The 115,343-nt window shown below is 42.5% G+C and carries 85 protein-coding genes, 4 tRNA genes, 1 other RNA gene and 1 pseudogene (1 of these 91 running past the window's edge); 56 read left to right on the top strand and 35 right to left on the bottom strand.

What is annotated here, in order from left to right; genetic code table 11:
* The 4 genes from argB to argH all read left to right on the top strand — a co-directional run.
* Nucleotides 1-776, top strand: partial view of an acetylglutamate kinase gene (gene argB / locus BCU94_RS05230; RefSeq protein WP_102440346.1) — the 3' portion only. Its footprint begins 7 nt before the window's first position; only the last 776 of its 783 coding nucleotides appear in the window; its start codon lies off the left edge, out of view; it ends in the stop codon at nt 774-776.
* Between the two features lie 11 nt (nt 777-787).
* Entirely contained in the window at nt 788-1,693 is a 906-nt protein-coding gene (locus BCU94_RS05225; RefSeq protein WP_102475812.1) for an ornithine carbamoyltransferase, read from the top strand.
* Between the two features lie 66 nt (nt 1,694-1,759).
* Nucleotides 1,760-2,980, top strand: coding sequence for an argininosuccinate synthase (locus BCU94_RS05220; protein WP_102440345.1), 1,221 nt, complete (start codon nt 1,760-1,762; stop codon nt 2,978-2,980).
* 75 nt (nt 2,981-3,055) lie between these two features.
* Nucleotides 3,056-4,426, top strand: a complete 1,371-nt coding sequence (gene argH, locus BCU94_RS05215; RefSeq protein WP_102440344.1) for an argininosuccinate lyase — start codon at nt 3,056-3,058, stop codon at nt 4,424-4,426.
* 135 nt (nt 4,427-4,561) lie between these two features.
* On the opposite strand, the gene BCU94_RS05210 is transcribed toward argH, so the two are convergent.
* Complete coding sequence (locus BCU94_RS05210) at nt 4,562-7,183, bottom strand: PBP1A family penicillin-binding protein (protein ID WP_198590854.1); 2,622 nt, start codon at nt 7,181-7,183, stop codon at nt 4,562-4,564.
* 188 nt (nt 7,184-7,371) lie between these two features.
* Here BCU94_RS05210 and BCU94_RS05205 point away from each other — a divergent pair, with 188 nt between their 5' ends.
* The 9 genes from BCU94_RS05205 to BCU94_RS05165 all read left to right on the top strand — a co-directional run bounded on the left by BCU94_RS05205 (nt 7,372) and on the right by BCU94_RS05165 (nt 16,552).
* Nucleotides 7,372-8,451 (top strand): pilus assembly protein PilM, encoded by a 1,080-nt coding sequence (locus BCU94_RS05205; protein ID WP_102440342.1) that lies wholly within the window; start codon nt 7,372-7,374, stop codon nt 8,449-8,451.
* Nucleotides 8,439-9,017, top strand: a complete 579-nt coding sequence (locus tag BCU94_RS05200) for a PilN domain-containing protein (protein WP_102440341.1) — start codon at nt 8,439-8,441, stop codon at nt 9,015-9,017. The genes BCU94_RS05205 and BCU94_RS05200 overlap by 13 nt, the downstream gene beginning before the upstream one ends.
* Nucleotides 9,014-9,628 (top strand): type 4a pilus biogenesis protein PilO, encoded by a 615-nt coding sequence (locus tag BCU94_RS05195; protein ID WP_076541990.1) that lies wholly within the window; start codon nt 9,014-9,016, stop codon nt 9,626-9,628. The genes BCU94_RS05200 and BCU94_RS05195 overlap by 4 nt, the downstream gene beginning before the upstream one ends.
* A complete protein-coding gene (locus BCU94_RS05190) occupies nt 9,628-10,143 on the top strand; it encodes a pilus assembly protein PilP (protein WP_102440340.1) in 516 nt (171 codons plus the stop codon). The genes BCU94_RS05195 and BCU94_RS05190 overlap by 1 nt, the downstream gene beginning before the upstream one ends.
* Nucleotides 10,144-10,162: 19 nt before the next feature.
* On the top strand, nt 10,163-12,211 hold the full coding sequence (locus tag BCU94_RS05185) for a type IV pilus secretin PilQ family protein (protein WP_102440339.1): 2,049 nt from the start codon (nt 10,163-10,165) through the stop codon (nt 12,209-12,211).
* Nucleotides 12,212-12,507: 296 nt separating this feature from the next.
* Nucleotides 12,508-13,023 (top strand): shikimate kinase AroK, encoded by a 516-nt coding sequence (gene aroK / locus BCU94_RS05180; RefSeq protein ID WP_076541984.1) that lies wholly within the window; start codon nt 12,508-12,510, stop codon nt 13,021-13,023.
* Nucleotides 13,024-13,031: 8 nt separating this feature from the next.
* A complete protein-coding gene (aroB, locus tag BCU94_RS05175) occupies nt 13,032-14,108 on the top strand; it encodes a 3-dehydroquinate synthase (RefSeq protein WP_102440338.1) in 1,077 nt (358 codons plus the stop codon).
* Between the two features lie 24 nt (nt 14,109-14,132).
* A complete protein-coding gene (locus tag BCU94_RS05170; protein ID WP_102475810.1) occupies nt 14,133-15,626 on the top strand; it encodes an ATP-binding protein in 1,494 nt (497 codons plus the stop codon).
* An 86-nt stretch (nt 15,627-15,712) separates the two neighbouring features.
* The gene (locus BCU94_RS05165) at nt 15,713-16,552 is read left to right on the top strand and encodes a Dam family site-specific DNA-(adenine-N6)-methyltransferase (RefSeq protein ID WP_102475816.1); all 840 of its coding nucleotides are present in this window, start codon (nt 15,713-15,715) and stop codon (nt 16,550-16,552) included.
* 39 nt (nt 16,553-16,591) lie between these two features.
* Here BCU94_RS05165 and BCU94_RS05160 read toward each other — a convergent pair whose 3' ends face one another.
* Both BCU94_RS05160 and BCU94_RS05155 read right to left on the bottom strand, forming a co-directional pair.
* On the bottom strand, nt 16,592-16,774 hold the full coding sequence (locus tag BCU94_RS05160; RefSeq protein WP_076541979.1) for a DUF2970 domain-containing protein: 183 nt from the start codon (nt 16,772-16,774) through the stop codon (nt 16,592-16,594).
* Complete coding sequence (locus BCU94_RS05155) at nt 16,774-17,142, bottom strand: hypothetical protein (protein WP_102440336.1); 369 nt, start codon at nt 17,140-17,142, stop codon at nt 16,774-16,776. Before BCU94_RS05155 ends, BCU94_RS05160 begins: the two co-directional genes overlap by 1 nt.
* Nucleotides 17,143-17,442: 300 nt before the next feature.
* Here BCU94_RS05155 and rpe point away from each other — a divergent pair, with 300 nt between their 5' ends.
* The 4 genes and pseudogenes from rpe to BCU94_RS19735 all read left to right on the top strand — a co-directional run.
* Nucleotides 17,443-18,117 carry a ribulose-phosphate 3-epimerase gene (rpe, locus tag BCU94_RS05150; RefSeq protein WP_102440335.1) on the top strand — a complete coding sequence of 225 codons (675 nt, stop codon included), beginning with the start codon at nt 17,443-17,445 and terminating at the stop codon, nt 18,115-18,117.
* 2 nt (nt 18,118-18,119) lie between these two features.
* Nucleotides 18,120-18,842 (top strand): phosphoglycolate phosphatase, encoded by a 723-nt coding sequence (locus BCU94_RS05145; protein WP_102440334.1) that lies wholly within the window; start codon nt 18,120-18,122, stop codon nt 18,840-18,842.
* 4 nt (nt 18,843-18,846) lie between these two features.
* Nucleotides 18,847-19,848, top strand: a complete 1,002-nt coding sequence (gene trpS / locus BCU94_RS05140; RefSeq protein ID WP_102440333.1) for a tryptophan--tRNA ligase — start codon at nt 18,847-18,849, stop codon at nt 19,846-19,848.
* Nucleotides 19,849-19,923: 75 nt separating this feature from the next.
* Nucleotides 19,924-20,121: pseudogene (locus tag BCU94_RS19735) on the top strand (EamA/RhaT family transporter); the annotation flags it as partial.
* A gap of 83 nt (nt 20,122-20,204) precedes the next feature.
* Here the strand turns inward: BCU94_RS19735 and BCU94_RS05130 are convergent.
* The 4 genes from BCU94_RS05130 to BCU94_RS05115 all read right to left on the bottom strand — a co-directional run bounded on the left by BCU94_RS05130 (nt 20,205) and on the right by BCU94_RS05115 (nt 23,613).
* Nucleotides 20,205-20,780, bottom strand: coding sequence for a BON domain-containing protein (locus tag BCU94_RS05130; protein WP_102440332.1), 576 nt, complete (start codon nt 20,778-20,780; stop codon nt 20,205-20,207).
* A complete protein-coding gene (locus tag BCU94_RS05125; RefSeq protein WP_076541969.1) occupies nt 20,777-21,370 on the bottom strand; it encodes a phosphoheptose isomerase in 594 nt (197 codons plus the stop codon). Before BCU94_RS05125 ends, BCU94_RS05130 begins: the two co-directional genes overlap by 4 nt.
* A gap of 81 nt (nt 21,371-21,451) precedes the next feature.
* Nucleotides 21,452-21,778, bottom strand: coding sequence for a YraN family protein (locus BCU94_RS05120; protein WP_102440355.1), 327 nt, complete (start codon nt 21,776-21,778; stop codon nt 21,452-21,454).
* A gap of 11 nt (nt 21,779-21,789) precedes the next feature.
* The gene (locus BCU94_RS05115; RefSeq protein WP_102475809.1) at nt 21,790-23,613 is read right to left on the bottom strand and encodes a penicillin-binding protein activator; all 1,824 of its coding nucleotides are present in this window, start codon (nt 23,611-23,613) and stop codon (nt 21,790-21,792) included.
* Between the two features lie 89 nt (nt 23,614-23,702).
* Between BCU94_RS05115 and rsmI the strand changes: the two genes are divergently transcribed.
* Together rsmI and rnpB are read left to right on the top strand one after the other, a co-directional pair.
* Nucleotides 23,703-24,545, top strand: coding sequence for a 16S rRNA (cytidine(1402)-2'-O)-methyltransferase (gene rsmI / locus BCU94_RS05110; protein WP_102440330.1), 843 nt, complete (start codon nt 23,703-23,705; stop codon nt 24,543-24,545).
* Between the two features lie 113 nt (nt 24,546-24,658).
* Nucleotides 24,659-25,002, top strand: an RNA gene (rnpB, locus tag BCU94_RS05105) — RNase P RNA component class A.
* A gap of 62 nt (nt 25,003-25,064) precedes the next feature.
* Here the strand turns inward: rnpB and BCU94_RS05100 are convergent.
* Together BCU94_RS05100 and BCU94_RS05095 are read right to left on the bottom strand one after the other, a co-directional pair.
* A complete protein-coding gene (locus tag BCU94_RS05100) occupies nt 25,065-26,336 on the bottom strand; it encodes a YeeE/YedE family protein (protein ID WP_102475808.1) in 1,272 nt (423 codons plus the stop codon).
* Between the two features lie 420 nt (nt 26,337-26,756).
* Nucleotides 26,757-27,689, bottom strand: a complete 933-nt coding sequence (locus tag BCU94_RS05095; RefSeq protein ID WP_102475807.1) for a LysR family transcriptional regulator — start codon at nt 27,687-27,689, stop codon at nt 26,757-26,759.
* 88 nt (nt 27,690-27,777) lie between these two features.
* On the opposite strand from BCU94_RS05095, the gene BCU94_RS05090 reads away from it, so the two are divergent.
* From BCU94_RS05090 to BCU94_RS05050, 9 genes are all read left to right on the top strand, one after another.
* On the top strand, nt 27,778-28,584 hold the full coding sequence (locus BCU94_RS05090; RefSeq protein ID WP_102440327.1) for a class II aldolase/adducin family protein: 807 nt from the start codon (nt 27,778-27,780) through the stop codon (nt 28,582-28,584).
* Between the two features lie 126 nt (nt 28,585-28,710).
* Nucleotides 28,711-29,601, top strand: coding sequence for a bile acid:sodium symporter family protein (locus BCU94_RS05085; protein WP_102440326.1), 891 nt, complete (start codon nt 28,711-28,713; stop codon nt 29,599-29,601).
* A gap of 287 nt (nt 29,602-29,888) precedes the next feature.
* Complete coding sequence (locus tag BCU94_RS05080) at nt 29,889-32,969, top strand: chemotaxis protein CheB (RefSeq protein ID WP_102475806.1); 3,081 nt, start codon at nt 29,889-29,891, stop codon at nt 32,967-32,969.
* 50 nt (nt 32,970-33,019) lie between these two features.
* Nucleotides 33,020-35,275: a GGDEF and EAL domain-containing protein gene (locus BCU94_RS05075; protein WP_102475805.1), complete on the top strand. Its 2,256-nt coding sequence runs from the start codon at nt 33,020-33,022 to the stop codon at nt 35,273-35,275.
* Between the two features lie 279 nt (nt 35,276-35,554).
* Entirely contained in the window at nt 35,555-36,286 is a 732-nt protein-coding gene (locus tag BCU94_RS05070) for a histidine phosphatase family protein (RefSeq protein WP_102475804.1), read from the top strand.
* Between the two features lie 89 nt (nt 36,287-36,375).
* Nucleotides 36,376-37,122, top strand: a complete 747-nt coding sequence (locus BCU94_RS05065) for an SDR family oxidoreductase (RefSeq protein WP_102475803.1) — start codon at nt 36,376-36,378, stop codon at nt 37,120-37,122.
* Nucleotides 37,123-37,379: 257 nt separating this feature from the next.
* Nucleotides 37,380-38,555 (top strand): BamA/TamA family outer membrane protein, encoded by a 1,176-nt coding sequence (locus tag BCU94_RS05060; RefSeq protein ID WP_102440321.1) that lies wholly within the window; start codon nt 37,380-37,382, stop codon nt 38,553-38,555.
* Between the two features lie 1,191 nt (nt 38,556-39,746).
* A complete protein-coding gene (locus BCU94_RS05055; protein WP_102475802.1) occupies nt 39,747-41,897 on the top strand; it encodes a bifunctional 2',3'-cyclic-nucleotide 2'-phosphodiesterase/3'-nucleotidase in 2,151 nt (716 codons plus the stop codon).
* Nucleotides 41,898-42,144: 247 nt separating this feature from the next.
* Nucleotides 42,145-42,444 carry a DUF3144 domain-containing protein gene (locus tag BCU94_RS05050; protein ID WP_102475801.1) on the top strand — a complete coding sequence of 100 codons (300 nt, stop codon included), beginning with the start codon at nt 42,145-42,147 and terminating at the stop codon, nt 42,442-42,444.
* Between the two features lie 154 nt (nt 42,445-42,598).
* Here BCU94_RS05050 and BCU94_RS05045 read toward each other — a convergent pair whose 3' ends face one another.
* Nucleotides 42,599-43,255: a DsbA family oxidoreductase gene (locus tag BCU94_RS05045; RefSeq protein ID WP_102475800.1), complete on the bottom strand. Its 657-nt coding sequence runs from the start codon at nt 43,253-43,255 to the stop codon at nt 42,599-42,601.
* A 332-nt stretch (nt 43,256-43,587) separates the two neighbouring features.
* Here BCU94_RS05045 and BCU94_RS05040 point away from each other — a divergent pair, with 332 nt between their 5' ends.
* Both BCU94_RS05040 and BCU94_RS05035 read left to right on the top strand, forming a co-directional pair.
* A complete protein-coding gene (locus BCU94_RS05040) occupies nt 43,588-44,538 on the top strand; it encodes a LysR family transcriptional regulator (RefSeq protein WP_102475799.1) in 951 nt (316 codons plus the stop codon).
* Between the two features lie 111 nt (nt 44,539-44,649).
* A complete protein-coding gene (locus BCU94_RS05035; RefSeq protein ID WP_102440311.1) occupies nt 44,650-45,075 on the top strand; it encodes a DUF6491 family protein in 426 nt (141 codons plus the stop codon).
* A gap of 48 nt (nt 45,076-45,123) precedes the next feature.
* On the opposite strand, the gene BCU94_RS05030 is transcribed toward BCU94_RS05035, so the two are convergent.
* From BCU94_RS05030 to BCU94_RS05015, 4 genes are all read right to left on the bottom strand, one after another.
* Complete coding sequence (locus tag BCU94_RS05030) at nt 45,124-46,674, bottom strand: ShlB/FhaC/HecB family hemolysin secretion/activation protein (protein ID WP_102475815.1); 1,551 nt, start codon at nt 46,672-46,674, stop codon at nt 45,124-45,126.
* Nucleotides 46,675-47,071: 397 nt separating this feature from the next.
* Nucleotides 47,072-48,292 carry a threonine/serine exporter family protein gene (locus BCU94_RS05025; RefSeq protein WP_102440310.1) on the bottom strand — a complete coding sequence of 407 codons (1,221 nt, stop codon included), beginning with the start codon at nt 48,290-48,292 and terminating at the stop codon, nt 47,072-47,074.
* 336 nt (nt 48,293-48,628) lie between these two features.
* Nucleotides 48,629-49,963 carry an MFS transporter gene (locus BCU94_RS05020; protein ID WP_102475798.1) on the bottom strand — a complete coding sequence of 445 codons (1,335 nt, stop codon included), beginning with the start codon at nt 49,961-49,963 and terminating at the stop codon, nt 48,629-48,631.
* A 36-nt stretch (nt 49,964-49,999) separates the two neighbouring features.
* Entirely contained in the window at nt 50,000-51,547 is a 1,548-nt protein-coding gene (locus BCU94_RS05015) for a M81 family metallopeptidase (protein ID WP_102475797.1), read from the bottom strand.
* Between the two features lie 330 nt (nt 51,548-51,877).
* Here BCU94_RS05015 and BCU94_RS05010 point away from each other — a divergent pair, with 330 nt between their 5' ends.
* Nucleotides 51,878-54,055, top strand: coding sequence for a TonB-dependent receptor (locus tag BCU94_RS05010; RefSeq protein WP_102475796.1), 2,178 nt, complete (start codon nt 51,878-51,880; stop codon nt 54,053-54,055).
* 194 nt (nt 54,056-54,249) lie between these two features.
* Here BCU94_RS05010 and BCU94_RS05005 read toward each other — a convergent pair whose 3' ends face one another.
* Entirely contained in the window at nt 54,250-54,969 is a 720-nt protein-coding gene (locus BCU94_RS05005; protein WP_102475795.1) for a Crp/Fnr family transcriptional regulator, read from the bottom strand.
* Between the two features lie 309 nt (nt 54,970-55,278).
* Between BCU94_RS05005 and BCU94_RS04995 the strand changes: the two genes are divergently transcribed.
* Together BCU94_RS04995 and BCU94_RS04990 are read left to right on the top strand one after the other, a co-directional pair.
* Complete coding sequence (locus tag BCU94_RS04995; RefSeq protein WP_102475793.1) at nt 55,279-55,650, top strand: RidA family protein; 372 nt, start codon at nt 55,279-55,281, stop codon at nt 55,648-55,650.
* A 35-nt stretch (nt 55,651-55,685) separates the two neighbouring features.
* Nucleotides 55,686-56,942, top strand: coding sequence for a D-amino acid dehydrogenase (locus BCU94_RS04990; RefSeq protein WP_102475792.1), 1,257 nt, complete (start codon nt 55,686-55,688; stop codon nt 56,940-56,942).
* Between the two features lie 71 nt (nt 56,943-57,013).
* Here the strand turns inward: BCU94_RS04990 and BCU94_RS04985 are convergent, their stop codons facing one another.
* Both BCU94_RS04985 and BCU94_RS04980 read right to left on the bottom strand, forming a co-directional pair.
* Entirely contained in the window at nt 57,014-58,393 is a 1,380-nt protein-coding gene (locus tag BCU94_RS04985; RefSeq protein WP_102475791.1) for an FAD-binding oxidoreductase, read from the bottom strand.
* A 22-nt stretch (nt 58,394-58,415) separates the two neighbouring features.
* On the bottom strand, nt 58,416-61,904 hold the full coding sequence (locus BCU94_RS04980) for an indolepyruvate ferredoxin oxidoreductase family protein (RefSeq protein ID WP_102475790.1): 3,489 nt from the start codon (nt 61,902-61,904) through the stop codon (nt 58,416-58,418).
* A gap of 219 nt (nt 61,905-62,123) precedes the next feature.
* Between BCU94_RS04980 and BCU94_RS04975 the strand changes: the two genes are divergently transcribed.
* The 3 genes from BCU94_RS04975 (at nt 62,124) to BCU94_RS04965 (ending at nt 65,829) form a co-directional block, all read left to right on the top strand.
* Complete coding sequence (locus BCU94_RS04975; protein ID WP_102440300.1) at nt 62,124-62,519, top strand: MAPEG family protein; 396 nt, start codon at nt 62,124-62,126, stop codon at nt 62,517-62,519.
* A 177-nt stretch (nt 62,520-62,696) separates the two neighbouring features.
* On the top strand, nt 62,697-65,045 hold the full coding sequence (locus BCU94_RS04970; protein WP_102440299.1) for a YgiQ family radical SAM protein: 2,349 nt from the start codon (nt 62,697-62,699) through the stop codon (nt 65,043-65,045).
* 229 nt (nt 65,046-65,274) lie between these two features.
* Entirely contained in the window at nt 65,275-65,829 is a 555-nt protein-coding gene (locus BCU94_RS04965; protein ID WP_241904958.1) for a hypothetical protein, read from the top strand.
* A gap of 148 nt (nt 65,830-65,977) precedes the next feature.
* Here BCU94_RS04965 and BCU94_RS04960 read toward each other — a convergent pair whose 3' ends face one another.
* The 3 genes from BCU94_RS04960 to BCU94_RS04950 form a co-directional block, all read right to left on the bottom strand.
* Entirely contained in the window at nt 65,978-66,550 is a 573-nt protein-coding gene (locus BCU94_RS04960; RefSeq protein ID WP_102475788.1) for a lipid-binding SYLF domain-containing protein, read from the bottom strand.
* Between the two features lie 263 nt (nt 66,551-66,813).
* The gene (locus BCU94_RS04955) at nt 66,814-67,659 is read right to left on the bottom strand and encodes a hypothetical protein (RefSeq protein WP_133126568.1); all 846 of its coding nucleotides are present in this window, start codon (nt 67,657-67,659) and stop codon (nt 66,814-66,816) included.
* 114 nt (nt 67,660-67,773) lie between these two features.
* Entirely contained in the window at nt 67,774-68,190 is a 417-nt protein-coding gene (locus BCU94_RS04950; RefSeq protein WP_102440295.1) for a nitrous oxide-stimulated promoter family protein, read from the bottom strand.
* A 315-nt stretch (nt 68,191-68,505) separates the two neighbouring features.
* Between BCU94_RS04950 and BCU94_RS04945 the strand changes: the two genes are divergently transcribed.
* The 7 genes from BCU94_RS04945 (at nt 68,506) to BCU94_RS04910 (ending at nt 74,247) form a co-directional block, all read left to right on the top strand.
* Nucleotides 68,506-69,306, top strand: coding sequence for a hypothetical protein (locus BCU94_RS04945; protein WP_102475786.1), 801 nt, complete (start codon nt 68,506-68,508; stop codon nt 69,304-69,306).
* A gap of 225 nt (nt 69,307-69,531) precedes the next feature.
* Complete coding sequence (locus tag BCU94_RS04940) at nt 69,532-69,873, top strand: hypothetical protein (RefSeq protein ID WP_102475785.1); 342 nt, start codon at nt 69,532-69,534, stop codon at nt 69,871-69,873.
* Between the two features lie 66 nt (nt 69,874-69,939).
* Nucleotides 69,940-71,451, top strand: coding sequence for a protein adenylyltransferase SelO (locus BCU94_RS04935; RefSeq protein ID WP_102440082.1), 1,512 nt, complete (start codon nt 69,940-69,942; stop codon nt 71,449-71,451).
* 47 nt (nt 71,452-71,498) lie between these two features.
* The gene (locus BCU94_RS04930; RefSeq protein ID WP_102440081.1) at nt 71,499-71,822 is read left to right on the top strand and encodes a DUF3630 family protein; all 324 of its coding nucleotides are present in this window, start codon (nt 71,499-71,501) and stop codon (nt 71,820-71,822) included.
* Nucleotides 71,815-72,927 (top strand): serine/threonine protein kinase, encoded by a 1,113-nt coding sequence (locus BCU94_RS04925; RefSeq protein ID WP_102440080.1) that lies wholly within the window; start codon nt 71,815-71,817, stop codon nt 72,925-72,927. Before BCU94_RS04930 ends, BCU94_RS04925 begins: the two co-directional genes overlap by 8 nt.
* 150 nt (nt 72,928-73,077) lie before the next feature.
* A complete protein-coding gene (locus BCU94_RS04920) occupies nt 73,078-73,692 on the top strand; it encodes a thiol:disulfide interchange protein DsbA/DsbL (protein ID WP_102440079.1) in 615 nt (204 codons plus the stop codon).
* A gap of 342 nt (nt 73,693-74,034) precedes the next feature.
* Nucleotides 74,035-74,247 (top strand): DUF1107 domain-containing protein, encoded by a 213-nt coding sequence (locus BCU94_RS04910; RefSeq protein WP_102440077.1) that lies wholly within the window; start codon nt 74,035-74,037, stop codon nt 74,245-74,247.
* Here BCU94_RS04910 and zapB read toward each other — a convergent pair.
* Nucleotides 74,244-74,444, bottom strand: a complete 201-nt coding sequence (zapB, locus tag BCU94_RS04905) for a cell division protein ZapB (protein WP_055026159.1) — start codon at nt 74,442-74,444, stop codon at nt 74,244-74,246. The two genes, BCU94_RS04910 and zapB, sit on opposite strands and share 4 nt — an antisense overlap.
* Nucleotides 74,445-74,803: 359 nt before the next feature.
* On the opposite strand from zapB, the gene BCU94_RS04900 reads away from it, so the two are divergent.
* On the top strand, nt 74,804-75,895 hold the full coding sequence (locus tag BCU94_RS04900; RefSeq protein ID WP_102440076.1) for a branched-chain amino acid aminotransferase: 1,092 nt from the start codon (nt 74,804-74,806) through the stop codon (nt 75,893-75,895).
* Nucleotides 75,896-75,999: 104 nt separating this feature from the next.
* On the opposite strand, the gene BCU94_RS04895 is transcribed toward BCU94_RS04900, so the two are convergent.
* The 5 genes from BCU94_RS04895 to ilvY all read right to left on the bottom strand — a co-directional run bounded on the left by BCU94_RS04895 (nt 76,000) and on the right by ilvY (nt 85,306).
* On the bottom strand, nt 76,000-80,454 hold the full coding sequence (locus BCU94_RS04895) for an EAL domain-containing protein (RefSeq protein WP_241904957.1): 4,455 nt from the start codon (nt 80,452-80,454) through the stop codon (nt 76,000-76,002).
* A gap of 380 nt (nt 80,455-80,834) precedes the next feature.
* Nucleotides 80,835-81,761: an acyltransferase gene (locus tag BCU94_RS04890; protein ID WP_102440074.1), complete on the bottom strand. Its 927-nt coding sequence runs from the start codon at nt 81,759-81,761 to the stop codon at nt 80,835-80,837.
* A gap of 15 nt (nt 81,762-81,776) precedes the next feature.
* Nucleotides 81,777-82,664, bottom strand: coding sequence for an acyltransferase (locus BCU94_RS04885; protein WP_102440073.1), 888 nt, complete (start codon nt 82,662-82,664; stop codon nt 81,777-81,779).
* A 127-nt stretch (nt 82,665-82,791) separates the two neighbouring features.
* Nucleotides 82,792-84,312 (bottom strand): YifB family Mg chelatase-like AAA ATPase, encoded by a 1,521-nt coding sequence (locus BCU94_RS04880; protein ID WP_102440072.1) that lies wholly within the window; start codon nt 84,310-84,312, stop codon nt 82,792-82,794.
* Between the two features lie 121 nt (nt 84,313-84,433).
* Nucleotides 84,434-85,306, bottom strand: coding sequence for an HTH-type transcriptional activator IlvY (gene ilvY / locus BCU94_RS04875; RefSeq protein WP_102475782.1), 873 nt, complete (start codon nt 85,304-85,306; stop codon nt 84,434-84,436).
* A gap of 213 nt (nt 85,307-85,519) precedes the next feature.
* On the opposite strand from ilvY, the gene ilvC reads away from it, so the two are divergent.
* The 7 genes from ilvC (at nt 85,520) to BCU94_RS04835 (ending at nt 95,477) form a co-directional block, all read left to right on the top strand.
* Complete coding sequence (gene ilvC / locus BCU94_RS04870; RefSeq protein WP_102475781.1) at nt 85,520-87,001, top strand: ketol-acid reductoisomerase; 1,482 nt, start codon at nt 85,520-85,522, stop codon at nt 86,999-87,001.
* 543 nt (nt 87,002-87,544) lie between these two features.
* The gene (gene ilvG, locus BCU94_RS04860) at nt 87,545-89,218 is read left to right on the top strand and encodes an acetolactate synthase 2 catalytic subunit (protein ID WP_102475780.1); all 1,674 of its coding nucleotides are present in this window, start codon (nt 87,545-87,547) and stop codon (nt 89,216-89,218) included.
* Nucleotides 89,215-89,511 (top strand): acetolactate synthase 2 small subunit, encoded by a 297-nt coding sequence (gene ilvM / locus BCU94_RS04855; protein WP_102475779.1) that lies wholly within the window; start codon nt 89,215-89,217, stop codon nt 89,509-89,511. The genes ilvG and ilvM overlap by 4 nt, the downstream gene beginning before the upstream one ends.
* A 33-nt stretch (nt 89,512-89,544) precedes the next feature.
* Complete coding sequence (locus tag BCU94_RS04850) at nt 89,545-90,474, top strand: branched-chain amino acid transaminase (RefSeq protein WP_102475778.1); 930 nt, start codon at nt 89,545-89,547, stop codon at nt 90,472-90,474.
* Nucleotides 90,475-90,665: 191 nt separating this feature from the next.
* On the top strand, nt 90,666-92,525 hold the full coding sequence (ilvD, locus tag BCU94_RS04845) for a dihydroxy-acid dehydratase (protein ID WP_102440067.1): 1,860 nt from the start codon (nt 90,666-90,668) through the stop codon (nt 92,523-92,525).
* 3 nt (nt 92,526-92,528) lie between these two features.
* On the top strand, nt 92,529-94,106 hold the full coding sequence (ilvA, locus tag BCU94_RS04840) for a threonine ammonia-lyase, biosynthetic (RefSeq protein WP_102475777.1): 1,578 nt from the start codon (nt 92,529-92,531) through the stop codon (nt 94,104-94,106).
* A gap of 216 nt (nt 94,107-94,322) precedes the next feature.
* Nucleotides 94,323-95,477 carry an alanine--glyoxylate aminotransferase family protein gene (locus BCU94_RS04835; RefSeq protein ID WP_102475776.1) on the top strand — a complete coding sequence of 385 codons (1,155 nt, stop codon included), beginning with the start codon at nt 94,323-94,325 and terminating at the stop codon, nt 95,475-95,477.
* 97 nt (nt 95,478-95,574) lie between these two features.
* Here the strand turns inward: BCU94_RS04835 and BCU94_RS04830 are convergent, their stop codons facing one another.
* The gene (locus tag BCU94_RS04830) at nt 95,575-95,826 is read right to left on the bottom strand and encodes an accessory factor UbiK family protein (RefSeq protein ID WP_076541888.1); all 252 of its coding nucleotides are present in this window, start codon (nt 95,824-95,826) and stop codon (nt 95,575-95,577) included.
* 212 nt (nt 95,827-96,038) lie between these two features.
* Between BCU94_RS04830 and rep the strand changes: the two genes are divergently transcribed.
* On the top strand, nt 96,039-98,051 hold the full coding sequence (rep, locus tag BCU94_RS04825) for a DNA helicase Rep (RefSeq protein ID WP_102439733.1): 2,013 nt from the start codon (nt 96,039-96,041) through the stop codon (nt 98,049-98,051).
* On the opposite strand, the gene BCU94_RS04820 is transcribed toward rep, so the two are convergent.
* Complete coding sequence (locus BCU94_RS04820; protein WP_102475775.1) at nt 98,041-100,713, bottom strand: diguanylate cyclase; 2,673 nt, start codon at nt 100,711-100,713, stop codon at nt 98,041-98,043. The two genes, rep and BCU94_RS04820, sit on opposite strands and share 11 nt — an antisense overlap.
* A 207-nt stretch (nt 100,714-100,920) precedes the next feature.
* On the opposite strand from BCU94_RS04820, the gene BCU94_RS04815 reads away from it, so the two are divergent.
* The 4 genes from BCU94_RS04815 (at nt 100,921) to BCU94_RS04800 (ending at nt 101,472) form a co-directional block, all read left to right on the top strand.
* Nucleotides 100,921-100,997, top strand: a tRNA-Arg gene (locus tag BCU94_RS04815).
* A gap of 40 nt (nt 100,998-101,037) precedes the next feature.
* A tRNA-His gene (locus tag BCU94_RS04810) sits at nt 101,038-101,113 on the top strand.
* Nucleotides 101,114-101,156: 43 nt separating this feature from the next.
* Nucleotides 101,157-101,233 (top strand) — tRNA-Pro (locus BCU94_RS04805).
* 162 nt (nt 101,234-101,395) lie between these two features.
* Nucleotides 101,396-101,472, top strand: a tRNA-Pro gene (locus BCU94_RS04800).
* A gap of 217 nt (nt 101,473-101,689) precedes the next feature.
* Here BCU94_RS04800 and BCU94_RS04795 read toward each other — a convergent pair.
* The 7 genes from BCU94_RS04795 to BCU94_RS04765 form a co-directional block, all read right to left on the bottom strand.
* Nucleotides 101,690-103,612, bottom strand: coding sequence for an EAL domain-containing protein (locus BCU94_RS04795; RefSeq protein ID WP_102439731.1), 1,923 nt, complete (start codon nt 103,610-103,612; stop codon nt 101,690-101,692).
* Nucleotides 103,613-103,617: 5 nt separating this feature from the next.
* On the bottom strand, nt 103,618-104,256 hold the full coding sequence (locus BCU94_RS04790; protein WP_102475774.1) for a transglutaminase-like cysteine peptidase: 639 nt from the start codon (nt 104,254-104,256) through the stop codon (nt 103,618-103,620).
* 99 nt (nt 104,257-104,355) lie between these two features.
* Nucleotides 104,356-104,952: an OmpA family protein gene (locus tag BCU94_RS04785; protein WP_102439735.1), complete on the bottom strand. Its 597-nt coding sequence runs from the start codon at nt 104,950-104,952 to the stop codon at nt 104,356-104,358.
* Nucleotides 104,952-106,373 carry a TolC family outer membrane protein gene (locus BCU94_RS04780; protein WP_102439729.1) on the bottom strand — a complete coding sequence of 474 codons (1,422 nt, stop codon included), beginning with the start codon at nt 106,371-106,373 and terminating at the stop codon, nt 104,952-104,954. Before BCU94_RS04780 ends, BCU94_RS04785 begins: the two co-directional genes overlap by 1 nt.
* A 25-nt stretch (nt 106,374-106,398) precedes the next feature.
* A complete protein-coding gene (locus BCU94_RS04775) occupies nt 106,399-107,781 on the bottom strand; it encodes an HlyD family type I secretion periplasmic adaptor subunit (protein WP_102439728.1) in 1,383 nt (460 codons plus the stop codon).
* The gene (locus BCU94_RS04770; protein WP_102475773.1) at nt 107,781-109,955 is read right to left on the bottom strand and encodes a type I secretion system permease/ATPase; all 2,175 of its coding nucleotides are present in this window, start codon (nt 109,953-109,955) and stop codon (nt 107,781-107,783) included. Before BCU94_RS04770 ends, BCU94_RS04775 begins: the two co-directional genes overlap by 1 nt.
* Nucleotides 109,956-110,045: 90 nt before the next feature.
* Nucleotides 110,046-115,343, bottom strand: a 5,298-nt coding sequence (locus BCU94_RS04765; RefSeq protein WP_133149781.1) for an Ig-like domain-containing protein, incomplete at its 5' end; no start/stop codon positions are given.

Genomic DNA, 115,343 nt, shown 5'->3' with positions numbered 1-115,343 from the left:
ATACCAACCCTGTTATCGTACTTAAAGTGGGTGGCGCGCTGTTGCAATCAGAGCCTGGCATGGCAGAGTTGATGTCAGTAGTTGCTGAAATGATGCAGCAAGGGCAGAAAGTGATTTTTGTTCACGGCGGTGGTTGCTTGGTCGATGAACAGCTTGAAGCTAATGGCAAGCAAACGATTAAGCTTGAGGGCCTGCGTGTTACCCCTGCTGATCAGATCCCGATTGTTGTTGGCGCTTTGGCAGGCACATCGAATAAAATTTTACAGGCCGCGGCAATTAAAGCTGGCATCGTCAGTGTGGGCATGAGCTTGGCTGATGGCAATATCGTCAATGCCAAAATTAAACATGAAAAGTTAGGTTTGGTGGGGGAAGTATCACCGAATGATCCGAGTTATTTAACTTATTTATTGTCGCAAAACTGGTTACCTATTTGCAGTTCAATCGCGATTTCACCAGCGGGCGATATGCTGAATGTCAATGCCGATCAAGCCGCTACCGCATTAGCTAAACTCGTTGCCGGTCAGCTGGTGTTATTGTCAGACGTACCCGGTGTACTTGATGCTAAAGGTGAGTTAATTGCCCAATTAGATCAACAACAAATTAGCTCGCTTGTGGAGCAAGGTGTGATTGAAAAAGGCATGAAAGTAAAAGTTGAAGCGGCATTAGAGGTCGCTCAATGGATGGGCAAAGCCGTACAGGTCGCCTCATGGAAACAACCCCAACAATTAATAGCATTAACTAACGGACAATCCGTTGGCACTCAAATTCAGCCTTAGGAGCAAAGCTAATGGAACACTTATTATCACTTAAAGACTTGTCGCAAACCCAGCTATTAGACTTACTGGCTTTGGCGAAAAAAATTAAAGCAAACCCAGCTGATTATAATCAAGCGCTGGCAGGCAAAAGTGTGGTGATGTTATTTGAAAAGCCATCACTGCGTACTCGAGTAAGTTTTGATATCGGTATTAACAAGCTAGGTGGTCATTCAGTTTATCTTGATCAACAAAATGGTGCATTAGGCAAACGTGAGCCAGTATCTGATTTTGCGACTAACATTTCGTGCTGGGCAGATGCGATTGTAGCAAGAACTTTTTCGCATACAACTATTGCAGGTCTTGCTGAACATGCGTCAGTTCCGGTGATTAATGCGCTATGTAATTTGTACCACCCTTGCCAAGGCTTAGCAGACTTTTTGACCTTATCAGAGAAGTTTAATGATGTAAGTAAAGTGAAATTAGCTTACCTAGGTGATGGTAACAATGTGACACACTCTTTGATGTATGGCGCTGCTATCTTAGGTGCGACCATGACTGTAGTTTGCCCGCCAGGCCACTTCCCTGACGGCAATATTGTCTGTGAAGTACAAGCTTTGGCTGCCAAGCATGGTGGCAAGCTTATCTTGACCTCGGATGTGAGTGAAATGGGCCCGCAAGATGCCATATACACAGATACGTGGATCTCAATGGGCGACAATACTTCAATGGCAGAAATTGAAGCGAAATTTAAGCCTTATCAAGTTAATAGTGAATTAATGAATAAGGTAGGTGCCAATTACTTTATGCATTGCTTGCCAGCTTACCGTGAAGTGGAAGCAACAGCAGAAGTAGTGGATGGTGAAGGTTCACTTATCCTCCAGCAAGCAGAAAACAGAATGCATGCACAAAACGCCGTATTGGTTACTTTGTTAGGTTAATAAATCATATTTTCATCAGCTGGCGTTAGCGAGCTTTTATAAAACAAATTTACGTTAGGAATTACCATGTCAATTGCAGCACAACCAAATATTAAAAAAGTCGTATTAGCTTACTCGGGTGGATTAGACACCTCAGCGATTATCCCATGGCTAAAAGAAACCTATGATAATTGTGAAATTGTCGCCTTTTGTGCTGATGTTGGTCAAGGTGCAGAAGAACTTGAAGGTTTATATGAAAAAGCCATCGCATCAGGTGCTTCAGAGTGTTATATCGTCGATTTAAAAGAAGAGCTGGTGGCTGATTATATTTATCCGACTATTGCCACAGGTGCTATCTATGAAGGTACGTACTTACTGGGTACCTCAATGGCGCGTCCAATTATTGCTAAGGCGCAAGTAGAAGTCGCCCGTAAAGTTGGCGCTGATGCGGTATGTCATGGTTGTACCGGTAAAGGTAATGACCAAGTACGTTTCGAGGGTTGTTTTGCCGCACTTGCACCAGAGTTAACCGTTATTGCGCCTTGGCGTGAATGGTCAATGGTCAGCCGTGAAGATTTGCTTGATTACCTTGCTGAAAGAAACATCGAAACTACAGCATCAGCGACTAAGATTTATAGCCGTGATGCCAACGCATGGCATATCTCTCACGAAGGCGGTGAGTTAGAAGATCCGTGGAATGAGCCAAGCAAAGAAGTATGGACCATGACAGTGGCACCAGAAGATGCCCCAAATACCCCTGAGTATGTTGGGCTAACCATCGCCAATGGTCGTGTTACTCATGTTGATGATGTTGCGCTATCTCCATATGACGCACTAATGAAGCTAAATGAATTAGCTGCAGCACACGGTGTTGGTCGTATCGACATTACCGAAAACCGTTTAGTGGGCATGAAGTCTCGTGGCTGTTATGAAACCCCTGGTGGAACAGTGATGTTTGCAGGCCTACGCGCAATCGAAGAGCTAGTGCTCGATAAAACAAGCCGTGAGTGGCGTGAGCAAGTCGGCGCACAAATGGCTCATCTTGTATATGATGGACGTTGGTTTACGCCATTGTGTAATTCATTGATTGCCGCGTCAGAATCTTTAGCTGAATTAGTTAACGGCGAAGTGGTCGTCAAACTTTATAAAGGCCAAGCAAGTGTGGTGAAAAAGCGCTCTCCAAACAGCTTATATTCAGAAGAGTTCGCGACCTTTGGTGACGACAATGTTTATGACCAAAAAGATGCAGCAGGCTTTATCCGCCTTTACTCTTTATCAAGCCGTATTAGAGCATTAAATACCAAGTAATTTCCTGTTATTTAAGATTGATACGGGGCTCATATAGCCCCGTTTTTATAGAATAAGTTAAAAGAGGGTATCGACATGGCGTTATGGGGCGGAAGATTCAGTCAAGAAAGCAGTGCATTATTTAAATTATTTAATGACTCATTACCAGTAGATTATCGTTTAATTGAAGAAGATATTATTGGCTCAATTGCATGGGCTTCAGCAATCACTTCAGTGGGCATTTTAACCCAAGCAGAATGTGAGCAATTGCATGGTGCGCTAAATGAGCTACTTAGCGAAGTTGCTGACAAACCAGAATTGATTATTGCTTCTGGCGCAGAAGATATTCACAGTTTTGTGGAGCAGTCTTTAATTGCCAAAGTAGGCGACCTAGGTAAAAAGCTGCATACAGGGCGTTCGCGTAATGACCAAGTAGCCACAGATTTAAAACTATGGTGTAAAAAAGAAGGTCAGCACTCACTTACATTACTGAAAAAGCTCTCTGCTGAACTTGTTAAGCTTGCTGAGCGTGAAATTGATGCTGTGATGCCTGGCTATACCCATCTGCAAAGAGCTCAGCCAGTCTTATTTGGCCATTGGTGTTTAGCTTACGTAGAAATGTTTGAACGTGACATTAGCCGTTTAGAAGATGCACTAAAGCGTGCTGATACTTGTCCATTAGGCACTGGCGCCCTTGCGGGAACAGCTTATCCAATGGACAGGCATCAAATTGCACAATCATTAGGCTTTGCTGCGCCAACCTTAAATAGCTTAGATTCAGTGTCAGATCGTGATCATGTTGTTGAGTTATGTAGCGACGCTTCAATAAGCATGATGCATTTAAGCCGTATGGCTGAAGATTTAATTTTCTTTAACAGTGGTGAAGCAGGTTTTATTGAGCTTGATGACGAAGTGACATCTGGTTCATCTTTAATGCCACAAAAGAAAAACCCTGACGCCTTAGAGTTAATTCGAGGCAAAACGGGCCGTGTCTATGGCAGCTTAATGGGTATTCTTACTACCATGAAAGCATTGCCACTGGCTTATAACAAAGATATGCAAGAAGACAAAGAAGGCTTATTTGATGTCATGGATAGCTGGTCTATTTGTCTTGAAATGGCAGCATTAGTATTAAGTGGCTTGCAAGTTAACCGTGAAAGAACTTTAGTCGCAGCTCAGCAAGGTTATGCTAATTCTACCGAGCTTGCAGATTATCTGGTCGCTAAAGGTATGCCATTTAGAGAAGCGCACCATGTTGTTGGTGAGGTGGTCGTGGCTGCCATTGCCAAACAAACTCCATTAGAAGATTTTGTTATTTCAGAGCTACAGCAATTTAGTCCAATTATCAGTGATGATGTTTATGAGTGCTTAACGATTGAGTCATGCTTAGCAAAACGTGAAGCTTTAGGCGGTACCTCGTTAGCGCAAGTAAAATATGCATTAGCGCAGAAACAAGCTAATAGCTAAACAATATGTAAGCCTTATTAGTTTATATTTGTTTCTTTTAGGCTTAAATGAAAAGTCCGCAGTGATTAATCATTGCGGACTTTTTAATGCATTAACACCAGACTAATTTTTAAAAATAACTGCTGGTGGATTTATTTACTGAAATAAATCATCTGCCGGATTCTCTATAAACAGATCATCTTCGATAACTTCTTCTGTGGCATATTCAGTCGGCTCAGTGCCTTCGATAAAATATTCAAATGAAGTGGTGTAATCTGTTTTACGGGTTAATTTGCCACTAGCTAAGTCAATACGCGCCGAAATAATCCCTTTAGGTGGAATGCTCGCAACTTCTTCGGTACCCGTGAGCGCTTGGTTCATAAAATCATTCCAACCAGGCCCTGCTGTTTTTGCCCCAGCTTCAGCCCCTGATATTTGATTTTCAGGACCATCGGCAACCCAGCTGGTTCTGCCTAGTTTACGGCTGTGATCGTCAAAACCAACCCAGAATGTCGAGGTGAGAGTGGGGTTAAAGCCACTAAACCAAGTATCGCGGGATTCATTGGTGGTACCGGTTTTACCTGCAATGTCACGACGCTTTATCAAGCGTGATGCTCGCCAAGCGGTACCATTCCAGCCTGTGCCTTTACTCCAATTGCCGCCACCCCAGATTACACTTTTGAGGGCTTCAGTAATTAAGAAGGCGGTTTGCTCAGAAATGATCCTAGGAGCGTAGCGCGCGTTTTCATCTCCACAAGCAGCAATACCAGTATCACTAATATTAGAACTAGTCTCAGCACTAGCAAGTGTATTGTCTAAGCTGTTTTCAGTTTCAACTGGCGCTTGCTGTGAGCTAACAAACTCATTAGCCATTGCTGCAAAAGGGTCATCAATGCTGTTGGTTGTCTTATTAGTCGCATCATCAATCTCATTGACATCTGGGGTGCAGGCCAGTGCAGGCGACGCTTTTTCAATGACATTGTCATATGAGTCAGTAACCTTACTAATATAATAAGGTTCAACTAAATAGCCGCCATTAGTAAAGACATTAAAGGCGGTGGCGACTTGCAGTGGTGTTACTGAAGGGGACCCTAAAGCGACAGATTCATTTCGTGGTAAATCAGCAGGGTCAAATCCAAAGTCAACTAAGGTATCTATGGTGTTATCTAAGCCAATATGACGCATGGTACGAACGGACATTACGTTGATAGACTGAGCTAAGCCAATGCGTAAACGTGTTGGACCGCCATAAATGTCAGGTGAATTTTTTGGTCGCCATGCCGTACCTTGACGAGTATCGGGCTTATTAATCGGCGCATTATTGATTAATGTTGCAAGGGTGTAGTCTTTTTCAAGCGCGGCAGCATAAATAAACGGTTTGATATTAGAGCCTAATTGACGCTTGGCCTGGGTAACACGGTTATACTGGCTTTGACTAAAGCTAAAACCGCCCACCAAAGTGCGAATAGCGCCATCGCTTGGTTCTAATGAAACCGTTGCACTTGAAACCTGTGGAATTTGAGATAATTGCCAAAACTCGCCATTATCTCTAATCCATACCTTTTCACCGACAGTTAAAATATCCGCTGCTGTTTTAGGTGGCTTACCTTGACGGCGATCGTTAATAAATTTGCGAGCCCATTTCAGGCCATTCCACTGGATGACAACTTCTTCACCTTTAGTATTCAGTAAAGTTGCTTGTTGCTCACTAACCGACATGACAGCTGCTGGAATAATTCCTTGTACTGCAGAGGTCGTTTTAAGGTTTTCTATAATGTCGCTGGTGGCCAGAGGTGTATCTGTCCACAAGGTGCTAATTGCTCCACGGTAGCCATGACGCTGATCATAAGCAAACACATTATCGCGTAGGGCGCTTTGAGCTTTTAATTGCAGATCTGAAGAAATGGTAGTGTAAACGTTATAACCATTAGTATAGGCGTCTTCTTCACCATACTTATTTACCATATAATCACGTGCCATTTCAGAAACGTAAGGTGCATATAGATCTATTTCTGCGCCATGATATTTCGCGGTTATAGGGGCATTTATGGCTTCTTGGTATTGTGTCTCGGTGATATTGCGTTTTTCCAACATGCGGCCTAAAACCCAGTTACGGCGTGTCATGGCACGATTCGGATTACGAATTGGATTAGCTGCAGAAGGCGCTTGGGGTAAGCCGGCAATCATGGCCATTTCTGGCAGAGAAAGTTGGGCTAAATCTTTGCCATAATACACTTGAGCTGCAGCGCCGACACCATAGGCACGGTTACCTAAAAATGAGCGGTTTAAATATAATGTGAGGATTTCTTCTTTAGATAATGCTTTTTCAATTTTTAGCGCAAGAAAAATTTCTTTCGTTTTACGAATATAGGTTTTTTCACGGGATAAGAAAAAGCCTCGAGCCACTTGCTGAGTAATGGTGCTGGCGCCTTGGCTTTTTTTGCCTGTAGTAACCAAAATAACGGCTGCGCGAATAATACCAATAGGATCGATACCCTGGTGTTCAAAGAAACGTGCATCCTCGGTATCTAATACCGCATTAATTAATTGCTGAGGCACATCTTCATATTCAACCGGTATTCGTCGTTTTTCACCAAATTGAGAAATTAATAAACCATCTTGACTATAAATTCTTAAAGGTGTCTGTAGTTTGACCGTTTTAAGCGAGTTTACATCCGGTAATTCTGGTAAAACGTAGAAATAAGCAGCGACAATGGTGCCGACGCCCAATAAAGTTAAGCTAAAAATAGCAATAAGTATTCGTTTAAACCACTTCACCAAAATAATCCAAAGTTCGACAATATGGCTTCTAGTATATAAGCGGGAGGGTTTTTGGTGAAGTAAAAACATGAAAACAAAAAAAAACTAGTTGTAAAATGTAGAAACATTTTATACAAATACTTATAACGAGTTGATTTTGTGCTAATCTATTTTAAAATATAAAATAATAAATGCGATGATGGAATATGCTTTCTAAATTTTGGAAGCGTCAAGCTCCGCAAATGGTGGGGATCGATATTGGATCCCATGAAATAAAGGCCATATTGCTGGGTAAGACTGCTGATGGATATAAAATTCAAAATTATATATCAGCTCCTTTACGAAAAGGAGCTGTAGTTGATCATGAAATTCGTGATTCTGAAGCTGTTATTGAATCATTAAGGCACATAAAGCGTGGACTACCGAAAGGTATTAAATCTGCCGCAGTGTCTGTTTCTGGTTCTGCTGTGATGACAAAAGTGATTTACATGGACGCTTCATTAAATGAAGAAGAAATGGAAGCGCAAATTGAAATTGAAGCAGATAATCTTATCCCTTATTCACTTGATGAAGTGAGTATCGACTTTGAAACTCTTAATCCCAACACTACCGACCCAACAAAGGTAGATGTGTTATTAAGTGCTTGCCGTACTGACAACATTGATTCAAGAATGGATTCACTTGATGCAATTGAGCTTGATACCAAAGTGGTTGACGTTGAAGCTTATGCTTTAGGGCGTTCAGCAGAACTTATTCTGGCTCAACTTCCTGAAGGGGCCAATGAAAAATCCGTTGTGCTAGTGGATGTTGGCGCCAATATGACGACATTTGCGGTTGTAGAAAATGGCGAAACGACATTTATTCGTGAGCAAGCATTTGGCGGTGAGTTATTTACCCAATCAATTCTATCGTTTTACGGTATGTCTTACGATGAAGCTGAAAATGCTAAAGTCACAGGTGATTTACCACGCAATTATATGTTTGAGGTGTTATCTCCATTTCAAACCCAATTATTACAACAAATAAAACGTACCTTACAAATTTACTGCACTGCCAACGGCAAAGATAAAGTTGACTATATTGTCTTAAGTGGTGGCACTGCAAAACTTGAAGGTATGACAACGTTATTGGCTAATGACTTAGGGGTGCATTCAATTGTTGCTAACCCTTTTCAAGGTTGTTTACATGCTGATGATGATATTAAAAACCAAATAGAACCTAGTATCAGTAAATATATGGTTGCATGTGGTTTAGCGCTTAGGAGTTACGCTCAATGGCGAACATAAACTTACTACCTTGGCGTGAAGAGGCCAGAGAAAAACACAAACGAGACTTTATTGGCATATTAGCGTTAGTGTTTTTAATGACCTGTTTAATTGTATTTCTGGCATTGAGTTTTATTGAAGTCGTTATCGACGATCAACGTGCTAGAAATTCATACTTACAGTCTGAAATATCATTATTAGACTCGCAAATTGCCGAAATTAGAAAAATTAAAGCGCGTAAAGATGATATTGAACGTCGCACTAAAATTATTCTAGACCTGCAGCAATCTCGTAATTTGCCAACACATGTATTAGATGAACTAGTTAGAATTGTGCCGCCAGGAATTTATCTTTCCAGTATTGAAAAGAAAGGTAGCTTGTTGTGGATTGAAGGTCGCAGTGAATCTAATAATAACGTCGCGAATATGATGAGAAAAGTTAAAACATCTCAATACCTCAATGATCCAAGCATGCAGTCAATTGTTAGTCATAATGAAAACTTACGACAATTGCAAAAGTTTAGATTAAGAGTGACTATTTTTGATGACCAAATCAGTACTGGCTCAAGCCAAGGAGGTCAGCAATGAATCTTGACTTAGAGCAGTTTAATGATATTGATTTTGAAAATATTGGCGCTTGGCCTGCATTAGTTAAAATTGTATTTGCTGCTTTTTTATCTATCTGTGTACTTGGCGCCAGTTATTATTTATTTATTTCCGATGCGATAGATGTCCTTAATGCTGAAGAAAGAAAAGAAATAACCCTAAAAGAAGACTTTCAAACTAAATATCGTTTGGCGGCAAACTTAAAACTGTATCGTGAGCAACTTGTGGTAATGGAAGCTCAGTTTGCAGAACTTTTAAAAATGTTACCATCTGAAAATGAAATGCCAGGTTTACTGGATGACACCACATTCGTAGCAACAGATGCTGGACTGCGAATTAATAGCTTAGATTGGGATACTGAAATTGAGCGTGATTTCTACTTAGAATTCCCGATAAAAATGTCAGTTGTAGGTGATTATCATAAATTAGGCAGCATGGTAAGCGGTGTCGCAAAATTGCCGCGGATTGTCAGCTTGCATGACTTTGTCATTAAGCGTGATGATTCAGGTAGTCTATCGATGGATATTTTAGCTAAAACCTATCGATTTAAAGAAGGTGCGAAAGTACCTGCGAATAAGAAGGGGAAGAAATAATGAAACTCTTACCCTTATTACTCATCATGCTATTGCTAACAGGTTGTATTGGTGACAGAAGTGATTTGGAGTTGTTTGTAACAACGACTAAATCCCAGCATGTTGCTCGCATTCCTCCGTTAAAAGAAACACCTAAGTTTGAGCATTTTGCCTATCAAGCAGAGCTTATGCGAAGTCCTTTTGTTCCACCTTCTCGAGAGCTCACAGAGGAAGTGATTGACACAAGTAGAGATTGTTTACAGCCAGATTTGAAACGTCGTAAAGGGCGCTTAGAAACGTATGCTATAGATAATTTAAAAATGCGCGGTACGTTAAGTGAAGATGGCACAGTTTGGGCCTTAGTTGAATCATCAGATACCAATGTTTATCGCTTAGGTGTCGGTGAGTATCTTGGACTTTACCATGGCAAAATAGCTGAAGTCACACCGCAATACATTGAAATTATAGAATTAATTCCTGATGGTTCAGGTTGCTGGGCTGAAAGAGCAAGCAACTTAGAACTTTCTGGCAAATAATGCGAAGGATGAGGGAATAATGAAATCTTCTGCCTCGATGCAAAAATCGACCACAAAAATATCACTGTTCAGAACCGTACTTGGTGCTGTGTTGTTGCTTGGTGCATTACCAAGCGCGTTAGCTGCGAATAAATTAGTGGATGTAAAGTATCATTCTATTGTTGATCACCAATTAGAATTAGAATTGGTGTTCGAATCTGACATTGTTCAGCCTGAAGTTGATTTGAAGGCGTCACCTGCTCAAATTCTATTAAGTTTTGACGATAGTATTTCAAGCCTCGATAAAGACGATATTACTATCGATAGAGTTGGGGTTGAGAGTTTAAAAACCTCTCAACAAAATGGCGCACTGAACATCGTTGTAGATTTAGCTGAGGTAAAACCTTATCAAGGCAAAGTGGTAGGTAATACTTACCGTTTAACGGTTAACGATACTGTATCTGGGCCTGATAGCGCTGATAACCCATTTGTAAATGGCATTGATACTATTGATTTTCGCCGCAATAAAAATGGTGGTGGCGATTTATTAATTCATTTAGATAATCGCTCTGTTGCTGCCAACGTAGCTCAGGTTGGCTCTAAATTAGAAGTGAAATTGTATAACACAGATATTAAAAGCGAGCTTTTATATGTGATGGATGTACAAGACTTTAATACACCAGTTACGAGCTTTGAGACCTTTAAAGAAGACTTAACTGCACGTTTGATGGTCGATGTTGATGGCAACTATGATTACACATACAAGCAAGACGGTAATGTGTTCAAAGTGAGTATTAATAAAGTAGAACGTGCCATCGTTGCTAAGGATGACAAAAAATATAATGGCCGTTCTTTGTCGCTTAACTTCCAGAATATTTCTGTAAGAACAGTACTGCAAATTATTGCTGATTATAATGATTTCAATTTGGTCACCAGTGATACCGTAGAAGGCAATATCACTCTACGTTTAGATGATGTGCCTTGGGATCAAGCGCTAGATTTAATTCTCCAAACCAAAGGGTTGGATAAGCGTATTGAAGGCAATATCTTAATGGTTGCCCCAAGTGAAGAGCTGGCTATTCGAGAAAGGCAAGATTTGGCTAACAAGCAAGAAGTCAAAGAGTTAGCGCCGCTTTATTCTGAATATATTCAGGTAAACTATGCAAAAGCGGTCGATATTGCCGAGTTGATGAAAAGTGCTGATTCAAGCTTATTGTCAAATCGCGGTAGCGTTGCGGTTGATGAACGTACCAATACTTTATTAGTCAAAGATACCGCAGATACTTTAGAAACTATTCATCGTTTAGTTGAAGTACTGGATATCCCGATTAAGCAGGTATTAATTGAAGCCAGAATGGTGACGGTTAAGGATAACGTCTCTGAAGATTTAGGCATTCGTTGGGGAATTACTGATCAACAAGGTGAAAGAGGTACCTCTGGGTCACTAGAAGGCGCTAATGATATTGTTGCTGGGGTTATTCCTGCACTAAGCGATCGCTTGAATGTGAACTTGCCCTCTTCGGCCTCTAATGCTGCCAGTATTGCATTTAGTGTGGCGAAAATGGCTGATGGAACCGTACTTGATTTAGAGCTAAGCGCGTTAGAGCAAGAAAATAAAGGCGAAATTATTGCGAGTCCACGTATTACCACTTCAAACCAAAAAGCGGCCTATATCGAACAAGGTGTAGAGATCCCTTATGTGGAGTCTGCCTCAAGTGGTGCCACAACTGTGTCATTTAAAAAAGCAGTGTTGTCATTACGAGTAACCCCGCAAATTACCCCAGATGACCGTGTCATTCTTGATTTAGAAATTACTCAAGATACCCGTGGTGAAGTTGTTTCAACTGGTACGGGTGAAGCGGTTTCTATTGATACTCAGCGAATTGGTACTCAGGTGCTTGTTGATAATGGTGAAACCATTGTATTAGGCGGTATTTACCAGCAGAACTTAATCAGTCGAGTTAGTAAGGTGCCAGTATTAGGTGACATTCCTCTGGTTGGTTTCTTATTCAGAAACACATCAGATACAAATGAACGTCAAGAGTTATTGATATTCGTGACACCGAAAATCGTGACTGAAAAGCTGTAACAGCAAAAAATAATCATGCCAGCTTAATTGCTGGCATTTTTTTGCCTTAAAATAATTAATTGCTTGATTATATTAAGGTCATTAAACATACCGTCATTTTTTAAACTCGCTGAATCTAGGGTTAAATTATTTATTTTTAATAAACTCACTATAAATCGCTCACATCACTTGCAACAACTGGTGCATAACTGAGATAATCCTCCGTCAAGTCTCATTAGAGCAAGGTTAAATAATAGGTCGGCTTGAGTTTAAGTCGATAAGGCATACTTTTCATATAAGATTCAGACGTATATACAATGGCTGAAAAACGCAATATTTTTCTGGTAGGCCCTATGGGCGCAGGTAAAAGCACAATTGGTCGTCACTTAGCCCAACTGCTGCATTTAGATTTCCACGACTCAGATCACGAGATTGAGCAACGCACAGGTGCAGATATTGCATGGGTGTTTGACGTTGAAGGCGAAGAAGGTTTTCGTCGACGTGAAGCTCAAGTCATCGCCGACCTTTCGGAAAAGCAGGGCATTGTCCTAGCTACTGGCGGCGGATCTGTACAAAGCAAAGACATTCGTAATCATCTGTCGGCTCGCGGTATCGTTGTATACCTTGAGACAACAATTGATAAGCAAGTGGCTCGTACTCAACGTGATAAACGTCGACCTTTACTTCAGGTAGATGATCCACGTGAAGTGCTTGAAGATCTTGCTGACGTTCGTAATCCTTTGTATGAAGAGATTGCAGACGTAATAGTTAAGACTGATGAACAAAGCGCGAAGATTGTCGCAAATCAAATTATTGAGCAACTCGGTTTTTAGGTAGGTTTATGCAACAAGTTCAGGTTGAATTAGGTGTAAGAAGTTATCCCATTTATATTGGCCAGAATTTATTGCAACAAAACGCTTATCTCACCGATTACCTTTCCGGTAAAAAAGCACTTATTGTCACTAACGACACCATTGCTCCGCTGTACTTGAAACAAGCGCAGCAAGCTATGGCATCTTGTAGTGATATAGGTGTGGTTGTATTGCCGGATGGTGAACAATATAAAGATTTAACTCACTTAAATTTAATTTTTTCTGCACTGTTAGAAAATAATTATGCCCGTGATTGTGTAATCGTAGCACTAGGTGGCGGTGTCGTTGGTGACATGGCCGGCTTTGCTGCATCTTGCTATCAGCGGGGAGTTGAGTTTATTCAAATTCCAACCACCTTATTATCTCAAGTGGACTCTTCTGTTGGTGGTAAAACCGCAGTAAATCATCCGCTTGGTAAAAATATGATTGGGGCTTTTTATCAGCCACAACTGGTATTAATTGACACCGATTGTTTATCGACATTACCTGCAAAAGAGTTTGCTGCAGGAATGGCAGAAGTCATTAAATATGGCGTTATCTGGGATAGCGATTTTTTTAGCTGGTTAGAGCAAAATGTTGCTCCATTAAAAGCATTAAATACCGAAGCATTAAGCTACGCGATTGCTAAATGCTGCCAGATAAAAGCTGATGTCGTTACCCAAGATGAAACAGAGCGTGGTGTACGGGCACTGCTAAATTTAGGCCATACATTTGGTCATGCTATCGAAGCTGAAATGGGCTACGGTGTATGGTTACATGGTGAAGCTGTTGCTACCGGAACCATTATGGCGGCGGTAACATCGCAAAAGTTAGGTCTAATCGAGCAAAAAGATGTCGATAGAATTATTCGTTTGATGTTGGCGTTTGATTTACCGATAAGCTCTCCTGATTCAATGAACTTTGCTGACTTTATTAAGCATATGCAGCGAGATAAAAAAGTTCTCGCGGGTCAAATTCGATTGGTTTTACCCACCTCAATAGGCTCTGCTGATGTATTCTCTGATGTTGAAGAGTCTTTATTAGCTGACGTCATTAGCCAAGTTTAAGCTTTTTTGTCTAATGGTGGAGCTGTGGACATTCAACAAACGCTTTTATTACCTTCCCAAGAAGCTTTAGTTCAGCGGCTACAACATATTGCCAGCTATAGTGAGCAGCTAGTATTAGTCTGCGGCGCTAAAGGTTCAGGTAAAACCACCTTAGTTACAGCATTGGCGAGCGAGCTTGATAACTATAACTCTGCGTTGGTTATCTGCCCAATGCACGCTGATAGTGCTGAAATTCGGCGTAAAATACTGATCCAACTGATTTCATCACCAATTTTTGATGATACCTTACCGCTATCAGATACCTTAATTCGCATCCAATCTAGCTTAACAAAACCGCTGCATATCATTATTGATGATGCACATTTGCTGCCTAAAGAATTATGGGCAGAATGTATAGTGCTGACTCAAATCCGTTGTGCGGATAAACCGGTATCACTGACTTTTACGGTCACCACTGAATCATTTGCAGAGTTTAATGAATTAACTAAAACCATGAAGGATTTATTGCTTCATGTCGAGGTAGAGCCATTATCCTTAGCTGAACGTGAAGGCCTATATCGCACTTTATTAGTTAGAAGCAATAAAACGCCATTTATACCTCGCGAAATCATTCAATCACAAATTGAAAAACAAATGGGTACTCCTACCGAAGTGATTGAGTTACTTAAGCTTGCGCTTGAGGATAAGGTTGAAGAGCCAAAACGCTGGCCAAAATATTTTCCCTTAGGGGTGATCAGCTTGCTGCTGTGCTTAACCTTAGCGATTGTCGGTTTTTTTTATAATGAACCCGCAGCAGAATCTATTGAAGCAAACCAAGTTAACTTTAGGGCTTACCAAGCGCCAGAATCTCCAGCGCAATGGGCAAACCATCATTATGGCCAAAGCTTATTATTGCCTTGGCTTCAATTACATTTGCCATCTCAGCAATCTTTAATAGCGGCTAATGAGCCAAGCGATCTTGTTTTACAGCTGTTTACTGAGCAGCAAATATTAACCAGCACTACAAAAAGTGGCGCAGTTGAAATCGAAGCAGCAAACACTCAACAGGATTACCAGAGCGTTCATACTGTGGCTGTTGAATTAGTGGCTGGTGAATTAATAGCAGCTGAGTTAGTGGTAAATGAAGATATTGATACCGCTGAAGTTGATGAGACATTGGTCATTATTGAAACCGATAAGCTACAGCTTACTGACAACAGTGCAGCGCTGAGCAATACTGACGATATTGCCACAGCCAATGAAGCGTTAGCCGAGCTGCAATATCGAGCGGGTTACACATTACAACTGGCGAGCGTTATCGAACCCAAATCACTTAACAGTATCTTGTTAAAATTAGATAATGAAACCGCTGTAATTCGTGCTAATTATAATAAACGTCATGTTGTCTTATTTGGGCAGTTTAATAACGCCAGCCAAGCACAAGATAAAGCGCTTAAATTACAAACCGAACTCGGTTTAAGTGCCCCTTGGGTTCGAAAATTCAGCGATCTTCAAGGTTATCAACTTAGTTCAAATTAATTAGTTAAAGCCCTTAAATCAGCAATGATTATTCTCAATAAAAAGAGTACAATCATCTGCTTTAATTTTGCTAGTAAATGGTATTCATGACTAAAAAGCATAGAGCCTTTCTTAAATGGGCGGGTGGAAAATTTAAACTCGTTGATGAGCTAGCAAAACATTTACCTCAAGGTGAAAGGCTAGTTGAGCCTTTTGTCGGTGCAGGATCAGTGTTTCTCAATACTGACTACGACTCATATCTGCTATGCGATATTAATCATGATCTAATTAACCTCTATAATATTGTTAAAAGTCAGCCTGAGAAATACATTGCAGCAGCAAAGGCCATGTTTGTTCCAGAGATGAACGTAAAAGAGCAGTATTACCGAGTGCGTGAAGAGTTTAACCAAACTCAAGATCCGTTTTTACGCTCCGTTTATTTCTTATATATGAATCGTCATGGTTTTAATGGTTTATGCCGTTATAACCGTAAAGGCGGCTTTAATGTCCCGTTTGGTTCTTACAAAAAACCTTATTTTCCTGAAAAAGAACTGCGTTATTTTTCTGAAAAAGCTCAAAAAGCGATTTTTGAGTGTGTGGGTTACGAGCAAGCATTTGATATGTCAAAAGCAGGTGATGTCATTTATTGTGATCCTCCTTATGCTCCGCTATCAACTACAGCAAGTTTTACGACCTATGCCGGCCCAGGTTTTAGTCTTGACGACCAAGCGCTATTAGCGAGAAAGTCTCGCCACACTGCACTTGAGCGTGATATCCCGGTACTGATCAGTAATCATGATATTCCACTGACTCGAGAGCTATATCGCGGCGCAAAAATGGCCTCGATAGACGTACAGCGCAATATTAGTCAAAAGGGTAATTCACGTAAGAAAGTAGCTGAAGTGATGGCGTTATATGATCATCATTATCAAGAAGTTATTGATTAAATCTTGAGTTAAGCAAAGGCTTAGCTGATAAATAGTGGCTTAGCTCAGTACCTGCTTAACAATCAATATTAGCGATAAAACCATCAGCACTGCCAGTGCAATGCCCATAAAGATGAAGGGTAAGGGTGATCGACTTTGCTTAAAATCACGTTGGCGATTATCTTCCGTTTGCACCCCAAAAAATGCGGCGATAGTACTGGTAAATACCTGCCAAATAGACATTAAAGTGCGTTAGGGTTATTCGTTGGCATATCACTTATTGGTCTATTGTGGTCATTACTATGCAGTAACTCCAATAAATCTAAAAAGTGAAACTGACTTGAGCGGCTATTGCCTGTTACCCAACTTCCCCAACTGACATTATCTGAATCAACTGCACAGCGGTTAGTCGGATGGCTACTGGGTAAACTCGCGTTATAGGCAACATTGTCAGAGCAATCACATTGCTGAGCTTGCAAGGCGGGCTCGCTTTCTGACATGAAAAAGTAGGCAACAAGCATTAATGCGCTAGTCGAAAATAAGCTAACAGCAGGTTTTAATGTTACTTTACCTGTTTGCTTAGTACTCATTTTTAGCTGACGGCACATCATAAGGGCTATCCTTGTCTTATACTTTCAGAAATTATTCAAAAGGGATTAATCATCTATCTACATTGGCATATACGCTGCCTAGCAGAAGATTGTTCACAATACACAGTGACATGTGTCGCATTATAGCAAGTTTGTTTAGATATTGAACAGTCATCATGTGTGATCTAGATCAACTTAATATCGACATAGCACTAAAATTTACATTTCTTGCTGTTGAAAAAGTTTTATTAGCGATTGAGACTAGAGCGATTTCTCTGCAAAGGGTAAAATACTGTCACTTATAACCGCCTCGAGAAGACTATGCGTCCATTTTTGATTGCCCCATCTATTTTATCTGCCGATTTCGCCCGTTTAGGTGATGACGTTAAAGCCGTTTTAGATGCCGGTGCTGACGTTGTTCATTTCGATGTTATGGATAATCATTATGTGCCTAATTTAACCATTGGCCCTATGGTATGCAAAGCGTTGCGGGACTACGGCATTACTGCTGATATTGATGTACATTTAATGGTTAAGCCTGTTGATAGTCTAATTCCTGATTTTGCTAAAGCAGGCGCATCAATTATAACTTTCCACCCAGAAGCCACAGAACATCTTGATCGCAGCCTACAGCTGATTAAAGAATCAGGCTGTAAGGCAGGCTTAGTGTTTAATCCTGGTACACCATTACATTACCTTGACCATGTGATGGACAAATTGGATGTGATTTTATTAATGTCAGTAAACCCAGGTTTTGGTGGCCAGTCATTTATCCCATCGACACTGGCTAAGCTTAAGCAAGTGCGTGACATTATTGATGCCAGCGGTTATGACATCCGTTTAGAAGTCGACGGTGGGGTAAAAGTAGATAATATTGCTGAAATCGCCGCTGCAGGCGCCGATATGTTTGTCGCAGGCTCTGCTATTTTCAATCAACCTGATTACAAAGTAGTTGTTGATCAAATGCGTGATGAACTAGCAAAAGTTGAAGGCTAATTATGACAGTATTTTCTAATATTAAAGCCATCGCTTTTGATTTAGATGGAACACTTATTGATAGCGTTCCTGATTTAGCTGCGGCAACTAATGCAACACTAACAGAGTTATCATTACCTAACGCACAAGAAGCGCAAGTTAGAAGCTGGGTTGGCAATGGTGCCAATATGTTAATGCGCCGCGCTTTAATGTTTGCTCAACCACAAGTGACTGATACGCAGGCTATTGACGCTCAATTAGAGCAAGTTATGCCAAGGTTTATGCACCACTATGGGCTTCATTTAGAAAAACACAGTAGCTTGTACCCTAACGTGTTAAGCACCTTGAAGCAGATAAAAGCTGCTGGCTATAACATGGCAATTGTGACTAACAAACCGTACAAATTTACCACACCGTTACTTGAGTCTTTTGGTATAAGTGCGTTTTTTGATCTTGTACTTGGTGGCGACTCGTTAGAAAAAATGAAACCCGACCCATTGCCATTAACGCATATTTTGCAGCAATGGCAACTTGAGCCAGCACAACTGCTTATGGTAGGTGACTCAAAGAATGACATACTCGCTGCGAAATCTGCCGGTCTAAGCTCAATTGGCTTGACCTATGGCTACAACTACGGTGAAGATATCGCCCTGAGCAGCCCAACGGCAGTATGTGAACAATTTAATGAAATTTTAGCGCTACTGAATTTATCCGCTGAAATGAATGCAACATCAATGGAGCAATAAACGAATGACTGCAAAACCTATCGTGTTTAGTGGTGCTCAACCATCAGGTGAGCTGAGTATTGGTAACTACATGGGCGCACTTCGTCAATGGGTTAACATGCAAGATAGCCACGACTGTATTTATTGCGTAGTTGATTTACATGCAATTACTGTAAGACAAGACCCTGCGAAACTACGTGAAGCCTGTTTAGATACCTTAGCTATTTACCTTGCATGCGGTATCGACCCTGAAAAAAGCACGGTATTTTTACAATCTCAAGTTCCGCAGCATACACAGCTGAGCTGGGCGTTAAACTGTTACACCCAAATGGGTGAGCTAAGCCGTATGACCCAGTTTAAAGATAAGTCGCAAAAGCATGCAAACAACATCAATGTTGGCTTGTTTGATTACCCTGTATTAATGGCTGCAGATATCTTGCTATATCAAGCTAACGAAGTACCTGTTGGTCAAGATCAAAAGCAGCACTTAGAGCTAACCCGTGATATCGCGACGCGCTTTAATAATGCCTATGGTGATACGTTTGTCGTGCCAGAGCCGTTTATTCCGCCAACGGGCGCAAAAGTCATGTCACTGCAAGAGCCGACTAAGAAAATGTCTAAGTCGGATGAAAACCGTAACAACGTTATTGGTTTACTTGATGATCCTAAAGCGATTATGAAGAAAGTGAAAAAAGCCATGACCGATAGCCAAGAGCCACCAGTGGTGCGTTTTGACGTTGAAGAAAAACCAGGCGTTTCAAACTTATTAAGCCTGATGTCAGGTTGTAATGGTCAGTCAATCGAGTCAATTGAAAAAGACTTTGAAGGCAAAATGTACGGTCACTTAAAAGTCGCTACCGGTGAAGCAGTTGTCGCTATGCTTGAGCCGCTGCAAGAGCGCTACCGTGAGATTAGAGCCGATGAAGATTATCTTAATGCAGTATTTAAAGCCGGTGCTGAAAAGGCACAAGCTCGTGCAGAAGAGACGATCAAAAAGGTCTACGAGAAAATCGGTATGATTGTGTAGTATCTGTTTTTTTAAGACAAAAAAAGCCAGCATCAAGCTGGCTTTTTGTGAGCTGCCAATAAAGGCTAATGGTTTGAAATCGCCGTGGCTGAATACTCAGGATTACTATTTTGTGTCATGTTTGGATGGGTATGGTTTGGGGAATGGTTAGATGGGCTCGGTTGGCTGGGAGCTGGGTTGATTGTGCTGCCGACAACACTCGTTTCAATATGTGGAAAAGTCTTGATAGCCAAGCGTAAAGTATTGGCTAATAGGTTGGTCGAAACGCAATAATAGAAGGTTACTCATTAGCAACAGCCAATAAAAATAGTCTATACAAACTCTTTTTATTGGCAGTCTAATGATGAGTTATTGAGCTAGTCATCTTTATCGACGTACTCAAATACTTTGATTACCTTACGTACACCAGAAGTATTGCGGGCGATATCAACCGCAATATCCGCTTGTTCGCGATCGATTAACCCCAGTAAAAATACCTCGCCGTTTTCCGTGATCACTTTAACTCGGGTCACATCCAAAGACTTCTCATTTAGCATCCGCGTTTTAACCTTGGTTGTTACCCAAGTGTCGTTGCTGCGAGTGGTAAATGAGGTAGGGTTACCAATGCGAATTTGATTATGTAATTTGCCGCCAATTTCCAGCTCTTGTACCGTTTTAATGGCTTTATCCCGCAACATTGAGTTAGGAGATTGACCAATCATCAATACATTACTGTTTAACACCACACCGGTAATATTGGTCTGGTTATGAATATCTTCATGCTTAGACAGTGCGCTGGTAATTTCAAAGTCGGCATTGGTATCACTGATTTGTGTCGACATACTACGCTCATCATTGACCATTTTGGCCCCGCCAACAGCACCAACCATCACCACGCCAGCGCAGCCTTGAAGAAGGAAAAGTATTGCTATGACAAGAGCCGTTTTTATCATGCTTGCTCGTCCTGTGGGAACAGAGTGCGGTCAATATTGTCACATAAGCAGTGAATTGCTAATAAGTGAACTTCTTGAATACGCGCAGTGACATTGGATGGAACTCGTACTTCAACATCGCCAGCGCTCATCAAGCCCGCCATAGCGCCGCCGTCTTTACCGGTTAATGCCACAATAGTCATGTCACGGCTTAATGCAGCTTCCATGGCTTTAATGATGTTACCTGAGTTACCGCTGGTCGAAATTGCTAATAAAATATCACCTGGTTGACCCAGTGCCATGATTTGCTTTGAGTAAATTTCGTCATAGCTGTAATCGTTAGCAATAGCTGTAATGGTTGAAGTGTCACAACTTAACGCGATAGCAGGTAGCGGTGGACGCTCAATTTCATAGCGGTTTAATAACTCAGCTGAGAAATGCTGCGCGTCACCTGCACTGCCACCATTACCACAGGCTAGGATCTTGTTACCACTTAAAAGACATTGCACCATCATTTCAGCCGCTTTCTCAATCGACTCTGGTAATGCTTCAGCAGCATCAATCTTGGTTTGAATTGACTCTGTAAAGCTATCTTTAATACGTTCTAACATGGGTTAAATCCTTACAAGGTAAAGTGTTGCTAGCATGCTTTATTTCTTCAATTGAGCAGCATTATAGCTAAAAATGGCTGTTTAAAAACACCCCTGAAGCCATTGAATGTCGGTTGTGTTAATGGCAACCATATCAAAACGGCATGGGGCATTGATTTTATGGGTTTGTATATACTGTTGGGCTGCTTTTCTGATGCGAGAAATCTGTGCTGCAGACAGGGCGGTGAGTGCGCCGCCAAATTGGGTTGATGAGCGAAATTTTACTTCAACAAAGACCCAAGTTTGTTGGTCGCGCATGATTAAATCAATTTCACCAAAGCGGTAACGCTGATTTTGAGCCACAAACTTAAGGCCTTGCTGTTCAAGGTAAGTGCGCGCGGTTAATTCAGCCTGTTGGCCTTGACCCACAGTTGACGACATCATAATGGGCGCAGCTGGCCTCGTTGGTATTTACCCCAACTGAGTTTACGCTCAATTACGCCATTTTCATCCACCGATAATGCGCCACTACGGCCATTGAACTGGTAGCCAGGAAAGGCGCGCATTTGCGCTAAACGATTGACTAAATCAAGGGCGTCATAACCCATGATGTATAAACGCTTCTGGCTGTTATTCCAATTGCTCCAGAGTTTTTTGACCATGGTGGTTTCAGTATTCGTGCCCATTAACCAAGGGATATCACTGATCATCAGGTTGTTAAGCTCTTGAGCCGATTGAGTCGAGCTGCCACTTAAACGGCTGCGGCTGGTGGTATACAGGGCAACCGGATCGGCAAACACACTAAAATTGACGTCTAAAAAGGGCTTTAATAGCACTAAATCTTTTGCGGCTGAGATCATGTAAATAGCATCAATATCACGACGTGAGCGAAAATCAGCTTCAATATTGTTGCCAATCAGCTCTTTTATTCTAGCAATTCGCGCTTGGCTGTCTTTAACACCTAAGGCTTCTTGTACTGTTAGCTTCATCTGATCGCCGCGATCATAAAAGTGGACTTCAGCATTGTCTTCAGTGAGCTCAAGCCACTTTTTATTAAAGCTTTCTGCCATACGTTTACCCGTTGAGTCATTACTGACTAACAATAACGGTAGCGTGATGCCATCTTCATACAGTTTTTGCGCGGCATCACTGGCTTCTTGTGCTGGCGATAACGAAAAGTAAAACTGATCATTTTTTGGGGTAAAGCTGTCGGTTTGATTTAAATACAGCTGCGGCACAGTGAGTAAGCCTTGCTCATTGAGGGCTTGCAGCTCTTCAACTGCTGAAGGCAATAGCGGCCCAATCACAAATTCAGCACCTGCAGCAATAGCAGCTTGATAGGCCTGCTCAACCCCAAGGTTGGTGTCAAAAAAATTAAGCTCCACATTGTCTTCAATTGCGGCCATATAGCTGGCTAACAGACCTTGTCTAATAGGCTCAGCAACATCAGCGCGGCTGCCCGTAAGCGGTAATAGCACCGCAATATTTTGCGGTTTAAACGGCTTGGCATTTAAGGCTTGCTCTAAATCAGAAGGTAGCTTGCTCGCACCTGGGTGATTAGGATTGGTTTGTTGCCATTCGCCTAAGTAGCGAACTAGCTGTGATGGGTCAACCGCATAATGTTTGGCAATATAGGCTAACTGTAACCAGCCTGAAAAGGTGGGATTGCTGTTGTCACTCATAAAGCTTTTAATGGTTTCTTCATGCAGTGGCTGTAGCGTACGCCAAATAGTGTCATTCACTTCAAAGGCTTGCTGCTGCGGAAGATATAAACTGAGTAAACTTAATTGTCTAAGCTCATCAATAGGCTGCTTAGTTTGATTAAATAAGCGGGCTTTATATTGATGATAAGTGACTCTTTGCCACTGGGGTAATTTCCATTGGTTAGGATAGCGTAAAATTGCTAATGCATCGGCATCTGAGCTGGTGTTTTCAGCCACCCGCGCAGAAAGGTAAATATACTCAGCCTGAATGCTTAAATCACTTTGCAAATCAGCTTTCATCGAGGTCAAAAGCTTGCTTGCGGCAACAAAATTGCCATCATTGATATAAGCATGGGCGGCAAGTAGCAAATAGCGGTCGCGAATTTGCGGCTGTTTAGCATTGCTTGCTGCAGATAAATAAACATTAGCCGTTTGTTCAACGGATGCCATTGAGCTATCAATAGCCTGTTTATTTTCAGTAGGTTGAGTCGCACAACCAAATAACACGGCTGATAAAATGGCGGCGAAAACAAATTTAGTTGTATTCAGTCTTTTTAACACAGGGCTTCACTCTGGTAAGATGCTGACTCTAGTTTAACCTGCTCTTTCACTTGGCGAAAGTCTTGATGATAGTCAATACAGAGGTAGTTATGGACCTATCGGTCGCACTTTATATCGTTCCCACTCCTATAGGCAATTTAGGAGACATCAGCAGCCGTGCAATCGAGGTGCTTAATAACGTTAAACTTATTGCCTGTGAAGACACGCGTCATAGTGGTAAATTGCTCAGTCATTTTGGCATTGAAACCCGTAAGACGGCGTTGCATGATCATAATGAACGTGACAGAGCCCAGTGGATTATTCAAAAGCTGAGTAATGGTGAAGCTGTGGCACTTATTTCTGATGCGGGCACGCCGCTCATTTCAGATCCTGGCTACCACTTGGTCAAACAGGTGCGTGAAGCAGGTTACAATGTTATTCCGTTGCCGGGCCCTTGCGCAGCAATTACCGCCTTAAGTGCATCAGGATTACCTTCAGATCGTTTTTCATTTGAAGGCTTTTTACCTTCAAAAGAAAAAGGCCGTTTAGACAAATTATCAGCACTTAAAGAAGACTCAAGAACCTTAATCTTCTATGAATCACCACATCGCATAGTGCACAGTTTAGAGTCAATTGTGGCGGCATTAGGCGAAGACCGTGAAATTGTCATGGCCCGTGAAGTGACTAAAACCTTTGAGACCTTTTTATCTGGCGCAGCAGGCGCTGTACTGCAACAAGTTAAAGATGACTTAAATCAGCAAAAAGGCGAAATCGTATTAATGATCCATGGTCACCGCAGTGACAGTGATTCAGAAATACCCACAGTGGTGATCAATACTTTAAAATTGCTATGTAAAGAACTGCCACTTAAAAAAGCCTCGGCATTGGCTGGCGAAATCTACGGCCTTAAAAAGAATGCGCTTTACAAATACGGTTTAGAAATCGGTCTATAGAGAATAGGTTGAGCTGAGTAGTTAGCTCAACCTGTTTACCTCAGCTTCATATGGTTTGCCATAAAGCCATATTTTAGTTGGTGTGTTGCAGTGGCTTAGGCTATAATCCGCGCCGAGTTGGCCAGACAGTTGCTGCGTTCGCAAGAACGGGGAGGAAAGTCCGGGCTTCAAAGAGCAGGATACCAGGTAACGCCTGGGCGGTGTAAACCGACGACAAGTGCAGCAGAGAGGAGACCGCCAACTTCGGTTGGTAAGGGTGAAAGGGTGCGGTAAGAGCGCACCGTGCGGCTAGTAATAGTTCGTAGCAAGGTAAACTCTATCCGAAGCAAGACCAAATAGGGTCCCGTATGGCGCTGCTCGCGTTGGGACCGGGTAGGTCGCTTGAGCCTGTGAGCGATTGCAGGCCTAGATGAATAACTGTCCAAGACAGGACCCGGCTTATCGGCCAGCTCACCTAATAGTACGAAGCCCGCTTATCGAAAGATAAGCGGGCTTTTTGCTGTCTAGTCTATCAGTAACTTATTTCATTACCGCTTGTTGGAAACGGTTACCTGCAATGGCGCCGATGACAAGTACCAGTAAATACACCCAGCCAGATAATGAGAAATTAGCAATGGGGGTGAACAAGGCGCCGACATTACAGCCGTTAGCAAAGCGTGTACCAAAGCCCATTAACAGTCCACCTAAAGCAAACAATGCCAGCTGTTTTGTTGAGTGGTTTATGGCAAATGAGAATTTAAATTTACCCATAAATAACACCGCGATGAGTGTACCTAAGAAAATCGCGAAGTTTTGTACTGATACCCCGTGTTCAAAAAAAGGCGTACTGAACATGGCTTCTGGTCGTTGGCTTATTTCAGTAATGGTGTTCATTTCAACCCCAAACAACATCAAACCTTTAGCAAACCAAATACCAAAGGGAGTCGATGCGCCCCAGCCTGAGCCGGTACTTGCCATCATGATGCCAAAAATAACTGCGATGACTAATGCCGTGGTGCGCATTTGCCACAGGCTGGCAAGCCAGTTTTGGTATGTTTTGCGGCTAAATAACGTGAACTGTGTGTCTGCATCACGGTTAACGCTTTGGGATTGAAGCTGTTGACGCTCTATTTCACCTGCCACACCTAAGTATGAACCTTTACGGCGGCGATAGTTTTCATATTTCTTGGCAATAATCACCATGGTTAACGCTAAAACTATGGTCACTAAAATGGACATGAAGTAACCATTTAGCGGCGTGCCAGCAAACAAGTCGGGTAAAAACACCCCTTTACCTTGATAGCTTGCTGATGAAAACCAGCTATCCGTTATCCAGCTTTGGCTGCTTTGCAATGGAAAGCCAAAAAAGACCCCCGCGCCAAAAAACACTAAGGTGATTGCTGCTCTTGGCACATCACTGACAAACTCCACCATCATCCCCGTTGCGCAGCAACTGGATAAGCTCATACCTGCGCCAAACATGATGCCGCCAATCAATAGCCCTGCATTAATGGGGTTAATCCATAAATCATAGTGCTGGCTATCAGCGTTAAGCAATAAACCGGCATTGATGATGGCAGTGATCACAAACATGAACATCAGGGTTTGCAATAATTGAGTAGAGCCGCGGCGGTAAGCGCGGTTAATACTGCCTGCAAAACCGATGGCGCCTTTGGCTAACGCAAAGCCTAAACTAAGGCCTAATAACAAGCGTAAAAACAGCCCGTCATTGGCTAATTGAGTCGCACCAACCACTAAGGTTAATAGCAAAATGGCAACGGCCATCACCGCTTGATTTTTATTTATTTCCACAAGACCAACTAATTATTTTTGATAACAAACTTTAAACAGAAACTAAACAAATGATATATTTTTCATATGTTTATGTGTGCCTGCTATTTTGAAAGGAGATTATGGTGAACCCGCTTGTTGCTGTCTATCGTCAACCGCTGTTTTAAATAGACCGCTTTGTAATAACTCATGCAATAAAGTGAATTATGATGGTACTTATTTCATGTCTAAACCATGAAATAGCTCAGTTATCGATTCAATTACTAGCATATGGATCAAAATAACATGGTTGCTATGTTGGTTGGCTTTTCATTGGCTGTAATAGAGTATTGAGTGTCTAGACGATAATAAAATAGGCGCTATAGTGATTGTAAGTCAGCGTGTTATTACATCACAAAGCCCCCTTTTGTAGAATAAGGAGTGTGTGAGTTACGAGTTCTTTTATGGCTGCTTGTGCTCAACCCTTAAGTCTAACTCTTCCTTTGCTATTTTTAACAGTTTATCCCGCATCCAACCATTTAATGGGTCATGCTCCGCTTGTTTATGCCAATACATATAGACAGGTAAATCGGGTACTTCAAAGGGCAGCTCTACCACACTCACGGGCATTTTATCTTTGAGTAGACTGGCGTAAGCATTTGGCATAGTCAGTAACATATCGCTGCGACTGATCACGCTGGTGGCGGCAAAATAATGCTCACATCGCAAGGCTATTTTTCTCGCAAGCCCGTGCATCGCTAACGCCATATCCACGAGGTCAACTTTGGAATCTTTTAAGGTGACCAAGGCGTGGGGGAAATTAACATAGTTGGCTAAGGTTAAGTCTTGCAATATCGGATGACCTTGGCGGCATATTAACGAAAACCGCTCATTACACACTAGTGTGTGGCGAATATCGTCATGGGTTGGCATTAATACATCAATGACAATATCTAAGTCTTGATGCATTAACGCGGGCTCCATTTCAACCTGTGTAACTTGACGGCTATTTACTGTGATATTAGGGGTATTTGTCAGTAAGTCAGTGACCAATACTGGGAAAAATATCGATTCTAAAATATCGCGAAAACCAAACTTAATCTCCCGCTGATGTTGACTGACATCAAAGGCTGTATTGTCTGACAGTGTTTGCTCTAACACTGCTAATCCGTCAATCACTTGGGGAATAATGTTCTGGCAAACGGATGAAGGCACCATTTTTCTGCCGTGGCGGATAAACAGTGGGTCGTTAAATTTGTCTCGTAATCGTGCTAGTGCGTGGCTAACCGCTGGCTGGGTAAGATGCAGTTTAGTCGCAGCGGCGGTAATACTGCCTTCTTGATAGACAGCTTTGAGCACTAAGAACAAATTTAAATCAATCTTACTATGCATCATATTAATGTTTCGCCATAAATTTATATCACTTTTATTTATCTTACGACTATTTACATTAGATTAACATGAGTTAAAAAAGGAACAGTTAATGAATAGTCATATGATGGAACAAGCGAAGCGCATGACCATAGGTAGTGAGAAATATAAGCTACCAATGCCAGCGACATTTAGCGATCCGCTAGAGCAACGTGAATATGAAAAGCAGCGCTTAGCGGCAGGTTTTAGGGCGTTTGCCCTTAAAGGATTTGATGAAGGATTAGCAGGGCATATTACCTTGCGTGACTGCATTGAACCAGAGACTTTTTGGGTCAATCCTGTTGGGATGTACTTCGGCCACATTACAGTCTCTGACTTAGTTAGGGTTGATCACCAGGGTAATATTATTGAGGGGAACTCTGCCATTAATAATGCCGCTTTTGCCATTCATTCTAGGATCCATCATGCCAGACCGGATGTGAATGCCATTGCTCATGCGCATACCACTTATGGTCGCGCTTTTTCTGCCTCGGGTGAGTTATTAGCGCCAATTTCCCAAGATGCTTGTATGTTTTATCAAAATCACAGTGTGTTTAATGCGTTCACAGGAGTTGTCGCTGAATTAAGTGAAGGCGATATGATTGCTGAATCATTAGCTGATAATACCGCAGTTATTTTACAAAACCATGGGCTGTTAACCGTGGCTAAATCAGTAGATGCTGCGGTGGCTAACTTTGTGATGATGGACAGTTGTTGCCATAGTCAATTATTGGCACAAGCAGCGGGCAATATGCAGCTTATTAGCGATGAAATTGCCACTAAAACCCGTCAGTTTAATGGTTCTGACTTGGTGACATGGGGTAACTTTCAGCCCTTGTTCCAACAAGTGCTTGCTCAAGATAGTCGTTTTCTTGATTAAAGCGAGAGCAAACAGTGATTATAGGCGTCAGCAAAAAGTGCCAGTAGAAAGTACCTGCAGGGATAAATAACATCAATGGACATCAATGGACATCAATGGACATCAATGGACATCAGGGGGGGATGTATGGAAGCGTCAATTTTTACTGAGGTGTTATTACCGCTGGCATTGGCCTTTATTATGCTTGGTATGGGGTTGAGTTTAACTCAGCAAGATTTTACGCGCTTATGGCGCACACCTAAACCCATTATAGTGGGTTTGCTTGGGCAAGTGATTCTGCTGCCTTTGTTGGCGCTAGGTATTTGTATCGCGTTAGACCTTAATGCTGCATTGGCGGTAGGTTTGATGATCCTTGCAGCTTGTCCCGGCGGCACTATGTCTAATGTCTTTAGTCATTTAGCTAAAGCAAATCTAGCACTATCAGTCAGTTTAACGGCGTTATCCACATTAATTTGTGTGTTTACCACGCCGTTTATTATTGGTTACTCGGTGCTGTTATTTGTAGGTGATCAAGCGACAGAGTTTTCAATTTTGGCAGCGGCCTTAGGGCTGGTGCTGATTACTTTACTGCCTGTATTGATAGGCATAGTGATTCGGCACCATTACGCATCTTGGGCACAAAAAGTGGCAGTGTATTTTAGGCGGTTTTCACTGTTTTTTATGCTCACTATGATTATTGCCCTGATAATCAAAGAGCGTGAGTTGTTACTCGAATCATTTGAACAAGTCTTTCTGGCGAGTATTTCACTGAATATATTATCGGTAATGATGGGGCTATTACTGGCTAGGTTGTGCTCATTATCCATTATTGATGGACTAACGTTAGGCATTGAAGTTGGTATGCAAAATGCGGCTTTGGCAATATTAATTGCGATCAGTTTTTTGCATGAACCTGAGTATGCTATTGCCGCAGGGGTATATGGTTTAACTATGTACATTGGCCCTAGTTTATTAGTGTATTGGGTTAAGCACTTTCGCGGCCGAAAAACACAGGTGCAGCAACCTGCTAATCGTTAATGATGAAGGCTATTGTTATCATGACTTTCAAACATTAACAATGGGTGGCACTTTATTTAATAATAACTAATGCGATAAGGTGAATATTAATGGCCACTATACAATAGCTAAATCATCCGTTATAGAGGTGCTTAGTGCTAACCTCTATGATTGAATCGTCTGTAATTACGACCAATATATGTATTAAAGTCCTTATTAATCAGTAATGAGGCTAAGTTTATTGAGTTTCTTGCTCATGGGGCGCATTATCTAAACTCGACTTCTTTAACATAAAATCACTTCAAATAATGAAAAAGCCCAATGCTGCTACCGCGCCGACTCCGCTGACAACTGATGTAAAAACGTCGGCGACAAAGGCTGACTTTCCTATTATTGGTATTGGTGCTTCTGCTGGCGGCCTTGAGGCCATTGAGCAGTTTTTAAGCCAGGCTAAAGCTGATTGCGGTATGGCTTTTGTGGTGGTGCAGCATCTAGACCCTCACCATAAAGGCATTATGTGTGAGCTGTTGCAGCGTGTAACCCCGCTTAAGGTGCTACAAATTAGCGATCGCATGATGGTTAAGCCCAATCATGTATATGTTATCCCGCCCGCTTATGACCTAACTCTTTTAAATGGGACATTACTGCTATTTCCTCGTGTTGAGCCCCATGGGTTACATTTACCGATAGATTATTTTCTTAAGTCTTTAGCGGCTGATAAACAGGCTCAAAGCATTGCGGTGATTCTGTCGGGAATGGGCTCAGACGGCACGCTTGGGTTACGGGCTATCAAAGAAAAATTTGGTGCAGTGTTTGTACAGCGCCCTGATACGGCCAAATTTGCCAGTATGCCTAAAAGTGCCATTGATACCGGACTAGTTGATGCTGTAGCACCCGCAGATGTGTTAATGGATAATGTGGTTAATTACCTCAACCACATGCCTATTCAGGTTGAAAATACTGAACAAGATCACCACGACATTAAAAAAGTCATCGCCTTGCTGCGATCCCATACAGGGCATGATTTTTCCCGTTACAAAAAAAGCACCATTTATAGACGTATTGAGCGGCGCATGGCTTTGCATAAGCTCACCAGCATTGCTGACTATGCTCAGTATTTACGCAGTAATGCCCAAGAAAATGAACTGCTGTTTAACGAGTTACTCATTGGTGTGACACACTTTTTCCGTGACAGTCAGGTTTGGCTGCAGCTTCAGGATGAGGTTATTCCAGCATTGCTGGCTAAACACCCAGAAGGCGGCACCTTGCGAGCTTGGGTACCTGCTTGCTCTAGCGGTGAAGAGGCTTATACATTGGCAATCGTGTTTCAAGAAGCCTTAAAGCAAGGGAGTTATCCCCAGCATTTTGAGTTGCAGATATTTGCCACCGATCTTGATAATGACGCGGTTAAAAAAGCCCGAGCTGGGATCTACCCGGCGAGTATTGCAGATGATATTGCTCAAACGCGATTAGATCATTATTTTGTGGCCAATAAGGCAGGTTACCGCATCGGTAAAGAAATACGGGAGATGGTTATTTTTGCCCAGCAAAATCTGGTCACCGATCCACCATTTACTAAGCTTGATTTAATCAGTTGTCGAAACTTGTTTATCTATTTAGAAGCGGATTTACAGCAAAAGCTGATCCCCTTATTTCATTACAGCTTAAATCCTGGTGGGGTGCTGGTGTTAGGCACCTCTGAAACCATAGGTAAAGACGACGTCCTGTTTAGTGCTGTGCATGAAAAACTGCGTATTTATCAGCGATGCGAGACAATTGAACCGATTAATTTAATGAGCTTTCCAAGCAGAACCTCAGGTGGCTATTCACCTGAGCAAATGTTTGAAAAACTGGTGCCCGCTAAAACCCAAGGAGTTGATGATTTGAACTTAGAAGACTTGACCCAATCGCTGTTGCAAGAGCACTTTGTGCCAGCGGCGTTGCTGACCACAGAGCAAGCGGATATCGTCTATATCAATGGTAAAACTGGCAATTATTTAGAGCCCGCAGCCGGTAAAGTGAATCACAATCTATTTGCAATGGCTCGTGAAGGTTTAACTGCGCCCATAAGTGAAGTGTTTAATCGGGCTGTGCGCCAAAAGAAGAAGGCTGAACTAAGAAATATTAGTGTGGGGACTAATGGCAATACAGTGCAAGTGGATGTGAGTGTGCAACCATTGCTGCAACCTGCAAGTCTGTGTGGCATGGTATTGGTGCTGTTTAGTGAATCATCAATGCAGACTTCGGCTTTAAGCACGCACAGTAGCGCTGATGGCGTTGATAGCGCTACTGATACTGATGAAATAGTTGCCTTAAACCAAGTCCTGCAACAGGCTCGGGATGATTTAAGGATCACCACCAATGAGATGCAGTTTGCACAAGAAAACCTCAAGTCGACTAATGAAGAATTACAAAGCACCAATGAAGAGCTGCAAAGTACTAACGAGGAGCTGACCACCTCTAAAGAAGAAATGCAGTCGATGAATGAGGAATTACAAACCGTCAATCATGAGCTAAACACTAAAGTTAATGAGTTGTCAGAAGCCAGTGATGACATGAAAAACCTGCTTAATAGCACCAATATTGCCACCTTGTTTTTAGATAGCGATCTTAAGGTGCGCCGTTATACCACTGAAACACGCAGTATTTTCAAACTCATTGCCAGTGATGTTGGTCGTCCGATCACTGATTTAGTTAGCTCGTTAATTTATCCCGCCTTGGCTGATGATGCCTGCGAAGTGCTGCGGAGCCTGATATTTCAGCAAACAGAGGTGCAAACCCATGATGGTCGCTGGTATATCGTGCGCATCATGCCTTATCGCACCCAAGAAAACCTCATCGATGGCGTAGTGATCACCTTTAGTGACAATACTGAAAACAGAATGGCGAGTATTGCCATGACGCAATCGGAATCGCGATTCCGATTATTATTTGAAAATTCCTCCCATGCAGTTGCCTATAAAAGAATCATTTTGAACAATGACAAAGCGGTAGACTTCAACTATCTTGAAGTAAACAACGCTTATGTTGGCATAACCGAACTACATGACGTAATTGGAAAAAATGGCAGTGAAGTCATTCCAAATATCCTCCAATCGAATAGTGATTTTATGGCTGCTTGTGGTCGCGTCGCTATGTCTGGCAAGCCAGAAAAAATTGAGTATTACGTAAAAGAAACTAAGCAATGGTTTGAATGTTCAATGTACTCACAACAACAAGGTCTGTTTGTTTGTGTGACTGAAAACATTACCGATAAAAAGCACAACTTAAAAACCTTAAATAATGTAAGGGAAATACTTAAGCGGGGGAATAACTCCTCTGAAGCAGAGCTTAGGAATTTATTGGTGGATGTACAAAATAATCTGGAGAAACTTTGCAAGATGGAATAGCAAAGTGATATCCAAAGGCAAAGGAAGATAGCCATGACCAAGTGCACGCAATGAACAAGGGTATAAAGCCAACTATTCAAAGCCTGAATTCATTGCGTAAGGATTCTATGCAGTGTCAGCATAAACATGATTGCAATGAGTGCAATGAGCGCTGCTCACTAGCGGATGAGGTTGCAGCTGATCGATTACTACATGAGTTACAGGTGCATCAAATCGAATTAGAGATGCAGCAAAACGAGCTAATAGTGGCCAGAGATATCGCCGAATCAGCCGCTGCAAACTATCAAGCATTATATGATTTAGCCCCAGTAGGTTATGTTTCGCTAAATCGCACTGGGTATATCACTCAGGCTAATTTTACCGCTGCAAGTATGTTAGGTATGCCCCGTAAAAATATACTGGGTAAACGCCTTGGAGCATACTTAACTGAAGACTCCCTACTGCAATATAACGCCCACCTTGCCAATACTTTTCAAGGCGTTGACTCTCCAGACAGTGAGATAAAACTTAACATCGATAATAAGCTAAGCACGGTACAGTTAAAGCTTACTATTAACGAAGATGGCCTTGAATGCCTTAGCGCACTGACAGATATTACCGCCACTAAAAAATCTGAAATAAAATTAAAACTTGCCGCCAGTGTTTTTAGTCATGCTCATGAAGGCATCATGATCACCGATTTAAAGGGCAATATCCTTGAAGTTAATGACACTTTCACTCAGATAACAGGCTTTAGCCGTCAAGAGGCCATTGGTAAAAACCCACGAATTTTCAGATCGGGTCGACAGTCTGCAGACTTTTACGACGGTATGTGGAGCACGCTGAAACAGCATAACTATTGGTGTGATGAAATATGGAATAAACGCAAAAACGGCGAAATTTATCCGCAAATGCAATCAATCAGTGCGGTGCGTGATGTGTATGGCAAGGTCATGCACTATGTCTCAATGTTTACTGACATAACCGATAAAAAAGCGCACCAGCAGCAACTAGAGCATACCGCCCATCACGATATGTTAACTGGTTTACCCAATAGAGCATTACTGGCCAATAAGTTAGCGCAGGCACTAAAACAGAGCCAGCGACGCGGTAAAAAGCTGGCACTGGCTTATCTTGATTTAGACGGCTTTAAAGCCATTAACGATATCCACGGCCATAGCACTGGCGATCAATTCTTAGTTTTAATTTCACAGGCGCTAAAAAGTGCGCTGCGTGCAGGAGACTTTTTAGCGCGTATTGGCGGTGATGAGTTTGTTGCAGTACTCAGTGACCTAGAACAGGCCAGTGATTGTGAACCAGTATTACAGCGGATGCTGGTGGCTGCATCGCAAAGTATTATTTGCAATGAAGAAATACTGCAAGCTTCAACCAGTATTGGGGTAACACTGTACCCGCAAAATGGCACCGATCCAGACTTATTGCTAAGACAAGCTGATCATGCGCTGTATCAAGCTAAAGACGCAGGCAAAAGCTGTTATTTATTTTTTGATAAGGACTCTGCTGAAGCCTCGAAAACGAAACGAAAGAGCCTTGAGTGTATTATTCAGGCTTACGAAAACCAAGAGTTTGTTCTTTATTTTCAGCCTAAAGTAAATATGAACACAGGGAAAGTAGTGGGGGTTGAAGCATTGCTGCGCTGGCAGCATCCGCAACAAGGATTATTGCTGCCAGAAGTCTTTTTACCCATGATTGAAGACCACTTAATTAGCATTAAAATAGGCGAGTGGGTAATTGATACTGTACTTAAACAACTAGATGAGTGGCAAGAAAAAGGCTTAACGATTCCCGTTAGTGTCAACATTGGCGCCAGCCAATTGCAAAGTAGTGACTTTGTCGCCAACTTAGCTGCAGCTTTAACCGCTTACCCTAATATTTCTCCCGAGCTATTGGAAATGGAGATATTAGAAACCAGTGCCTTAGAAGATATGGTTAAAATTAGTCAGCGAATGAACGCCTGTTTACAAATGGGCGTTAAGTTTGCCTTAGATGATTTTGGTACCGGTTACTCATCACTTACCTACCTTAAAAGCTTGCCTGCTACGAAATTAAAAATTGATCAGAGCTTTATTCGGGATATGTTAACAGATACGTCTGATCTGGCCATTTTGAAGGCTATTATCGGTTTAGCTGATATTTTTGACCTTGGGGTCGTTGCCGAAGGGGTAGAGACCAAGGCGCAAGCTGATAAGTTATTATCGCTTAACTGCACTGTAGCTCAAGGGTATGGTATTTCTAAACCTATGCCAGCAGCACAGGTGCCTAAGTGGGTGCAAGCTTGGCACTGCAATCCAACTTGGACTGCGTAATTCTTAATGCGAATAAAAGCGCTCTAATTCACTATCACTTACCCTCATAACTCAATTCTTTGCTTCCTAATCAAGTAACTAAAAAGGCTTCTTTTGTATCATGATTAAAGACTGTCGAATCCCCTTTAAAAATAGGCTATGTTAATGAAATAAACAGGTCGCTCTTACGGGCTTTAAATGCTGTTGAGCATGATTTAGCATTTGGATGTAAAAACGGTTTATGGGCATTATATAAGGCGCTTAACGCAGCAAATTCAGCATTTAGTGATGGGACTTACCATGAGTAAAATTTTTCTAATTCGTCACGGCCAAGCCAGTTTTCATGCCGATGATTATGATCAGTTATCTGATTTAGGCATTGAGCAGGCTAAGCTGGTGGGGCGATATTTAGCCAATAAAACCATTACGCCAGATCTCGTGATAACAGGCTCAATGTTACGCCATCAGCAAACCGCGCAGCATAGCCTAGATACCTTTGGTTTGGCCGATGATGCACTGATAAGTTTAAGTGAGCAAGATGCTGGCTGGAATGAATATGACCATCAAAATATTCTCGGTGCGTATCATCCTGAGTTTACCAGCCCCAGTAAAATGCGCGCATTTTTAGCTCAAGAGCCCGATCCTCTCGCGGCTTTTCAGCAGCACTTTTTCGGCGCTATGGAGCAGTGGACACAGGCATCTGCAACGGCTAAGTTAAATGAAAACAACCTATATACAGAATCTTGGAGTGATTTTCAGCAAAGGGTCACTGGTGCCTTTAAGCAGTTAACGAGTCAACATCACGGTAAAACCATTTTTGTCTATTCATCAGGTGGGCCGATTAGCGTGATTGCCAGTTTATTATTGGGATTGCCGCTAACACAGTTTGTCGATATTAATTGGTCATTAGTCAATGGCGGCGTGACCAAAGTGGTGGCCAGAGGTCAGGATAAACAGTGGTCATTGTCTTCATTAAATGAGCACGATATATTTGAGCAACAAGGGGATAAAAGGATAATTACTTACACCTAAGTGCTTATTTTTGCTGTAACAGCGCCTAAAATGGGCTTAAATAGCCCATGTAAATAATAAAAATAACTCATCATAAAATGGATAATAAGATGCGAAAAAATATTTTGATCACCGGGGCAAGTTCGGGTTTAGGTCGAGGAATGGCCATTGAATTTGCAAAACAGGGATCTAACTTAGCACTGTGTGCGCGCCGAATGGATAGGTTAGTTGAGCTCAAGGCTGAGTTAGAACAAATTAACCCGCAAATTAACGTGCTTATAAAAGCCTTAGACGTGAATGATCATGATGCGGTTTTTAGCGTTTTTGATCAATTTAACGCTGAAATGGGGCCGTTAGACCGCATTATTATTAATGCGGGCATGGGCAAAGGTGCTTCCATTGGTACTGGGTATTTTAATGCCAATAAACAAACAGCAGAAACCAATTTTATTGCCGCGCTTGCACAGGCTGAGGCGGCAATGGCTATCTTTAGGGCTCAAAATTCAGGGCATTTAGTCACCATATCATCTGTCAGTGCAGTACGTGGTTTTAGACGGGCGATGACAGTTTACGCAGCCACTAAAGCAGCGCTAACATCTCTTAGTGAAGGCATACGTATTGATGTAATGAATACCCCGATAAAAGTAAGCTGTATTCACCCTGGTTTTATTCAAAGTGAGATCAATGAAGGGGTTGAAAAAATCCCCTTTATTGTCGATACCGAAACCGGTTGTAAGGCGCTAGTAAAGGCCATCAATAAAGAAAAGCCCAACGCTTTTGTGCCAAGCTGGCCATGGGCTATTTTGCATTGGGCATTACGGATTGCACCTGTGAGTGTTATCAGAAAAATGAGTTAAATCATTTGCTTAAATTAGAATTAGAATTGGCCTATTTATCCTGTGATAGATAGGCTTTTTTGTATTCACACTGCACTGAACCTTAGTTGTGATGGGATTGAATGGTTCGATCCTTCAACAGTGAGTCGAAAAACTGCTTTAATTAAGTCATAATTTTTATCGTTAATGCTGCTGAGTTTTATTGTGCTAACCCATATTGGTATTTTTGGGGACGGCCGATTCAGTACTGGTACTCTTTTTACTTGGTTAGGTACTTCATGTTTAAAAAAATCTCATTATGCATTTTAGCGATGGCTTCTTGGCAAGCATCTGCTGAACAGTCTTATTTTTTTGACCAGCAAGATGGCCAATTTGATCTTGGCTATCACCTCGCTGAAAATGCCTATGGTTTTTTACCGGTTCCTATTTTAATTACTGAGCCTGCAGTTGGTGCTGGTGGTGGTTTGATGGGCTTGTTTTTGCACGAAACCGATGAAGAAAAAGAACTACGTAAACAAAAAGCCCTTGAGTCTATTGATGGCGGCGCCCAGTTAATTCCTGCAGCAATGACCTTGGTGGGCGGCGGCGCGACAGCCAATGGTACTTGGTTTGCTTTTGCGGGGCACCGTCATTCTTGGTTAAACGATAGTATTCGTTATACCGGCGGCGCAGGTGCTGCTAAGGCGAATTTAGATATTTATACTAATTTAGGTGGCTTACTACCTGAAGGGAAAAACCTCAAATTTGATACCACTACCGAAGCTTACTTTGCGATGCAAAAACTGCAGTTTAGAGTGGCTGATACGCCATTATTGTTGGGCTTAAAACAGCTATGGTCAGTGTCCAGTGTCTCATCATCAAACGCTGTAGTTGATTGGTTTTTGCAAACCGCACTGGGCGATAAACATACCACCTCAGGTCTTGGTTTGGTGGCCGAGTATGACACTCGAGATAATATGTTTTTCCCGAAAAAGGGTTACATTTTATCGGCTGAATACATGTTATATGATGAGGCGTTAGGTTCTGACAGTCATTACGGTACCTTAGATACCAGTGGCGAGTTTTATTTCCCTATTGCTAAAAAGTGGACCTTTGCGGTCGCTGCTAGTTATCAGGAATTGTATGAGAAAGACACCAGCCTTTCACCTACCACTAAGCCTTATGTTGATCTTCGTGGTGTATCAGCATTTCGCTATCAAGGTGATCAAGTCGGCACCTTACAAGCGCAGTTGATGTATCACATAGATCACCGCTGGACGGTATCGACCTTTTACGGTTACGGCCAAACAGAGACAGAGACGGAATCAATACAAGACAGCAGCGACTCCGTTAATGCTTATGGTGTTGGCTTTCGCTATCAAATTGCCAGACGTTACGGCATTCATATGGGAGTGGATGTCGCCGCCAGTGAAGAGGAGCGGGCATTGTATTTTAACCTAGGCTCGGGCTTTTAATCGTCAATCAGACACTTAAGCACATATTAATTGGCAATCAGTTTATATGTGCTCTTACCTTTATAAGTACTATTGAATTCAGTAGTAGTCAATATCATCTACCAGGGACTTAGTTATAATTCTTACACTTTTAATTAAGCACTTTTCGATAATAAAATTATATTTAACTGATAATTGATTACACTGTTTAAATTGGGTTGTCTCTATGTCTGTATTTTACAAATAGTGTTGCTATTTTATCTTTGCTTATGTCTTTATTAACAATCTAATCATTTTGTAACTGCTGTAGGTTATTAATAATTAGGGTTTGAATAATTTAAGAAACTATTTTTATTAATTGCCATTTAATTTGTTGGTAATTTAAAGTGTCGCGGCGAGGCTTAAGATGTTTATTTGTTGTTGCTCAGGTGTTTGTTTGCGGCTTGATTGGTGTTTATTTTGTGAGAAACACTTGTTGCAGCCAGGTTTTTAATTTAAATTTTCAAAACTAATTTTATATTTATAATGTTATCAGTAGCAGTAGGCGAGTAGTACTGAATTGTTTTCTATTTTGGTCAGATTTGAAATTTATTGATCATTTCAAGAACAAGTGTCATTTCAATTGACTGGGACATAAGCTCTACCAATCATCACAATCATAAAAGCTAAGGTTTGTAATTAAACATGGTGCCAAAGGCTAGAGTAAAATAGAGGTCTGAAATTTTGGTTTTATCTTATCTGTCTGTACTTTAATTATTTTATGTTTTTGATTGTGGCAGTGTCTTGCTGTCGAAACAATTCAGAGTGTTGTTTTTTATTCATATCTTGAGGGATATTTTTTATCCTAAGAGATACTTGTTGAATATATGTGCTGTTTTTATATTAACTGAAATATTTATGAGGGGTAAGTTAAGACTTAAGGTTTTTAGCCGTGAGTCTTAAGCTTGTTTTTCAAACTATATCTGTAATTTTTATTTTTACGTTTGTTGCTTGTTTTCTGCGTTGTTATTTTTTTGACTTTAAATTCAAAGCTGTTTTTTTGTTTTTATTATTGTTTGAAATAAAATCTTCACTTTACTTATTTGTATGTTTTATTTAATTTACTCCCGCCTTTACTGATGCTGAAATATTGCTTGAGATTAATTGACCAATCTTAATCTGTGGCAATAATTCGGCATACAGACATAAATAAAATAATTATCTGGAATAAATATGAAATTGAATGCTAAGAAACTTCTGCTTGCTACCAGTGTTGCAGCAGTACTTACAGGTTGTAATAGCTCATCAGACGATAAACCAAAAAACGATACCATTAGCATGGAAGTCCGTTTGATGGAAACCACAGATATTCATACCAATGTAATGCCATACAATTACTTTGAGAGCGCAGAACACAACGAAACCAACCTGCCTGAATGGGGCTTAGCACGTACTTCTTTAGTGATTGCTGAAACGCGTGAAGAAGTCGCCAATAGCATGTTATTTGATAATGGCGATTTAATCCAAGGTAGCCCAATGGGCGATTACATGGCAGCGCTAGGTGCTGAGCATCTTAAAGGTGAAAAGCATCCGGTTTACAAAGCGATGAACTATTTAGAATATGATGCAGCTAACTTAGGTAACCATGAGTTCAACTATGGCCTTGAATACCTAGATGAAGCGCTTAAAGGTTCAGATTTCCCTTATGTTAGCTCAAACGTATGGAAAGCTGATAGCTCGCTTGAAAAAGTCAGCAATGCAGCAGATGAATGTGAAGTACGCATTACTGAAGATTTTTATGACACCGCAGAAAATATGTATAACCCATATGTCATTTTAGACCGTGAGTTTATTGCCGAAAATGGTGAATCATACAATGTTAAAGTCGGTGTCATTGGCTTTACACCACCAGATATTATGGGCTGGGATGCTTCACACTTAGTGTGTAATGTTGTGGTTTCTGATATCAAGAAAACCGCCGAACATTATGTGCCTATGATGAAGGCTGAAGGCGCAGACGTTATTGTTGCTATCCCGCATTCAGGCCTCAATGACAATAATGATGAGTTTGCTGAAAACGCAACCTTACACCTTGCTTATGTAGACGGTGTTGATGCCATTATGTTTGGTCACGACCACCGTGAATTCCCGAATGCAAATAATGAATACGGTGAAATTCCAGGGGTTGATCCTGAGCTTGGTTTAATTAATGGTATTCCAGCCATCATGCCAGGTTTCTGGGGTGCTAAGTTAGGGGTGATTGATCTTAAACTTAAATCTAGCGATGACGGCGAGACATGGACTGTTGACCATTCTCACTCTACAACCGAGCTGCGCTCACTAATTCCAAATGAGTCTGATGTTCTTATTGAAGATCTAGTAGTTGAAGAGCATGAAGGTACCGTTGATTACATGTCAGCAATGATTGCTGAAATCGATGTCAACATGAACAGCTTCTTCCCACAAGTGGTACCAGATTTATCCATGCAAGTGGTTAACCAAGCACAGCTTCATCAACTGAATAAATGGAAAGCAGAAGGCGAGTTTGCTGATGCATCTGCAGACGCTATTTTCATGTCTGTATCTGCGCCATTTAAATCTGGTCGTAATGGCGGTGCCGATTACACCAACATTCAAACTGGTGAGCTAACTAACGCTTCAGTTGCTGATATCTATGTATTTGATAACAATACCCCTGCCGTTTTAAAAATGACCGGTGCGGATATGAAAAACTGGATTGAGTGGGTTAACTCAAATGCTTATAACAGCTTACCATTAGCTGAAGGTGAGACTTTCCTTGTTGAAGGCTTCCCTGGTTATAACTTTGATGCCTTCTACGCTGGTTTTAACCAGTCAGGTGAAGGGCTACTTAAGTACACAATCAACGTTGAAAACCAATCAAAGTACACCAACATTAATGGTTGGGAATTTGATACAACAGACAGCAAGCAGTTAGTTGAGCTTACCTATAACGGTGTTGAAATTGCTGATGACGCAGAAATCTATGTGATCACTAACAACTACCGTGCATCTAACTCGCGTATGCCAGGTGTTGATAATGCTGAGCTAGTTAAAGAAGAAGCGGCATTTAATAACCGTGAATTGGTGCAGTTCTACTTAGCTGATCGTTTAGCTGAGCAAGAAGGTGATAACACCTTAGCCTTCCCGAACGCTAAAGTGTTTGAGCTTATCGCGCCAACGACAGAAAGTGTTTCATTTAGCTCAGCTAAACTTGAAGAAGGTATTCGCTGTGCAACTAATGAAATCACTGGTTTGTCTACAGACGGTGAAGACGGTACTAAAGAAGGTACTGAAGGTTTCACTATTTACAACTTTAACTTTGATTACAGCGGTGAATTTAACTGTAAAGCTAAAGGTCAGTAATGCTGATTTAGCATTAAAGTTTAGCGTTAAAGTTTAGAAAGTATAAAACCCTACTTAATGATCAGTAGGGTTTTTTTATGTGTTAAATTCAGTGATTTCTCGACATATTGATGCCGCTCACAGTTACGGAGCATCATTATTGCAGAGTGTGAACCACCTTAAGGTTTACCAGCGTAAAAGCACGTAGGTTATTACCATTGCTATTTTACTTTGCCGCTACAGGCAACTTTCAGTACAAGGATCTATCATGTTTGATTCAAAACCAGATAAAGCTTTTTTCGATCGCGCTAGTCAGTTTATTAATGTTGCTAATGAGTTTAATCAAAATCCCAAGGTAAAAACGGGTGAAGTAAGCGCTTCATTCATGTATTCCTTAACCCGCTACAATGCTTGGTTTGCTTCTACTGGTTTTGATAATGCCGAAGAGATGCAGCAGAAAAAAGCTGACATGGTGGCCTATTACACTGAAGAGTACCGCAAGCTGCTTGAAGGCAACATGGAAGATTACATCCAAAACTTTGACCATTACCGTAAAACGCAAAAGTAAATTTTTTGCTAAACGTGGCTCAAATATAGCTAACTAAAAATCCACTATCAGAGTATCGCTAAGATAATCGACAGTGGATTTTTGTTTTTATTGAAGCTGTTTATTCGGGTGCATTTGAAAAATTTGCCGTAAAAGAAACGTCTCACCGTAGCCATTAGTTACTTTCTAACTCTGCCAATAGTTGCGTCAGTACCTGTTTATATGACTCAACCGGATGAGCGCCGTTTAAGGCACTAGTGCGGTTAAATATAACCGTCGGTACCGAAGAAATTCCTGCAGCGGTCCATTGATTTTTCTCAGCACTAATATGCCCTCTGATGTCGGGGCTATCTAATAATGCCATGGCCTCATCGACGTTAAGCCCAATAGCAGTAAGTTCATTGGCCAATACCGCTCTATCAGAGACATCTTTATGCTCAGTAAAATAAGCGCTAAACAAACGTAATTTTAAGTCAGTTTGCTTATTAAACTTTTTAGCGTAATCCAGCAATATATGCGCATCGAAGGTATTAACGATATGCATGTTGTCGCCAAAGTTAAACTCAAAACCAAACTCGGCGCCGCGCTGAGCAATATTTTCTCTGGCTTTGGCGCTATCTGCAGCACTTGAGCCATATTTACGCGCCACATGTGCACCTAATTCTTCACCTTCTGCAGGCATATCAGGATTGAGCTCAAAAGGTTGCCATTCAAGTTCAACTTTGTCTTCTATTCCTAGCTCTTTAATGGCTTGCTGCAAACTTTTGTAACCGACCACGCACCATGGGCAAACCACATCAGAAACGATATCCAGTTTAATTTTATTTGACATAAAACACCTTATCTTGCTTTGTGATTAACGACTTAAAATAATATAAACAGATCTTTATAAGTCTGAATTTAATAAAAACAACCTGTATATTACGTGATTTTAACGTCTGGAGTGCGAACTTTTAAAGAGCTTATTATGGCATACGAGCACGGTCGTTAATCCTGCTGCTGGCCGTAACTGCTGGTAATAAATAGCGCCATTCGCTAGCAGACAACATACCGAAATTACGCACAATTCATCTGTGTAGGTAAGCAAGCTATGATTAGTTTAACTAAAGTTAGCTGAGTACGCTTATTCGAGCTTATTTGAATTTGCTTCCAAGGACATGATAAATGCAATCGATTACTAAACAGCTGGGTCTTTTTCTTGATGTGGTGCAGCAGGGTTCGTTTACTAAAGCGGCGGCATTGCACGATATGGATAACTCGTTACTGTCAAAGCAAATCAAAAAGTTAGAAGCCGAGTTAGGGGTGCAATTACTGAATCGCTCAACGCGATCGTTTTCATTAACCTCAGCAGGGGAAGAGATCCTCGAACAAACCCTGACGTTATTAGATACCCTAAATCAAATCCAAAATATTGCCGATTCATACCAGTCTGAGCCAAAAGGGATTATTAGAATTACCTCGTCTATCTTCTTTGGTCAGGAGTATCTGCAACCTGTCATCAGCCAATTTATGAAGCAATACCCCAATGTAAAAGTTACCCTGTCATTGGATGATAAACGCGCCGATATTATTTCTGATCACTTTGATGTGGCTTTTAGGATTGGCAAGCTCACAGAGTCGAATTTGATTGCAAAAAAAATTGCCAAGACCCACTTTGCCATCTTGGCATCAGAAGCATTTTTGGCAGAGCATGGTCACCCGCAAACCCCAGAAGAGTTAATTCAATTGCCTGCGGTTATTTATAGCAATGGTAATGTCATCTTAGATCAGATGCGCTTATCCCAGCAGCCCCATGGCGAACAGTTTAAAAACTATAAAATGCAGGGGAATTATAAAGTCAGCGATGTCAGAACCATTATTGAAGCGGTGAAGGATGGCTTAGGTTACACTCATATTGATTTATTTAATTTAAATCAGTCGATTACTGAGCTTAAATTAGTGCCATTATTAACCCGCTATTCACTTTCCACTATGGATACTGGCATATATGCTGTCTATCCGCATCGTAAGCAAACCCTGCTAGTGAGTGAGTTTATTAAAGCGGTGCAGCAATATATTGGCACGCCACCTAAGTGGGTTGAACACGTACCGAATTATAAAAACTTATATAAATAAACTGAAACTAATTTTAGTGATGGTTATTCATTGTAAGTGAAAAATGCGGTGTAAGCAGTTGTTTTTAAGGTGTTTGCTTTTAGTCGTAATGAATTAAAAGGAGGGTATACCATGTCTGTAAACAAGTTGATGAGCTTAGGATTCATGCTATTACTTACTGGCTGCGCCGCAACGCAAGCCAGTAAGCAAAAAGCGGCCATGTATCAGTTTGATGAGTTACAGCAGGTTAACTCGATTAGTCATTTTCGACTTGATAGTTGGCGCAGTATCGATAGCCGTAGTTTATTTATTGACGTGCGCCCAAGGCAAAGTTATTTACTGGTGCTTGATGGCATTGATAATAATTTGCAGTTTGCACAAGCCTTATTGGTCTCATCGAAACTGGGGACAGTTGAAGCGGGTTTTGATACGGTATCGACCGCGGCAGAGCCGCAATTCACCACCCGAATAAAAAGCATCTATCGCATTGATGATAAACAGCAAGAACAGCAAGTGAAACAAAAAATAGCAGGCTTTTCAGCGGTTAAAAAGCCTTAGTGGTTAGAGAGTAAAATTAAGCTTGCAGCAGTAACGACAAGTGTCAGTTTAAAAACGATTTTTCACTTGAAAGCGCCACTCCCAATCATCGACATATTCGCCGCTGGTAAAGGGCACCGCGAAATCAATATGGCCGACACTACCGTAGCTGGATTTTGATGAATACACTCTGGCACCAATGCCAATGCTGCCAATGGGGGCGTTGACTTCATTATTGTCATCAGGCCCGCCAAACGCCTGTCCAATATCCACAAAGGTGGCCCAGCCAAGTTCAGCAAGTTGATATAAATTGATGTTGGGATAATAGCGGACTTCTCCCGTGAGCAACCATTGATTATCACCATATTGATAGTCGTTAGGATAACCTCTTACCCCTGTATCATCGCCTAGGGCAAAGGGGTCATCGAGGTAATTATTTTGCGAGCTGGCTAAGCGGGTTTTAGCGTAGGCGGTCCATTTAGGGTTAATGTGGTGGAAGTATTCACCTTGGATGCTGATATTATAGTAATCGGCTTGGCTGGTGTTAAAGCTGGCTTCAGCAGTAAGATTAAATAAGAATAAATTATCTTGTTGTTGATAGCCTCGACTGCTACTGACCGTTAGGTGATAGCCTACAGAAGACTCTTCGGCGACATCGCGAGTCTCAATGCCTAATTGCACAAAGTGACGCCAGCCTAAGTTAAAGTCCTCATGATTATTAATTAGATGGATATTAGTAAACACCTTATAATCATCTTGTAAGTATTCATAACTTGCCCAAGGGTATAAAAAGTCTCTGTCTTCAGGCAAGGCTTGATTTGGGAAGGTCTCACTGGGCTCAAATTGGTGTTTATCTTGGGTAAAACCTAAGCTAATTCGCGATAAATCCGCCTCTGTTTTATCAATAAGCCAGCCATAGCCGATAGCGGCATAATCGACATTATGCTCAAACTCATTAACGTCTTGGCCATTTTGTCTTAAGGTATCAATACGTTGATCGGTTAAGTATTCTGCGAAATACCTATCGGGGGTATCTAGTGAGTAAAACGGCTTATTAAAATACAGTTGGGTTGCTTGACCATCACTATTATCATACCAATTGGCAGCAATTGTGGCGTGTTTGATGAATTTTAGTGGTGCTGAAATGCCAAACTTATAACCGGTTCGATCAGCATTTGATTGATATTTAAAGCGGGTTTTAATGCCGCGTCCCATCAAGTTATCTTCTTTTATCCCGACAGAAAACTTAGTTTCACCACCGCTAGAGCTTAAGCTGAAGGTGGGCAAGAGTGACCAATTATCCCAGGTTTCCACCACCACAGTATCTTGCTCATTCTCTGCGCTAGGATCTTTTTCTGCGAGATAAATTTTGGCTTCTCGCAGGTAAGGCTCGGCTCGCAGTAAGCGCTGGGATTCTGCAAAGGTTTTTTGATTTACCTCATCGCCTTCAGTGAACGTAAGCTTATCGAGGATCGTTGCTTCAGTGGTGTTGATATGTAGCCAGTTGGCCCAGTGGTGAATAAAGAAGGCATCAGGGTCTGATTCATCAAAAATAGCATTGCTCTGCACGATAATGTTATCGACAGTAAAGGGGGTTGACTGGTTTTTGCTGTTTGTCATTACCAATGCCGAGGCTGAATGCTGCAGGTTGTTAATTTGCTCAGCATGTGCCGCGGCGATAGAGATAATCAAGGTAATAACAAGGATAATGGCTAAAGCGCAATTAGCGCGAATTATCACAATATTATTAGTTTTTATTATGGTACCTACTCAATTATTTATAGAAGGGATAGCTAATTAAGCTATTGAGTAAATAGCATTTAAAATTTCAACAGCTGAAATTAAATGCCTTATCTTAGTATGGCGGGTATTTTGAATTTCGCTGTTTTTTTGCGTAAAAATCAACAAGGGAGCGATGTGCTCCCTTGTTGGTGTTGCCGAGGGCCTTTTTTAGAGGGCCATTTTAAAAGGGCGGTTATATAAGAGGCTATTATATAAGAAGCTATTATTTAAGAAGCTATAAACTTCGCTTTGGCGGTACGATGACGTTAGCGAATATAAGCCCAGCAATCAGTGACATAAAAATCAAGAACACTTGTGAGCCAATATGGGCCTGATTGAGCATGGTTTCACCTGAAATCATTGCGTTTAAGCCGATATAGGTTTTACTGCCAGGCACCAAAATAACAATGCCTTGAAGTAGGGCAATGGATACCGGTGCTTTCATCCAACGGGCAAATAAGTTGGAGTAAATGCCCACCGCCAGTGCGCCGACAAAAATACCAATAGACTCGCCTAAATATAAGCCGCCAATCATGGCTGAAAAATACGCCACGATACCGGCAAAAATGCCCCAAGGTGAATCCTTAAGGCGGGCTTTAAAGATAATCACTAACGCCATTGAGAGTAATGGCACCGCCGCCCACGAGGCATAAATTGGTAGCGCGTAAGGCTCAATATGCACTGATTCGCCAAACATGACTTTACCCAGTGTCATGCCTAATACGGCGCCAAAATACAGCTTAAACAGCAGCATCATCGCATCCATAATTCTGGCTGTGCCTGAGATGAGATCCCGCGCGGCTAACTCCGCAAGCCCCAGTGTTAATGCTAAACCGGGAATAAAAATAATAATCCCAGAGAGGATCACCACAGGAATATTAATACTAGGGTCTAATATGGCAATACCGCAGGCAAGAATCGCACATATCACCGCCGCAAGGGGCTCAAGCATTTCTGCCATTCGTGACGAGCGCTCAGCCCAAAAAACCATGCCATAAACCAGTAGCCCTAGCATGGCTGACCAGAACACATCATTCCAACTGGTGTCCATCAGCATTGCAAAAGCGCCGGCGCTGACGCCAAAAGACAGCAAGGTTAATTTATGGCCGTAAGGGTTAGGCTTGTTGGCAATTTCTTCTAGGCGATTAAGGGCTTCGGTTAAGGTGCGCTGACCTGTGGTTAGCTCTTCAACTAAATCAAACGTGCGGGCAAGGGAGCCTAAATCTAACTCCCCTGGTTTGACCCGCGCCACATGATTATATTCTTGCTCAGTATCATGCTGTAACACGAAGGTCATTGAAGTGGGCGAGATCAAAAAATAGCCTTCAATCCCCAAGGTAGTAGAGACCGTTTGTAAATGGGACTCAAGGCGATATGCCGGGGTGCCAAATTTGTGCAACGCCTTACCTAATCTTATGATAAATCGGCGTTTTTCAATGAAGTTGTCATCGTTCATTTTGCATGGTCACTCTAGGGTAAAAGGGAGTCGTTATTTGGCGCGCATAGTAACCGAAATGTGCTTTACTGAATACCTACATTTGGCTATTTTTACGATTTTATCAGTCGGTTAAAAAGCATTGGCATAATTTAGTTTATACATACTGTAGACCAGAAATGTTTAAGCTGAGGTATTAACGCTCAAAGCGCAGGTCAAAGGGGGGATTAAAGGCAGAGGTTAGCGACGAGCCATGTTGATTTTTTGGCTGTAAAACCAGCAAGCAGACAGGTATCTATGATGGCAATGTTATAGCTAACGGCCTAGGTATTACCTAAGCCGTTGATGACAGGTTAATTAAAGCGACTGACTGTCTTTAACGATAGTGCTAGATGCTTTAAATAAATGAATCGCACCCCATGCCAAAATAATCATTGAGATACTGAGGGAATAGCGCAGTGATTGCTCGCCAAACTGTGGTACTAAAGCGTCACTGACCATGCCAACCACTAATGGTCCAAAGCCTTGACCTAAAATTGCCATACACAGCATGGTTAGTGCCACGGCCATGGCTTTCATTTTAGGTCCTGCAACGGTTTGCACTGCGGCAAATGATGGCCCAGTCCCAGTTGATAAGGTAAATACCCCTAAAAATAATAGCCCCAGTGCCAGCGTTGAGTTAGCAACTAAAAAGCTGCCGATAAAGATTGGAATGACAATCACAAAGCAACATGCGGCCCATTTGACTTCCCAGCGCTGATCTTTAGCAATAATCTTAGGGGCTAAAAACGCCCCTGCCAAGGTACCAAACAAGGTACCAAAGCCCATTACCGAACCATAAAGAACACCGACTTCTTCAAGGCTCATGTGATGGGTTCGGATTAAAAATGACGGTAGCCACTGCACAATGCCATAATTACCAAACGCGCCCATAGATAGCCCTAACATCAGGTTTCGATAGGTTCTTTGTGTTAGCAGATGTTTGATGGTCGCAATAAGGTTGAGCTTATCATTATCAGCATTGGTGAGCGGATTGCTGACACTATCTAGGCCTCTGTTATCTTTTACTGTCAGCCAAACCACCAAGCCCACGATTAAACCGGGCAGGCCCATAAAAATAAAGGTCATTTGCCAACCCACACTGTTGGCCAGTAAGCCGCCTAAAATTAATCCCGCTAAAATACCAACGGTGCCGCCAGCTTGGAAAATACCAATCGCAAAGGCTTTTTGTTTACCGGGAAATAAGTCCCCCAGCATGGCGTGACTGGCAGGAATACAGCCTGCCTCACCCACTCCGACGCCAATTCTGGCTAATAGTAGTTGAATGAAGTTAACTGACATACCGCAAGCTGCAGTCATGGCACTCCACAGCGCCACACTAACAGAGATGATCAATGGACGATTATATTTATCAGCCAGTCTGGCAATGGGAATACCAAACACAGCATAGAAAAAGGCGAACGCAAAGCCGGTTAACAAACCTAGTTGCGTATCAGAAAGGCTTAAGTCGTGCTTTATTGGTTCGATTAACACCGACAATACGAAGCGGTCCATATAAGCCAAGGCGCACACTAGCGCCAGCATAAACAGCACATAATAGCGATTGGTCGCCTTGCTATCTTCGGCAGTTGTGGGCCGGTTTTCGGCGTTTAATGCGCCATCGTCGCTGATGACATTGCTGGAACTTTTCATAAATGATCCTTGTTATTATTGTTATCGGCGAAGCGTTTACGCGCTAATGGGAAAGCTGGCATCATTATCAATGGGATATATAGGGTGCGTGAGCTTGGTATGCGCAAATTCGCCCACTCTGGCGGTGGTAAGCCCGGGTGAGTCAGCCATCAGTAAGTGATCACTTACTTTTTGGTAGAAGGCGCGCCAATGTGCTGATGATTTAACGCAAACCACATCGTATTCATAAATATCAATTCCGTGGGCACGCCCCGATACATCGTCAAAAGCTTGGCCTAAACCGGTTTGCACAATCACATCCACTTGGCCAACGGTGAGTCTCACTGAAGGGCCTAAATCGAAGCTCACACCATTTAACATAGGGCCACGAATGGTTTCTATGCCATCAGAAATCGACTTTACATAAGCTGTGCACGCAATAGGATTGCCACTGCGAAGTGGATCTAACTTGCCACCTAAATTGACACTAATCGTTGCGCCAACACCCGCCTCAATCGCTTGCTTTACCACTTGGGGATCGCGAATATTAAAAAAGGCCACTTTACCCAAGTCGGTGGTGAGGATTTTACTCAGCAAATGGGTTGTGTCACCGGTACAGCCGCCACCGGGATTGTCACCGATATCTGCAATCACAATCGGTTTATTATCATTTTCCCAAAAAGCGGCAGGGGCTTGATAGCGGCCTTTAGTGGCAAGAATATCGGTTGCGATGGCAATGGTTTGATCGACATTAGGTGGCAGATTAAGGCTGAGTTGTCTGTTGTCCCAAATCCATTGGGCAAATTCAGTGGCAATTTGCTCAGCTAACACAATATCGTTGTCAGTGGTCACTAATACATACATGCCGCAATATTCAGTGTCTTGATAGGGAAAACCGTGCATTACCGAGCAATTGAGTATTTGAGGATTTTCTTCATAGGCAAGGCACTTATCGCGGATTAAGGTGCCAAAGGTACCTGCCTCCATGGTGGTTGAAGGCGGCAATAAAATCGGAATTTTCTGGTAATTCATGGTGGGCGTCAGTTGATTTAAAAAGGCGCTAACCCCAGTGAGTAGTGCTTCTTTGGCGCAAGGATTAAAATCTACGTGGGCATATTCTTTACAGGTGGTGTAATAGTCATATTCACGAGCAATAAGATCTGTCACTTTGCCATGTAAATCAGTTGAGGCAACGATTTTGGTGTCAACCCCAACGACCTCGCGGATGGACTTAGCCAGATCGCCTTCTAAATCTGAGGTGCTTTGGACGATACCTGCGCCATGAACCATCAAATAAAATACATCGACTGGCTCATTGGCTAATGTTGATAACAGCTGCTGCTTGACGGCGGCATAAGCATCGTCGGTAACTGTGCCGAATGTGGTGTTAACGTGCATGAATACTGTTGGGACGATTTCCCAGTCATTTTCGAGACAGGCATCAATAGCGCCGCCCATGGCAGTACCCGCAAGCTTTAATAGCGCTTCACCTTCATACACCACTAAATCTTTAAGGGTTGTCGGCCCAGTTAACTCTGTGGCATAGGTGTTTGTTTCATGAAATAGCCCACCGATCCCCACGCGAATTTTATTTGAATCTTTCATGCCACCACCAACTTGTAATCAAAACGTTAACGTTAAGATAGGGGCTTAAGCAATCACCACACTGTCACATTGATTACATTTGCTGAACATTATGCGCCGAAACAGCAGTTGTCAGTCCAGTGACAAAGACGCTGCTGGCAAATGTTAAGATGAAATCTTTTTGTTTGTTGCGTGAAAGTTACCACTTTGTAATCTAGGTGACAGATTGCCTCTAATCAGTTTGTTACCCCTAGATAAAGGCAAAGTTGTTGAGTTGCGCAGTTTGGGAGCGTGCTGTTTTTTGCTTATAAAAATAATCCAATAAACAAAAATAAATAAACAGGTGCGACGATGAAGAGAACACAATTAGGTATCGCAATTAGTGTGGTTTTGCTGGGGCTTAGTGCTCCAAGCTATGCACAAGAAAATGACCCTACGCAACAAGACAACGCCACAGGTATTGAAGTCATTCAGGTGACATCACAAAAACGTGCCCAATCAATTAATGAAGTCCCTATTGCCATCAGTGCCATGAACGAGACCGATATTGAAAGGCTAGGCGCGCAAGATGTGCGAGACATGCAATTTAGTGTGCCGAACATGATTGTCACTGGGTACATAGAGTCGTCACCATCTTTTGGTATTCGCGGTATTAGTGATCGCTCACGTAACCCAGGTTACGATAACCGCGTTGGGGTATATATTGATGGCGTTTGGGTTGGGCGCTCATCAGCTGCTAACCAATCCGCGTTAGATGTTGAACGTGTTGAAGTATTGCGCGGCCCTCAGGGAACCCTATTTGGTAAAAATACCGTTGCTGGTGCGATTAATATTATTACTAAACGACCACATTCAGATGAGCTGAGCGGGCGTTTAGGTGTGGATATTGGCAACTTTGGCCTGCAAAGCTATAACGGCAGTATTAATGTTCCATTTTCTGAAGATTTTTCAGGGCGCTTGTCAGTGACGAAAACCGATCGTGATGGTTTTGTTGAAAACAGCGATCCGCTGGGGGTGATCCCAGCAGATAAATTTGTTGATGAATTCAATAATAAAGATGAGCTGGCAACCCGAGCGCAATTTTATTGGCATGCGGGTGAGAATACCAACGTGTCGTTAAGCTTTGATTATGTTGAAAATAAAGCCAACGTATTACTGGGTGAAAAAGTCGATGATCCACTCGCACCGGATGTCAATGTGGTGTCATTAGATTCAAGCCAAAGGTTAGATAGCACCATTAAAGGCAGCGGGCTGACCATTGATCATACCTTTGCCAATGAATTCCAATTAACATCGGTTACAGGCCTACGTAGCTCAGAATGGAACTTAAGTGATGTGGATGAAGACTATTCGCCACTGCCCTATGCCTTTACTGAATTTCAAACAGAAGACTCAACTCACTTCTCTCAAGAGTTAAGACTCGCTTCTCCTGCCTATGAAAGCTTTGATTACATTGTTGGCGCTTACTACCTAACCCAAAGTATTGAGGGTGACTCAGATGTCCAAGCCTTTGCACCTGCACTTAACCCAGCTGCGCCACCAGTGTATGTTGGTGCTAGCCGTGTAGCTGATGTTGATGCCGATTCATATGCGCTATTTGCCCACGGTAATTATCGATTTACTGATCAGTGGAGTATCACCGCAGGTCTTCGTTACACCTATGAAGAGAAAGCTATTGATTACACCATTGTTGATACTTCAGGCTTGTTTACTAATTTATCAGCCAAAGAGTCACGTGACGCATCAGATGTATCACCTACGGTGAGCTTAAATTGGATCCCTGTTGAAGATTTACTGCTATTTGCCCGCTATTCTCGCGGCTTTAAAAGCGGTGGTTATAATGCCGACTTAATCAATGATGCCGAAGCGTTACCTTTTGAAGATGAGTCGGTTGATTCTTATGAAATTGGCTTTAAGTCGCCATTTTTAGATAACACCTTAAATCTAAATGCCAATGTGTTTATCTCACAACATGATGATTACCAAGTGCAAAGCTTTACTCAACTGCCATCAGGTGGCACGGCCATTACTATTACCAATGCCGCAGAAGTTGAAAGTAAAGGCTTTGAACTTGAGCTGCAATGGCAACCTATCGACAGTCTACAGTTGTGGGCAAACTATGGTTACACTGATGCTGAATTTAAAGCTTTTCCAGAGCCAGCAGGCCCTGGTACTGACTTCTCGGGTAATCAATTAGCTGAAGCGCCTAAATATACCTATGGCATTGGCGCTGAGTATCGTTATTCACTGAACTATGGCGATTTTGTGGTTCAGGCTGATTACTTCAAACGGGATAAGTTTTACTCAAACCCAGATAATGCCGTCAGTAACTTAAACCAAGAGCGCGGTGAAAGCGCTGCAAGAATTGGCTTTGAAGCTGAGTCAGGCGCATGGAATGTGTTCTTATGGGGTAAAAATCTGGCAGATGATGTGTCGCAAATTCATAACTCGACCTCATTTTTGGGCATAGGACGTGCTCAGTACAGCCAGCCAAGAACCTATGGCGTTAAAGGACAATATAAGTTTTAGCCTTGCAGGTGTAACCTTGGTCTAGCTAACGCTTAACCTTGGTTTTGACGATAAATAAAAAGCGCAGATTATTTTATAATCTGCGCTTTTTTGATGCTATTTAACTTAATGTTTAAAGTGAGCTATTAACTTCAACTCGTCACAGCAGTCATTAACTCATCCCATAACTTGCGGGCAATTAAGCCTATTTACGCCTATGACGCGATGGCTTTAACAGCCACTTGAGAGGTGATCATTTTATCCACCCCAGATATTTTGGCTAACGGCTCAGAATCTAAAATACGGATTTTTCCATAGTGATATTCAATAAATCCGGCATCTGACCAATCTTTCAGTAACTTGTTAATGGCCTGACGGGTCGCACCTACTGAAGAGGCTAACATCTCTTGGGTAAATTCAAGCTCTTGGCAAGCAGAGTTAGGAACATTAGTGGCTGAAAAGGCCAGTAAAAATAATATTTGATTGGCTAAGCGGCGCTCTAAATTAAAAAATAACCCATACTCATACATGTTAAACACCTCTCGAATACGATAGGCCACATGCTCACACAGTGTTTTATAAATAATGGGATATTTTTCAGTTAATTGCTCGAAGTCCTTCGATAAAATTTTACCGACTCTGACCTCACCAATGGCGATAACATCTTGCGGGCGCACATCATTATCAATGGCTGATAAAAAACCGATGCAATCACCTTCGCCATAAATCACATAAGTGGCTTCTTTACCATTGTCGGCAATGACCCTTAGACGAACCGAACCACTGAGTATTTGATATTGGCCCGCGCCAGCACCTGATTCACCTTTTCTGTAAACGTACTCCCCATCACTAAAGTGTTTTATTTTAAATGTTGCAGTAACTTCGTCTTGGATGTGTTGCGGCAATAACGCAATCCAATTAGCTGTATTCGACATACTAGAGCTCACTTTGGTTATTATTTTTAGTATTTATGCTGAAATTGACGGCCATATTTTATTGTTATATTGGCCTTTTTCTTGTAAAAAATTTAGCCATCACCCTAAAAGGCTGCTAATTATATCTACCATGACTGAGGTCGACAGCATAGTAATAAATGGTGCTAATTTGTTACATGCGGGTGCAGTTAGTGTTTTTTTATTAACAAGAGTTACCCAAGTGTCATCTTGATTGCAGTGTTGGCCAAATAATTACTCCTATAATGATTTTTAATCATCATGACATCATTGATATAAGGTTGAATTTAAATGGCTAAACAAGTATTAGGTAACAATGCCTTAGGCTTACCTTTCTCTCCAGCGGTTGCTGCTGGTGGGTTTATTTTTTTATCTGGGCAGATGGCGTTTGATCAGAACAATCAATTAGTGGATGGTGATATCACCGTGCAGACCAAGCAAGTGCTAACCAACATCAAAAACTTATTGGCAGAGCAAGATTTAACGCTGGACGCCATTGTAAAAAATACCATTTGGTTAACCCACGTTGAAGATTTTGCCGCCTTTAATCAGGCCTATGCTGAATTTTTCCCTAATAATCCTCCTGCTAGAGCGACTGTGAGATCTGATTTATTGATCCCGGGTGCGCGCATTGAAATTGAAGCGTTAGCGATAAAAGATTAGCCACCAATTAGCGCTGTAATGCTTGAGGGGAAAACATGAATATCATTATTATTGGTAGTGGACTGTTGGGCTTGAGCACCGCTTATCAGCTACATGCTCAAGGGCATCAAGTCACAGTGATTGATCGACGTGAAAGTGCAGGCCTTGAAACCAGTTTTGCCAACGGCGGCTTACTGACCCCCAGTTTGTCAGATCCTTGGAATGCACCAGGTGTGTTCTTTAATATGCTAAAAATGATTGGCAAAGAAGACTCGCCATTACTACTCAGACCTAAAGCATTACCCTCGCTGGCATTGTGGGGGCTCTCCTTTCTAAAAAACTCTCGCCGTAAAACCTACGAGCAAAGTATTTTTCGTAACACCCGCATGGCGAAATACACCCTAGATGTGCTTGATGATATGACCCAAGCAATCGGTTTGACTGATCTGGGTGGTGGCAGTGGCACCATTAAGGTCTGTCGTCAGCAACAGGAGCTGGATGAAGTGCTGGCCATGGCCGAGTTTCTTCAGCCTGAAGCGGTTAAGTTTACTATGCTCAGCCGTGATGACACCTTTAAACTTGAGCCTGCATTGGCCCCGCTAAAAGGTAAGGTTGCGGGGAGTATTTATTTTCCTGAAGATCGCTTTGGCGATGCCCATCAATACTGTGTTGAGCTAACAACTTACCTTGAAAAAGTAGGGGTGCAGTTTTTATATAACACCACAGTAAGCGATATTATTAAGCACCAGGGCAAAATCACCCACATTAACACTAGCCAAGGCCAGTTAGATGCCGATGCATTTGTATTGGCTGCAGGCAGTTACACGCCGTTATTGGCGAATAAAGTGGGCGTTAATATTCCGGTTCGCCCCTGTAAAGGTTATTCATTAACCCTAGCGCTTGATGGCTGGCAGGGCGGGCCTAGCATGCCTGTGATAGACCATTCGCTTCACGCTGGGGTGGTGCCGCTAGGGAATCGAATTCGGGTGGCGGGTACGGCAGAGTTTAACGGTTATGATACCCAGTTAAATCCTGGGCGGTTGCAGAATCTTTATGATTTATTGCAGGCGATTTACCCTGAGTCTAGCGCTTTTGTGAACCCAGAAACCACCCAAAGTTGGACGGGTTTACGACCGGTGTCAGCATCGGGTGTGCCGCTAATTGGCCGCTCAAAAATTGATAATTTATATATTAATACTGGCCATGGGCATTTAGGCTGGACGATGGCGGCAGGCTCTGGCAAGGCGCTTGCAGACCTTATTAGTGGCGAGCGCCCTGAAATATCTCTCGCTGATTACGCAGTTAATTGCTGAGTTAATTGCTGAGTTAATTGGACAGGGTAGCAAACCTGAATGGCTTGCTACGCTGACATTTATTACCACCTCTAAGGGAAAACCTTGCCGCGGTTGAGTAGGTTTTTAGGGTCAAAAGCGAGCTTCAAGCGTTTCATTAAGGCTATTTCGTTGTCAGAGCGGGAGCAATGTAAGTATTTAAGCTTATCTAAACCAATGCCATGCTCAGCAGAAATCGAGCCAGCGTAAGGTTTTAGCTGCTGATAAACAATGCTTTGCACTTGATGCTTAGTCTGCTCATCATAGCTACCAACACAAATGCCTAAATGTAAATTACCATCACCTAAGTGACCAAATACAATGAATTTTGCATGGGGCCACTGCGTCATAATTTGGCTTTCAACTTGCTGAATATATTGCTCCATGTTGGCAATAGGCAGGCTAATATCAAAGGCAAACAGTGGGTTTAACTCGCTGATGACAGTGTCAATATCATCCCTCATGGCCCATAACTGTTCACGCTGACTTTCTGACTTAGCAATTGCGGCGTCCACTAAAATATCTTGCTCTAACGCAGCCATTAGCGCTTCTTCAAATTGCACGGCGTCGCGCTCGGCGTTATGGCCTGTGGCTTCAATTAACACGTAATATGGATAGCCACTGTCGATAACCGTATTGTGCTTGTCTGAGTCGGTCATTAATTGATAAAAATTGCCCCACATCACTTCAAATGCCGATAGCTGACCATTTAAGTGACTGTTGAGTAATTTCAGTAGCTTGGCAACAGCATCAAACTGGGTTGCGGCGACAATGGCAGTATTGCGACTGCTGGGCAAAGGGTGCAGGCGTAACACGGCTTTAGTGACGATACCTAAGGTGCCTTCGGTGCCGATAAATAGCTGTTTAAGATCATAACCGGCGTTATTTTTTAGCATACTGTTTAATGACGAAATAACCGTGCCATCCACTAAAACCGCTTCTAAGCCCAAGACTTGTTCACGCATCATGCCATATTTAAGCACGCTATTACCGCCAGCATTGGTGGCTATATTACCGCCAATAGTGGCGCTGCCTCTGGCGCCTAAATCCAGAGCAAATAACCAATCTTCTGTGGCGGCTTTTTCTTGCACTACTTGTAGCGGCACGCCCGCTTGCACTGTCATAGTGCCCGCTTGATTATCGATGGACTCAATCTGAGTCATGCGCTCTAACGAAATCGCAATATCGTCAGCTGTTGCATAGGTACCATTGACCAATCCGGTTAACCCGCCCCAAGGGATGGTGGTTTGATCCTGCTGGTGGCAAAGGCTCATTACCTTAGATAGCTCTTCGGTTGAAGCAGGGCGAACTATGGCCAGTGCTTGGCATTGTCCTTTGCCATAAGAGTAAGCAGGCCTGTTGGCAACGTCATCCCCAAGGATAATGCCTTTATCACCTACGATAGCGGTTATCTTTTTTATAATATCTATCATATTCACTCTCTGTAGCTATGTATTAGCTAACTTCTTTAAATTGAATGGCTGATTTATCTGGGCCATGGGTAAATTGATGTAATAGCTTTCCTTTGGTCATGAGTGTGGCGCTAATATTGTTTTCTTTAATATGGCCAAAGCCTTTAATCATTTGCGGTAGCTGAGCGATTTCAATGGCGAGTGGTAAATTATCATGATTCAGGTTTTCGATGATATGCTTTATATCTGCTTGATAATCTTTAATTAACTGCCTTTCCATCTTTCTTTCATTGGTATAGCTAAACATATCTAGTTTAGAGCCGCGCAAAAACTTAAATTTAGCCAACACTTTAAACACCGTTAAGATCCATGGGCCAAATTCACGCTTAATCGGTAAACCAGTATCTGGGTGTTTTTTGCTAAACAAAGGCGGTGCGAGAGAGAATTTAACCTTAAAGTCGCCGTCAAAATCGTTATGTAAATTTTGCATTAGCGTCGCTGAGCTGTGCAGACGCGCCACTTCATATTCGTCTTTGTAGCTCATTAATTTACTCAGATTAGTGGCTACCGCTAAGGTTAAGCGGTCAGAATTTTCAGCCACAGCTTTTTCTGCTTGGCTGACTTGTTCAATAAACTCACGGTATTGCTTGGCATAGGCATTACTTTGATAATGACTGAGATGCTCAGCCCCATCTTCAATGGCGCTAAAGGCGGTGGTCGCAATATTTTGCTGGCTGTCAATGGTCAGTAATTGCGAGAAAAATTCAGGATTAAAACACAATAATCGGCCTAAATTTAACGCGTTGAGATTAAAGTCAACACTCACACCATTAAGGCGTAAGGCGTGTTCAACTGAGGCAACTGAAAGCGGTAACGCCCCTTTTTGCAGGGCAAAGCCCACCACAAATAAATTAGCGCCTATGGTATCTCCCATGAGTTTTTTGGCGATGTTAGAAGCATCGATAAAATCGACATTATCGCGGCCTAATAATTGGGTTAACGATTGTTGCTCTTTAAACTCAGTGGGGATCGCTTGTGGGTTTAATTGAAATATTGCTGGTGGCGCAATGGCAGCATTACCAATTAGGCGAGTATGTTGATCATTAATGATTTTAATGATGTGCGGATCTAGGGTCGCCAGTAAATCGAATGCTAAAATTAAATCGGCGCTGCCAGTATCAATTTTAGGGCTAAATAATCGCTCAGGTGAGTTGGCAAATTTAAGATGGCTGTAAACCGCGCCATTTTTTTGCGACAAGCCGGTCATGTCGTAAATTGAGCAGGCTTTATTATCAATATGAGCTGCCATGCCTAATATCGCCCCGACAGTGATCACCCCTGAACCGCCAATCCCTGCAATCATGACATTGTAGTTATCATCAATGTTACACGCGGTAGGCGCGGGAATCGTGGCAAACACATCTGCTGAAATCGCGGTGGCAGCGGCCTTTTTCGGGGTGCCACCAATGACGGTAACAAACGAAGGACAAAAGCCTTTATTACAGCTGTAATCTTTATTACAACTGGATTGATCTATTTGACGCTTGATGCCTTTCGAGGTCACTTTAGGTTGCAAGCTCACGCAGGTTGACTGAACTGAGCAATCGCCGCAGCCTTCACACACGTCAGCATTAATGTATAAGCGTTTAGTTGGATCAGCAATTAAGCCACGTTTACGGCGGCGACGCTTTTCTGCTGCACAAGTTTGCTCGTAAATTAATACGGTGCAACCTGCTATTTTGCTGAGCATGGTTTGCACCATGTCTAAGCGGTCACGATGATAAATCTCAACGTTTTTGGCGATGTCTGGGTTATTGGCGTATGCCTGTGGCGAGTCAGTGACAATCACGCATTTACTAATGCCTTCATAGGTCACTTGTTGGCTAATTTCAGCGACGGAGATTGGCCCATCCACTGGCTGGCCGCCAGTCATGGCAACCGCATCGTTATATAAAATTTTATAGGTGATATTGACCTTGGCCGCGATGGCTCCGCGGATTGCCATTAAGCCAGAGTGATAATAGGTGCCATCGCCTAGGTTTTGAAACACGTGGTTGGTGTTAGTGTATTTGGCTAAGCCCACCCACTGCATGCCTTCACCGCCCATATGGCAAGGGATCATGGTGTCTTTGCGATAAAATGCTGCCATGGCGTGACAGCCAATACCAGCCATAGCGATACTGTTTTCAGGTACTTTTGTGGAGGTGTTATGGGGGCAACCAGAGCAAAAGTAAGGGGTTCTAGGTAAGCTGGTGGCGCAACTTTTAGGGTCAAGCTTTGAGCGTAAACGCACAATTGCGGCGTCAACCTTGGGGTGAGTTTGAGCATTAATGCGCAGGCGCTCAGCGATGATAAAGGCCAGTGTGAGTGGCTCTAACTGCACATCGGCACTGACGAGCGCGAGGCCATTTTCATCCTGTTTACCAATAACCCGTGTGGCACCTTGTTTGCCAAACAGGATTGATTTTATTTGCTCTTCAATAAAGGCGCGCTTTTCTTCAATAACCAGTAATTCAGGTTGCTGCTGGGCAAAGTCGGTTAATTTGCTGGGCTCGATGGGCCAGATACAACCTAATTTGAATACCGATAACCCCAGTGTTTGCGCAAGATCATTGTCGATCTCTAATAATGCCAGGGCCGACATTACATCGTTATAGGCTTTACCGGCAGTGACAATACCCAGACTTCTTTGTGAGGCGTTGTCATTTTTGGCTACGCGAACCTGATCAAGATTATTGGCTTTAATAAAGCGATGCACCAAGGGCAAGCGGTGAGTAATGACATTGGTTTCATTGGTTTGCGGCGGGATAAAGCCACTGGTTTTGAGATTGATGCTGTCTGTGGGGGTGTCATCTCGACTAGGACGTTTGATATCTATATTGTCGAGATTAATATCAATGGTAGCGGTTTGTTCCACTGATTCATTCACACATTTAAAGCCTACCCATAAGCCGCTATAACGAGACAGCGCCCAACCTAAAATACCATAATCGATAAATTCGCTGACATCGGCAGGGTAAAGTGAGGGAATAAGATTTGCCGCTAACGCTTGTTCACTTTGATGTGAAATAGTCGATGATTTACCAGGATGGTCATCACCGTAAACCACCAACACGCCGCCATGTTCATGAGTGCCAGCATAGTTTGCATGTTTAAATGGATCGCCACTTCTATCAACACCGGGCCCTTTGCCATACCACATGGCAAATACGCCATCGACATTAGGCTCGGGTATGGTGTCGAGTAACTGGGTGCCCCAAATCGCCGTTGCAGCTAGGTCTTCATTGACCCCAGGTTGGAAGGTGATGTTATGTTGATCTAAACGCTTTTTGGCTTTCCAGATATAACTATCTAATGCCCCTAGTGGCGAGCCTCGATAACCTGAAATATAACCCGCGGTATTCAAGCCTTGGTTTTTGTCTAATTGCGCTTGAATTAGCGGTAATCGAACTAAAGCTTGGTTGCCGTTTATAAAGATACGACCAGATGTATTGTTATATTTATCTTCTAAAGTGATGTCACTATGTTTCATCTGCTCTGTTCCTTCGAGTCATATTTGGTGTTATCAATCGATTTTTAGGTTAGAACATGTGAGTTATGATGACTGCAATATAGGTGACATTTGTTAAATAAATTCAAAATTAGGCTTTTGTAAGCCTTGCCGCTGTGATGATAAAAATCGCTTTTTTCATTAAACAAAGCTGATATTTAGCATATAGTGAAGCCTTAACAGCATTTAAAAGGAGTTCAAATGATCGCCAGTGTATCGGGGTTATATATCGCTTTAACGGCCATAATGGCCATTTATTTTAGTTTACGAGTGGTAAAGCTTAGAAAAGGGCTGAAGATTGGTATTGGCAATGAGGGTAATCAAGAGTTAATTATTGCAGATCGCGTGCACGCTAACCTTGTGGAGAACGCGCCATTTGCGCTGCTATTAATCTTGGTGGCTGAAGTGAATGGGCTTTCAGCACCGTTTTTACATTTGTTTGGCAGTTTGTGGTTATTCGCGCGGTTGTTACATGCCATTGGCTTAACGCAGGGCAAAGGCGGTTATCATTTTGGCCGCTTTTGGGGAGTATTAATCACCTGGATAATTATTGTCAGCTTAGCCGTGGTTAATATCGGTTTATTTTTAGGCTTATGACTGAGTACTTGATAAGGTGGGAGTTTTACTATTCCCACTGTATTTATAAGGTTTTTTATTTTTAGTCATCAATAAAAAAATTTCACATCTGCTGCTTTTTTAGTCACACTTACTCATCGCCAACTGGTATACTCCGCGACCGTTTATCGACGTATCCATCAATTTTAGGTTACACACATGCAAGTTGAATCCACGTTATTTAATTATCCAAAGTTCTGGGCAGAGTGTTACGGCACAGCTCCCTTTCTTCCTATGTCTCGCAAAGAGATGGATCAACTTGGATGGGATAGCTGCGATATTATTATCGTCAGTGGCGATGCTTATGTGGACCACCCAAGTTTCGGCATGGCGGTTATTGGCCGTATGCTTGAAGCACAAGGGTTTCGAGTCGGTATTATTTGTCAGCCAGACTGGTCAAATAAAAATGACTTTATGAAGCTAGGTCGTCCGAACCTGTTTTTCGGTGTAACCGCCGGCAACATGGACTCGATGATCAACCGCTATACCGCAGATCGTCGCATTCGCAGTGATGATGCCTACACCCCAAACGATGAAGGCGGTAAACGCCCAGATCGCGCGGTAACCGTTTATACCCAGCGTTGTAAAGAAGCCTTCAAAGAAGTGCCCGTGGTGATCGGTGGTATCGAGGCCAGTTTACGCCGTATCGCTCATTATGATTACTGGTCTGATAAAGTGCGCCGCAGTGTGATATTTGATGCTAAAGCCGATATCTTAATTTACGGTAATGCCGAGCGCCCGCTGGTGGAAGTGGCACATCGCATCGCTAATGGCGAAAAAATGGCTGATTTGCACGATATTCGTGGCACCGCAGTTATTCGTCATGAACCTTTGCCCGGCTGGAAAGGCATGGATTCGCGCAAATTAGATCAACTACACAAGATTGATCCTATCCCCAATCCTTATGGTGCTGATGATGTCGGCTGTGAAAAATTATCCGGCCCAACCGATAAAAAGATTTTTGATAATGATGCCCCTAAAGCCATCAGCGTGCAGCCGCCAAGACCTAAGCCGTGGGAAAAAACCTATGTGCTACTGCCAGCTTATGAAAAAGTGGCTGACGATAAATTCTTGTATGCCCATGCTTCACGTATTTTGCATCAAGAGCAAAACCCGGGTTGTGCCCGCGCGTTATTTCAAGCTCAAGGAAATCGCTCTGTGTGGGTTAACCCGCCAGCGTGGCCATTAAATACTGATGAAATGGATGCGGTGTTTGATTTGCCGTATCAGCGCGTACCGCACCCAAGTTATGGTAAAGCGGTGATCCCTGCTTACGACATGATTAAAACCTCGATTAATATCATGCGAGGTTGTTTTGGTGGCTGTTCGTTCTGCTCGATTACCGAGCATGAAGGGCGCATTATTCAAAGTCGCTCGCAAGAATCTATCATCAAAGAAATTAAAGATATTCAAGACAAAGTGCCGGGCTTTACTGGGGTTATTTCAGATTTAGGTGGCCCAACCGCTAACATGTATCGCCTCGGCTGTACTAGCGTCAAAGCAGAAACCACTTGTCGACGTTTATCCTGCGTATATCCCTCAATTTGTGGCCATTTAGGTACCGATCATAAACACACCATTGATTTATATCGCGCCGCCCGTGACGTGCCGGGGATTAAAAAGGTTCTGATTGCATCAGGTGTGCGTTATGACTTAGCCACAGAAGATCCTCGCTACATTAAAGAGCTGGCTAAGCATCATGTGGGCGGCTATTTAAAAATCGCCCCAGAGCACACTGAAGATGGTCCACTAAGCAAAATGATGAAGCCGGGAATGGGCAGTTATCATAAGTTTAAAGAGCTATTTGATCATTACTCTAAAGAAGCGGGTAAGAAGCAGTATCTTATTCCTTACTTCATCTCAGCACATCCGGGGACCACCGATGAAGATATGCTGAATCTAGCCCTGTGGCTTAAATCAGAGAAGTTTAAGCTTGATCAAGTGCAAAATTTTTATCCATCGCCAATGGCCAATGCCACCACCATTTACCACACTGAGCTTAACTCATTGAAGAATGTGAAGCACACCAGTGAACAAGTGACCGTGCCTAAGAAAGGCCGTCAGCGCCGCTTACACAAAGCGCTGCTGCGCTATCATGATCCTGCAGGCTGGCCACTTATTCGTGAAGCCTTAGCTGCCATGGGTAAAGAGCATTTAATTGGTAATGGGGTGCAACATATTGTGCCACCAGAATCACGTAATGAGCGCCAAGGTTTTGGGGCTAAAAACCGTGGTGGCAAAAATGATGGTAGTAAGACGGCTTTCACCCGTTTTTCTGGTAATCAGTTTGCGGATAGAGACAGCGGTAAAAAACCGACCAAAGCCAACAAAGCCAAAGCGGCTGGCGAAAAGCAAGAAGGCGGCAAGTCATCTTCAGCTAAAAAACCAGCTAATGCCAATAGCGCTAACAAAGGCAAAGCTAAAACAGGCTGGTCACAGAAGAAGCAGCCATTTAGCAATAAGGCGAATGCAAAAAATAAATCTTCAAATAGTAAGGGCGCTAGATAAGCCGCTGAGCTAATTTGAAATTGTTAACTAGAAAACCGCCAATAGGCGGTTTTTTTATTTCAGGTTAAATTAAACAATCACTGTTAGTCTGCAAGCCTAGTTCATTTGCTTTAGGGTATCGCCCATGGTTTAAATGAATGATTAAAAACTAAAATAAATACCCCAAGGAATAATAATGAAAAAAATATTGGCCACTGCTGTATTGAGTTGTCTGATCCCCGCTACTGCTATGGCACATGGCAGTCATGATCATGATGAACCTACCACTTACGCTAGTGTACAAGACAGTTACTTTGATGCGCTTGCTGTGCATTGTGGTAAAGCGTATGCGGGTGAGGTGACTGCGGGCAACGAAGCTGATTCAGCTTTTAGCAATAAAGCATTAATCATGCACGTACGTGAATGCAGCGATACTGAGCTTAAAATTCCTTTTCATGTGGGTGACGATCACTCTCGTACTTGGGTTATCACCAAAACCACTTCAGGCTTGCGCTTAAAGCATGATCACCGTCATGAAGATGGCACTGAAGACAAAGTCACCATGTACGGTGGCGACACTGCTGACATGGGCACTGCAACTGAGCAATCATTTCCTGTCGATGCTGAATCAATTGCTAACTTTAATGAAAATGGCTTAACAGCGTCAGTGACTAACGTGTGGCATATGTACATTGAGCCAACAGTCTTCACTTATCGTTTAACCCGCGAAAATCGTGATTTTAGAGTGGATTTTGATTTAACCAAGCCAGTGGCGCTGCCGCCAACGCCTTGGGGTCATGAGTAAGTATCGCTGAAGCCATACATTGCTTACAGTGGCAAGTACTTGAAGTGCAATAAATCAGGCTGCCAAGGTAGCCTGATTTATTGATCATGATTAATTGAAAGGGCAGTGATTTAAAGTCTATGTAAATTTAGTTTTTTGTAAGTCATGGCTATTTAGCATCAAAACTAAATGATTGGCCTGCGATAGCCGCCTCATACATCAATCCGCCTTTCGCGGCAGTGAAAACCGCCATGCCATTCATATAAGCAGCATTAGCTGTTGTACGGTTGCCTGCATTGCCAGCCCCTGCTGAGTTACCTGTTGAGCCCACTTGTGCATTGGCGCCAACAGTAATGGCCACTGCAGATGCCTGGGCGCTAAACTCAAAGGTACCACTGGTAAAGTCGTTATAGGCTTCAGCATCTTTAAAGAAAATAATTTCGCTATAAGCTTGTCCACCTAATTGGAAGCCAATAGAAAGTTGTGACACGCTTGAATCACCACTATAAACACCACCTTTATATACCTTGCCTGAGCCGTAGGCCGCACCGATACCAAAGCCGCCTTTACCCACTGTTGGGTAAATGGCATAGCCGTAGGCACTATCAAAAAAACCTTGTACTTCGGGGGCCTTTTTAAAATCGGCAATGGCTTCGGCGTATTTGTCAGCGTGAGCTGAGCTGGAAAATGTCAGTCCGATAAGCACGAATGTGACCGCTAGCAATGACAATATATTTTTCATAAAAACTCCTGTGATAAGCAAACTTTAGTGATGATAGCTTTAGCATAGCAAACCCAAGCTGAACAAAGCTGTAATAAAAACGCCTAATATTGCTACTAGGTGCTTAAAACTAACATGAGTTCAGTTGGTGCTGAGTATTTAAATGAGTGGTGTTGTTATTTAAATCTAGCAGTGAGTAAATAACTCACTTAATATCCTCTTTAATTGAGCTTGTTTGTACAGGTGTTGGCTCAGGCTGTGGCCTTTATCTGGCGAAGTTAATTTCACTTAGTTTTTGGGACTGACTTGTTCTCTAAGCCCTGATCTGAGGCTTTGTCATCACTGATAACACTTCTTAAATAATCAAGTTCTTCATTATCCAGTAGCAGCTTGGCACTATGATGCTGGGGTGTTTTATTGACCTTGATACGTAAAAATACCAGTCGGGTCACTTGGTGTAGTCCGTATATGGCAAACCCATAAATGGTCGCTAATAGACATAATCTGACGATGCCAACAGCATAGCTAGAAATAGTGTCACCAAAATAGAAGGGTAATAACACCAATACCAATCGTAAAACCCAATTAAGTAAAATGCCGCCAGTAAGCAGTAATAACCACCTAAATCTAACATTTTTTAAGCTTTGATGTTTGTCGACTCTATGACGACTTAACGCGCTAATGATAAGGAAAAAATAGATCCCGCTTTGAATTAAAATAATGGCAGGCATGACTAGGGCTATTTTATTAATGGTGACTAATTCACTGATGTTGTTGACTTGAATATGGGATGCATCGGGAACCATACCAATATTGAACGATACAGTGACAACAATAACCGCCATGGAAATTAGCGTAGTAAGTATATGTTTGACGAAATTGAGGTCAGAGGTTTTAATTTGTAAACACGCTTTGCAATAGCTGTACAGTAAGGGCATCAGTAAGAAGTAAAATGGCACCATTAACGTCATCATAAAATGAATTTGAATTGGGGCATTTTCGCGGGTGATACTGGCTGAAAAAAAGAATAGCGAGATCAGAATAAATAAGGCGCCCAGTAAGCGATTACTATGGCTGGTGCTGCTGTCGTTATTAGCAAAAATATAGCGGACGTAAAAACCTACTCCCAAGCAATGTATGCCAGCGAGTAATGATAGCCAAATATACGCCTGTGAAAAAAACTGATTAATTACGATGGCCAATCCCTTTGTTTATCGTTAAGTCATATCTTAAATCACGCTTTATTAAGCAGCATTATTATGTTTTTTCTGTTTTCTCATATGACGGTTTGACGCCGCTTCGGGCGGTTTGCCAGGTGCAGGCTTTCTTTCTGCGAGCAAATGCGTTATCGCCATAATAGGATGGGGAAGCAGCATTCTTGGGCCAGAGTAAATCATGATTTCACGCACTTTTTGTTTCATGTGCGGTTTGTAGCAATGCACAGGACATTTGTTGCATGTCGGCTTTTGTTGACCATAAGGACAGCGATCTAAGCGTGTTTCTGCGTATTCAAGCAATTCAATGCAATCTGGGCACAAGCCTTGGCTATTTTCCGTTTGTAACGCAATTTGATGATGAGCCCGGCAATAAATTTTTGCCATAGCATTCATTGTGTTGAATTCATATAACAGCTTGCCTGATAGGATCGCGCTTATTGTCATGTGTTAATACCATAGTAAATCACTCGGGTATGGCTAGTTTACCTAATCACAGTCTGTTTATTCAATTCAATGCTTAATAAGCTTGAACTAGAGCACATAAAAACAAAAGCTAAAAATAATGTCAGCTTATTGTGTTAACGAGCATAAAAGCGACATAAACACTTGATTTTTGTCCTAAGAATAGCTTATTAATATTAGTTCAGCTTGTTTAATTTTCAAGCAGAAAAATGAAGCTTCCTTCTTCGGATAGGCTAGGAATGGTAAACTCCAAAACTATTCAAATGCACACAGCATGACACAAATATGGTGTTATAAATGATTATTAAAATTATTGTCGTTGTTTTATTGGTTTGGCTGGGTATTTATCTTTATCGTCGAACCCAAACCGTTGCTAAGCAAGAGCTAGAGCAGAAAGAACCAACTCAGGCAGATCCGCAGCCAGAAGCTGAGATAACAGATATAGCCTCAGCCCCGTCTGAGATTGAGTCAGCACCGCAAGATAATACTGAACTTGAGACTGAATCAATAGCTCAAGAATTAGAACCAAGCCCTGTGCAAGATGAAGATACTGTAGTCACTGCCGTAGATGAAGTTGAAGCAACAGTTGAACAAATAGTCGAGACTGAGTCTTATGAGCTGCCAGAGCCAGAGCCAGAGCCAGAGCCAGAGCCAGAGCCAGAGCCAGAGCCAGAGAATAAACCTATTACAGCGGCTTTACCTGCAACAGGTGCATGGGCAAGTGATGCATTTACGGCTTTAGTTTGCCAATATGATGCAAGTGCTGAACTACAGGCCCAGCATCTGAGTTTACTCAGTATTATTAGTCACAGTTACAAGTTACGTAAACAAGCTGATTACTGCCAATACGGCGCAGGTTTGACCCAGCGTTATCAGTTAGCTTATCAACAGTATCGCCAGCAAAACGCCACTGCTGCAGATGATAAAGGCATAGGCTTTATGCAATTATCAACCATGCTCAATGATACTAAGCAATTTGATAAAGCCATTGAAGTCTGTCAGCAGGCCATTGATTATCAATTAACAGATGGAACTGTTACCGGTTTTGAAGGTCGAATTAAGCGTATCGAGAAAGCAAAATCTAAAGCGAGTAATTAAGTGAATTGAATAAGACTAGGTAATTGGCTTTAACCATGATTTAGGTTATTAGGTTTTACCATGATCTAGTACAATGGCACTATCGTATGGAAAAGCGGACTTAGGTTCGCTTTTTTATTGCCCTAAAAGTGTTGGAACTGAATGTAGCTACTGGAATCCTGTAGCTAAATATTGAGATTAAAAGTGCAACTTAGGGTGAAAATAAGCATGCTTAAAGAGGTTTAAATGATGAATCGTAAAATGCGTAATACGCTGTTTTTATTCATGGCTATCATGGGGCTAACCGGCTGTATTCGTACCCCAGAATGGACACTGTTTTATTATGCGGATGAAGCCAAAGCGCCGCAGCAACCCATCAACGCCAAATTTATAGCAGGTTATTACGATACGCTTGAACAATGCCAAGCTAAAGCCAAGGGCATGCTGAGATTAAGCGGCAAAAACAGCCATCCACTGGATGCTAACCAGCTAGAAAATGCCACCGCAATACCGGTTGCCATTGATAAAGGCTATCAATGCAAACAGTTATGCCAAGTCAATGATGACAATGTCATTATCTGTCAATAAAACCTTGCCAGTAGTGAGTTATTAGCCTTCGCCATCAGGCTATTGTAGACCCAAGGAACAGGTTAAATGCAGTTTAAACAGGATTATTTTGAACAACTGGAAGGCTTTTATTCGCAGGTCTATCCATTGCCTATCAGTCAACCCCATTGGCTGGCTTGGAGTGATGACGCCGCCAAATTAATTGGCGCGCAAAGAGGCCAACTTAACGCCCAAGGTGATGATGAATTACTGCTGCAACTGTCAGGTAATCACGCTATGCCTGGGGCAAGTTACTATGCGCAAGTTTACAGTGGCCATCAATTTGGTGGTTATAGCCCACGATTAGGGGACGGGCGCTCAATTATTCTCGGCGAAGCGCAGGCAAACCCTAATGCTACAAGTAAAACAGCTAATAACGCGTCAGCTTGGGATGTGGCCTTAAAAGGGGCTGGGCCAACACCTTATTCTCGCAGTGGTGATGGTCGGGCGGTTATGCGTTCCGCGGTAAGGGAGTTTTTAGCATCCGAGGCCTTGGCGGCATTATCGATTCCGACCACCCGAGCATTAGCGGTGATTGGCTCTGACTTACCGGTATGGCGTGAATCACAAGAAACTGCGGCGATTACAGTGCGTTTAGCCAAAAGCCATATTCGTTTTGGTCACTTTGAGTATTTTTGCCATAGCGACCAAGGTGGTAAAGATAAACTAATTCAGTTACTAAACTTCACCATTAAGCAGCATTACCCGCATTTAACTCAAGATTATCAAGGCTATAAAGCCTGGTTTACCCAAGTAGTAAAAGATACTGCTATTTTAATCGGCCACTGGCAAGCGGTAGGCTTTGCTCATGGGGTACTTAATACTGATAACATGTCGATTCTTGGTGACAGCTTTGATTTTGGCCCATTTGCCTTTTTAGATACTTTTAAAGAAGACTTTATTTGTAATCACTCCGATCCCCAGGGCCGTTATGCCTTTGGTCAGCAACCTGGCATTGGCCTGTGGAACCTGCAACGTTTAGCCCAAGCATTAACGCCCGTCATTGAGTCAGATGATTTAGTGGCTGTGCTGAATACTTATCAAGCTGAGTTAGTGCAGCAATATTTACTGCTCATGCGCGCTAAAATGGGCTTGAGTGTCAGTGAGCAAACCACGGCGCAAGCCCAAGAGCAAGATAAAACCGACTTAGATCTCATTGGCCGATTTTGCCATGTGTTACAGCATAATTTATTGGACTATACCAATACTTTCAGGGCGTTTGGTCAGTTAGACATAACCAGTGTCCACGCCAATATTAGTGATGAGATAATCGATAGACCCAAATTTGACGACTGGTATAAAAGTTATCAGCAGCGGGTTGGAAAGGTTGATGATATTGACCAATGGCAAGCACAGCGTAATAGTGTGAATCCCAAGTATATTTTACGCAACTACTTAGCCCAAGAAGCCATAGTTGCGGTGGAAGAAGGCGACAATAGTAAATTGTTAGAGCTGCATACTCTGTTAACTCAGCCCTATGCTGAGCAACCAGAATTAGACCATTATGCCAATAGACCACCCCAATGGGGACAAGGCTTAATCATGTCTTGTAGTAGCTAGTCAGTCATAGTAACAAGGTATTTAAGCAACTTATTTAAAGGAACATCATGTTATTGCGTTCGGTGCAATTAGATAAAGCCTCGCTGAGCATTTTAATTTCAGCAGAAATAGATTTTGAGCAGTTTGAAGCGTTTGCTGAGCCCTTAGCCTTGGCAATGGATTGTGATATTCGCGATCGCTTATGGGGCGCAGATAGGCACCAATGGCAGCTTAATTTTGAAGGCAGTCAGCTGTGGCTTAACTATGAGTTTTACGGCGATATTTGTTGGATATCAACGGAAGTAGAAGCCGATCTTGAAGTGCTAGAATATTTAATCACCTTGCTACAACCGCTGATCACTGCCAATGCGGTAAAGGATACACATGAATAATGACAATGCTGACAACGACTATCTAGATAATGACGAAGATATCGATAGTCAGGAAAAGTCGGGTAATGTAATAGAACCGGAATCACATCTTAACGATATCGCGCCAAAGGCTAGTGCTGACGAGGCTTGCTTTCATTATCAAGCCTTAACGCCTGATTTAATTCTCGATGCCATTGAGAGTGTTAACATCTATCCTGAAACGGGGTTGCTGGCGTTAAATAGTTACGAAAATCGGGTGTATCAATTTCGCTGCGATCGCGGTAATCGTTATGTGGTGAAGTTTTATCGCCCCCATCGCTGGAGTGATAATCAAATTCAAGAGGAGCATGATTACGCACTCGCGTTAGCTGCTGAAGATATCCCCATTGCAGTACCTGTGATTGTTGAGGGTAAAACCCTGCATGAATTTAAAGGTTATCGTTTTACTTTATTTCCCTCTATTGGTGGCCGCGCATTTGAGGTGGATAACCTTGATCAACTTGAAGCCGTTGGTCGCTTTATTGGCCGGATACATCAATATGCTAGTAAAGAGAGCTTTCAATATCGTGAGCCCTTAAGCTGCCAAATTTTAGGGGATGATGCGCTGCAATATTTACAGCAGTCAGGGCAAGTGCCTGAGGCCATTAGTCAGCAGTTTTTCACTGTCACGCAGCAAGTGTTGGCCAAGGCCAAGTCTGTATTGGCGCAGCATCAATTTCCGACATTACGGCTTCATGGTGATTTGCATCCAGGCAATATTTTATGGACCCCAGATGGCCCAGGTTTTGTTGACTTAGATGATGCTCGCCAAGGACCTGCGGTGCAAGATATTTGGATGATGCTCACTGGTGATAGAGCCCAACGGTTATTACAGCTAGATGTATTACTTGAAGGCTATGAGGAGTTTTGTGATTTTGACCACAAGCAACTTAAGCTGATTGAGCCGCTGCGGGCATTGAGAATGATCCATTACAATGCCTGGCTAACAAAACGCTGGCAAGATCCTGCTTTTCCAAGGAACTTTCCATGGTTTGGTGATATCAAATACTGGGAACAGCAAACATTAGCGTTTAAAGAGCAACTTTCAGCGCTGGATGAAGAGCCATTAAGCTTGATGAGTTTTTAATTGAGTAATTGGCAAACCATAACGTAGATTGTTACAAATGATCCTGATAAGGTCTTGAGCATAAGAGATAATCTACATTATTATAGATTTAGATAAATTAGCGTTAACTATGCTACGGCATAATTGAGATTGCATACTAAAGGAAACAAGATGAAAAAAGCATTATTAATGGCTGCAGCGTTACTATTAGCCCCAATGGCGGCAACCGCAGCAGACTATAAAGAAGGTGTGCACTACACTGTGATTAACGAAGGCCCAGCCACATCAAAGCCTGAAATTACTGAGTTTTTCTCATTCTTTTGCGGGCATTGTTACAACTTCTCAAAAACTGTAGTACCAAAAATTGAAGCGACCCTTCCAGAAGGTGTGGCTTTTAATCAGGCACACGTTGAGTTTATTGGCGCAGATATGGGCGTAGAAATGTCACGTGCTTTCGCTATTGCTCATCAGCTCAATGTTGAAAAGAAAGTTGAACCAGCTATTTTTGCTGCAATCCATGACAAAAAGCAACGCTTCACCAACTTAAATGATATCCGTATGGTGTTTATTGCTAACGGTGTTGACGGTAAAGATTTTGATGCAGCAGCTAAGTCTTTCATGGTGAATGCGCAAATGTCTAAAATGAAGCGTGATACTCAGAATGCAAAAATTTCTGGTGTGCCTTCGTTAGTGGTTAACGGTAAATACCGTGTTGAGACAGGTGCGATTAAGTCTTACGATGAGCTATTAGACATCGCTTATTACTTAGCGACAGCTGACAAGTAACATGAGGGTTTAACCTCCCACGTGACAAAAGGAGCCAATGGCTCCTTTTTTTGTATCTTTAATTTATTAGTGGCTGAAAAAGAGCAAAAAAAAACCGCATGTTTTAAAATTTGCATTTTAAAACAGTGCGGTGTTGAGCCAATTGGCTCGTTATTTACCCTGAGTAACGAAGTCACTTTACCAAGGTGTCAAAAAAATGGCAAGCGTCATTTTACTGGCTTGTTACGTTTTGTTTACATTGAGTTATTTTGAAGCGGAAAAAGATCGATTTTAATGAAACTCTTTTGCGGTTTTTTTGTCCAAATTTGAGTTGTAAAATGAAATATAGCCAAAGGAGTCTCCATGAGAAGGTTTCCGGTATATGCACCTAAACTCATCGTTAAACATGCGCGAATTTTTTTAACTGGGGTGATTTGGGTAAAAGACTTAGGGTGTTTAGAGTTTAGAAAGGGGCGTTTTTTAATGCCGAAAAAAAGCCTGCCAAAAGTAAAGCAGGCTGTTTCTGAGCTTAACCAAATGCTAGTAGCTCAGCATGTTGAAACTAACACAGTTTAGCTTTCGCTATTGAGTAAGCCGACAAGGCCATTCACTTTATCGTTCCAAGAGTTTAGGTCTTGTTGCAATTGCTGATTAGTCTCAGTCAATTGAGCATTCTTTTGCTTCTCTTCTTCAAGCTCCATTTTTAGTAGCTCTGCATTTTCAAGAGTTGCCTGGATTTTGGCTTCCAGTTGGGACAGTAATTCAAGGCTCATATCGGGAGTCCTAATAGTTTCTGGATGGAATGCTGATTCTAGCAGTGACTGGGGTTTAAGGAATAGCCAAATTCGTTAAGTGGTTAAAAAAAGAACGACTTTGGCTACTATTTTGTAAGCTTTATCCATCTGTCAGTGTGAGTGGCTTGTTTTAAGCTAAAAACCGCCACATCCTGTGCTTTTTCAGTGAAATGATAAAACTTTATTTGTTGCGGTTTACCATGCTTTAACGGCTAATTTTATGGTTTTAATTATTGTGAACTTCGATTGACGCTTAATTTTGCTCCACTTTATCCATTTGCTTGACATTACATCTGATGATTCATAGTCTGCTAGCATTGTTTTTAAGGTGGTAGCAAATGGACATCAAATATAATTTAAAAGCGGCATCGTCGCGTCGTACTGAGCAGTTTAAACCAGAAGGCAATGTAGGCTTTGGTAATCTCAGAACCGATCATATGTTTTTAATGGATTATCGAGATGGCCAGTGGTGTGACCCTCGCATTGAGCCTTATGCGCCGTTTGAAATGGCCCCGGGCGCCATTGCGCTTCATTATGGTCAGTCCATCTTTGAAGGTGCTAAAGCGTTTAAGCATGACGATGGTGAAATCTACACCTTTAGACTGGATAAGAATGCCCAACGTTTAAATACCTCTGCAGATATCTTATGTATTCCTAACCTTGCTGAAGACATTCAACTGCAAGCCATTAATGCGCTTATTGATGTCGATAGGCTGTGGTTTCCAATGCAAGATGGCGCATGTTTATATATTCGGCCTTTTATTTTTGCTACCGAAGATCGTTTATCAGTGAGCCCAAGCTTGAACTTTACTTTCTGCGTGATCTTAAGCCCAAGTGGTGCTTATTACGCTGATGGGGTGAATAAAGCGATTCGATTACTGATCAGTAAAAAATTCCACCGCGCGGTATCAGGCGGCACGGGGGCATCAAAAGCGGCCGGTAATTACGCAGCATCGTTAAGAGCGGGGCAAGCCGCTGCTGAATATGGCGCTGCCCAAGTGTTATATCTTGATGCGAACAACAAGCAGATTGAGGAAGTGGGCGCAATGAACCACTTCCATATCCTCAAAGATGGCACTGTAATTATCCCGACGTTTACTGACACTATCTTAAAGTCCATTACCTCGCAATCTATGCTAGAAATTGGCCATTTATTGGGATGTGAAGTGCGCCAAGAAACCATTATGCTGGACAAATTTATCGCAGATATCGAAGCCGGTGAAATTGTTGAAGCGGGCGGATTTGGTACTGCAGCCGTGGTATCGCCAGTGGGCTCGTACATCTTTGAAGATGGCCGTATTGTTACAGTTGGTGATGGTGAAGTTGGCCCTTGCATCAAGCGTATTTATCAAATATTTACCCAACTGCAAAAAGGTGAGCTTGAAGGACCTGAAGGCTGGGTTAAGCGTGTTGAGCGTGTCGCGCCATAGCTAAACTGAATAAATTCAGACAATAAAAAAGGCTCATTTGAGCCTTTTTTATTGCTTGGAGTATAGGGTTTAGCTGTGTCGATTTTTATTGAATCGCTTTAATGCTATGCTAGTTTTTCCTGCTGGTTATCTAATCTTAGCCTTGCTAAACAGTCCTCAGCAGTCAGTGGTTTACTGAGTAAAAAGCCCTGCACTTGATCGCAGCCTTCATGCTTTAAGAAGTCAAATTGCGCCTCAGTTTCAACGCCTTCTGCCACGACATTGAGTTCAAGGCTGTGGGCCAGAGTAATAATGGCGCTGGTAATAGCGGCATCATCAGGATCATCAATAATATCGCGGACAAATTCTCTATCAACTTTCAAGGTATCGATAGGGAAGCGCTTTAAGTAACTTAAACTTGAGTAACCAGTACCAAAGTCATCAATGGCAATGGTAAGGCCTAGGGCTTTTAGCTGGGCTAATACTGTGACTGAGTCTTGCGGGTTACCCATGATCATCGACTCTGTCAGCTCTAACTCCAGAGCGCTGGCGGGTAACCCTGATACCGCAAGGGCCACTTCAATAGTGGAAATAATATCGGCTTTAAGTTGTCTTGCTGATAAGTTAACAGCCACAGAAATATGCTCAAAGCCTTGTTGATGCCATTCAGCTAATTGATTGCAGGCCTGATCAATGGCCCAATGGCCAATGCCGTTAATCATCCCGGTTTCTTCCGCTAACGGAATAAATTCCACTGGTGAGATAAATCCAAGGGTTTTACTTTCCCAGCGCAGTAGGGCTTCAACGCCAATAATCCGCTTGGTTTTAATGTCAAACTTGGGCTGATATACCAGATACATTTCATTATTTTGAATCGCCTGTTTAAGGCCTGCCTCAAGCTCTACATGACGGGTGGCATATTGGTTTAAATCTTCAGTGTAAAACTGGAAGTTATTACGCCCTAAAGATTTAGCATGGTACATGGCAGTATCTGCATATTTAATTAATGAGGTACTGTCGCTGGCATCATTAGGGTACAAACTAATGCCGATAGAAGGTGATACGGTAATATTTTTATCATCCAATAAGAACGGACTCTTAAAGGCGTTTAATACTTTTTCTGCCACAACAGCAGCAGATTTTATTTTGCTGAGCCCTTCAAGAATAATGGTAAATTCATCGCCACCGAGACGAGCAACAGTATCGCCATCGCGCACCGAGTTTTGCAATCGAATCGCCACCGCTTTTAATAATAAATCCCCCACATGATGACCCATGGAGTCATTAATGTGCTTAAAGCGGTCTAAATCCAAAAAGAATAACGCCACAATATCTTTAGAGCGATGGGCTTTGGTGATCGCCTGATTAAGCCTGTCTTGAAATAGGGTGCGGTTTGGCAAGCTGGTGAGCGGATCGAAATTGGCTAATATGCGTAAGTCTTCTTCGGCTTTTTTACGGGAGGTAATATCAGTAAATACCGCAACAAAGTGGCTCGTTTCACCTTTAGTATCGATGACCTGATTGATCTCCAGCCACGCCAAAATGCCTTTTTTATCTTTAGTACGAATATTAATTTCGCCAGCCCAATGCTTTTTCCTTAACAGTTGTAATTCCACATTATGATAAAAGGCGCGCGACTGTTTGCCGTAAGCTAAATATAGAAAGTGTTTGCCAGCAATGGCTTCAGATTCAAAACCGGTAATACGACTAAACGCAGGGTTTACCGTGCGGACTCGATAATCCAGTTCGCCTACCACTACGGCCTCGTTCATACTGTGTAGTACTTGGCTTGAGAGTTTTAATTCATTTTCAGTTGCTTTTCTGACGGTGATATCTTTATGGGTACCGGCCATGCGAACCGGTTTATCTTGCTGGTCCCATTCAACGACTTTGCCGCGATCCATTAGCCATATCCATTTACCTGGCTGCTTTTCTACGCGGTACTCAGCTTCAAAAAACTCAGCTTTTCCGGCTAAATGGTCATTGAGAAGTTGGGCTACCCTCGCTTTATCTTCTGGGTGGATATTGGTGATCAATGCATGATCGTCTTCAGCGAACGGTTGAGAGGTTAAAATATTGGTACGGTAGACTTTGTTGTCGCGGATATTCCAGTCCCACATACCATCGCCTGAGGCCCATAACGCCAGTTTAAGGCGCTCTTCTGAAGCGCGGATACTGATTTCAAACTCACGTTGTTTTTCACGCTTTAATTGCTTTAAAAAAAGGAAAAATGTCAGCAGCAACATGAGGGCGATACCATAAATGACGTACGCGCCTTTACTTAGGTAAAATGGCGGCACCACAGTAAATTTGATACTAAAAGGCGGCTCTGTGTAGGGGTTATCAGTGAGGGTCGAGCGCACTAACAGCTCAAACTTTTTCGGCGGCAAATTGCTAAAACTGATGTCATTTGATTGATTTAACTCAACCCAATCATCATTGTGACCGACTAATTTGTAACTCAGTTGCTGTAACCCAGGGTAATTAAAATTCAGTGTACTGACAGTAAAACCAATGGTTTTATCAGAGTAGGGCATTTGTAATGCTGGTGGCTGTTGCAAATTTAATAATGGAAAATGCTGCTCACCCAAATGATAACTGGTTAGGGCTATTCTAGTGTTAGGTCTTTTAGCTGGAACCAATAGTGGATTAAATTGATTTATGCCATTAACGCCGCCAAACCACAGCTGGCCATCAGTATCGTTAAATTTAACCCCGCCGTTAAACTCCGCAGCTTGCACTCCATCAAATGGGTTGAAGAACATATACTCTAAACTAGTCGATACTCTGGCGATACCAGAATTGGTACTAAGCCACAGGTTTTGAGCATCGTCTTCTAACATGGCATAAACCGTGTGCTGCTTTAACGGTTCACTTAAGGGCTCAAATTGCAGTTGGTTATTAGTGGTTTCGATAACTTTATCGACGCCGCTATGGGTTGCCATTAATAAGTCACCAGCGGCAGTGACAATAAAATCTCGAATACGATTATCACTGAGTGTGCTAGTGTCGGCTGCTTGGCGACTTTTGAGAATGAGTTCTTGAGTGTCAGGTTTTAGTCTGACTAAGCCTGCCATTGTGCCGAGCCACAGGCTGTTGTTATGGTAAGTAAGGGACAATATTGGGCGCTTACTGGGGACAAATTCAGTCTGAAAATCAAAATTGTATTGATGAATAACCTCTTCACCTGGCAATACAAAATATAAGCCGTAGTTACTAGCAATCCAAAGTCGGCCGCTATCATCTTGAGCAAATTTACGGATCAGCAGCGAGTCTGAAGCGCTATTATCAGCTAAAGGCACAAATGACAGCTGCTGATCTGGCGTTAATTGTGCCAGCCCGTGATTAGTACCAAACCACAGATTACCGTCTTGGGTTTGGGTGATGGCATGTACAGTTAACGGGTACTCTGCTTCATGTACATTAAGGGCCTGAGCAAATAGGTCGTTGTAGTAATAAAAACTACCTTGCTGCTCATCAAATAGTTTTAAGCCTGCGCTTTCAGTGCCAATCCATAAACGCTGCTGATCATCACGAAAAATCGCCCGGATCATATTGGCCATTTTAGGCTTGCTAGGATGGAGTTCGTAAATATGGTTAAAATACACTTGATTGAGGTTAAGCTTATTAATTCCTGAGTAGCGAGTGCCTAACCATAGGTTACCGTCTTCTGCGAGCATGATGCTTTGTAGATTGTCTTCGCTAATAGATTGGCGACTATTGGGATCGTATTTATGGATGCGGCTGCGCCATGTATCACCAATTAAATCCAATTGAATTAACCCAGCGTTTGCGCCAATGGCCCATATTTGTTTATCACCATTGATGACAAAGTCTTTTATTTGATTGTATTTTTTAGTTTGGTTATTGAACCAAATTGTGGTTTGTTCGCCGCTAATCAGATCGTAGCTGATCAGTCGATTGCTAATCGCTAACCACACTGCGCTTTTATCATGACTGGTTTTTATACTATTGACCCGCAGGTTGGGTGGGATATCTAAGCGGATAATGTTTTTGCTATCAATGGCGTAAGTGCCACTGGCTTGGGTGCCAACAAAAATATATTTGTCATCGATATTGGCGATACTGGTGATATGAGGATCGATAGCATTATTTAAGCTTATTTTTGCTATTTTATTGGTATGCAGTGATAGGGTGAATAAACCTGATTGAGTCCCTATCCACAAACTATTATCAATTAACGTGAGTTTAGTTAGCTTTAAGTCTGTTAACCCTTGGGCACTCCCAAAATGAGTAAACTCACCATTACTGAGGTTTAAACGGCTGAGTCCTTGGGAAAAGGTTGCCACCCATAAGTCACTATCAGATGATTGCAATATATCGGTAATGTAATTGCCGGCAATACTGGTGGGATTATTACTGTCGTTAACAAACACATCAAATTGAATGCCGTTATAACTGTGTAAGCCATCTTGAGTGCCAACCCATAACATGCCTGAGCTATCTTTGAACAGTTTAGTGACAGAGTTTTGATTTAAGTCGTTAGAGGCTTCAAATTGTTCAAACGCTAACAGGTGATTGTCATTAAGTGGGCTAATTGCATAGACGGAAGCTGACATTGAGGTGAAGAGCACCAAAATGCATAAGCATGTTTTCAAGGCTAAGGAAAAACGTAAATTCAATCTGCACCTGTAATAATTATAATGGGTAAAGAATGATGCCAAATTGCACATTGTTAATTAATATCTAATTTATAAACATGCTTACAACAGGGCGTACCGCTAGTTTATTTGTATATGTTGCCAGCGATTTAAAGTTTTTATTGTTGAATTATAACCATATTACGCGAGTAATATAGTTTTTTTCAAATTACATTTAAGTTTGCTGATTTTATGCTTGTTGAGAAACTGTTGTTGGCTTAACTGTTTTGATGAAGCTTGTTGGTTTAAAAACAAAAAACACGCAATTAAGCGTGTTTTTAGGCTGATTTTAAACAGTACTATTTGGGCGTAGATGTGTCATTAAGGTATTTTTTATAAATACCATCTAACTGCTGATCCTTCTCGAACCAAACTTGGTTTAACCAGCGCTGAAATTCAACTCGGGTTTCAGGATTAGAGAAATAATCTTCAGCATCCACTTTAGGTACTGGCATTTGCTCAATTCTGACCACAATTTTTTTAACACGCCCAGACATGACCTCATACAAAGCGCCTTTCTCTGTGTCAGCATCAGGATAAGCTAAGGTCATGTTAAGTAACCCAGTAAATTGCTCGCCCATTGCCGAAAGGGTAAAGGCAATGCCGCCAGCCTTTGGCCTTAACAAATGTTTATAAGGCGACTGTTGGCGCTTGTGTTTATCTGCAGTAAAACGGCTGCCTTCCACATAATTAATAATTGATGTTGGGAAATGCTTAAATTTTTCACATGCCTTGCGGGTGGTTTGTAAATCTTTACCCTTAAGTTTTGGATTCTTCTTGAGCTTAGCAGGGCTAGTTCGGTTCATGAACGGCATATCTAATGCCCAGCAGCCTAAACCCAGAAAGGGCACAAAGATTAGCTCTTTTTTAAGGAAAAACTTCAACATAGGAATATGGTTACGCAAGATATAGGTTTGCGCTGCAATATCAAAGCCACTGACATGGTTACTGATCAACAAATACCAGCCGCGTTCATCCAGGCCTTCAAGCCCCTCAATATCCCACTCTATTTTAGCAATGAGAAATAAAATACCGCCATTACAGCTTGCCCATGCCCACATAAAGCGGTTCATTAAGCGAGTAAGTGCGTTTCTTGCTGCAACTACAGGAACGACCAGCTTAATGACGCCACCAATACTAATGAGACCTGCCCATAGTGTGGTATTGATGATCAATAAACTGCTACTAATAAAAAAGATGACTGGACCTGGTAAAAAACCTAGCATGTAGCTAAATACCTCTTATTTGTTTTCTTCAGCCATAATGCTGATTTTTTTATCTTTTTCTTGCCAAAGTTGATTTAACTGAGACTGAAAATCAATTTTAAACTGCCTATCATTACTATAGTCACCTTTTAAGGTCGCTGGGATATCAGAGATGTGAATATCGACATAAACCTCAGTTAACTCGCCGCAAATATACTCCCAGTAGCTTGGCACTTTATTAGGGTAGTAAATGGTGACATTAACTAACTTGTTGATGTGTTCACCCATAGCATCTAAAGCAAAGGCCATTCCACCGGCTTTGGGCTTCAGCAAGTGCTGAAAAGGCGAAGCTTGCTTTTGGTGTTTTTGCGGATGAAAACGGGTGCCTTCAACGAAATTCATCACGCTGACAGGCTTATGCTTAAATTTGTTGCACGACTTACGGGTAATCTCAATGTCTTTACCTTTAAGTTTTGGGTTCTTTTTCAATTGTGCTGTCGAATAACGACGCATAAAGGGAAAGTCTAACGCCCACCAAGCAAGCCCTAATATGGGAACAAATATGAGCTCTTGTTTTAAAAAAAACTTTAAAAATGGGATCTTACGATTAAAAACACGCTGAAGTACTAAAATATCTACCCATGACTGGTGGTTAGCTATAACCATGTACCATTCTTTTTCAGAAAACTGATCATCACCGCTTAGTTTTATGGTAACGGGATGAAAAATGGCTTCGATAACACCATTAACACTGATCCACGCACTGGCACAGTTATCTAAAATATAACTGCATATTTTACGAATAACATTAATGGGTAATAGTTTGAAAATACTAAAAATTAGAATGGGTGTAACCCAGACGATCGTATTTATGACATAGCAAATAAATGCTATAGATCCTTTAATTTTTGCTAACAGCGGCATCTAGCTCTCCTGTAAATGGAAGCTTATGTTACTCCGTGATAGCCTTCGGCTCAATCCACTGAACAATAATATCGAAACTTTTTGTGATTTTTCAGGTAATCACTCGATATTTTAATGCGTTAGCTATTTATTGTTGGCTCAAACGATTCATTAACCTGTCCATTGCCCTGTAGCCAAGTGCTTGTGCTATATGCCTTCTTTCGGTGGTTTCAGACTGTTGCAAGTCTGCAATGGTGCGTGACACCCGCTGAATTCGATGGAAACTTCTGACGGATAAGCCCAATTGTTGAATACTCTGTTCGAGAAACTCTAAATCGCTTTGGCTCATGGCTAAGTGTTGTTTCAATTGGGTTGGGCTTAACTGGCAATTAATCACGCCTGCACGGCTGAGTTGTTTTTCCCGCGCTAGCTGCACTCGCTTAGCAATGGATTGGCTACTTTCGCCTATTTCTTGGGTTTGCGTTAAGGTGCCTGCAGGCAGTTTAGGGACTTCTATCGTGAGATCGAATCTATCTAAAAATGGCCCTGATAAACGGGATAAGTAACGTTGAATTTGGTCAGGCGTTGCGCGAGAGTTTTCAACATCACCGCAAGGGCTAGGGTTCATCGCCGCGATGAGTTGAAAGCGACTAGAAAAGGTTACTTTAGCGGCAGCCCGCGAGATAACCACTTCACCAGACTCCATTGGCTCACGCAGGCAATCTAATACTTTGCGCGGGAATTCCGCAATTTCATCAAGAAATAAAATGCCTCTATGGGCTAAGGATATTTCCCCAGGTTTTGGCACGCTGCCTCCGCCCACTAAGGATATTGATGAACACGTATGATGTGGCGCTCGAAAAGGCCGCTCTAAAAAGGCTTGGGGTTTAATATTAAGTCCTGCAACCGAATGAATCGCAGCAACATCAATGGCCTCTTCATAGGTAAGCTTGGGCAGTAGCGGGATTATCCGATTGGCCAGCATACTTTTACCTGTACCGGGCGGACCAATAAATAGGGTGTTGTGACCACCTGCCGCTGCGATTTCCAGCCCTTGCTTAGCTTGGTATTGACCAATCACTTCGCTGAGGCAGAGTGCGTTTTCTGCTAAAGGTTCTTCAAACCATTCCAATTGCTGATCAACCAGTGGTAATTTTGCTTGGCCGTGCATAAAGGCTGCGAGGTTTTGCAAGTGAGCGACTAAGTGGGTTTGCGGGTAACCCACTAACTCTGCTTCATGGCGGTTATCTAAAGGGATGAATAATTCATGCTGTTGATTTTTAGCGGCAATAATAGCGGGCAGAATACCAATGCAGGGCCTTACTTGTCCTGACAAGGCTAGCTCACCAATAAACTCACATTGGGCTAACTGGGTATTAGGAATTTGCCCCGAGGCGGCCAAAATACCAATGGCGATAGGCAAATCATAACGGCCACCTTGCTTGGGTAAATCAGCTGGAGCCAAATTGACCGTTATTCGCTGCATGGGGAATTCAAAACCAGCGTTTATTAAGGCACTACGAACTCGCTCTCTGGCTTCTTTTACTGAGGTTTCAGGTAACCCCACTAAATTAAACGCAGGCAAACCATTACTAAGATGTACTTCGACAGTGACTTTAGGCGCTTCAACGCCACAACAGGCGCGGGTGTTTACACAGGCAATAGCCATTAACAAATCCTTTTGTTTTGTGTGCTGGAATTTAGTAACTATTTAGTTAGTTTTTAAGCTTTCTAAGTGTAGCAGCTAAAATCAACAGTGCGATTTTAGCTGCTGTTGATATTTGAGAGGCTTAAATAACTTCAAGAAAGGCTGTTAAAATAGGTTCTTGAGTGCGTTTTTCTTTGCAGCAACAACCTAATTGAAAGGGGGCGATATCTTGTGGTGATTCAAGCCGCTGTAAGCGTTCTCGCACTGGGCTATTTTCGACTACCACATCAGGACTAATACTGACGCCACAGCCCAAGGCCACCATCGAGGTTATTGCCTCTTGCCCCGAGACTTGCGCATAAATATTGGGCTTGAAGCCCATGGCTTTAAACCAATTATCAGCGCGGCGTCTGCCAGGCCCATGGTCGGGGACAATAAAAGGCAGCTGCGCCCAGTCTATGGGTTGTTGCTTAATCATGCTTTGGGCTTGGCATTTTATGGTGGGCGCATATAGATGCAGCGGCACTTGGCCGATTTCTTCAAAATGTAGGCTTGCAGGCAATGAGTCTGGCAAGGCGATAATGGCAACATCGGCGCGATTATGTTGGATCTCTGCTACTGCATTGGCCGCATCCCCCGTGTTCAAGGTAATTTCCACATGAGGGTGCTCACGTCTAAAGCGGTCAAGCAATGCAGGTAGGTGACTGTATGCGGCAGTGACTGAGCAATATAAGTTGATACGACCGTGAAGTAAGGGCTGCTCGGGGTCAATGCGGCTTTTCAAACTTAACCACTCAGCTAAGGTGTGTTCGGCAAATTGCTTAAATTCATTGCCCGCATGGGTAATGCTGACACTGCGATTGTCCCGCTCAAACAATTTACAACCCACTTCTTCTTCAAGACGCTGCAATGCGCGGCTTAATGTTGACGGGCTCACATGGGTTTGCTGGGCTGTTTTGCCAAAATGCAAACTATCACATAAGTGTAAGTAGAGCTTTAATGCACGTATATCCATGATCTAGCCTTAATAAAATCAGTGTCTTGAAATCAATTTGTTCAGATATGCGGGATATATCAATAACGTTGCAAAAAGTGAAACGTAGTGTGCCGAATATATCATTTTGAGCAATCATGAGCTTACGCTATAGTGATCTCAATCACAACTTCTGGATAGTTTGGCTGCCAGAATGGAGTGTCTCAAATTTCTGAATTAAAGGTGGTATCTCAGATGGCTAACTATTTTAACTCTCTGAATTTACGTCAACAATTAGCTCAATTAGCACAATGCCGCTTTATGGATCGTACTGAGTTTAGCGACGGTTGTAGTTTTATTAAAGATTGGAATATCGTGATCTTAGGTTGTGGGGCACAAGGCCTAAACCAAGGTCTGAATATGCGTGACTCAGGCTTGAATATCTCTTTTGCATTACGTCCGCAAGCGATTGCTGAGAAACGTGCATCATGGAAGCAAGCAACTGATAACGGTTTTAAAGTAGGCACTTTCGAAGAGCTTGTTCCTGCTGCAGATTTAGTGCTTAACCTAACACCTGATAAACAGCATTCAAATGTTGTTAATGCAGTAATGCCATTGATGAAAGAAGGTGCCACATTATCTTACTCTCACGGTTTTAATATCGTTGAAGAAGGTATGCAGATTCGTTCTGATATCACTGTTGTTATGGTTGCGCCTAAGTGTCCAGGTACTGAAGTACGTGAAGAATACAAACGCGGTTTTGGTGTCCCAACACTGATTGCGGTTCACCCTGAAAATGACCCGAAAGGTGATGGCCTTGCCATTGCTAAAGCTTATGCAAGTGCAACTGGTGGCGACCGAGCGGGTGTTTTATTGTCATCATTCATTGCAGAAGTTAAGTCTGACTTAATGGGCGAGCAAACAATTCTTTGTGGCATGTTGCAAACCGGCGCCATTCTTGGTTATGAAAAAATGGTCGCTGACGGTGTTGAGCCAGGTTATGCAAGTAAGTTAATTCAGCAAGGATGGGAAACTGTCACTGAAGCACTTAAGCATGGCGGCATCACTAACATGATGGATCGTTTATCAAACCCTGCCAAAGTGAAGGCGTTTGAAGTTGCTGAAGAGTTGAAAGAAATTCTTCAACCATTATTTGAAAAGCACATGGATGACATTATTAGTGGTGAGTTCTCTCGCACTATGATGGCAGATTGGGCCAATGACGATGCAAACTTACTTCGCTGGAGAGCAGAAACCAACGAAACAGCATTCGAAAATTCACCAGTATCCGATGAACACATCGATGAGCAAACGTATTTTGACCAAGGTATCTTCTTAGTTGCCATGATCAAAGCCGGTGTAGAGCTAGCGTTCGATACCATGGTTGCAGCAGGTATTATTGAAGAGTCAGCTTATTACGAATCACTACATGAAACGCCATTGATTGCTAACACCATTGCACGCAAACGTTTATATGAAATGAACGTAGTTATTTCAGATACTGCTGAATACGGTTGTTACTTGTTTAACCATGCAGCAGTGCCGCTATTACGTGACTACGTAAAAGCAATGTCACCAGAGTTATTAGGTGCTGGTTTAGCTGCGGGTTCAAATAGCGTTGATAACAAGCGCTTAATTGAAGTGAATGAAGCGATTCGTCATACCGATGTTGAGTTTATCGGTGCAGAATTACGCGGTTACATGACTGATATGAAAGGTATTGTTGAAGCTAACTAATTTTTGTTGATTGTGTTGTGAAGTACCTGTTCAGCTACGTTTTCGGGCAGGCATCAAACTTTTGTAAAGTTAAAACTTGCATAAAGTAGAAACAATCAATCAAAAGCTTAGGGTGGTTATCACGGATTTGTGTTGACCATCATAGCTTTAGATTTTGTTGTTGTTTGCATTGTCTCGGCAGGGAAGCTGAATTTTTTTTGACAACACAATTTTATGTTGTGTTTATAAATCGCTTTATGGTACTCCTATAAAGGATGAATTATAAACAGTCTGGCAAAGTGCGAGACCTTATAGCAACATTAACAAATATTTTTTAAGACATTTTTAGGATTCAGTCATTTATGTTTAACCAAGCTGCCCAGCTCATTATTGTGATTATTACCGTCGTGATTATTAAATCACCGCGGGGGTGGAGTTTGGCAAAAAGACTGAGTTAGAAAGTCAACATTTGCAAAAACCCCCGCTCCGAAAGGAACGGGGGTTTTTTAGTTTTAGGGCTGCAAATACTGGGCACATTAACAATACAGAGCGTGAGAGATGCATATGGAATCAGGGCAAAAAATGAGAGGCGCGGACGCAGTCATTAAAGTATTGGCCGCACATGGTGCAACCACAGTATTTGGTTACCCAGGTGGCGCTATTATGCCAATTTATGATGCTCTGTATGGTAGCCCTGTTACCCACCTGCTGAGTCGCCATGAGCAAGGCGCTGCATTTGCCGCTGTGGGTTATGCTAGAGCCAGCGGTAAAACGGGAGTCTGTTTTGCCACATCAGGCCCAGGTGCGACTAATTTAATCACCTCGCTTGCTGATGCATTACTGGATTCTGTGCCTTTGGTGGCGATTACAGGCCAAGTTTCAACGGCAGTGATTGGCACCGATGCTTTTCAAGAAATTGATGTTCTTGGTATGTCATTATCGTGCACCAAACACAGCTTTATGGTGACGGATATCAATGAGCTTATCCCGACGCTTTATAAAGCCTTTGAAATTGCCGCATCTGGCAGACCCGGGCCTGTATTAGTTGATATTCCCAAAGATATCCAAATAGCTGAGCTTGAATACAAAACTCCAATACTCAGCTTTACTGAAGAACCCGCAGCTGAGCTAAGCGCGATAGATGCTGCTAAAGCTCTAATACAACGTGCTAAAAAGCCTATTTTGTATGTTGGCGGCGGCGTAGGCATGGCGGGAGCAGTTGATCATTTACGTCAATTTATCAATGAAACGGGTATGCCTTCAGTGGCGACCTTAAAAGGTCTTGGCAGTATTGAACATGGCTGCAAAGGTTACTTAGGTATGCTCGGTATGCATGGTGGTAAAGCGGCAAACTTAGCCGTGCAAGCCTGTGATTTATTGATTGTCGTTGGCGCAAGATTTGATGATCGGGTCACCGGGCGATTAGCCACCTTTGCTCAAGATGCCAAAGTGCTGCACCTTGATATCGATATCGCAGAAATCAATAAGCTCCGCCAAGCTGATGTATCAATTTCAGCAGATTTAAGACAGGTGTTACCCGCGTTATCAATGCCGCTTTCATTAGCGCCATGGCAGCAAGAAATTGAAGATTTATATCAGCAACACCAATGGGATTATCAACATCCGGGTGAATTGATTTATGCCCCAGCAATGTTACGCCGTCTAGCAAACAAATTACCAGAAGACAGTGTTGTCAGCTGCGATGTGGGCCAACACCAAATGTGGGTGGCACAGCATATGTGGTTTCGCCGCCCTGAAGATCATTTATCCAGTGCAGGTCTTGGCACTATGGGCTTTGGTTTACCCGCGGCTATTGGCGCGCAAGTGGCGCGTCCAAATGCCACAGTGGTGACGGTATCTGGTGATGGTTCATTTATGATGAACGTTCAAGAGCTCACCACAATTAAGCGCCGCAAATTGCCGGTAAAAATATTACTGATTGATAATCAAAAATTGGGCATGGTTAAGCAGTGGCAACAACTGTTTTTTGAACAACGTTATAGCGAAACCGATTTATCAGATAACCCAGACTTTGTGTTAATGGCGTCGGCTTTTGATATTCCTGGCAGAACTATTCATCACGCCGATCAAGTCGAAGCCGCACTCGATGAAATGTTAAATACCCCAGGACCTTTCATGCTACACGTAGCCATTGATGATGCGTTTAACGTGTGGCCATTGGTTCCGCCAGGGGCATGTAATAGCGACATGATGGATCAAATGGAGAAGCAAACATGATGCATTCAGTTGAATTAACCTTACACAACCAACCGGAAGTAATGGAGCGAGTGCTGAGAGTGACTCGTCATCGGGGCTTTAGCATTATCAATATGAATATGCAGCTCAACGAGGCAGGTAGCGTCACACTGCATTTTGATGTCAAAAGTGAGCGAGTGATTGAATTGCTTACCCATCAATTAAATAAACTCATTGATGTCATCGATTGCCAAGCAGTGACTGTGCCTGCCGCTATCGATGTTAATACACCAATATTCGCAGCAGCTAGTCAAAAGACGACCGCGCAAGCATAAACAATTTCATCGATATAGATTAAGGGACAGACTATGGCAGCGACACAATCAGAACTTATATGGTTTAACGGTGAAATTATGCCTTGGCAAGATGCTAAGGTACACGTGATGACACATGCAATGCATTATGGCTCTTCAGTATTTGAAGGTATTCGCATTTATGATACTCATCTAGGCCCAGCAGGGTTTAGGCTAACCGACCACGTGCAGCGTTTATTTGATTCCGCCAAAATTTATCGAATGAATGTGCCTTTTAGCTTTGATCAAGTCATGCAAGCTTGCAGTGATTCTGTGCTAAAAAATAACTTACCCAGCGCTTATATTCGTCCATTAATATTTATGGGTGATGTAGGGATGGGGATCACCCCGCCAATTGACGCACAATGTGATATGGTCGTAGCGGCTTTTTCGTGGGGCGCCTACCTTGGCGAAGAGAGCATGGATGCCGGCGTTGATGTCGCAGTGACATCATGGCAGCGCCTAGCACCTAATACCATACCGACAGGGGCAAAGGCCGGCGGTAATTATTTATCATCACAGCTAATTTCTACAGAAGCAAAGCGTAACGGTTTTGATGAAGGTATCGCATTAGATACTAACGGTTTAGTTAGTGAAGGCGCTGGGGCCAATTTGTTTATTGTCAAAAATGGCAAAATATATACCCCGCCTGCAACCGCAGCCATCTTAAAAGGCATTACCCGTGACACGATTATGGTGTTAGCCAAAGAGCTCGGATACGAAGTGATTGAAGAAGCCATGGCGCGGGAATTTTTATATGTTGCTGACGAAATCTTCATGACCGGCACCGCCGCAGAAATAGTGCCAGTAAGAAGCGTTGACCGTATTGAGGTTGGCGCAGGCAAACGTGGCCCAGTGACACAACAAATACAACAAAGTTTCTTTGGTTTATTTAACGGAGAGACAGAAGATAAGTGGGGCTGGCTAGAGCCGCTAACTCAATAGCCTTGAGCTTAATAAGCAGCCTTGAGCTAAATCAAGAGTTATGAGCTAAATAAACAGCTTCAATCCATTTAAAATAATTATAAATTAAACGACTATTACAATTTGAATCAGTTTACTTTCAATGGTTACCGCATCATGTAAATGACTCAAATAAAATGGTTAAAGCAGTATTACAAGGAAAGGATAAGACAATGCCTAAACTACGCTCAGCAACCAGTACCGAAGGTCGTAACATGGCTGGCGCACGTGCCCTTTGGCGTGCAACAGGTGTAAAAGAAACTGACTTTGGTAAGCCAATTATTGCCATCTCGAACTCGTTTACTCAGTTCGTACCAGGCCATGTGCATTTAAAAGATATGGGCCAATTGGTTGCTGGCGCAATTGAAGAAGCAGGTGGTATTGCCAAAGAATTTAACACCATCGCCGTCGATGATGGTATCGCCATGGGTCATGGCGGCATGCTTTATAGCTTGCCATCACGTGAGCTGATTGCTGACAGCGTTGAATACATGGTTAATGCCCATTGTGCAGACGCGCTAGTGTGTATTTCTAACTGCGATAAAATTACTCCTGGCATGTTGATGGCAGCGCTAAGGCTCAATATCCCAGTGATATTTGTCTCTGGCGGGCCAATGGAAGCGGGCAAAACCAAGCTTTCAGATAAAATTATCAAACTTGACTTAGTCGATGCCATGGTAGCTGGCGCTGATACCAATGTCAGTGATGAAGACAGTAAGCAGATTGAACGTAGTGCATGCCCAACATGTGGTTCTTGTTCAGGAATGTTTACCGCCAACTCTATGAACTGCTTAACAGAAGCTTTAGGTTTATCACTACCTGGTAATGGCTCGTTATTAGCGACTCATGCTGCGCGTCGTAACTTATTTTTAGAAGCAGGTACGCGCATCATGGATCTCGCCACCCGCTATTATCGTGATGACGATGCCAGTGTTTTGCCGCGCAATATTGCCTCTTTTAAAGCCTTTGAAAATGCCATGGCGCTAGATATTGCCATGGGTGGTTCATCAAATACCGTATTGCATCTTATTGCTGCAGCACAAGAAGGTGAAGTGGACTTCACTATGGCTGATATCGATAGAATGTCGCGTATGGTGCCGCACCTTTGTAAAGTCGCGCCTTCAACGCCAAAGTACCATATGGAAGATGTTCATCGTGCTGGTGGGGTGATGGGTATTCTAGGTGAGCTAGATAGAGCTGGCTTACTGCATAGTGACGTTCCCCATGTGGCAGCGGATAATGGCGGCAATTTAAAATCAGTATTGGCTAAATATGATATTGCCCAAACCCAAGATGCAGCTGTACGACGCTTTTATAGTGCAGGACCTGCAGGCATTCCAACACAAACTGCCTTTAGCCAAGATTGCTATTGGGACAGTGTCGATGATGATCGCCAACAAGGCTGTATTCGTACCCGTGAAAATGCCTTTAGCCAAGAAGGCGGCCTAGCGGTACTTTCAGGCAATGTGGCTGAAAATGGCTGTATTGTCAAAACGGCCGGTGTTGATGAGGAAAACCTGACCTTTGTGGGTACAGCGCGCATTTATGAAAGCCAAGATGATGCCGTAGCAGGTATTTTAGGTGGTGAAGTGGTTGCTGGTGAAGTGGTAGTTATTCGCTACGAAGGCCCTAAAGGCGGCCCTGGTATGCAAGAAATGCTTTACCCAACCACTTACCTTAAATCTCGCGGTTTAGGTAAGGCATGTGCATTGATCACCGATGGTCGTTTCTCTGGCGGTACCTCAGGATTATCAATCGGTCATATTTCACCAGAAGCAGCTGCTGGTGGCACCATCGCACTGGTTGAAAATGGCGATACCATTGAAATCGATATTCCTTCACGTTCAATCAAATTAGCCGTTGCAGATAGTGAACTTGAGCGTCGCCGCGCTGCTATGGAAGCAAAGGGGCCACTTGCATGGAAGCCAGTATCTCGTGAGCGTTACGTATCTTTGGCACTTAAAGCTTATGCATTATTAGCCACCAGTGCCGATAAAGGTGCTGTGCGCGATCGCAGTAAATTAGAAGGTTAATCCATGCAATCCTTGGCATCAGCAACGCAACTGGAGTTAACGCCCATGCCCTTAGCTCAGCAATATTTACAGAAGATCCTATTGTCGTCTGTGTATGACGTCGCCAAAGTAACGCCGCTATCGAGCATGAAAAAGCTATCGGCACGCTTTGGCTGTGACGTGTATTTAAAACGTGAAGACATGCAGCCAGTGCATTCTTTTAAGTTGCGTGGTGCCTATAATCGTATTGCGCAGCTAACCCCTGAGCAAGCTGCTGCAGGTGTGGTATGCGCCTCTGCAGGTAATCACGCCCAAGGGGTGGCAATGTCGGCGGCAAGCGTTGGCATTAGTGCGGTGATTGTGATGCCGACGACAACCCCCGAAATTAAAATCGATGCGGTAAAGCGCTTAGGTGGCAATGTGGTGCTCCACGGTCAGGCATTTGATCAAGCCAATGATTACGCCAAAGCCTTATCTGAAACCGAAGGCCGAGTGTATATTGCCCCTTTTGATGATGAAGCGGTGATCGCAGGTCAAGGCACCATAGCTCAAGAAATGCTGCAACAGCAGCGTGATATTGATGTGGTATTTGTGCCTGTAGGCGGCGGTGGTTTAATTGCCGGTATTGCGGCTTATTATAAAGCGGTTATGCCACAGGTTAAAATTATTGGCGTAGAGCCTGAAGATGCTGCTTGTTTAAAAGCGGCATTAGCTGCGGGCGAGCCAGTAACACTAAGTCAAGTGGGTTTATTTGCTGATGGCGTCGCGGTTAAGCGTATCGGTGAAGAGCCATTTAGAGTCGCCAAAGACTATGTTGACCATGTCATTACCGTTACCTCAGACGAAATCTGCGCCGCAGTAAAAGACATTTTTGAAGACACCCGCGCCATTGCTGAACCTGCTGGGGCGTTATCAACCGCGGGGATGAAAAAGTATCTACAGCATGTGGCCAATGACGCCGATAAGCCGTTAAAAGTGGCTTCGATTTTGTCTGGTGCTAATGTCAATTTTCATAGCTTGCGTTATGTCTCTGAGCGCTGCGAGCTAGGCGAGCAAAAAGAAGCTATTTTAGCGGTTAAAGTCCCTGAGCGTCCGGGGATATTTTTACGCTTTTGTGAGCTGTTAGATAAACGCGCCATGACTGAGTTTAATTATCGTTTCTCCAGCCGTGATAAAGCGGTGGTGTTTGCAGGTATTCGCCTGTCAAATGGCCAAGCTGAGCTTGATGATATTATCGCAAATCTAGAAAGCGATGGCTTTGAAGTACAAGATTTGTCCCATGATGAAACCGCCAAGCTACATGTGCGTTATATGGTCGGTGGTCACCCGCCTGAGCCATTGGATGAACGCTTATTCAGCTTTGAGTTTCCTGAGCATCCAGGGGCGTTATTTAAGTTTTTAACTACCCTGCAAAGCCAATGGAATATCAGTCTATTCCATTATCGTAACCACGGCGCCGCTTACGGTCGTGTGTTAGCAGGTTTTGAAGTGCCCGCCAGTGACGGCGAAGCGTTTCAGCAATTTTTAACTGAGCTTGGTTTTGTTTATCAAGAAGAAACCCAAAGTCCAGCCTATCAGCTGTTTTTAAATACGGCTCAATAATAGCAGTCTGAGCATTTTCAGCCGAGTGTTAGCATATAGCAGAGCATGACAATAAATTTCATGCAGATAGCGATTTTGTGGTTATCTGTGTGTTATTGTCTCAGTCGCCTGTTAACGGTGGCCACAAACGAAATTATATTCGGTGGCATAAAAACAATTAAAAATGTAGGTTTCATTGAGCTATTACTAACTAGACCTCGAGCCAAGGAGACTTTGATGTTATCTGTTTCGTCAAATGCTGTTTCAAAAATTAGTGCCTTTAATCCACCTCGCCGCACCCTTATGGGGCCAGGGCCTTCAGATGTCTATCCTGAAGTGCTTGCTGCGCAAGCAAAACCCACCATTGGTCATTTAGACCCTTTATTCGTCGCCATGATGGATGAGCTAAAAGCGCTGATTCAATATGCATTTCAAACTGAAAATGAAATGACCCTAGCTGTGTCTGCGCCAGGTAGCGCTGGTATGGAAACCTGTTTTGTCAACCTGGTTGAGCCAGGTGAAAAAGTCATCGTCTGTCGTAACGGGGTGTTTGGCGAACGTATGCGCCAGAATGTCGAACGCGTTGGCGCGACTGCGATTGTGGTTGATAACGAATGGGGCGAACCTGTTTCAGTATCCGCGGTAGAAGCAGCGCTGCAAGCCAACCCTGATGCCAAATTCTTAGCCTTTGTCCATGCTGAAACCTCTACTGGCGCAGTATCTGATGCTAAAAGCTTATGCGCATTAGCGCAGCAACATGATTGCTTAAGCATTGTCGATGCGGTGACATCACTGGGCGGCGTTGAGTTACGAGTGGATGATTGGGGCATTGATGCCATCTATTCAGGTAGCCAAAAGTGTTTATCATGCGTGCCTGGGATTTCGCCAGTGTCTTTTTCAGCCAAAGCGGTTGAGAAATTAAAGCAACGTAAAACACCTGTTCAAAGTTGGTTCCTCGATCAAACCTTGGTAATGGGTTATTGGGGTAGTAAAGATAGTGGCGCAAAACGCAGCTATCATCATACCGCGCCTGTAAATGCCCTTTATGCACTGCATGAGTCATTACGTATTTTGGCCAATGAAGGCTTAGAAAACGCATGGCAACGTCATGCTGATATGCATCAGTTACTGCGTGCCGGCCTTGAAAAACTAGGGCTTACTTTTGTTGTTGATGAAGCGTGCCGTTTACCACAACTCAATGCGGTGTTTATCCCTGAAGGTGTTGATGACGCTGCAGTGCGTAAACAGTTGCTGGAAAACTATAATTTAGAAATCGGTGCGGGCCTTGGGGCATTAGCGGGTAAAGCATGGCGCATTGGTTTGATGGGCTACGGCGCAAGACGCGAAAATGTTGCCTTGTGTTTACGTGCTTTAGAAGAAGCGCTGAACTAAGCAGGTTGATGTAAATGTTATACAAAAATGGCATCCAATTGGATGCCATTTTTATTGCTTTTTAGCCATGGTGATGGCTGAAAATACCAGCGATTTTCTACTCAGCTGAGAACTTTTTCTCTAATTCATCCACTTGGGCTTGCAGTGCTTCAAGCTTTTCACGGGTTTTTAATAACACGTGTTGCTGAACTTCAAACTCTTCGCGAGAGACCACATCTAATTTCATTAATTGGTTTTGTAGAATTTGCTTTGAACGTTCTTCAAATTCACCGGCAAATTGCTTTACGCCACTAGGAAGATTATCACTCAGTTGCTTGGCAACTTCTTCAAGTTTTTTAGGATTAATCATTATCAATTCCATATTAAAATTAGCTGTTTGTTAGCTCGATTGTACCTGAGGCGGAGGCGTTTTCCAAAGCAATCACCATTGTTTGCTGCTTCATTTGTCACTTTTAGTATTACGATCGAAAATACCATAACGATCGATATTTTTAATTGCAGCTTGGCGGTTTCTGGTATGATCACGATCCTTTTATTTTCGTTATTGGTGATCTAGTTAGCATGAAGTTAAATCCTGGGCAAAATGATGCCGTTCACTATGTTTCTGGACCTTGCTTGGTTTTAGCGGGGGCGGGTAGTGGTAAAACTCGGGTAATTATTAACAAAATTGCATACTTAGTTGAAAAGTGTGGCTACAAGGCGCGCAATATTGCTGCCGTGACCTTTACCAATAAAGCCGCCCGTGAGATGAAAGAGCGTGTCTCGCAGTCAATGGGGCGTAAAGAAGCTCGCGGTTTGTGGATTTCAACCTTCCATACCTTAGGCTTAGAAATTCTTAAACGTGAATATAAAGTGGTGGGCTTAAAAGCTGGCTTCTCACTGTTTGATGACCAAGACACCTTTGCATTATTAAAAGAGCTCACAGAAGATGAGCTTGAAGAAGATAAAGACCTCATCAAAGCGCTTGCTAGCGCCATTTCAAACTGGAAAGGTGATTTAGTCGTACCTGATCAAGCGCTCAAACGTGGCGGTGACGAACAAACTCAATTATTTGCCAAGCTTTATCAGCGCTATGCCCAGCAAATGAAAGCCTACAATGCGCTGGATTTTGACGATCTGATTTTATTGCCGACGTTATTGTTGCGTCATAATGAAGAAGTAAGAACCCGCTGGCAGACCCGTATTCAATACTTGCTGGTGGATGAGTATCAAGATACTAATACTAGCCAATATGAGCTGGTGAAGCTGTTAGTTGGCGAGCGTGCGCGATTTACCGTGGTAGGTGATGACGATCAATCGATTTATTCATGGCGTGGTGCTAAACCGCAAAATTTGGTGTTACTAGGGAAAGATTTTCCGCAACTGCGCTTGATTAAGCTAGAGCAAAATTATCGCTCTAGCCAACGTATTTTACGTGCGGCCAATATCTTAATTGCTAATAACCCCCATGTGTATGAAAAAACCTTATTCAGTGAGCTAGCCTATGGTGAGCCGCTTAGGGTGCTATTTGCTGCCAATGAAGAGCAAGAAGCAGAGCGGGTGGTAGCGGAGATTATTCGTCACAAATTCGTTGGCCGTACTCAGTTTGGTGATTATGCCATCTTGTATCGGGGTAACCATCAATCGCGGTTATTAGAACGTGCATTAATGACTAACCGCATTCCTTATAAGCTTTCAGGTGGCACTTCGTTTTTTGCACGCGCAGAAATTAAAGACATTATGGCTTACCTGCGCTTGGTGGTGAATCCAGATGATGATAATGCCTTCCTAAGGGTTGTTAACCTTCCTAAACGTGGTATTGGCCCTGCAACACTGGAGCGTTTAGGCAGTTATGCCAATGAAAAGCACATCTCGTTATTTGAAGCGATTTTTCAAGCTGAGCTAAACCATCATCTGTCGCCAGCGGCAATGGGGTCGTTATATCAGTTTGGTAAATTCATAGTCGATACCGGCGAAGTGGCTAGCCGCGGCGAACCGGTAGACGCCATTAAGCAGCTTATTCGTAAAATTAACTACGAAGATTATTTGTATGAAACCAGCACCAGCGCTAAAGCAGCTGAAATGCGGATGAAGAATATTTCAGAGCTGTATAAATGGGTGACTCAAATGCTTGAAGGTGATGATTTGGACGAACCAATGACCTTACCTGAAGTCGTTACCCGTTTGACCTTGCGTGACATGATGGAACGTAACCAAGAGGATGAAGGCGGCGATCAAGTACAGCTGATGACCCTACATGCATCGAAAGGCCTCGAATACCCTTATGTGTTTATGGTGGGCACCGAAGAGCGCATCTTGCCGCATCAGTCGAGTATTGATGAAGACAATGTCGATGAAGAGCGCCGACTCGCTTATGTGGGGATCACCCGAGCACAGAAAGAATTATGGTTTACTATGTGTCGTGAACGGCGCCAGTTTGGTGAAACCATGCGCTGTGAGCCAAGCCGTTTTTTGATGGAACTGCCTCAAGATGACTTGATTTGGGAAAACCGTAAACCAAAGCAAACTGAGCAAGAAAGGCTGCAAACCGGTAAAAGCAATATCGCTAACTTGCGAGATATGTTTAAGAAGTAAGCTTAGCTAACTGACACTCCGCACCTTGTTGGGTGTCAGCTATTTTCTCTAACTGCGTTTTTATACAGATGTCGTTAGCAGAGAATAAGCGCCCTTGACCTTGGTAGTACCCCAGCTGTCGTAACGCTGTGAGTTGTTCGTCAGTATTAACTCCATCAGCAAACATTTCAAACCCTAAGGTCGATGCAATGAGGCAATATGCTTTAGCCAATTGCAATTGTTTGCTATTCAGTAAATGTTGGCTTGCATCAGCATCCAGTTTAAGGGCTTTTATTGGCAAAAAGCTGAGGCTGCTTAACGAGCTATAACCTGTGCCATAACCATTAATGCCGATATTAACCTCAAGCTCAGTTAAAGTATCAAAGGCCGTGATATGGTTTTTTCGGTCTTTAACGAAGGCTTTTTCATGGAAAAACACCCATAAATGGCTTGGACTGATTTGGCTATTTTTGATGGTGTTTTTTAAGCTTCGTAAGTCGTATTTCAACTTAATATGCTTGCTTGATAGTGACATGTGAATTTGTGGCGCGTGGCCCAGGGTGTCAGTTAACGCCTTATAGCCACTATCGATATATTTAAATATATAGTCATCAAAAATGGTGATAGTTTGGGTTTTACTCGCCAATGACTGCAGTTGTTGGTGACTGATACTACCATGTGTAGCGTGTTGCCAAGAGGCTATGGGCTCATAAGCCAAAATGCTCAGACCATCAAAATCGACCACGGGGATTAAATTAACATTTATATGGTGATTTTCTAATGCCTGCTGGAAGTCCTGCTCTAATTCCACTCTTTGATTAAAGTGTTGCTCAATGTGCTGATCAAACACCACATAACAACCTTTACCTTTGGCTTTTGCCTGATACATAGCAGTGTCAGCATGACGTAAAATAGACTCGCTGTCATAGGAGGTGTTCTTTGCGCTATAAGCCACGCCAATACTAGCGCCGGAGATTACCTGTTGGCTGGTTAATGTAAACGGCTGAGCGATGGCTTTAAGTATGCGTTCACTGACATCTTCAGCATCTTGTTTACGATGAATTGAGTCTAGCAGTATCACAAATTCATCACCGCCTAAACGTGCAAGGGTATCGTTATCACGGATACACGCTTTTAATCTTTTTGAGGTTTCAATTAAAAATCGATCCCCTTCTAAATGACCTAAAGTATCGTTAATTTGTTTAAAGCCATCTAAGTCGATAAACAATAATGCACATTGTTCATTTTTATTACGCCTAAGATGTTTAATGGTTTGGGATAAGCGCTCCATAAAGAAGCTACGATTGGGTAAGCCGGTTAAATTATCATGTTTGGCATCAAAGACTAATTGGGCTTCGATCTTTTTACGCTGCATAATTTGTCGCTGCAAATTGTCATTCATTTCAGCGATAGCATGGGTGCGCTTTTGGACTTTGTCTTCTAATAATTCATGACTTCTTTTTAGCTGCTCTGCGGCTAATTTCTTTTCTATGGCATTGGCAATGTGTTGTGACACAAAGGTCAGTAACTCAAGATCTTTAACCGCAAAAGAGTCGTTATTGCTTAAGCTGTATATCGTTAACCCACCGGTGACTTCACCGTGGATGAATAATGGAATACCAATCCATTGCACCATTGCGTGAGTGTGGTTTAAGTCTGGATTATGGCCGTAGATGTCACCGGCTTTAATTAATGCTTGAATATCTTGCTGGCGCAGCAGTAGCGGCTTTTTATGCTTAAGAATATATTCTGTTAGTCCATCTTGCATTGGACGAGGCTTAGGCGGCTCTGAAGCCATCTTAGAGACATAAAAGGGGAAAGAAAGCGTATTGCTTGCTTTATTAACTAAAGAGATAAAACAATTTTCTGCAGGAATAAGTTGGCTGATGATTTTGTGGATCTGTGGATAGAATACAGATTGGCTAACATCAGAGGTCGACAGATCTGCAATTTGAAACAGTGCTGATTGCAACTTTTCAGCTTTTACGCGCTCTTGTACCTCTTGTTTTACTTTTTCGTAGGCATCACTGAGCTCTTTAGTTCGCTGCACAATGGCAATTTCGAGCTCTTCATTATGACGCAAACGTTCCATTACCCCAGAGATATGGTGGCAAATAAAGCCCATTAATTCTAATTCTAATTCACCATATATGATGTCATCACTGTAGCTTTGAACAACTAATACGCCAGTGACCTTATCATTATGCTTAATTGGTACCCCTAACCATTGCAGGCAGGCTGAACCTAAGTCATCTATTTCGCCTGCTTTTACCAGTGACTCAAAACCTTGATCATCACACAATAATGGCTCGCCAGTTCTCAGTACGTAGCCAGTAATCCCCCGTTTGAGCAGCGCTGATATTTCTTCATCGGGATAAAGCTCACTTGGATGGGGATCTTTTTCATCGGCAAAAAAAGGCAAGCTAATAATACTGCTGTCGGTATCGAGTTCAGCAATAAAGAAGTTATCAGCGTGGATAAGTTTTTGCAGGTGAGAGTGAACGCCATGATAAAAAGCATCAAGGGAGATGGCGTTAGTGGCAATGTTGGAAATTTCCAGTAATGCATTTTGGATTACTTCAGCACGTTTGTATTTGCTTAGCAAACGCCTTAGTCGTGACACTCTTCTTTTGAGGTGCTCAACATTATCTGAACTAAATATGGGGAAGGTTCCCTTTTCCATAGCACGCCCTTAATTCCTTTAAGACTTTTTACTGACGTTTCAGTATATGAAACTTAACCAATAATGTGAACCAACATGAGTTTATAATTAAAAATGCTCAAAAATATCCCAATTCAGTCAAAACATGAGCAAACAGAAAAAAAATTAAAAACAAAGGTAGACGTGAAGCTGATTTATCCCTATTATGTGCGTCGCTAACCAAGGCGAGCGCCCATAGCTCAGCTGGATAGAGCGTACCCCTCCGGAGGGTAAGGCCGAAGGTTCGAATCCTTCTGGGCGCACCATTCGGTACAGTAGCTTGTTAGCAAAATTGAAAGAACAGTGGTGATTGTAGCTCAGTTGGTAGAGCCCCGGATTGTGATTCCGGTTGTCGTGGGTTCGAGCCCCATCAGTCACCCCATTCAATTTAACTTCTTTTAGAAGTGTCGTAATTGCAACATCTTCGGTGATTAGCGCAGCCCGGTAGCGCATCTCGTTTGGGACGAGAGGGTCAGAGGTTCGAATCCTCTATCACCGACCAAATTTTAGTATTCCAATTAGTGATTTATTTTGATCCTATCAGATTGGCCTACCGTATAAAAAGTTACATTCAGTGAATAGCGTTGTTGATAACGCGTCACTCACTCTTTTAGAGTGAAGCAAAGGGTTGACCTTATAAGACTTAGAATATCAGTAAAAATTTCGGTGATTAGCGCAGCCCGGTAGCGCATCTCGTTTGGGACGAGAGGGTCAGAGGTTCGAATCCTCTATCACCGACCACATTTAACAAAAAAGCCACTCAATGAGTGGCTTTTTTGTATTTCAAATAAACACCTTGTGCAGCATCATCCCTTTTAGCTACTCCCTTGTTACCTCAATGGTTGGTACGTTTAGTTAGTATCGCTGGGTTTGTTATACATTAATGCAGGTTACAGATAATAAAAAACCACATTTGCATGTGGTTTTTTGGGTATGAATTACCTTATTGGTGGATAAATTAAATGTTGATGGAAACCGGTGGTGAAATAAAGCCTTGGTAAGCATCAAGTCGCATGGAGGCAAAACGTTCTAGCTGTGTTTGCTGCTGTATTCCGGTGACTATGACTTGAATATCTAAGCCTTTGGCCACATTCGATAAGGCTCTACATAGCTCAATATTGTGTTGGTCATCTTCCATATAGGCAAAGGATTGATCCAGTTTGACATAACTTGGGCGCAGGCTTTGTAAATAGGCCATTGAACCAAATTGACGGCCGAAATGATCAATACCAAATGTTGCCCCGTTATCACGAATAATATGGCATAACTTTTCACAGTTTTCTAAATCACTATAAACACTGGCTTCAGGTATATCAAAACAGATCCTTTCAGGGAAATTGCAATGACGTAAAAACTGCTGCAACCAAGTGTGAAAATGAATATCACTAATACTTTGAAAGGTGAGGTTAATAGCGAGTGGCTCATAATTTCGCTCTAAAAGTCGGTTTTCTACCACAGTTTCAATTAAACATTGATCCAGCAAGGTGCCTAATGACAATAACTCAACATAAGGCATAAATTGACCTGCGTGTTGCAATTTGTCGTCGACGGTAAGTTGGCAGTAAACTTCCCGCTGGCATACCTCTTTTTTGCGATTGAGCAAAATAGGCTGCCATCTGAACTGGAATTTTTTATTTCGAATCGCATCGGTGAGATTAGTGCGCCATTGCTCACGGCTAAATAATTGTTGTTCGTCGGTTTCAAACCAATGAAACACTTTATTGTCTTTTAGTGACTGCTGCAGTGCATTGTCAGCTTGGGCTAAAATATCACTGACGGTCATTTGACCAATGCGCTCTGCAACACCAATCGCAAAGCCTTCGTTGGGCTTACAACCTGCTTTTGATATTTCCTTATTAAGGGTTCTGAGTAAGGTTTGTAAGTATTTAGTTAGCTGTTCATGTTCAACATCGGCGATCAAAAAAGCAAATTCATAGGCGGCAATACGGCCAATAACAGAAGGTGCTACCTCATCTAAATGGTGCTGCAGCTTTTGTGACAGCAATTTAATGGTTTCATCACGTACTTGATAACCATATTTACTGTGCACTGTTTCTAACCAGTCAAATTTGGCTAAGAATATTGCTCCACTGCTAGGCTCTGCTAACCAGCCATTAATTCGACTGACCATATATTGTCGATTTGGCAGCCCTGAAACCTGGTCGACGAGGTTTTTCTTACGTAGGGCTGAGACTTCTTCATCCAGTGAGTTAAATACCTGTTTAAGTTGTGCCGACATGCTATTAAATGCACTTACTAACTCTTGCAGCTCTTTAGTTTTAGGCATTGGCATATCAGGTCCAAACTGCTGATTAGCCACTTTTTTTGCATGAATTGAAAGGTCGTGTAACGGTTTTAAAATAAAGCCTAAGCCAAAGCGAGCGCAGACGATAGCCAATAAAAATAGAATGGAAAAAATGATAATGGTATTAGAAATAATCCGCCACAGTTCATGGTAGCCAAACCCAGGGTGAGCGGTAATTTCTATTTTAGCTAATTGCAGCCAGCCTGAGGTTAAGACAGTCTCTTTGGTGATGCTTTTAAATAGCTCAAGGTCAATAAACCACTGCGGTACACCGTCGATTCTGATGGCGTTATTCCACACTTGTTGCTTACCATCAACCAGCCAAGTGAGTTTAATTTGCTGGTAATAACCGCCTTCAAATATCACATTGACTAGGGTTTCTGCGCCAACATCATCACCATTTTCAAGGGCAGGGACGAGCATAATACCAAGGGAATGACTGGCATTATTTAAATCTGATTCCATCTGCTTACTCAAGAAACTTTGGGTCTCAGTAAACTGCACGTAACCTAAGCTGATCACCACCAGTAAAAATAAACCAAAAAGTAACGCATAGATTTGACGAAAGAGGGTCATCTTGGTCACTGCTCCATTTTTTGTTTGGGTTGACGCAAGCGGTCGATACCCAATCTAAGTTTTAAATCATTCCATTTTTCAAGACGTGACGAGGAGCCAGCAAGCACACCTCGGCCTTTTTCTTTGTTGAGCCATAACTGTTTACCATTAAAACTATAAACAGGTATTAAATCATTTCTCATTGTCGCGGGTTTTATTATCGGGTCTAGATTGTCTAAAACCAGTGGTACCGCGCCTGGTGTTTCATAGTAAGCTAGCACCATGTGGTACTGGTTTACTGTTTTGGCTTTTACCATGGTAATTCTGAGTTTATCTTCAGGTATACCAACTTGGAGTAAGGTAAAGTATTTAGCGATAGAAAAATCTTCGCAATCACCAGCATTGACCCCAATAAACTCCATCGGAGAAGCCCAATAATTAGACTCGCCCCATAAGGCTTTATCGTCAACAAACTTAAATAAGTTAAAGAAACGGTTAACCTTTTCTAGCCTGGCAAGCTCATCAAGTTGCGGTGCTTCATTGATGATTTTGAACCAAGCTGTGGCGCGTTTTCCAGCTCTTTCACCGTAATGCTCAGTTAAAGCATTAATGGTTTTTTTTGCATCAATTTGCGCTGGTGGCGCGGCAAAAAGCCCCGATACCATCAAAGCAGATGCTAGCAGTGAATAATGACAACATTGTTTTATACGTTCTAACCTCGAACGGCCATTATCAGGCAACTGTTAGCACCTCAATGACAATTTTTACTGATCAACAGTATAAATGTGCCACTTCATATCTGTTTTTGAATCATCGCCAGTCACTTCAGCAATAACCCGGCGGTTAGCCTCATTAGCCTCGGCTGAGTCAGATTCATCAATAGGTCTATCGTAGCTATAGCCAATGGCATTGAGCCTTGACGGATTAATAGCAAAAGTGTCAGCTAATATTTGGGTAACGTTTTGTGCTCTGGCTTGAGATAAGTGTAGATTATGCTCATAGCTACCGGTTTTACTGCAATGGCCTTCAATGGTGACATTGGTGCTAGGGTACAGCTTCATTAATTGCGCAATTTGTTCAATTTGCTGATAAAAGCGTGGGTTAATGTCTGCTGAGTCATTTTCAAACAGAATGTGTAACTCCTGGCGCTCATTAATTTTGCTTACGGTGGCGCAGCCATAATTGTCGATATCAGCACCAATGACCGTTTCTAAGCAGCGCTCACGGGCCATAATCACACCGTCATTATCATTATCATTAAGATCAAACTCTTGTTGCGTGGCCGTATCCATAGTGACAATGTCTCGCATCGAACAGCCAGTCGCTAAGCTTATTACAAGTAGCAAAAACAAATATTTCATCATCTTACTCCACCTTCATAATCACGTTCACCTTGCCAAATATCTGGACGTGTGACCCGCAACGAGTCAAGCAATCTACCCGTTGCATTTAGCAGCCGATATTTGGCCGCCGTTTCGTCAAACTCAGTTTGCAGGTAATCTTTACGGGCTTGAAACAGCTCATTTTCAGTATCGAGTAAATCCAGCAAGCTACGTTGGCCTAAATTAAACTGTTGAGAATAAGCTACTTGGGTATCTTTAGAGGCAATCACATGGTCGCGAATATAGCGTTTTTGCGGTGCTAGCATCTCATAAGCATTCCAAGATAAATGCACCCCTTCAATAACTTGGCGATGTGCCCGTTGACGAATTTCTTTGGCCTCATTGATTTTGTAAGCAGCTTCCTTTTCCCGTGCGAGATCTTTACCACCTGAGAAAAGGTTGTATTTAACTCGTACCATGCCGACTAAATCGTTATTATGGCCGCCGACATTAGGGTTGAGAGCACTGCCAGTGCCGTAACCATCTTCACCATCTACATCATTATTCCAATTACCATTTAATTCTAATGAGAACTTTGGATAGTAATTTGACTGCGCTGATTTTCGTTCTTTATCTGCGGCGTTAATATCGCTATTGGCAGATTTAAGGATCGGATGATTTTCTTGGGCCATCAGCACGCTTTCAGCGATATTATCAGGCATCAAATCCATATCTGGCACTGGTGCAACTAAGTTATCAGGTTCTTTTTCGACAATACGAATATACTGTGCTTTCGCATCTAATAGGTTATTTTTAGCTGCCATAACATTAGCGTTAGCACGAGCTAATCGACCTGATATTTGCGATAAATCAGCAATGGAGCCTAAGCCTGATTCGGTGCGCTGCTTAATTTGGTCGTATATTTCTTCATGACTTCTGAGGTTTTTTTCCGATAACACTAATAGCTGCTCAGCTTTAATGTAATTGGTGTAAACCTTACTTACTTCTAAAGCGATATCTTCAGCAGCGGCAAATAATGCCCACTGTTCAGCACTGGCTTCAAATGAGTAGCGATCAACTTCACTGCTGGTATAGAAGCCGTCAAATAACATCTGTTTGATGCTAAAACCTGCTTCACCACGTTCGAGCTCCATAACGCCATCATCTAAATTATCGTTACCAGGCTGGCTTTTACGTCGGGTTGAGGGGCTGTCCGTTTGCTCCCAACCATAGGCGCCGGTTAAATCAACTGTTGGCATATAACCTGCCACAGCTTGATTAACTTGCTCCTCACGGGCTTTAAAGCGATTAAAGGCAATACGCAACTCTGGATTAGTATCCAAAGTATGGGCGACAGCTTGTTCTAACGATTGCGCGTTTAGAGTAGGTACTGCAAAAAATGCAGACATTGCCAATGCCAAAATACTCAACTTACGACACTGGGTTATATTCAATTTCATGTAAAAAACCCTCCAGGTTTTTTGTTTAATTCTCTCGAAGTGCAGTTTCTTTAGCCCTTAAAATAGGGTTTAAAATATACTCAAGGATTGTTCTTTGTCCGGTTATTACGTCTACTGAGGTAAGCATTCCCGGAATAATTGGCATCTGTGTGCCATCTTTTTTTATCAAATTTGATTCTTTGGTTCGTACTCGGATGGTATAAAAGCTGTTGCCTTCTTCATCTAAACTGGTATCGGCACTAATGTGCTCTACGGTGCCTTTGAGGCCGCCGTAGCGGGTAAAGTCATAAGCGGTCACTTTGACGATTGCGGGTAATCCTGGGTGTAAAAATGCAATATCTTGTGGGGTTATCTTAGTCTCAATCAGTAGCTGATCTTCTGATGGCACAATTTCAATAATCTCTTCACCTGGTTGTACCACACCCCCTAAGGTATTCATGTGTAGGGTTTTAATGGTGCCGTTAACGGGTGAGGTAATAATGGCTTTGCTGATCTTATCGAACGCGCCTATTTGCGCTTGGTTCATCCTAGATAGCTTAGTTTGCATTTCATTTAATTGGGCGCGTAAATCAGCAGCGTAAACAAATACCGCCTCACGGCGTTTAAGGATAGCTTCATCCATAGTGGCTTTTAATTTAGGCCGCAGTAGACGTAAGGTTTTAAGCTCACCTTGAATGTCATTAACAGTACGTTCAAGTTTTAATAGCTCAACTTCTGGAACGATACCTTTTTGTGCTAGGGGTTTAGTGAGTTCTAATTCCCGTGAAATCAGCTGATAGCTTTTGGTTAGGGTGATAATTTTAGAGCTTAACTCTTCAGTTTCTTGTTGGCGCTGCTGAATTTGGCGCACCAAAATTTCTAACTGATTGCTGAGATTATCTAAACGGCCGCTGTATTCAGCTTGTTGGTTTTTAACTAAGTTAGGCTCATCATTGATAATCTCATCAGGAAAAACTAATGGCTGCTTCGTGATTTTAACTTGCTCGCGCCAGTTTGAAGACATGTCAGAAATAACAATACTATCTAGCTCGGTTCGCAGGCGGATCACATTAGTTTGTAAGCTATAAACCTCTTGTTCTTGTTGAGCGAAATCTGAGCGGAAGCGAATGTCATCAATTTTGACTAATGGCTGACCTTTGGTGACTATCATGCCTTCTTGGACATAGATTTCTTGTAGTACGCCACCATCCAAACTATCAATGAGTTGCACTTGGGAAGAGGGGATAACTTTGCCCATTCCTGAAGTTACCTGATCTAATTCAGAAAAATAGGCCCAAATAAAGAAGCAGATAAACATGGCCGCAATTGACCAAATGATTAGGTGATGACCACGTGGTGACTCGGTCATCATGGCACCATAAACATCATCGACCATGTCTAAATCATGGTTAGAGAGCTTGTTAGTCATTAACTGCGCCCTCCTGCAAGTAAGCCATTATTGAGTTTTTCAAGCACGCGATCTTTGGGGCCATCGGCAACAATATGGCCCTTATCAAGTACGATAATGCGATCAACTAAACGTAATAAGTGCATCTTATGGGTGATCAGTAATAAAGTGCGGTCTTTACTGACATGCTCCATTGAGCGAATAAACTGTTTTTCAGCGCGAGCATCTAAACTGGCTGTTGGTTCATCCATTAATAAGATGGGCGGGTCATTTAAGGTTGCTCTTGCTAATGCAACGGTTTGACGTTGCCCTCGGCTTAATGACAAGCCGCCTTCACCTACTTGCTGATCTAAACCTTCAGACTCAAGGTTAGTAAACATACTGACCCCAGAAAGCTGCACTGCACGAATAAGTTGATGCTCTGTCACCTGACGGGTGCCAAAAAGAATATTATCTTTAATAGAACCATGAAAAAGGGTCACATCTTGGGGCAAATAGCCGAAATTTTTACGTAAATCACTGGGGTGAATTTGACCCGCATCTAAGCCATCGTAACGCAGGCTGCCTTGAGTGGGTTTATACAAGCCAACTAACAGTTTTGCTAAGGTACTTTTGCCTGAGCCATTACGGCCGATAATAGCAATACGCTCACCGGGTTTTATGTGGACGGAAAGCGGATGTAGCACAGGTCTTTCGGCTTCAGGAAAGCTGAAAGCGATGTTGTCAGCATCAATTTTACCTTGTAAGCGCTGTTTGCTAACCAAATGGCCTTTGTTTTCAAACTCTTCTTCTTGGTTCATTACCTCGTCAAGTTGGCGTAGCGAGCTTGCTGTTTGGTTGCCTCGAGTAATTAGCCCTGCAAGTTGCGCCATCGGTGAGATTGCGCGGCTTGAAAGCATCACCGCTGCGATAATGCCGCCCATTGAGATAGCATTATCAGCCACCCGATACACCCCAAGGATCACCACGCAGACGACGGTAAGCTGCACAATAAAGTTAGCCACATTACTGACGGCATTAGTGAGTTTTTTAGATTTAAGCTGCCAGTTAGCGGTGTGGCCTATCATCTGCTGCCAACTTTTTTGTACTAGGCCTTCTGCGCCATTAGCTTTAATGGACTCTAATGCCGTTAAGCTTTCAATCAAATGGCCGTGCTTGAGGCTTGAAAAGCGGTTACTTTCTTCAATTGCGGCCTTAAGTTTTGGTTGGATGTAGAACGTAAAGCCGATAATGATAATCCCCCCAAGAACTGGGATAACCGCTAGGTCGCCGGCAACAATATAAATAATGGTGACAAACAGTATGGCGAACGGAAGGTCCACTAAGGTGGTGATGGTTGCAGAGGTTAAAATTTCTCGAATACTGTCAAATTCACTTAATTGCCTTGCCATGCCGCCCACGCTAGGGGAGCGTTTTGATAGTGGAATCCCAATTGCTTTGGCAAATAATTTTGAAGAAACAATGATATCGACTTTTTTACCTGCAACATCAATTAAGTAGCTGCGTAACTGACGTAAAATAAGATCAAATAAATAGGCAATCCCTGCGCCAATGGCGAGTACCCATAATGACTCAAAGGCTAAATTCGGTACCACTTTATCGTATACATTCATGATGAATAATGGTGATACCAATGCGAATAAGTTAACTAGCACAGATGCAATCAGGGCATCTCGATAGATGGGTGCTGAGTCTTTAATGCTTTGTAGTAACCAGTGAGTACTATTATCGTGAATGTGAACATCAAAGCTGTTATCGCCACGAAACTCTTGTTTAACTAAAAATAGATAACCCACATAAAGGGTTTCTAGTTCTTCAATGGTGAGAACTTCTTCTCCACCGGTTTCGGGTAATTGAATGGTTGCTTTGTCAGCATCGATATCAAGGCTATGTAATATGCAGGCTTTTTTATCTTTAAGCAGTAAAATACAAGGCAGTAAAATAGCTGATATTTGATTAAGATCTTTACGGGTTAATTTAGCTGACAAACCACCACGCGAGGCAGCTTGCGGTAGTAAATCTGGAGTGATGTTAGCGCCAGTTAATGGTAAGCCTGCCGCAAGTGAGTCACTTGAGCATGGCGAACCAAAATGTTCAGTCATTAAGACTAAGCAATCAAGTAATGGATCAACAGTGGTCCGTTGGGACGCTGAAATAGTCCACTGTTCTTGATTGTTTGATGCAGTTGCTGGCACCTAATGCTTATCCTTTAGAATTATTGTTATAAAAGTAACTACCTTGTTAGCGCCGTTATGATACAACGTGACGCCAACAAAGTGTTGTATTTATGGAATAATATTTTCATCACTTTGTATCTGGAATATGCCTGTAGCTTGATTACTAGCTACGGCAGCACTTTCATCTGCAGCAGAGTCAATAATTAACGCCCCATCTGCTAACAGACCACTAATAACAACACCCTCATCAGTGGTGCCATAATTGCTATTATCAGATAAATCTACCCCATCGAGTACAATGACTTGATCAACACTATTGTTGTCATTGGCATCTATGGTGATCGTGGTATTACCATCAGCAAAAGAGATGCTTAAGAAGTCTGTTAGGGTGTCAGTATCTTCCCCTTGCAATAAGTCACTCAAATCTAATTTGTCAGCGTTGATGTCAAAACCACTAATGGTGTCGGTGCCAATATCATTAGCTGACCAGGTGTAAGTATCATCACCTTCGCCGCCAATGAGTAAATCATCACCTAAACCACCGATTAACAGGTCATCGCCTTCACCGCCAATGAGCAAGTCGTTACCACTGCCACCGATTAGTACATCGTCGCCAGCGCCGCCATCTAAGACACTATCAGAGACATATATCTGACCAGTTGAACCACTTTGTCCATCGCTAATATAGGTTGCTGTTTGAGTTGAACCATCACTGAGGGTAATTGTGAATGTGGCGGCTTGCGCTGCTAGATCACTACCATTATCAGAACCAAGGCTATCAGTATCGAATGCAAACCAGAATGAATCTCCTTCAGTGAAGTCTCCATTACTAAAGTTCATGGTTAATACCGAATTATCATTAGTCATGGCAGCAAAAATATCATTAGCTGAATCAGTAATACCAACCGAGTCACTACCAACAGCTATTGTCGTGTCACTGATATCAAATTCTGCATTTGTATCTGTGCCTGCTCTTAAATCAATTTGAATCTGAGTAATTGATAAACCTGCGGCAAGTGCAGCGACTTGGAATCCGAATTGGTTAGTCGCATTATAAGTGTCACCCGCTCTTACAGTGGCATTAACAATGGCTTGCGTACCGCCGCTATTGGTTGAATTTGCAATGATGATATCGTTTTCATGGGTGCCTGTAAGTGTGGTTGAATTTTGATAATCAACGGTAACTTCAGCACTGTCAGATGCACCATTGCCTTCAAGGGTGTAATTAAAGTTATCGCCATCATTGGCAGCATTTACAGTAACGACGCCATTGGATAAGCTCGCGCCACCGTCAACGGAGGTTATAGCCGCAGAACTTGGCGTTGCGTCTCCATGAGTTAGATAGGCTGTATCAATATTGAGTGTTGAACCATCAGCCTGATTAGTAATGATATTATTTACGTTTGCATCAAGTCCGGCATAGTAATCAAGTTCAATAACCAAAGAGAGTGAATTGCTATCTCCGTCATTATCCAGAATTTCAATGTCTATGTTTTCTTGTTGATTGAGAATATTTTCATCAACATCAATGAAGTAGTTATATACGCCTGTTTCAAAATCTATGGTAAATGTGCCACCAAAACTTGTGGTGAGTACTTGCTCAGGATTAGCAGGGTCATAATTGTAGGTGGCACCCCCTAAGGTGATGCTATCAACACGGCCGCCATCGGCGCCGATTAATACGCCAGTGGTGCTATCTCCCGTTATGATGCCTAAGTCTCCAACAATCGTACTGTTATCGAAATAGTTAAGAATGGTAGTAGTAAGGTCGTCTGCGTCGTCTACGACAATGGCATATTCTTCATTACCATTTATTTCAGGGTAAGCAATAGGCAGCAGCTCATCTAAGCTGGCATTGCCAATACCGATTCCGAAAGAAATATCATAATTATCTTGAACGTAAGTTTGCCATTCAGTTTGTTGGTCCGTATCTACTTCTTGCCCAGATGATGGTACACCGTCAGAGATAAAGTAAACAAAGTTTTGATCGGCGCCAGTGGGTAAATCTCCACTATCCATAACAGTATTAATGGCTGCTGCGTAGTTAGTACCGCCATTTGCGACTAAGCTGTTTAAGTAATTAATCGCGCCATCAATATCATCCAGTAACCAACCAGAGTTTGCGGTCCCGCTTGAATAAGTAATGATTTGTAAATTAACATTACCTGTTTGATCAACTTCTTTAATCAGTGCGGTGAGTGACTCAACTGCAGTTTCAAGATAGCTTTTACCATTGCCCGCCGAATTGCCCATACTGCCAGAAACATCGAGTACAAAGGTTAAGTTAGTAGTGGTAGGTTCTGCACTTGTTTGTAGATTTTGGGTTATATCATTAGCAATAGGAATATCATCAACAATGGTTATTTCAAGATTAGCGTCACTGGTAACACCACTGCTATTTTCGATAATATAATTAAAGTTTTCGAGTAAATCAGTGCCTGTGTTGTTGGTATTATTAAGTTCATATTGATAATCACCTGCACGTATACCCACTGCATCTTCGGTATAGACAGTTAATGTGCCATTAGTGGTATTGATTGTAATGATGCCATCGGATGGGCTCTGGCCTTCAATGCTGGCAATGATAGTCGAAGCACTAACGCCAGAGTCATTGTCGAATAAATTACCCGTAGCAATATGAGAATTACTGCCTTCCTCTGTACCTTGAACCAGCCCTGCTTCTGAAACGGTTTGACTGTCAGCTGTTGCAATTGGAGTAGAGTCTTGGTTTACCGTTAATGTCGCTTCAGAGGTATCTCCGTCAATATCTTCGAGAATGTAACTGAATTCTTCAGTGACGAGGACGCCGTCACCGACAGATGTCGCAGTTAAGCTGTTTAAGCCATAGTTGCCACTCGCAGATGTTAAGACAATGTATTGGAATGCGGTATTGCTAATAATGTTGATACTATTATTGGTCGTACTTCCTGTCGCCAAGACGGTAGTACCATCCGCAGCGTAGGCTGTCCAAGTGGCCTCGTCATTATTACCTACATTGGTTAATCCAATCGTCGCTTCAGTAAAGTTGCTGCCGCTGCCTAAATCTATAACCAAGGCCTCAGAGCCGCCAATGCGGCTATCATTGACACCAACTCTATTGGCATTACTGCCAACATTACTACCTGACGCAGCTAAATTGTTTAAATCTAAATTGTTAACATTATCGATGCCAGTTAGTGAAATGCCATTACCGCTTGTTAAATCACTTAAACTAAAGCTTTCAACAATTGAGTCGGTTTGGGTTGACTCATAGGTATAGCTACCGTTTTGGTTGGCAATCAAAATACCCTCGTCGGTTACGATAGTGATATTGCCATCAGCATCAAAATTGGTGTAGGTCGTGCCTTGAAAACTGAAACTTATAATTGAGGCAGCATCAGCACCAAGTTGATCTATTCCACTGCCATCAGTACCAGCACCTGTGATGACATTGCCATAGGCTGTGCCACCAAAACCAATACTATCAACATCATCAAGTGCAATAGGCGCAGTATCAACAACATCAATATTTATCGCTGTCCAGCTTGAATTGCCTGTGCCATCAGTGACTTGATAATAGAAAGTATCGACAATAACATCGCCAGAGTTATGTACTAAGCTAGGCGCTTGGTAGCTGTAGGTGCCATCAGCATTGATGGTAATCGTTCCACCTAATGTGGTTGTGAATGAGGCGCCCGCTTCGGTAGCGTCAATCTTACTTGTATCAGATGCATCAGGCGCAAAACCACTGATGGTTAAAGTCTCATTTTCAGCATCGGAATCATTGCTCACTAAATCATTGGTTGTAAATGTGAGTAACTCACTTTCTGACGTTGAGAATGAATCGCTACCTGATACAGGGTTATTATTAATCCCCACGATATTAATGGTAACGGTTGCAGTATCTACGGCACCATATTGATCGGTAATCGTGTATGTGAAAGTATCGGTATCCAATTCTCCCGCAGTTAACGAATCAAAAGCACCGTTGACATCATAGCTGTAAGTACCATCAGCATTGATAGTGACGATAGCACCACTGGTTAACGTGATTGCTTGTCCATATGTGTAGCTCGAACCATTGACATGACTAATACTGAAGCTATGACCTTGGGCATCAGTATCGTTAGCAAATAAACCTTCTGTGATATCACTAATGGTTAATATCTGATCCTCTTGAACAACATAAGCATCAACCAGTGCAGGTCCTGTGACAGTGACAGAGTCTAAGTAGTAGTCTGAGGAGTCAGTGAGATCTGGCCCTCCATTTACTTCACTAATAGTTGGTGCAGCTTCAAATACCAGCTGGTCAAATACAAGGTTGCCAGTATTAATTGTAAATGTGCCGGTTGTGCCACTAGTTGTTGAAAAGGTTTCGGTTGCGACCAATTGACCATTGTAATAAGCGTACCAAGTACCTTGCTCACCACTATTTTCATCAGCAAACATTCTAGAAACACTAAAGGTTGCTTCATTAACTAGGCCATTGAAATCAATGACAATCGCTTCTGATGTTCCTGATGCAGAATCATACTCAATCTGACTTGTAATTTGGTCTGTGGATCTTGGAGACCCATCCACACCTAATTGATTAGTGCCATCATTATAAGTCAGTGTTCCGGTGCTGCCGTCAGCATTTCTGGCGCTAATCACAAAGTCTGCTTCGCCATCAGCATTTGTAGGACTTACCCAACCGTTGGATGAGTCAGCAGTGGTTGAAAAAGTGGTCCCTACAGCATCATCGACAGCATCGACAGTGTTTAAATCGATAGTCACAATTGCAGTATCACTTAAACTACCATCAGAGGTTTTCACTGTTAAATTAAATTGAGAAGACTGCTCAGAATTAATCTGGTTAGTGTCATTTACTGAGATTACACCAGTATTTTGATCAATGATAAATGCACTATTCTCACTGGTTAAGCTTTCTGAACCATTAGATAAAACAAAGGTATAGGTCAGTGAATCACCATCGATATCAGTGTCGTTAGATGTTGTCGCTTCATCAACATCATAAATCACAGTGTCATTTGCAACAGATTCATTGATTTGAGTTTGATAATTGTTAATCACAGGGGCATCGTTCACTTCGCCCACATTGATGGTGAGCAGGCCGATGTCGCTGAGACTGCCGTCAGAGACGGTGTATTCGACGGTATCGACGCCAGTAAAGTTCAGTGGCGGTGTATAGGTGTAACTGCCATCGGCGGCGATAACAATGGTGCCGCCCTGGGTCGTGGTAAAGGTGCCCGCGGTGACGGTCAGATCATCGCCATCGACATCTAAATCATTGGCATCTAATTCTATTGTTGAGGTGAAGGCGGTGTCTTCTGTGACGTTGATTTCATCATCGACCGCGATAGGGCCGTCATTAGCGCCCACAATAGTAATGGTCACATCATGACTTGCAGTGCCATCGGCAGAGGT

Source organism: Shewanella sp. 10N.286.52.C2 (genome assembly GCF_002874545.1).
Classification (GTDB): Bacteria; Pseudomonadota; Gammaproteobacteria; order Enterobacterales; family Shewanellaceae; genus Shewanella.
The sequence above is the reverse complement of the archived record's forward strand: the minus strand, read 5'-3'. Positions and strand labels throughout refer to the sequence as shown.

Coding starts and splice junctions, on each gene's coding strand:
- BCU94_RS05225 (WP_102475812.1), top strand. CDS start 788: ATGGAACACTTATTATCACTTAAAGACTTGTCGCAAACCCAGCTATTA.
- BCU94_RS05220 (WP_102440345.1), top strand. CDS start 1,760: ATGTCAATTGCAGCACAACCAAATATTAAAAAAGTCGTATTAGCTTAC.
- argH (WP_102440344.1), top strand. CDS start 3,056: ATGGCGTTATGGGGCGGAAGATTCAGTCAAGAAAGCAGTGCATTATTT.
- BCU94_RS05205 (WP_102440342.1), top strand. CDS start 7,372: ATGCTTTCTAAATTTTGGAAGCGTCAAGCTCCGCAAATGGTGGGGATC.
- BCU94_RS05200 (WP_102440341.1), top strand. CDS start 8,439: ATGGCGAACATAAACTTACTACCTTGGCGTGAAGAGGCCAGAGAAAAA.
- BCU94_RS05195 (WP_076541990.1), top strand. CDS start 9,014: ATGAATCTTGACTTAGAGCAGTTTAATGATATTGATTTTGAAAATATT.
- BCU94_RS05190 (WP_102440340.1), top strand. CDS start 9,628: ATGAAACTCTTACCCTTATTACTCATCATGCTATTGCTAACAGGTTGT.
- BCU94_RS05185 (WP_102440339.1), top strand. CDS start 10,163: ATGAAATCTTCTGCCTCGATGCAAAAATCGACCACAAAAATATCACTG.
- aroK (WP_076541984.1), top strand. CDS start 12,508: ATGGCTGAAAAACGCAATATTTTTCTGGTAGGCCCTATGGGCGCAGGT.
- aroB (WP_102440338.1), top strand. CDS start 13,032: ATGCAACAAGTTCAGGTTGAATTAGGTGTAAGAAGTTATCCCATTTAT.
- BCU94_RS05165 (WP_102475816.1), top strand. CDS start 15,713: ATGACTAAAAAGCATAGAGCCTTTCTTAAATGGGCGGGTGGAAAATTT.
- BCU94_RS05160 (WP_076541979.1), bottom strand. CDS start 16,774: ATGTCTATTTGGCAGGTATTTACCAGTACTATCGCCGCATTTTTTGGG.
- BCU94_RS05155 (WP_102440336.1), bottom strand. CDS start 17,142: ATGATGTGCCGTCAGCTAAAAATGAGTACTAAGCAAACAGGTAAAGTA.
- rpe (WP_102440335.1), top strand. CDS start 17,443: ATGCGTCCATTTTTGATTGCCCCATCTATTTTATCTGCCGATTTCGCC.
- BCU94_RS05145 (WP_102440334.1), top strand. CDS start 18,120: ATGACAGTATTTTCTAATATTAAAGCCATCGCTTTTGATTTAGATGGA.
- trpS (WP_102440333.1), top strand. CDS start 18,847: ATGACTGCAAAACCTATCGTGTTTAGTGGTGCTCAACCATCAGGTGAG.
- BCU94_RS05130 (WP_102440332.1), bottom strand. CDS start 20,780: ATGATAAAAACGGCTCTTGTCATAGCAATACTTTTCCTTCTTCAAGGC.
- BCU94_RS05125 (WP_076541969.1), bottom strand. CDS start 21,370: ATGTTAGAACGTATTAAAGATAGCTTTACAGAGTCAATTCAAACCAAG.
- rsmI (WP_102440330.1), top strand. CDS start 23,703: ATGGACCTATCGGTCGCACTTTATATCGTTCCCACTCCTATAGGCAAT.
- BCU94_RS05095 (WP_102475807.1), bottom strand. CDS start 27,689: ATGATGCATAGTAAGATTGATTTAAATTTGTTCTTAGTGCTCAAAGCT.
- BCU94_RS05090 (WP_102440327.1), top strand. CDS start 27,778: ATGAATAGTCATATGATGGAACAAGCGAAGCGCATGACCATAGGTAGT.
- BCU94_RS05085 (WP_102440326.1), top strand. CDS start 28,711: ATGGAAGCGTCAATTTTTACTGAGGTGTTATTACCGCTGGCATTGGCC.
- BCU94_RS05080 (WP_102475806.1), top strand. CDS start 29,889: ATGAAAAAGCCCAATGCTGCTACCGCGCCGACTCCGCTGACAACTGAT.
- BCU94_RS05075 (WP_102475805.1), top strand. CDS start 33,020: ATGAACAAGGGTATAAAGCCAACTATTCAAAGCCTGAATTCATTGCGT.
- BCU94_RS05070 (WP_102475804.1), top strand. CDS start 35,555: ATGAGTAAAATTTTTCTAATTCGTCACGGCCAAGCCAGTTTTCATGCC.
- BCU94_RS05065 (WP_102475803.1), top strand. CDS start 36,376: ATGCGAAAAAATATTTTGATCACCGGGGCAAGTTCGGGTTTAGGTCGA.
- BCU94_RS05060 (WP_102440321.1), top strand. CDS start 37,380: ATGTTTAAAAAAATCTCATTATGCATTTTAGCGATGGCTTCTTGGCAA.
- BCU94_RS05055 (WP_102475802.1), top strand. CDS start 39,747: ATGAAATTGAATGCTAAGAAACTTCTGCTTGCTACCAGTGTTGCAGCA.
- BCU94_RS05050 (WP_102475801.1), top strand. CDS start 42,145: ATGTTTGATTCAAAACCAGATAAAGCTTTTTTCGATCGCGCTAGTCAG.
- BCU94_RS05045 (WP_102475800.1), bottom strand. CDS start 43,255: ATGTCAAATAAAATTAAACTGGATATCGTTTCTGATGTGGTTTGCCCA.
- BCU94_RS05040 (WP_102475799.1), top strand. CDS start 43,588: ATGCAATCGATTACTAAACAGCTGGGTCTTTTTCTTGATGTGGTGCAG.
- BCU94_RS05035 (WP_102440311.1), top strand. CDS start 44,650: ATGTCTGTAAACAAGTTGATGAGCTTAGGATTCATGCTATTACTTACT.
- BCU94_RS05030 (WP_102475815.1), bottom strand. CDS start 46,674: ATGACAAACAGCAAAAACCAGTCAACCCCCTTTACTGTCGATAACATT.
- BCU94_RS05025 (WP_102440310.1), bottom strand. CDS start 48,292: ATGAACGATGACAACTTCATTGAAAAACGCCGATTTATCATAAGATTA.
- BCU94_RS05020 (WP_102475798.1), bottom strand. CDS start 49,963: ATGAAAAGTTCCAGCAATGTCATCAGCGACGATGGCGCATTAAACGCC.
- BCU94_RS05015 (WP_102475797.1), bottom strand. CDS start 51,547: ATGAAAGATTCAAATAAAATTCGCGTGGGGATCGGTGGGCTATTTCAT.
- BCU94_RS05010 (WP_102475796.1), top strand. CDS start 51,878: ATGAAGAGAACACAATTAGGTATCGCAATTAGTGTGGTTTTGCTGGGG.
- BCU94_RS05005 (WP_102475795.1), bottom strand. CDS start 54,969: ATGTCGAATACAGCTAATTGGATTGCGTTATTGCCGCAACACATCCAA.
- BCU94_RS04995 (WP_102475793.1), top strand. CDS start 55,279: ATGGCTAAACAAGTATTAGGTAACAATGCCTTAGGCTTACCTTTCTCT.
- BCU94_RS04990 (WP_102475792.1), top strand. CDS start 55,686: ATGAATATCATTATTATTGGTAGTGGACTGTTGGGCTTGAGCACCGCT.
- BCU94_RS04985 (WP_102475791.1), bottom strand. CDS start 58,393: ATGATAGATATTATAAAAAAGATAACCGCTATCGTAGGTGATAAAGGC.
- BCU94_RS04980 (WP_102475790.1), bottom strand. CDS start 61,904: ATGAAACATAGTGACATCACTTTAGAAGATAAATATAACAATACATCT.
- BCU94_RS04975 (WP_102440300.1), top strand. CDS start 62,124: ATGATCGCCAGTGTATCGGGGTTATATATCGCTTTAACGGCCATAATG.
- BCU94_RS04970 (WP_102440299.1), top strand. CDS start 62,697: ATGCAAGTTGAATCCACGTTATTTAATTATCCAAAGTTCTGGGCAGAG.
- BCU94_RS04965 (WP_241904958.1), top strand. CDS start 65,275: ATGGCACATGGCAGTCATGATCATGATGAACCTACCACTTACGCTAGT.
- BCU94_RS04960 (WP_102475788.1), bottom strand. CDS start 66,550: ATGAAAAATATATTGTCATTGCTAGCGGTCACATTCGTGCTTATCGGA.
- BCU94_RS04950 (WP_102440295.1), bottom strand. CDS start 68,190: ATGACAATAAGCGCGATCCTATCAGGCAAGCTGTTATATGAATTCAAC.
- BCU94_RS04945 (WP_102475786.1), top strand. CDS start 68,506: ATGATTATTAAAATTATTGTCGTTGTTTTATTGGTTTGGCTGGGTATT.
- BCU94_RS04940 (WP_102475785.1), top strand. CDS start 69,532: ATGATGAATCGTAAAATGCGTAATACGCTGTTTTTATTCATGGCTATC.
- BCU94_RS04935 (WP_102440082.1), top strand. CDS start 69,940: ATGCAGTTTAAACAGGATTATTTTGAACAACTGGAAGGCTTTTATTCG.
- BCU94_RS04930 (WP_102440081.1), top strand. CDS start 71,499: ATGTTATTGCGTTCGGTGCAATTAGATAAAGCCTCGCTGAGCATTTTA.
- BCU94_RS04925 (WP_102440080.1), top strand. CDS start 71,815: ATGAATAATGACAATGCTGACAACGACTATCTAGATAATGACGAAGAT.
- BCU94_RS04920 (WP_102440079.1), top strand. CDS start 73,078: ATGAAAAAAGCATTATTAATGGCTGCAGCGTTACTATTAGCCCCAATG.
- BCU94_RS04910 (WP_102440077.1), top strand. CDS start 74,035: ATGAGAAGGTTTCCGGTATATGCACCTAAACTCATCGTTAAACATGCG.
- zapB (WP_055026159.1), bottom strand. CDS start 74,444: ATGAGCCTTGAATTACTGTCCCAACTGGAAGCCAAAATCCAGGCAACT.
- BCU94_RS04900 (WP_102440076.1), top strand. CDS start 74,804: ATGGACATCAAATATAATTTAAAAGCGGCATCGTCGCGTCGTACTGAG.
- BCU94_RS04895 (WP_241904957.1), bottom strand. CDS start 80,454: ATGTCAGCTTCCGTCTATGCAATTAGCCCACTTAATGACAATCACCTG.
- BCU94_RS04890 (WP_102440074.1), bottom strand. CDS start 81,761: ATGCTAGGTTTTTTACCAGGTCCAGTCATCTTTTTTATTAGTAGCAGT.
- BCU94_RS04885 (WP_102440073.1), bottom strand. CDS start 82,664: ATGCCGCTGTTAGCAAAAATTAAAGGATCTATAGCATTTATTTGCTAT.
- BCU94_RS04880 (WP_102440072.1), bottom strand. CDS start 84,312: ATGGCTATTGCCTGTGTAAACACCCGCGCCTGTTGTGGCGTTGAAGCG.
- ilvY (WP_102475782.1), bottom strand. CDS start 85,306: ATGGATATACGTGCATTAAAGCTCTACTTACACTTATGTGATAGTTTG.
- ilvC (WP_102475781.1), top strand. CDS start 85,520: ATGGCTAACTATTTTAACTCTCTGAATTTACGTCAACAATTAGCTCAA.
- ilvG (WP_102475780.1), top strand. CDS start 87,545: ATGGAATCAGGGCAAAAAATGAGAGGCGCGGACGCAGTCATTAAAGTA.
- ilvM (WP_102475779.1), top strand. CDS start 89,215: ATGATGCATTCAGTTGAATTAACCTTACACAACCAACCGGAAGTAATG.
- BCU94_RS04850 (WP_102475778.1), top strand. CDS start 89,545: ATGGCAGCGACACAATCAGAACTTATATGGTTTAACGGTGAAATTATG.
- ilvD (WP_102440067.1), top strand. CDS start 90,666: ATGCCTAAACTACGCTCAGCAACCAGTACCGAAGGTCGTAACATGGCT.
- ilvA (WP_102475777.1), top strand. CDS start 92,529: ATGCAATCCTTGGCATCAGCAACGCAACTGGAGTTAACGCCCATGCCC.
- BCU94_RS04835 (WP_102475776.1), top strand. CDS start 94,323: ATGTTATCTGTTTCGTCAAATGCTGTTTCAAAAATTAGTGCCTTTAAT.
- BCU94_RS04830 (WP_076541888.1), bottom strand. CDS start 95,826: ATGATTAATCCTAAAAAACTTGAAGAAGTTGCCAAGCAACTGAGTGAT.
- rep (WP_102439733.1), top strand. CDS start 96,039: ATGAAGTTAAATCCTGGGCAAAATGATGCCGTTCACTATGTTTCTGGA.
- BCU94_RS04820 (WP_102475775.1), bottom strand. CDS start 100,713: ATGGAAAAGGGAACCTTCCCCATATTTAGTTCAGATAATGTTGAGCAC.
- BCU94_RS04795 (WP_102439731.1), bottom strand. CDS start 103,612: ATGACCCTCTTTCGTCAAATCTATGCGTTACTTTTTGGTTTATTTTTA.
- BCU94_RS04790 (WP_102475774.1), bottom strand. CDS start 104,256: ATGGTATCGGGGCTTTTTGCCGCGCCACCAGCGCAAATTGATGCAAAA.
- BCU94_RS04785 (WP_102439735.1), bottom strand. CDS start 104,952: ATGAAATATTTGTTTTTGCTACTTGTAATAAGCTTAGCGACTGGCTGT.
- BCU94_RS04780 (WP_102439729.1), bottom strand. CDS start 106,373: ATGAAATTGAATATAACCCAGTGTCGTAAGTTGAGTATTTTGGCATTG.
- BCU94_RS04775 (WP_102439728.1), bottom strand. CDS start 107,781: ATGACTAACAAGCTCTCTAACCATGATTTAGACATGGTCGATGATGTT.